This window comes from Butyrivibrio sp. FC2001, from assembly GCF_000424125.1.
Classification (GTDB): Bacteria; Bacillota; Clostridia; order Lachnospirales; family Lachnospiraceae; genus Butyrivibrio.
In genome coordinates, this window is sequence record NZ_AUJH01000011.1 from 1 (window position 1) to 115,343 (window position 115,343).

88 protein-coding genes and 3 tRNA genes (1 of these 91 running past the window's edge) are annotated in these 115,343 nt (G+C 42.1%); 83 read left to right on the forward strand and 8 right to left on the reverse strand.

The genetic code is table 11. The annotated features are described in order from the left end of the window. The first annotated feature begins 21 nt into the window (after positions 1-21). From G601_RS0105015 to G601_RS0105050, 8 genes are all read left to right on the forward strand, one after another. Positions 22-93: transfer RNA gene (locus tag G601_RS0105015), tRNA-Glu, on the forward strand. Positions 94-100: 7 nt separating this feature from the next. Next, a tRNA-Ile gene (locus G601_RS0105020) sits at positions 101-174 on the forward strand. 40 nt (positions 175-214) lie between these two features. Then, a tRNA-Leu gene (locus tag G601_RS0105025) sits at positions 215-300 on the forward strand. Between the two features lie 126 nt (positions 301-426). After that, positions 427-657: a hypothetical protein gene (locus G601_RS0105030; RefSeq protein ID WP_026493089.1), complete on the forward strand. Its 231-nt coding sequence runs from the start codon at positions 427-429 to the stop codon at positions 655-657. Between the two features lie 8 nt (positions 658-665). Beyond that, positions 666-1,031 carry a fluoride efflux transporter CrcB gene (crcB, locus tag G601_RS0105035; protein ID WP_026493090.1) on the forward strand — a complete coding sequence of 122 codons (366 nt, stop codon included), beginning with the start codon at positions 666-668 and terminating at the stop codon, positions 1,029-1,031. Positions 1,032-1,112: 81 nt separating this feature from the next. Continuing rightward, a complete protein-coding gene (locus G601_RS0105040) occupies positions 1,113-1,841 on the forward strand; it encodes a NifB/NifX family molybdenum-iron cluster-binding protein (protein WP_026493091.1) in 729 nt (242 codons plus the stop codon). After that, positions 1,842-2,318, forward strand: coding sequence for a DNA-deoxyinosine glycosylase (locus tag G601_RS0105045; RefSeq protein ID WP_026493092.1), 477 nt, complete (start codon positions 1,842-1,844; stop codon positions 2,316-2,318). A gap of 92 nt (positions 2,319-2,410) precedes the next feature. Beyond that, complete coding sequence (locus tag G601_RS0105050) at positions 2,411-2,914, forward strand: phosphoglycerate mutase family protein (RefSeq protein ID WP_207638023.1); 504 nt, start codon at positions 2,411-2,413, stop codon at positions 2,912-2,914. 208 nt (positions 2,915-3,122) lie between these two features. Here the strand turns inward: G601_RS0105050 and G601_RS26610 are convergent, their stop codons facing one another. Continuing rightward, positions 3,123-3,473, reverse strand: a complete 351-nt coding sequence (locus G601_RS26610; RefSeq protein ID WP_026664687.1) for a hypothetical protein — start codon at positions 3,471-3,473, stop codon at positions 3,123-3,125. 224 nt (positions 3,474-3,697) lie between these two features. Between G601_RS26610 and G601_RS0105060 the strand changes: the two genes are divergently transcribed. From G601_RS0105060 to G601_RS0105115, 12 genes are all read left to right on the forward strand, one after another. Further along, positions 3,698-4,537, forward strand: coding sequence for an LD-carboxypeptidase (locus G601_RS0105060; RefSeq protein WP_026664688.1), 840 nt, complete (start codon positions 3,698-3,700; stop codon positions 4,535-4,537). 63 nt (positions 4,538-4,600) lie between these two features. Next, entirely contained in the window at positions 4,601-5,530 is a 930-nt protein-coding gene (locus G601_RS0105065; protein WP_026664689.1) for a DUF1848 domain-containing protein, read from the forward strand. Between the two features lie 18 nt (positions 5,531-5,548). Then, the gene (gene rsmH / locus G601_RS0105070) at positions 5,549-6,592 is read left to right on the forward strand and encodes a 16S rRNA (cytosine(1402)-N(4))-methyltransferase RsmH (protein WP_026491681.1); all 1,044 of its coding nucleotides are present in this window, start codon (positions 5,549-5,551) and stop codon (positions 6,590-6,592) included. A gap of 127 nt (positions 6,593-6,719) precedes the next feature. Beyond that, on the forward strand, positions 6,720-8,126 hold the full coding sequence (locus G601_RS0105075; protein WP_026664690.1) for a PTS transporter subunit EIIC: 1,407 nt from the start codon (positions 6,720-6,722) through the stop codon (positions 8,124-8,126). Positions 8,127-8,163: 37 nt separating this feature from the next. Next, positions 8,164-8,646 carry a PTS sugar transporter subunit IIA gene (locus tag G601_RS0105080; RefSeq protein WP_026664691.1) on the forward strand — a complete coding sequence of 161 codons (483 nt, stop codon included), beginning with the start codon at positions 8,164-8,166 and terminating at the stop codon, positions 8,644-8,646. Positions 8,647-8,687: 41 nt separating this feature from the next. Continuing rightward, complete coding sequence (nagE, locus tag G601_RS0105085) at positions 8,688-10,130, forward strand: N-acetylglucosamine-specific PTS transporter subunit IIBC (RefSeq protein WP_026491684.1); 1,443 nt, start codon at positions 8,688-8,690, stop codon at positions 10,128-10,130. Between the two features lie 223 nt (positions 10,131-10,353). After that, complete coding sequence (locus G601_RS0105090) at positions 10,354-11,076, forward strand: hypothetical protein (RefSeq protein ID WP_026664692.1); 723 nt, start codon at positions 10,354-10,356, stop codon at positions 11,074-11,076. Positions 11,077-11,100: 24 nt separating this feature from the next. Further along, positions 11,101-11,574, forward strand: a complete 474-nt coding sequence (gene ybaK, locus G601_RS0105095; protein WP_026491686.1) for a Cys-tRNA(Pro) deacylase — start codon at positions 11,101-11,103, stop codon at positions 11,572-11,574. 124 nt (positions 11,575-11,698) lie between these two features. After that, the gene (locus G601_RS0105100; RefSeq protein ID WP_026664693.1) at positions 11,699-13,468 is read left to right on the forward strand and encodes a glycoside hydrolase family 13 protein; all 1,770 of its coding nucleotides are present in this window, start codon (positions 11,699-11,701) and stop codon (positions 13,466-13,468) included. A 104-nt stretch (positions 13,469-13,572) separates the two neighbouring features. Continuing rightward, positions 13,573-14,520, forward strand: a complete 948-nt coding sequence (locus G601_RS0105105) for an AAA family ATPase (RefSeq protein ID WP_026664694.1) — start codon at positions 13,573-13,575, stop codon at positions 14,518-14,520. An 89-nt stretch (positions 14,521-14,609) separates the two neighbouring features. Then, positions 14,610-15,611 (forward strand): DUF58 domain-containing protein, encoded by a 1,002-nt coding sequence (locus G601_RS0105110; protein WP_196808815.1) that lies wholly within the window; start codon positions 14,610-14,612, stop codon positions 15,609-15,611. Further along, entirely contained in the window at positions 15,529-17,937 is a 2,409-nt protein-coding gene (locus G601_RS0105115; protein WP_081673390.1) for a transglutaminase-like domain-containing protein, read from the forward strand. Before G601_RS0105110 ends, G601_RS0105115 begins: the two co-directional genes overlap by 83 nt. Before the next feature lie 3 nt (positions 17,938-17,940). Here G601_RS0105115 and G601_RS0105120 read toward each other — a convergent pair whose 3' ends face one another. Beyond that, positions 17,941-18,792, reverse strand: coding sequence for a YitT family protein (locus tag G601_RS0105120; protein ID WP_035786055.1), 852 nt, complete (start codon positions 18,790-18,792; stop codon positions 17,941-17,943). A 316-nt stretch (positions 18,793-19,108) separates the two neighbouring features. On the opposite strand from G601_RS0105120, the gene G601_RS0105125 reads away from it, so the two are divergent. The 4 genes from G601_RS0105125 (at position 19,109) to pap (ending at position 27,583) form a co-directional block, all read left to right on the forward strand. After that, on the forward strand, positions 19,109-23,020 hold the full coding sequence (locus G601_RS0105125) for an endo-1,4-beta-xylanase (protein ID WP_026664697.1): 3,912 nt from the start codon (positions 19,109-19,111) through the stop codon (positions 23,018-23,020). A gap of 120 nt (positions 23,021-23,140) precedes the next feature. Then, the gene (locus G601_RS0105130) at positions 23,141-24,511 is read left to right on the forward strand and encodes a sodium-dependent transporter (RefSeq protein WP_026664698.1); all 1,371 of its coding nucleotides are present in this window, start codon (positions 23,141-23,143) and stop codon (positions 24,509-24,511) included. Positions 24,512-24,625: 114 nt separating this feature from the next. Then, positions 24,626-26,008 carry a uracil-xanthine permease family protein gene (locus G601_RS0105135; RefSeq protein ID WP_026491694.1) on the forward strand — a complete coding sequence of 461 codons (1,383 nt, stop codon included), beginning with the start codon at positions 24,626-24,628 and terminating at the stop codon, positions 26,006-26,008. 99 nt (positions 26,009-26,107) lie between these two features. Beyond that, the gene (gene pap, locus G601_RS0105140; protein WP_026664699.1) at positions 26,108-27,583 is read left to right on the forward strand and encodes a polyphosphate:AMP phosphotransferase; all 1,476 of its coding nucleotides are present in this window, start codon (positions 26,108-26,110) and stop codon (positions 27,581-27,583) included. A 54-nt stretch (positions 27,584-27,637) separates the two neighbouring features. On the opposite strand, the gene G601_RS24695 is transcribed toward pap, so the two are convergent. After that, positions 27,638-28,888, reverse strand: coding sequence for an AraC family transcriptional regulator (locus G601_RS24695; RefSeq protein ID WP_026664700.1), 1,251 nt, complete (start codon positions 28,886-28,888; stop codon positions 27,638-27,640). A gap of 325 nt (positions 28,889-29,213) precedes the next feature. Between G601_RS24695 and G601_RS0105150 the strand changes: the two genes are divergently transcribed. The 22 genes from G601_RS0105150 (at position 29,214) to G601_RS0105255 (ending at position 53,896) form a co-directional block, all read left to right on the forward strand. Beyond that, positions 29,214-31,181 (forward strand): ABC transporter substrate-binding protein, encoded by a 1,968-nt coding sequence (locus tag G601_RS0105150; RefSeq protein ID WP_026664701.1) that lies wholly within the window; start codon positions 29,214-29,216, stop codon positions 31,179-31,181. A 141-nt stretch (positions 31,182-31,322) separates the two neighbouring features. Then, positions 31,323-32,327, forward strand: coding sequence for an ABC transporter permease (locus tag G601_RS0105155; RefSeq protein ID WP_026491698.1), 1,005 nt, complete (start codon positions 31,323-31,325; stop codon positions 32,325-32,327). A gap of 16 nt (positions 32,328-32,343) precedes the next feature. Continuing rightward, positions 32,344-33,588 carry an ABC transporter permease gene (locus G601_RS0105160; RefSeq protein WP_026491699.1) on the forward strand — a complete coding sequence of 415 codons (1,245 nt, stop codon included), beginning with the start codon at positions 32,344-32,346 and terminating at the stop codon, positions 33,586-33,588. A 19-nt stretch (positions 33,589-33,607) separates the two neighbouring features. Further along, the gene (locus G601_RS0105165) at positions 33,608-34,651 is read left to right on the forward strand and encodes an ABC transporter ATP-binding protein (RefSeq protein WP_026491700.1); all 1,044 of its coding nucleotides are present in this window, start codon (positions 33,608-33,610) and stop codon (positions 34,649-34,651) included. Continuing rightward, complete coding sequence (locus tag G601_RS0105170; protein ID WP_081673392.1) at positions 34,608-35,474, forward strand: ABC transporter ATP-binding protein; 867 nt, start codon at positions 34,608-34,610, stop codon at positions 35,472-35,474. Before G601_RS0105165 ends, G601_RS0105170 begins: the two co-directional genes overlap by 44 nt. Before the next feature lie 224 nt (positions 35,475-35,698). Then, positions 35,699-36,685, forward strand: coding sequence for a diaminopimelate dehydrogenase (locus G601_RS0105175; protein ID WP_026664703.1), 987 nt, complete (start codon positions 35,699-35,701; stop codon positions 36,683-36,685). Positions 36,686-36,820: 135 nt separating this feature from the next. Then, positions 36,821-37,810: a helix-turn-helix transcriptional regulator gene (locus tag G601_RS0105180; RefSeq protein WP_026664704.1), complete on the forward strand. Its 990-nt coding sequence runs from the start codon at positions 36,821-36,823 to the stop codon at positions 37,808-37,810. An 82-nt stretch (positions 37,811-37,892) separates the two neighbouring features. Then, a complete protein-coding gene (locus tag G601_RS0105185) occupies positions 37,893-39,557 on the forward strand; it encodes a SulP family inorganic anion transporter (RefSeq protein WP_026664705.1) in 1,665 nt (554 codons plus the stop codon). A 96-nt stretch (positions 39,558-39,653) separates the two neighbouring features. After that, positions 39,654-41,300, forward strand: a complete 1,647-nt coding sequence (locus G601_RS0105190) for an ABC transporter substrate-binding protein (RefSeq protein WP_026664706.1) — start codon at positions 39,654-39,656, stop codon at positions 41,298-41,300. Continuing rightward, positions 41,297-42,220 carry an ABC transporter permease gene (locus tag G601_RS0105195; RefSeq protein WP_026664707.1) on the forward strand — a complete coding sequence of 308 codons (924 nt, stop codon included), beginning with the start codon at positions 41,297-41,299 and terminating at the stop codon, positions 42,218-42,220. The genes G601_RS0105190 and G601_RS0105195 overlap by 4 nt, the downstream gene beginning before the upstream one ends. Next, positions 42,217-43,038: an ABC transporter permease gene (locus G601_RS0105200; RefSeq protein ID WP_026664708.1), complete on the forward strand. Its 822-nt coding sequence runs from the start codon at positions 42,217-42,219 to the stop codon at positions 43,036-43,038. Before G601_RS0105195 ends, G601_RS0105200 begins: the two co-directional genes overlap by 4 nt. Positions 43,039-43,041: 3 nt before the next feature. Beyond that, on the forward strand, positions 43,042-43,791 hold the full coding sequence (locus G601_RS0105205) for an ATP-binding cassette domain-containing protein (RefSeq protein WP_026664709.1): 750 nt from the start codon (positions 43,042-43,044) through the stop codon (positions 43,789-43,791). Between the two features lie 14 nt (positions 43,792-43,805). Beyond that, complete coding sequence (locus G601_RS0105210; RefSeq protein ID WP_026664710.1) at positions 43,806-44,546, forward strand: ABC transporter ATP-binding protein; 741 nt, start codon at positions 43,806-43,808, stop codon at positions 44,544-44,546. Positions 44,547-44,555: 9 nt separating this feature from the next. Next, positions 44,556-45,344 carry a class I SAM-dependent methyltransferase gene (locus tag G601_RS26750; protein ID WP_051200866.1) on the forward strand — a complete coding sequence of 263 codons (789 nt, stop codon included), beginning with the start codon at positions 44,556-44,558 and terminating at the stop codon, positions 45,342-45,344. After that, the gene (locus G601_RS26755) at positions 45,345-46,115 is read left to right on the forward strand and encodes a class I SAM-dependent methyltransferase (protein ID WP_026491711.1); all 771 of its coding nucleotides are present in this window, start codon (positions 45,345-45,347) and stop codon (positions 46,113-46,115) included. It begins immediately after the preceding gene. A 428-nt stretch (positions 46,116-46,543) separates the two neighbouring features. Then, the gene (locus G601_RS0105225; protein WP_026664711.1) at positions 46,544-47,773 is read left to right on the forward strand and encodes a DUF2130 domain-containing protein; all 1,230 of its coding nucleotides are present in this window, start codon (positions 46,544-46,546) and stop codon (positions 47,771-47,773) included. A 341-nt stretch (positions 47,774-48,114) separates the two neighbouring features. Then, entirely contained in the window at positions 48,115-48,741 is a 627-nt protein-coding gene (locus G601_RS26405; protein ID WP_255346161.1) for an ABC transporter permease subunit, read from the forward strand. Next, entirely contained in the window at positions 48,738-49,622 is an 885-nt protein-coding gene (locus G601_RS0105235) for a carbohydrate ABC transporter permease (protein ID WP_035790367.1), read from the forward strand. Before G601_RS26405 ends, G601_RS0105235 begins: the two co-directional genes overlap by 4 nt. Positions 49,623-49,678: 56 nt before the next feature. Continuing rightward, positions 49,679-51,226 carry an ABC transporter substrate-binding protein gene (locus G601_RS0105240; RefSeq protein WP_026664714.1) on the forward strand — a complete coding sequence of 516 codons (1,548 nt, stop codon included), beginning with the start codon at positions 49,679-49,681 and terminating at the stop codon, positions 51,224-51,226. An 11-nt stretch (positions 51,227-51,237) separates the two neighbouring features. Further along, the gene (locus G601_RS0105245) at positions 51,238-52,161 is read left to right on the forward strand and encodes a hypothetical protein (RefSeq protein WP_026664715.1); all 924 of its coding nucleotides are present in this window, start codon (positions 51,238-51,240) and stop codon (positions 52,159-52,161) included. Continuing rightward, entirely contained in the window at positions 52,158-53,378 is a 1,221-nt protein-coding gene (locus G601_RS0105250) for a hypothetical protein (protein WP_026664716.1), read from the forward strand. Before G601_RS0105245 ends, G601_RS0105250 begins: the two co-directional genes overlap by 4 nt. 20 nt (positions 53,379-53,398) lie before the next feature. Then, complete coding sequence (locus tag G601_RS0105255) at positions 53,399-53,896, forward strand: hypothetical protein (protein ID WP_026664717.1); 498 nt, start codon at positions 53,399-53,401, stop codon at positions 53,894-53,896. A gap of 12 nt (positions 53,897-53,908) precedes the next feature. On the opposite strand, the gene G601_RS24705 is transcribed toward G601_RS0105255, so the two are convergent. Further along, a complete protein-coding gene (locus G601_RS24705) occupies positions 53,909-56,017 on the reverse strand; it encodes an ABC transporter ATP-binding protein (RefSeq protein WP_051205609.1) in 2,109 nt (702 codons plus the stop codon). Positions 56,018-56,289: 272 nt separating this feature from the next. Here G601_RS24705 and G601_RS0105265 point away from each other — a divergent pair, with 272 nt between their 5' ends. The 10 genes from G601_RS0105265 (at position 56,290) to G601_RS24715 (ending at position 73,185) form a co-directional block, all read left to right on the forward strand. Further along, positions 56,290-58,854, forward strand: a complete 2,565-nt coding sequence (locus G601_RS0105265) for a glycoside hydrolase family 2 TIM barrel-domain containing protein (RefSeq protein ID WP_026664718.1) — start codon at positions 56,290-56,292, stop codon at positions 58,852-58,854. 9 nt (positions 58,855-58,863) lie between these two features. Further along, positions 58,864-61,224 carry a glycoside hydrolase family 95 protein gene (locus tag G601_RS22010; RefSeq protein WP_207638024.1) on the forward strand — a complete coding sequence of 787 codons (2,361 nt, stop codon included), beginning with the start codon at positions 58,864-58,866 and terminating at the stop codon, positions 61,222-61,224. Continuing rightward, positions 61,221-63,569 carry a glycoside hydrolase family 31 protein gene (locus G601_RS0105275; protein WP_026664719.1) on the forward strand — a complete coding sequence of 783 codons (2,349 nt, stop codon included), beginning with the start codon at positions 61,221-61,223 and terminating at the stop codon, positions 63,567-63,569. The genes G601_RS22010 and G601_RS0105275 overlap by 4 nt, the downstream gene beginning before the upstream one ends. Before the next feature lie 7 nt (positions 63,570-63,576). Next, the gene (locus G601_RS0105280) at positions 63,577-64,674 is read left to right on the forward strand and encodes a glycosyltransferase family 4 protein (RefSeq protein ID WP_026664720.1); all 1,098 of its coding nucleotides are present in this window, start codon (positions 63,577-63,579) and stop codon (positions 64,672-64,674) included. A 202-nt stretch (positions 64,675-64,876) separates the two neighbouring features. Then, on the forward strand, positions 64,877-65,245 hold the full coding sequence (locus G601_RS0105285; RefSeq protein WP_026491717.1) for an ACT domain-containing protein: 369 nt from the start codon (positions 64,877-64,879) through the stop codon (positions 65,243-65,245). 68 nt (positions 65,246-65,313) lie between these two features. Further along, complete coding sequence (locus G601_RS0105290; RefSeq protein WP_026664721.1) at positions 65,314-66,876, forward strand: carboxypeptidase M32; 1,563 nt, start codon at positions 65,314-65,316, stop codon at positions 66,874-66,876. Between the two features lie 33 nt (positions 66,877-66,909). Continuing rightward, on the forward strand, positions 66,910-68,430 hold the full coding sequence (locus G601_RS22015) for an ATP-binding protein (protein WP_051200870.1): 1,521 nt from the start codon (positions 66,910-66,912) through the stop codon (positions 68,428-68,430). 27 nt (positions 68,431-68,457) lie between these two features. Next, complete coding sequence (locus tag G601_RS0105300) at positions 68,458-70,272, forward strand: ATP-binding response regulator (RefSeq protein ID WP_026664722.1); 1,815 nt, start codon at positions 68,458-68,460, stop codon at positions 70,270-70,272. A gap of 10 nt (positions 70,273-70,282) precedes the next feature. After that, a complete protein-coding gene (locus tag G601_RS24710; protein ID WP_051205613.1) occupies positions 70,283-70,651 on the forward strand; it encodes a response regulator in 369 nt (122 codons plus the stop codon). A gap of 47 nt (positions 70,652-70,698) precedes the next feature. Further along, positions 70,699-73,185 (forward strand): HD domain-containing phosphohydrolase, encoded by a 2,487-nt coding sequence (locus G601_RS24715; protein WP_051205615.1) that lies wholly within the window; start codon positions 70,699-70,701, stop codon positions 73,183-73,185. Here the strand turns inward: G601_RS24715 and G601_RS0105315 are convergent. Next, complete coding sequence (locus G601_RS0105315) at positions 73,182-73,901, reverse strand: LytR/AlgR family response regulator transcription factor (protein ID WP_026491720.1); 720 nt, start codon at positions 73,899-73,901, stop codon at positions 73,182-73,184. The two genes, G601_RS24715 and G601_RS0105315, sit on opposite strands and share 4 nt — an antisense overlap. A gap of 328 nt (positions 73,902-74,229) precedes the next feature. Here G601_RS0105315 and G601_RS0105320 point away from each other — a divergent pair, with 328 nt between their 5' ends. From G601_RS0105320 to G601_RS0105340, 5 genes are all read left to right on the forward strand, one after another. Continuing rightward, positions 74,230-74,775 (forward strand): hypothetical protein, encoded by a 546-nt coding sequence (locus G601_RS0105320; protein WP_155834470.1) that lies wholly within the window; start codon positions 74,230-74,232, stop codon positions 74,773-74,775. After that, positions 74,772-76,412, forward strand: a complete 1,641-nt coding sequence (locus G601_RS0105325; protein WP_026664724.1) for a diguanylate cyclase — start codon at positions 74,772-74,774, stop codon at positions 76,410-76,412. The genes G601_RS0105320 and G601_RS0105325 overlap by 4 nt, the downstream gene beginning before the upstream one ends. A gap of 250 nt (positions 76,413-76,662) precedes the next feature. Next, the gene (locus tag G601_RS0105330) at positions 76,663-83,967 is read left to right on the forward strand and encodes an InlB B-repeat-containing protein (RefSeq protein WP_026664725.1); all 7,305 of its coding nucleotides are present in this window, start codon (positions 76,663-76,665) and stop codon (positions 83,965-83,967) included. Between the two features lie 417 nt (positions 83,968-84,384). After that, on the forward strand, positions 84,385-85,359 hold the full coding sequence (locus tag G601_RS0105335; RefSeq protein WP_026491725.1) for a nucleoside hydrolase: 975 nt from the start codon (positions 84,385-84,387) through the stop codon (positions 85,357-85,359). Between the two features lie 23 nt (positions 85,360-85,382). Continuing rightward, positions 85,383-85,946 carry an ECF transporter S component gene (locus G601_RS0105340; protein WP_026491726.1) on the forward strand — a complete coding sequence of 188 codons (564 nt, stop codon included), beginning with the start codon at positions 85,383-85,385 and terminating at the stop codon, positions 85,944-85,946. A 6-nt stretch (positions 85,947-85,952) separates the two neighbouring features. Here G601_RS0105340 and G601_RS0105345 read toward each other — a convergent pair whose 3' ends face one another. The 3 genes from G601_RS0105345 to G601_RS0105355 form a co-directional block, all read right to left on the reverse strand. Beyond that, positions 85,953-86,597, reverse strand: coding sequence for an SDR family NAD(P)-dependent oxidoreductase (locus tag G601_RS0105345; protein WP_026491727.1), 645 nt, complete (start codon positions 86,595-86,597; stop codon positions 85,953-85,955). A gap of 130 nt (positions 86,598-86,727) precedes the next feature. Further along, positions 86,728-87,828, reverse strand: a complete 1,101-nt coding sequence (locus tag G601_RS24720; RefSeq protein WP_051205617.1) for a hypothetical protein — start codon at positions 87,826-87,828, stop codon at positions 86,728-86,730. A 269-nt stretch (positions 87,829-88,097) separates the two neighbouring features. Next, the gene (locus tag G601_RS0105355; protein ID WP_026664726.1) at positions 88,098-88,958 is read right to left on the reverse strand and encodes a YitT family protein; all 861 of its coding nucleotides are present in this window, start codon (positions 88,956-88,958) and stop codon (positions 88,098-88,100) included. Between the two features lie 83 nt (positions 88,959-89,041). Between G601_RS0105355 and G601_RS0105360 the strand changes: the two genes are divergently transcribed. From G601_RS0105360 to G601_RS0105465, 22 genes are all read left to right on the forward strand, one after another. Further along, the gene (locus G601_RS0105360; RefSeq protein WP_196808817.1) at positions 89,042-89,698 is read left to right on the forward strand and encodes a sugar transferase; all 657 of its coding nucleotides are present in this window, start codon (positions 89,042-89,044) and stop codon (positions 89,696-89,698) included. An 8-nt stretch (positions 89,699-89,706) separates the two neighbouring features. After that, positions 89,707-90,702 (forward strand): ATP-grasp domain-containing protein, encoded by a 996-nt coding sequence (locus tag G601_RS0105365; RefSeq protein ID WP_196808819.1) that lies wholly within the window; start codon positions 89,707-89,709, stop codon positions 90,700-90,702. 3 nt (positions 90,703-90,705) lie between these two features. Then, positions 90,706-91,812 (forward strand): glycosyltransferase family 4 protein, encoded by a 1,107-nt coding sequence (locus G601_RS0105370; RefSeq protein WP_026664729.1) that lies wholly within the window; start codon positions 90,706-90,708, stop codon positions 91,810-91,812. Between the two features lie 89 nt (positions 91,813-91,901). Further along, positions 91,902-93,218, forward strand: a complete 1,317-nt coding sequence (locus tag G601_RS0105375; protein ID WP_026664730.1) for a nucleotide sugar dehydrogenase — start codon at positions 91,902-91,904, stop codon at positions 93,216-93,218. Positions 93,219-93,295: 77 nt separating this feature from the next. Then, on the forward strand, positions 93,296-94,099 hold the full coding sequence (locus G601_RS0105380) for a DUF2334 domain-containing protein (RefSeq protein ID WP_026664731.1): 804 nt from the start codon (positions 93,296-93,298) through the stop codon (positions 94,097-94,099). 2 nt (positions 94,100-94,101) lie between these two features. After that, positions 94,102-95,379, forward strand: a complete 1,278-nt coding sequence (locus G601_RS0105385) for a glycosyltransferase (RefSeq protein WP_026664732.1) — start codon at positions 94,102-94,104, stop codon at positions 95,377-95,379. Positions 95,380-95,410: 31 nt separating this feature from the next. Continuing rightward, positions 95,411-96,646: a glycosyltransferase gene (locus tag G601_RS0105390; protein WP_035790369.1), complete on the forward strand. Its 1,236-nt coding sequence runs from the start codon at positions 95,411-95,413 to the stop codon at positions 96,644-96,646. A 25-nt stretch (positions 96,647-96,671) separates the two neighbouring features. Then, positions 96,672-97,766, forward strand: a complete 1,095-nt coding sequence (locus G601_RS0105395) for a glycosyltransferase family 4 protein (RefSeq protein WP_026664734.1) — start codon at positions 96,672-96,674, stop codon at positions 97,764-97,766. 11 nt (positions 97,767-97,777) lie between these two features. Next, a complete protein-coding gene (gene asnB / locus G601_RS0105400; protein ID WP_026664735.1) occupies positions 97,778-99,727 on the forward strand; it encodes an asparagine synthase (glutamine-hydrolyzing) in 1,950 nt (649 codons plus the stop codon). Further along, the gene (locus G601_RS0105405; RefSeq protein ID WP_035790370.1) at positions 99,712-100,965 is read left to right on the forward strand and encodes a glycosyltransferase; all 1,254 of its coding nucleotides are present in this window, start codon (positions 99,712-99,714) and stop codon (positions 100,963-100,965) included. The genes asnB and G601_RS0105405 overlap by 16 nt, the downstream gene beginning before the upstream one ends. Positions 100,966-101,050: 85 nt before the next feature. After that, the gene (locus tag G601_RS0105410) at positions 101,051-102,505 is read left to right on the forward strand and encodes an MBOAT family O-acyltransferase (RefSeq protein WP_242834385.1); all 1,455 of its coding nucleotides are present in this window, start codon (positions 101,051-101,053) and stop codon (positions 102,503-102,505) included. Between the two features lie 15 nt (positions 102,506-102,520). After that, positions 102,521-103,630, forward strand: coding sequence for a hypothetical protein (locus G601_RS22035; protein ID WP_051205618.1), 1,110 nt, complete (start codon positions 102,521-102,523; stop codon positions 103,628-103,630). Between the two features lie 15 nt (positions 103,631-103,645). Then, entirely contained in the window at positions 103,646-104,689 is a 1,044-nt protein-coding gene (locus tag G601_RS24725) for a glycosyltransferase family 2 protein (RefSeq protein WP_051205619.1), read from the forward strand. A gap of 48 nt (positions 104,690-104,737) precedes the next feature. Then, entirely contained in the window at positions 104,738-105,607 is an 870-nt protein-coding gene (locus G601_RS0105425; protein ID WP_051200875.1) for an alpha-1,2-fucosyltransferase, read from the forward strand. Positions 105,608-105,620: 13 nt separating this feature from the next. Continuing rightward, positions 105,621-107,444, forward strand: coding sequence for an ABC transporter ATP-binding protein (locus G601_RS0105430; RefSeq protein WP_026491742.1), 1,824 nt, complete (start codon positions 105,621-105,623; stop codon positions 107,442-107,444). Beyond that, the gene (locus G601_RS0105435) at positions 107,413-108,579 is read left to right on the forward strand and encodes a hypothetical protein (protein ID WP_026664738.1); all 1,167 of its coding nucleotides are present in this window, start codon (positions 107,413-107,415) and stop codon (positions 108,577-108,579) included. The genes G601_RS0105430 and G601_RS0105435 overlap by 32 nt, the downstream gene beginning before the upstream one ends. A 27-nt stretch (positions 108,580-108,606) precedes the next feature. Then, positions 108,607-110,016, forward strand: coding sequence for a sugar transferase (locus tag G601_RS0105440; RefSeq protein WP_026664739.1), 1,410 nt, complete (start codon positions 108,607-108,609; stop codon positions 110,014-110,016). Positions 110,017-110,030: 14 nt separating this feature from the next. Beyond that, complete coding sequence (locus G601_RS24730) at positions 110,031-111,065, forward strand: glycosyltransferase family 2 protein (RefSeq protein ID WP_026664740.1); 1,035 nt, start codon at positions 110,031-110,033, stop codon at positions 111,063-111,065. Continuing rightward, on the forward strand, positions 111,065-112,108 hold the full coding sequence (locus G601_RS0105450) for a glycosyltransferase family 2 protein (RefSeq protein WP_026664741.1): 1,044 nt from the start codon (positions 111,065-111,067) through the stop codon (positions 112,106-112,108). Before G601_RS24730 ends, G601_RS0105450 begins: the two co-directional genes overlap by 1 nt. Further along, on the forward strand, positions 112,105-113,514 hold the full coding sequence (locus tag G601_RS0105455; RefSeq protein WP_026664742.1) for a DUF3329 domain-containing protein: 1,410 nt from the start codon (positions 112,105-112,107) through the stop codon (positions 113,512-113,514). Before G601_RS0105450 ends, G601_RS0105455 begins: the two co-directional genes overlap by 4 nt. Positions 113,515-113,529: 15 nt before the next feature. After that, the gene (locus tag G601_RS0105460) at positions 113,530-114,741 is read left to right on the forward strand and encodes a polysaccharide pyruvyl transferase family protein (RefSeq protein WP_026491748.1); all 1,212 of its coding nucleotides are present in this window, start codon (positions 113,530-113,532) and stop codon (positions 114,739-114,741) included. After that, positions 114,741-115,343: the 5' portion of an alpha-1,2-fucosyltransferase gene (locus G601_RS0105465; RefSeq protein ID WP_026664743.1), read on the forward strand. It continues 312 nt past the right edge of the window; the window shows 603 of its 915 coding nt (coding positions 1-603); its start codon is at positions 114,741-114,743; its stop codon lies off the right edge, out of view. The genes G601_RS0105460 and G601_RS0105465 overlap by 1 nt, the downstream gene beginning before the upstream one ends.

A 115,343-nucleotide genomic window follows, 5' to 3' on the forward strand; every position in this document is an offset into this window, starting at 1 on the left:
CCTGCGAGGCAGGAAAAACACGGCTCCGTGGTCAAGTGGTTAAGACATCGCCCTTTCACGGCGGTAACACGAGTTCGAGCCTCGTCGGAGTCATTCATTAGGAGCTTTAGCTCAGTTGGTTAGAGCAACCGGCTCATAACCGGTCGGTCCTGGGTTCGAGTCCCCGAAGCTCCACTTAAGAAGTCGCTATAGTAGCGACTTTTTGTTAATAAACGCCGGCGTGGCGGAACTGGCAGACGCCCGGGACTTAAAATCCCGTGGGTAGCGATACCCGTACCGGTTCGATCCCGGTCGCCGGCATGAAGAGAGAAGTGTAAGTAGATTGCGCTTCTCTTTTTTGTTATATTGAATTATATACATGTGAATCCAGATTTGTCTTTAGAGGAAGCGATAGACGATTTTGTCGAAAGAATGGAGAACAAGTAAATGAATCAGTTATTTGAACTTGGTAACCAATATGCAGCAAAGAGTGATTGGAGAGATTTTGCACTGACAAAAATATGCCTGTTTTCTTTAGGCGTCATAGCCGGCACCTGTATTGATCCTCAGAAAAAGAAATGTGCCCGGATAATGGCTGCTGGAGCTTTTGGGGCAACCTATATTATTCTGATGAAAAAAGTATACGAAATAGTAAAAGGGATGATGGAAAAGAGGTAGATTGAATGTTGAGTTTTGTCTTTGTGGCGCTTGGCGGTGCATTGGGAGCTGTAGCACGATATGCGATAAGTCTTATACCTGTGAAAACACAGTTTCCGATACTGACATTGGTAACAAACATTCTTGGTGCAATTCTTATAGGTTTTATCGTAGGAATAACAGATGAAAAGGGAGATGTAACGCCTAATACAGTTCTGTTCTGGAAGACCGGTGTATGTGGCGGATTTACAACATTTTCTACGTTTTCACTTGAGGCATTTAATCTGTTTGAGAAGAAAGCATACGCACTTGGAGGAGTGTATGTGGGACTAAGTGCTTGCTGTTGCATTTTTGGTATTTTCATGGGGAAAAAACTCTCAATGATAATAGAATAACATGACATTATATTGACATATGTCAGAATGGGTGTAATATTTTATCTGACATATGTCAATTTTGATTAATGGAGGATAGCTATGTCAAGAACACCAAAGTGCAGGAGAATATGTCGTTTTCCGGATTATTACAGCTTTATTCCTGAAGATGCGGAAAATGATATCTTTGAAACAATAGAGATGTTCCTGGATGAATTTGAGACTATAAGGCTTTTGGATTATGAAGGGTTAAACCAGGAAGAATGCGCTTTACGAATGGGTGTTGCAAGGACAACAGTGACGGCCATGTATGAGAATGCAAGGAAGAAACTTGTCAGCGCTGTTGTAGAGGGCAAGAGACTTTCCATTGCCGGTGGCAATATCGAAATTGACACAGAAAGAAACAGCTTACAGATAAGCATGAATGAAAAAGGAGATAAGACAATGAGAGTAGCAGTAACATATGATAATGGCAATGTTTTCGGACATTTTGGAAGAACAGAGCAGTTCAAGGTTTACGACATCGAAGATAACAAAGTAGTTGATTCCAGGATCCTTGGCACAAACGATGAGGGATGTGGTGCACTTGCTGGCATTCTTAATATCGCAAAAGTTGATGCACTTATCTGCGGTGGAATTGGTGGTGGAGCACAGAGAGCGCTTCAGGAAGCCGGCATCAAACTTTATGCGGGAGCAAGTGGAAGCACAGATGCAGCTGTCGAGGCTCTGATTGCTGGAACTCTTGATGCAAGCGGTGAGGCTAACTGCGATCATCATGACCATGAGCATGGTGAGGGCCATTCCTGCGGACATGGAGGCTGCCATCACTAAATGATAATACATCCGATACCACCTGTTTATGATGAAAATTCAAAGGTTTTGATTTTGGGAAGCTTTCCTTCTGTTAAGTCTCGGGAAGCTTGTTTTTTCTATGGACATCCACAGAATCGGTTCTGGAAGCTGCTTGCTTCAATCTTTGAGGATGATATGCCGGAATCAATTGAGGAGAAAAGGGCGTTTTTACTTCGCCATAATATTGCAGTGTGGGATGTTATCAAGTCCTGCGATATAGTGGGATCATCAGATGCCAGCATAAAAAACGTAGTTCCAAATGATCTTAGTATTATCCTTGATGCTGCCAATATCAGAAACATTTATGTTAATGGCAAGACGGCATATAAGTACTATGAAAAATATACTAAGAAGCTCATACAAAGAGAGGCTATATGCCTGCCTTCAACCAGTCCTGCCAATGCTGCATGGAATATGGAACGATTAAAAAGTGAATGGATGCAAATTCGAAACTAGAGCATTGTGTTTAGATATAGACATGAGTCATTTATGAAAAGTAAGAATTAGGGGAATCAGATTTGAAAGTAACTATAATACGCCATGGAAAAGTGAAACATATTTGGAAAAAGAGCTGCTCCTCAGATGAATTTGATGAAGAATGCAGGCTTTATGACACCGCGCCTATTGAAGAAATGACAAGAGTAGCTACTAATGAGGTTCCTACCATATATGTAAGTACTTTGGATAGGAGTACTCAGACTGCTAAGATGCTATATGGTGAGAGGGATTTTTGCAAATCCGAGCTTATCCATGAAGTTCCAATGAAAGCTGCCTTTGATACAAAATTAAAGCTTCCGATATGGGTTTGGTACTTTTTAGGACGTATTCAATGGATGACTGACAATAAAAGGCAGCCTGAGACTAGGAAGCAGACAGTAGAAAGGGCGGAACGTTTTACAAAGGATATCATCGAAAAAAATGAGGATTGCGTGTTGATATCACACGGGTTTTTCATGCATACGCTGATATCAGTAATGAAAATCAATGGCTTTAACAGCGATAGGACCAGTGCTTTTTATAAAAACGGCGAAGCTATTGTAATGATATTGTGAGAGTTTATGAATGCTATTTTCATGGTGGTTTAATGAAGTAGATTTATTAATGGATCAGGGTATGTCTTTGATGATGCAATTCTTACCATGATTTTTGCCATAGTACAGCATTTGGTCTGCAGTATTTATCACCTGTTCATATTTCATAAGGTCATTACCGCTTGCAAGGCCAAAGGTGGCTGTGAAGTTTATTGAATTATCTCCAAGCTTAACCTGGTGCTCTCGTATAGTATTTGTAAAAGATAACGAAAGTGGTCAGGATACCTATTAACTGGAGTAAAGCTTTTTTAAATCTGGTGGTGGATACAAGATGAAATATTACAGCTACCATGCCCAATGAGAAATAGATGAAACCACAGCTGCCAATGGTGAGAAGCTCGCAGACAATTGAGAACATCAGGATTTCAATAAAAGCAATCATGATGTTTCTGTCATTTCCACGCTTTGCAGTAACAAGTAAAATGATATAGATAATTGAACTGATGATATTGGTTAGTACAAGATAAGTTGCGCCACAGTACAGGTAGTAAAAAATGAAGTTACGTGAACATATAGGCATGTGGATAAAAATAAAGAGTTTTTATAATTGGCCAAAAGAGCAAGGAATTTTTTCATTGGAATTCTCCAGGCAAAAATAACTTTAAAAGAGTTACTTGTAAATATTTTAATTTTAGGCAATCTATAGTTCAATAGTTGTAAATATTAAAAGATTGTAATGTTGGCGAATAATATGTAAATTATAAAAATGCCTGTAAGAGGGAGTTTTAATTGTTGGAGGAAAAAATGAAAGTAGGATTATCAGCCTGTTCAAGTGGGCATTTAGCTGAGTGGGAAGGACAGATCACAGAGCTTGTAGATGCTTTTAGGGATATGGAAATAGAAGCTGTTCCGGCATCGCATATTATAAGAACTGTGGACGAATTTAGTGGTACTGATATGGAAAGAGCTGCTGATCTCATGAGCTTTTATAAAGATGATGAGATAGAAGCTATCTATGATATTTCAGGTGGTGACCTGGCAAATGGAGTTCTTAAGTATCTGGATTTTGAGACAATTTCCAAAACAAAGAAAATATTTTGGGGATATAGTGATCTGACAACCGTGATAAATGCCATATATACGATGACTGGAAAGCAATCGGTACTTTATCAGGTGAAAAATATTATATGGGAATATGCAACGATACAGAGGCAGCGTTTTTCAGATTATCTTTCAGGAGAAAACAGAGACCTTTTTGATATCGACTACAGTTTTTGGCAGGGAAAATCGATGAGAGGCGTTGTGGTAGGAGGAAATATACGATGCTTTACCAAGCTCGCCGGGACAAAGTATTTCCCTGATATGAATGGTAAGATATTATTTCTTGAATCCCTTGGAGGAGAGTCGGGGCAGATAGCAACGCTTTTTGCGCAGCTTGAAGATATGGGAGTTTTTGATAAGGTGGCTGGAGTTATACTTGGTACGTTTACAAATTATGAAAAAGCTGGTCTATCTTTATCGGTTTATGATTTGCTTAAAATGCATATTTCAAAGGAGCTTCCTGTTGCATGTACCAGGGAGATTGGGCATGGACATGATTCGAAGGCGATTGTAATAGGAAAGGAATACTCCCTTTCTTGTTAAAGAGATGTACTAAGCATTCATATAAAAGATGATATATTAAAGAGCTCGAAACGAGGATAAATAATGATAATTCAGTCCGGATCTCGGACGGACATACCTGCATTTTATTCTGAATGGTTTGCCAACAGATTAAAGGGAGGCTATGTCTACGTCAGAAATCCATTTAATATGACCTATATAACTAAATATGATCTGAATCCTTCCGTAGTGGATCTTATATGCTTTTGCTCTAAGAATCCAAAGCCCATGCTGGAGCATTTGGAGCTTCTTAAGCCCTATGGGATGTACTGGTATGTGACGATTACAGGATTCGGAAAGGATATAGAACCCAGGGTTCCGGATTCCATGGAGGTTGTGGAGACCTTCAAAAGGCTGTCGGAATTTGCGGGCGTAGACTCCATGGGATGGAGATATGATCCCATTTTTATTGATGAAAAGTACACCGCAGATTATCACATCGAGCAATTTGAAAAGATAGCCAAGGCACTGGATGGATATACAGAGACTGCGGTTATAAGCTTTATCGATCTGTATCAGAAGGTAAAAAAGAACTTCCCGGAAGCTAAGGCGGTTGAAAGGAAGGACAGGCTCTATCTTGGAGAACACATGGCAAAGATAGCCAAGGAGCACGGAATGGTCCTCAGACCCTGCAGTGAAGGAACAGAGCTTCAAAGATTCGGGGCTGATTGCAGCGGCTGCATGACTCAGCCAATTTACGAAAAGGCCATTCACAACACCATGGAGTTCCCGAAGGTGAAGGGTGCCAGATCCTCCTGCGCCTGCTACCTCGGCGGGGATATCGGAATGTACAACACCTGTCTTCATATGTGCAGATACTGCTACGCAAATTATGATGAAAAAACCGTAATGGACAATTATGCAAAGCATGATCCGGATTCGCCGCTTCTTATCGGCAATGTGAGACCTGAGGATGAGATTCACAAGGCAGAGCAAAAGAGCTGGATCGATGGGCAATTGAAATTCGTATGGTAAATGGAGAAGGATAGATAAATGGAAGAAAAAGAACATAAGAGAAGGGTTCATTACTCAGGTAAATACCCAAAGAAATTTGAAGAAAAATATAAAGAGCATAACCCTGAAAAGTATGCCGATACTGTGGCTCATGTTATAGCAAAGGGCTCCACTCCTGCAGGAATGCATATCTCAATTATGGTTAAGGAGATTCTGGATTTCCTTGATATTAAGCCGGGGCAGAAGGGACTCGACTGCACCCTGGGATATGGCGGACATACCTCCAAAATGCTGGAGAAGCTTCAGGGGAGCGGATGTATCTACGGTCTTGATGTTGATCCTATTGAATCCAAAAAGACAGTTGAGAGGCTTAGGGCAGCAGGCTTTGGTGAGGATGTTTTCCAGTTCAGACTGATCAACTTTGCCAATATAGATGAGGTTTCAAAAGAGGTGGGCAAGTTTGATTTTGTTCTCGCTGATCTTGGAGTATCCTCCATGCAGATAGATGACCCGAAGAGAGGCTTTTCATATAAGATAGACGGACCGCTGGATCTGCGTCTCGACCCCGACCATGGAGAGTCGGCAGCAGAGAGACTTCACAATATCACCAAAGAGGAGTTTATTGGAATGATGGTAGAAAATTCCGATGAGCCCTATGCCAAGGAGATAGCGGATAAGGTATTCTCACTTATGAGTAAAGGAAAGCCCATGGACACCACTAAAGAGCTCAGGGAAGCAATAGAGTCTGCGCTGTGGAAGGTTCCGAAGGAAGAGAAGGATCAGGCTATAAAGAAATCCTGCGCAAGAGTTTTTCAGGCGCTGCGCATAGATGTAAACAGTGAGTTTGAGGTTCTCTATTCTTTCCTTGAAAAGCTTCCGACTATTCTTAATCCCGGTGGACGTGTGGCGATTCTGACCTTCCATTCGGGAGAGGACAGACTGGTGAAAAAGTCCTTTAAGGAATTAAAGAAAAATGGCGTATACAGCGATGTTTCAAGTGATGTGATACGTCCATCCCAGGAGGAGTGCAGGCTGAATCCAAGAAGTAAATCTACAAAAATGAGATGGGCAATAAAGATATAAAAAATGACGTTATATGGTATAATGTAAATATATTTAAGCGATGATTTTGCATGATGTTTTACTGGATAAATAGCAAGGCTTATTGAAGCATAAGACGTGGTACGTATAGCACAGCGGAGACATAGAGATGAACTGTGATGCGATATGTAAACAACTGCTGAAATTCCTTGGGGGTAAAGAGAATGTCATAAACAGTGAAGCCTGTATGACAAGGCTCAGGGTTGATGTTCATGATCTTTCCAGGGTGGACATAGATGCAATAAAAAAAGTTGAAGGCGTGCTTGGAGTTATTGAGGGCGACACTCTGCAGATAGTGTTTGGCCCCGGTAAGGTTAATGAAGTTCATGAGGCATTCTCTCAGCTTCTGGGTGGCACAGATCCTTCTGTTTATGATGTTGCCAAGGAGAACAAGACAGCTCAGAAGGCTAAGCACGACAAACCTGTGCAACGCTTTTTAAAACGAATCGGTGACATTTTTGTTCCGCTCCTACCGGGAATCGTGGCGTGCGGACTTATCAATGGTATAACCAATGTCATAAAGGTTGCTTCCGGAGGAGCATTTAGCGGTTTGTGGTGGTATGAGAGTATTCGTACTATGGGATGGGCCGTTTTTACTTACCTTCCGATATTTGTTGGCTATACCGCGGCGAAGGAGTTTGGCGGATCTCCTGTGCTCGGAGGTATTGCGGGAGCGATATGTATATCCAATCCATCGATGCCGCTTCTTGCAACCTATGGCGACAGTCAGATAATACTTCCAATGACAGGGCAGCCGTACAACCCCGCTCATGGTGGTCTTATCGCAGCATTTATCGCCGGTGCAGCATTTGCATTTCTTGAGAAGAAGATTCGAAAGATAATGCCCAAAATGATTGATACCTTTATCAGTCCGTTGCTTGTTCTGATAATAGGTGTCGTAGCAATCGTGGCAATTATCCAGCCGCTTAGCGCTGTTCTGACAAAGGGAATTTATAATGTCATAGAATTTGTCTATGGCAAAACGGGATTTATCGGTGGCTATATTCTTTCAGCAGGATTCCTTCCGCTGGTGGCGACCGGACTTCACCAGGCACTTATACCTATTCATGCCATGCTAAATGACCCGTCAGGACCGACAGGTGGAATCAACTATCTGTTACCCATCCTTATGATGGCAGGAGGCGGGCAGGTAGGAAGTGGTTTTGCACTTTATTTTAAGACGAAAAATAAGAAGCTGAAGGGCTTCATACGTGATTCCATACCGGTTGGAATTCTGGGGGTTGGGGAACCCCTGATGTATGCGGTTACTCTTCCGCTGGGTAAATCTTTTATAACAGCTTGTCTTGGCTCCGGCTTTGGGGGTGTTGCTGCATCTCTTTTCCATATCGGAGCAGTAGCGCAGGGAGCTTCAGGACTGTTCGGACTACTTATTGTTGAGCCTGGAAAACAGGTACAATACGTGATAGCAATGCTCATTTCATATACTGCAGGATTTATTCTCACCTGGTTCTTCGGGGTGGATGAAAAGAGAATAAATGAAGTGTATGGGGAGTAAATACATAAACGTTTTTCTTATACAAGGGGGCTTCTGAATGAGTTTATTCAACAAAATTTTCCAGGGCAATAAAATTGAAATTGCTTCTCCTGTAAACGGAGAAATTGTACCTATATCACAGGTCAGTGATCCTACCTTTTCCGAGGAGATGGTGGGTAAAGGTGTTGCAATCATACCTTCTGATGGCAAATTCTACGCGCCCGCTGATGGAGCACTGATATCACTGTTCCCGACAGGTCATGCTTTTTGCATAAATACTGTTGATGGAGCAGAGCTTTTGGTGCACATAGGGCTTGATACCGTTAACCTGAAGGGTGAATTTTTCACGACACATGCGACACAGGGAACAGATGTTAAAAAGGGAGATCTTATAGTTGAGGTGGACCTTGATGGCGTTAAAAATGCAGGATACGAGGTCATTACACCGGTTGTTATTTCAAACCACAGCAAATTCTCAAAGTTTGAGAAGAAGTCCGGAGCCGTTGCTGCCGGAGATACAGCTATTCTTTTAAGTAAATGATATTGTAGTGACAATTTCATAAATAAAGGAGGAAAAGTGGTATGATGAAGTATTTGCAAAAGATCGGTAAATCTCTAATGCTTCCTGTTGCAGTTCTTCCTGCGGCAGGTATTCTCTATGGTATTGGTTATTGGATCGATCCGACGGGATGGGGTGCTAATAACATTTTAGCGGCGTTTTTCATTAAGGCCGCATCTGCTATTATCGACCAGATTCCTATTTTGTTCGCTATCGGTGTATCTGTGGGAATGGCACAGGATCATGATGGAACCAGCGCTCTGGCAGGTCTTGTTTCATTTCTTATGATCACAACACTCCTTAGCACCGGTGCTGTAGCTATGTATAAGCACGTTGACCCCTCTGAGGTTAATGCAGCCTTTGGTAAGATCAGTAACGCGTTTATTGGTATCCTTTCCGGTGTAATCGGTTCCTCGTGCTACAACAGATTCAAGGATACGAAGCTTCCGGACTGGCTGGCATTCTTTAGTGGAAAGAGATGCGTAGCAATTGTTACCGCTGGTGCTTCAGTAATTGCATCTGTAATTCTGTACTTTGTATGGCCTGTTATCTATGGCGCACTTGTTCTGTTCGGAACTACTATTTTAGGTCTTGGCCCCATCGGCGCAGGTATCTATGTAATGCTTAACAGAGCACTTATTCCTTTAGGACTCCACCATGCTCTTAATGCAGTATTCTGGTTCGATACAGCAGGAATCAATGACCTTGGTCTTTTCTGGTCAGGTGCTGAAGGCGCGGTAAAGGGCGTTACAGGTCAGTATATGACTGGATTCTTCCCTGTTATGATGTTTGGTCTTCCTGCAGGTGCTCTTGCAATGTATCACACAGCCAAGGATTCCAAGAAAAAGACAGCAGCGTCCCTTCTTATGGCAGGCGCTCTTGCATCATTTTTCACAGGTATCACAGAGCCCCTTGAGTTCGCATTTATGTTTATTGCTCCGGGACTTTATCTTGTACATGCTGTTTTGGCAGGTATTTCCGCTATCATCTGTGCAATATTGCCCTTCAGACTTGGATTTAACTTCTCAGCAGGTCTTGTAGACTGGGTACTTAGCTTCAAGGCACCGATGGCTGTTAATCCTCTGTTACTTATTCCGATAGGCCTTGTATTTGCTGTAGTTTACTACGTTGTATTCCGCTTCGTAATCGTGAAGTTCGATCTTAAGACACCCGGACGTTTCGAGGACGAGGATGAGGATGAAAACAATATCCAGCTCGCAAACGATGATTTCACAGCAATCGCACAGCTTGTTCTTGAAGGCCTTGGAGGAAAAGAGAACATTAAGGAGCTTGATTACTGTGCAACCAGAATCCGTACAGAGATAGTTGACTATACAAAGGTTGATGAGAAGACTATAAAGAAGGCAGGAATCGCAGGCGTTATAAGACCTTCCAAGACAACGGTTCAGGTTATCGTAGGACCTAAGGTTCAGTTTGTACATGATGAGATGAAGAAGATGCTGTAACAGGCAGATATAGAACTGATTTTAGTGTAAGACTGACAGTTTAAAAACTAAATAATTGATAATGAAAAGGGCATTTGAGATAAATCTTGAATGCCCTTTTTATGTCCTGGTTTGAAAAAGTTTACAGAAAAATCCGGGATGCTATTAAGTTATTTTGCATATTATCCGAAATATGGGATGAAAGCTGTAACTATGCCCTTTTATGAACACAAGGAGGTGTTTCATGAAGATACAGCAGAACATGGATGTGCAGAATTTCTTTATACGAAGTCAGTTTGGCGCTGATTCTGCGCTCAAATCCAAAAAGAATGATAAAAAGAATAAATCGAATCCACTGTCCCAGTTTGTAGATAAGGCATCTGATGAAACAAAGGGTGTTTCTGTGCAGATGAGGCATATGATAAGGAGCCTTAAGGAGGAGCAGACTGAGAAGACTTTGAATAATGCTTCCTCCAAGGATAAGCTGAATGGTTTTTTGCAGCAATCAGGTTCACCTGAAGCTGCTAAGGAAGAAGAGGTTTCTACGCCTCCAAAGTATAACTACAAGACAGTTGCAACCAAGATACAACAGGCGATGGTTTTTGCAAAAGAAGAAGAGGTGTCTGAAAAAGAGGATGAGATATTCGATGCCAGAATAGAAATGCTCGATGAAGTACTTGAAAATATGAAAGAAAGTGGAGTAGCATTATCTGATGATAAGCTTACTGAATTAAATGAGATGATTTCTGAATTCGGTGAGGAGGAGCTTGAGGAACTTGAGGAATCCATGGAGATGTTTGAGAATATGGAAATCGTGGATCCCCATATGAGTAAAGAGGACTTAGAAGACCTAAAGAGAAAGCACAGGGCATCGGAAGATAAAGCCATTATGAAAGCCAACATGGATTATCTTAAGGACATGATAAAGTATGTGTCGACCATGCCATCCATAGATATTCAGGTATAAAGGGTCCGGAGGAGTGAAAATATTATGGCAAAAGAAGAAAAAACAAACGTAATGAGAGTTCTTGATGGCAAGAAAATCGCCTATGAGAGCCATGCATATAAGCCGGATGCAACCATGAGCGGCGAGGAGATAGCCGGTATTCTTGGGGAGAACCCGGATAAGGTTTTCAAGACTCTCGTGACCCAGGGGAAAAGCGGGCAGTACTATGTTTTTGTCGTTCCTGTTAAGGAGGAGCTGAATTTAAAGAAGGCAGCATCAGCAGCTTCAGAAAAATCTGTTAGCATGATAAAGCAGAAGGAGCTGCTTCCACTCACGGGATATGTTCATGGCGGATGCTCTCCTATAGGAATGAAAAAGCAGTTTAAGACCTTCATTCACGAAACTGCAAAAAACTATGACAAGGTCTTTGTCAGCGCAGGGAAGGTCGGCTATCAGATAGAGCTTTCTCCTGAGGATCTTATTGCAGTCGTAGGTGCAAACCCGTCTGATATAGTCTGATTTTTCAAGAAAAAATTTAATTAGGATGGTCTATTTTTAATTGTAAAAAATAGGTATTGATTTCTGATTTACTATGGGGTATAGTTTTTATTGCAACGGAAAACGTTTTCCGAAAGGAGTGACTATGAATTTAAGTGCTATTTACCATAGAATGTCAGAGCAGTACTGCTATTCCATCGATCAGGACCAGCTCGTTATAAATATAAAGACCGGCTATGATGTGGACAGAATATATATCATTTACGGTGATCCCTATGACGCGGGAATAATGGGTGGATGCGAGCGCTGGAGTGGACAGAGAGAAGAGATATATTACAAAAAGAGACTCAAGGATCACATCTGGTGGACCACCACTTTAAGGCCTGAATTCAAGAGATGCAAGTATTACTTTGAAATTCATTCAAAGGATGAATGTATCAACTACTTTGAGGATGGCTTTTACACAGAGGAAGAGATGATGATGGATGGCAAGACTCTGTCCTATTTCATCATGCCCTGGATGAATCCTGCTGATGTTTGCAGGACTCCTGCGTGGGTTAACGATACTGTGTGGTATCAGATTTTTCCTGAGAGATTCTGTAATGGAGACAAGAGCATTGACCCAGAAAATGTACTTCCCTGGCAGTCAGGTAAGGTAGAGCTTCATGACTACTACGGAGGAGATATAAAGGGTATCAGGGATAAGATCCCATATCTTAAGGAGCTTGGTATTACGGGAATATATTTAAATCCTATATTCGAGGCCCACAGTAACCACAAATATAACACCAGGGATTACAAGAAGGTTGATCCGCATTTTGGAACAAATGAAGACCTTAAGCTCCTTGTGAAGGAAGCGCACGAAGCAGGAATCCGTATTATGCTTGATGCGGTTTTCAATCATACAGGAGCAGACCATCCCATGTGGGAGGACATTCTTGAAAAGGGTGAGGCCTCTGAGTATGCGGACTGGTACATGATAAACAAGTGGCCAATTGAGCAGGGAAGAGATACCAGAGATGGAAGATATTATTCCTTTGCCTTTGCAGAATATATGCCTAAGCTCAATACCAGTAACCCTGCGGTTCAGGATTATCTTCTTGATATTATCAGATTTTGGATAGAGGAATTTGATATAGACGGACTCAGGTTCGATGTAGGTAATGAGATATCCCATTCATTCCTGAAGGCAGTCCGATATATGACAAAGAGAATGAAGGACGACTTTTATCTGTTGGGAGAAATATGGCATGATTCCATATCCTGGCTTCAGGGAGATGAATATGACTCAGTAATGAACTATCCGTTATCCACAGCCATTGCAGATTTCTGGGTTTATAAAAACAGAGGCAGGGAGACCTTTGAATATGATATAAACAGATGCTTTACAATGTACTATTCACAGGTAAACGATGTTCTCTTTAATCTGCTGGACTCCCATGATACAAACAGGCTTTTTGAAAAGTGCGGAAGGAATGTTGACATATTCTATCAGCAGCTTGCGGTACTTTTTACTATGCCGGGAAGTCCCTGCATATATTACGGAACTGAGGTCATAATGGACGGCTCCTACGACCCCGATTGCAGAAGATGCATGCCGTGGGATGAGATAGATGCGGGTAAGTTTGATGCTGAAATCTCTGATATGAAGAAGCTTGTTAGCATGAGAAAGAGCATGGAGTCCTGCAAGAGCAGGAATTTCCATTTCCCCAATGATGTTAAGGAGGACAGAGTTATCTCTTACATCAAGCATGGTGAAAATGAAAGCCTGCAGGTTTATCTAAACTGCGAAGAAGCTGATGTTCAGATAGATATAAGTAAATTTAACGGAGTCGTTTATTCCCGCAAGTGGAATCAGACAGAGTCCGGAATAGGCACTTTGGAAAAGAACGGAATACTGATTCTTAAGGCATAAGAAAATGCAGCTGATTTTTTACGAAAACTACGAAACTTTCTGCACAAATCTGTTTTTGTGGTAAAATGATTTTTAATACTATATCGTAAAGTTTTGGGGGAAATATGGAAAAAATCAGTGTTGGGGCAAGGGATAAAATTGAACTTTTAACAAATAATATGAAGAACCGCCTGATCGGGAAGGATGATGTTATAAGGAAGGTTATAACAGTGCTTCTCTCGGGCGGTCATGTTCTTTTAGAGGATGTTCCGGGAGTTGGTAAGACCTCCCTGGCGAGGGCGCTTTCGGATTCTCTGTCATGCAGCTTTTCCAGAATTCAGTGTACACCAGATACAATGCCATCCGATATAACAGGACTGTCCATTTATCATATGGAAAAGGGAGAGTTTGAGGTTCTTCCGGGGCCTATTGTGAATCAGATAGTGCTGGCAGATGAGATAAACAGAACCTCTCCGAAGACTCAGGCATCACTTCTTGAAGCCATGGAGGAGAGACAGGTCACAATCGATGGCAATACAATTCCGATTCCGGAGCCGTTTATGGTTATAGGAACCCAGAACCCAATGGAGATGGCGGGAACCTATCCGCTTCCTGAGGCGCAGCTTGACAGATTCATGATGAAGCTCTCAGTCGGTTATCCTGCAGAGGAGAGTTCTGTACAGATAGCATCGGAATTTTTAAATGGATCTCTACATGCAAAGACTGAGCAGGTTCTTGACGCGGAGGATATCATTTCCATGAAGACGGAAGTGAACGGAGTTGAGATTCATAAGGATCTTGTGGATTATGCCGTGAAGGTTATCGAGGAGACGAGAAAGCATCACAGCATAAAGTGCGGTGCCAGCACAAGAGCGCTTTTGGACCTCCTCAGGGCGTCTCAGGCAAGGGCGTATATCGAGGGCAGGGATTACTGCATTCCGCTTGATATTATGGAGACAGCAAAGGATGTTCTTCCCCACAGAATGATTCTGTCAGCGGAAGCCAAGATGAATAAAATGACCCAAGAGACAGTTATTTTGCAGATTCTGAACAATCATCCGGTGCCGCAATGAAAGTAAATTATAAAAGACTTTTTGTTTTCTTAATTATCCTGATAGCAGCTGTAATTTGGGCATCATATATGGGAGGTGCTCTCCCGTACATGTGTCTTTTCAGCGTGCTTTTCTATTTACCGATTTCCGCTGTTTATATTTTGATAAGTAATCATTTTTTTCAGGTGTTTCAGGAGCTTCCTTCCAGAAGAGTTATGAAAAACGAGGAGCAGCCATATAAGCTTACTATAGAAAACGCCGGTCCCTTCAGAATAAATGATGTGCAGCTTCAGACTGAGGAGGAGCTTACGACAACGAGCTTCAAATCCGAGGATGAGAGCTCATCAGGTAATGAAAAAAAGCCGGTGATAAACTTAACTCCAGGGGAGAGAGTTCTTATAGAGGGGCTTATTAACTGTAAGTATGCAGGAAATTATGATGTGGGACTTTTAAGGGCGATGTTTTTTGATCCCTTTGAAATATATGGAGCATCCTTTTCTATTCCGGAGCCCTATCGGGTGACCGTAATGCCTATGATAACGGATATTGCAAACAGCGCTCTGGATTTTGAGAATCTGAAAAATTCAAGCAGGATTAAGAGCATTATCTTAAGGGAGCCTACCCCCGGAAATGACATGAGACCCTACAGACCGGGGGATCCGATAAAACAGATTCACTGGAAGGCTACAGCCTCAGCGGGTGAGCTTATAACAAGGACGCCGGAGGTTCTTGACCTTAAGAGGATAGCACTGGTACTTATTGCAGAAAATGGTATATCCCAGAAGAATGAGCCGCAGTTCATAAAACGGAGAGATTATTTTCTGGAGTTTGCGGTGTCAGCCGTGTACTACCATGCGCAGAAGGGTGAGAGCATACATGTGGTATATCCAAGGGGAGAAATAAAGAATATTCAGGTGGCATCCTTGGAGAGCTTTTCCGGGTTCTATGAGGATATATCTAAAGGACCTTTTTATAACAGAGAAAGTGACATAGAGAAGCTGGAAAAACAAAGCGAGAGTATGGCGGAAAATGAGCAGGACGGCATTATCATCACAGTCAGAGAAAGTGAATACGGCACAGAACATTTTCTGGAAATCAGAAACGGCAATTGAGCGTATCCTTCTGGTATTATCAGGAGTTTTACTGTGGAAACCGGGATTTTGGCTTATCCTGCTTGTTTGCTATGGGCTTTTTGAGGGGGTTCTTTTACTTGGAAGATATGCTCAGAAAAAGGGGATTCTTATCGGAGCTCAGGTGGTTGTGACAGGGGCTTTGCTTCTGCTGTTCCATGAGATTCCTGTGATATATCAGGCGGAGGATGCAGAAGAGGAGGGTTCCTATTTGTCTTCAATAGGTATCATAGCGTCGCTGGCACTGGCTGCTTACGTGATCCTTGTACTACTATCAAAGATTCCTGTGGCAATGGGGGTGCTCATAGTGGCAGTGGATGTCTATATCGTGATAAAAAGCATTTATGGATATCCCCTTGAAAGGGCAGCAGTTGCAGCAGCAATAACACTTACGATTTTGGAGCTGTGGAGAGCTACTGCATTTTTGTCGGATAAGATAAATAAAAAAGATCGGGAAGTCAGTTATATGGGCGGAAGGCGGGAGAGTCTTGGCTATCGCTGGCTTGTCCTCTTTGTACTTTTAGAGGTACTGGTTTTTTCAGTTCCTGTTAATGAGAAGCCGATTGACTGGAGCTTCGTGTACAGGATAGGATATCGGGTGCGGGATGGCATAGAGACTCTTGCTGAAAATACAGGCTATTACCTCTCCGGAATAGGAGAAGGATCCCAGTATCAGAGTGGATATAGCGGCTTTTCGCTGGTGCCGGGAGAGATAAGCGGAAGCACCCGTGAGGAGCTCTATATCACAACGGAGGGGACAAAGAACAGCCTCTATCTTGCAGGTTATATAGATGGAGATCAGGCAGGAATTTCCGAGGAGATGAAGGGCGAGAGACTCCTTGATTTCCTGTATGCGCTGTATTCTCATGATGTCACCAGGGAAGAGGCAAGGTGCTTTGGACGGGTGATGAAGCTTACGATTGAATTTGGATACCTCAGGACCAGGGATATCATCAGACCCGCAAATACGCTGATCATCGATTATCTGAAGAAGGATGAGATTGCGGAGGATGGGCTTCAGTTTAAGAAGACACACAAAAAGGGCTGCAGGTATGATGTGTCGTATCTGAATGTGGATTACGGCAGCAGGTATCTTGAAAAAATCATGAGAACGGCAGCTAAGTCTGAGATGCCTTCCTATAGTGAGATGGAGGATTATTGCGGAAAGCTGTATGACTTTCAGCTTAGCAGATGTGTCACTGAGGCAGAATATAAGAAGTGGACCGAAAGGAAGGAGGATTTTACAGAGTATCTTGATCCGGGAGAGCTGGCAACCTCAAGAATGAAGGAGCTTGCAGATGATATCACCAGGGATGCGGAAAATGAGTATGACGCCTGCAGACGAATAGAGAAATACTTAAGGCAATACAAGTATTCAACAAATCCCGGAAAAGGACAAAGTGCATCAGAAAATAAGCAGGCTTCCGGCGAGGATAATTTTATAGAGAGATTTCTCTTTGAGACCGGGGAGGGGTATTGCGTTCACTATGCTTCTTCCATGGTGGAGCTTTTGAGGCTTAGCGGGATTCCTGCCCGTTATGTGGAAGGCTATTGCTACACTTTTCCTGAGGTAAGGCATGATATCTTCACTGTGACAGGAGACAGAGCCCATGCATGGGTTGAAGCCTATGTTGATGGTGTGGGCTGGGTTCCCTTTGAACCTACCACGGCAAGGAGAACTTCAATTGATTCTTCCTGGAACTATACATTTACTGAGGAAGAGCAGGCAGATGAAGCGGATGTAACTGCAGAATATGAAGCAGAACAGTTTGTACCTGATATTCCTGATAATACGGCAGCTAATCTGACTGGAGATGAATCCGGGGATGAAGAAGAGCCCAAAAGACATGTAATAGATGTAACGGTCATGGCAAAGACAATCGGGATAATACTGGCAGGACTTGTTATCTATGCGCTACTTATGTGGGCAGCGATTGTTATAATCAGGGCTTTGAGATATAGAAATTCGCCCCTTGCTGGTAAGCTAGAGAAAAATATAAAGGATATTCTCTGGTTTATGGACAGAGAGTTCATAGGTAAGGGAGAGCAGGCAAGGGTTCTGGAGGATTATGTTCTTGCGCTTCCTTCAGGAGAAACAGTAAGAGGAGACCGCCTTGAGATCACCGATCTTAAAGAGCTGTCAGGGCATATTTTTTCCGTTTATTACAGGCAGAGGTTTGCCGGAAGATCTGCAACAGGAGCTGAAGTCAGAGATTCCGAGTATTTAAAGAAGCATCTTATGAAGAGATATATACAGAAAAAAATACCCGGTAATAAGCTTAGAATGAGAATGAAGGCTGAGAGATGAGGACTATAGCAGCGTCATCTTCACATTTTTTCCAATGATCTCATCAATTCCGCTAATTGTGGCAAAGCAGTTAAAATCAGAGAGAATCTCGCGGACCTGTTTTAATTCATATTGAGAAACGACAAGATAGAGAGCTTTGTTGTCACCTCCGATGTAACCTTCAGTGTTCCATTCGGTACAGGTGCGGCCAAGCTCTTTATATATGCGATCTTTTATTGAGTCAACATCATCGTGGGTGAAGATGAAGCAGGCTCTCTGTGCATCGAAGCCCTCTTCAACTCTGGTCATTACAACGGATACAAGGACATAAGTGAGGATAGAGTACAGACCCTTGTTCCATCCATATAAAAATCCAATGATCATGTACAAAACAATATTAAAATACAGAACCTGACGACCGATGGGAATGTGGATTTTGGGACTGAGAATGGAAGCGATTATTTCCGTGCCGTCAAGGCAGCCGCCGTATCTTAACACGATTCCGACACCGACACCAAGGATCAGTCCGCCGAAGGAGACGGCAAGAAGATGTTCGTTGGTTACGTTCGGAGTAGTTTCGAAAAATGCCACAGCTATGGCAAATATTGTCATGGCATAGATTGATCGCAGGACAAAATGAGGTCCCTTTTTCTTCCAACCAAAAAGGAGGAAGGGGACATTTAAAATCCAGGTCAGGATACTCAGTTTGAGACCAGTGAAATTAGAAATGATCATGGAGACACCGACTATGCCTCCGTCAAAGATTTTGTTCGGAGCCAGGAAGTCTTCAATTGCGAAAGCTGCTATGGTTGCGCCTATACCAACCATTATGTAGCTAAAGATATCTGTTTTTAAGTTGTTATTATTTTTCAGCATACTCAATACCAGTTCCTCCCCCGATTGAGGCATCAATAGTAACGGCAAAAAATAATCAAATATCGATATCAATTCAATTATAAAACGTGATTAAGGGGTATAAAAGCAAATAAGTATAAAGAAAAAATAAACATATCTTCGGCAGGAATTTAATTATTCAATATCGTTAAATAATTATTGGCAAAAAGTGATAATAAGACCGCATTTTTTGGTAGGCGTACCGTCATAATTTACAGAATAATATGAATTACGACATTGTGCACTTTGGGGGGATTGCACAAAAGCACACATTTTTATAAGGAGGTTTAAGAAAGGTATGCACAAAAAGATGTTGGGGTTGTCTTCATTGCTCATGGCAGGAATGCTGACAGTTTCATCTGTAGGAACGGGGGCGTTACATGTTTATGCCGCAGAAGAGCCGGCAGTAACAGATTCTGCAGATGAAGAGCAAAAGGACGAGGTGCAGGATGACGCAAAGGACGGGGATGTTGCTAAGGATCCTGAGGAAGTTCAGTCTGACGAGGAGGTAAAGCCGGAGGAGACTAAAGCTGAGGAAGAGGAAAAACCTGCTGCTGAAGAAGCAGAGGAGAAAGCTCCTGAGGCGGTGGATAACAAGGAAGAGGTGACACCTACAGAGGATAAGGCAGATGAAGATAAGGATGAAGCTGCCAAGGAGAAGACTGAAGGTGAAGATGCTCCTGAGGCCGGCGATGAGGTTGAGCCCAAGAAGGAGTATGACGTAAGTGAGAATGCTCCTACACTTTATCACAGATGGAAGAAGAATGAGGTAAAGGGTAGGATAGAGTTTTCCGGTCAGTATGATGAATACATCTACGATTTGGGCGAAGATATATCTGCTGAACAGTTAAAGAAGATAACAATCAAGATTAAGGATCAGGAAGGTAAAATAGCCGTTAAATTACATAATGCTGCTACCATCAACGATGGAAAATCTCAGGTTAAGGTAGACTATTTTAATGATCCGCAGGACGAAATTGTTTTTACAAATGATTTTGATGGTTCTGTAAGATATATTGGCATAATGTCGTTGGAGGATAAAGAGTATGGAGTTACTGTTGATGATATAAAGGTTGAAAAGGATGATAAATCTGACGAGCCCGGTGAGTATGAGAAATTCCTTACCTTCGAGGGCGAAGACCTCAAGTTCATCGAACAGTGGGATGGAGAGGAAGTAGAAGGCTCCGAGCTTGTATTTGATCAGGAATGGCGTGAATACAGACTTGACCTTGGCGAGACAATTCCTGGAGAAGATGTTAAGTCTGTGACATTTACATTCGCTGAGCCTACAAAGAATCTTGCAATAAAGACCTATGGAGGCTTAACAGACGAAGGTAAGCACAAGGAGCTTAAGGCTGATTACGGTAAGAGCGGAAAGACAAGCTATACTTCATATCCCGGAGTAACAGGTGACGTTGATGCTGTTGCAGTTATGGCTATGAGTGAACAGGAATTTCCGTTTACCTGCAAAGTTGAGAAGGTTCAGGTTGTTGTTGATGTAACACCTGAGGAACTCAGACCCAAGAGCGGCGTTGAGTATGATATCGTTGATCTTCGTGATCCGGTGACAGCACTTCTTGGTGATGACTTCATTATCGGTACTGCAGCAAGTTATGATGAATTTGCAGATGATATGGAGATGGAGCTTGCTTATAAGCACTTTAATGGCGTTACACTTGGTAATGAGCTTAAGCCTGATTCAATGCTTAAAAAGAATGCCAAGATCATAACAGTAGAGATCGGTGGTGAGGAAATACAGGTTCCTGAGCTTGACTTCACAACACCTGAGGATCGTCTCGACAGATTCGTTAAGTGGAATGAAGAGCATCCTGACAAGCAGATCAAGATCAGAGGTCATGTACTTGTATGGCATTCACAGACACCGGAGTTCTTCTTCCATGAAGACTACGATACAAGTAAACCTTATGTAACTCCTGATGTTATGAATAAGCGTCTTGAGTACTACATCAAGAGCGTAGCTGAGCATTTTACTGCTGAAGGAAGCAAGTATGCAGGAATGTTCTACGGATGGGATGTTGTTAACGAAGCTGTAAGTGACAGCAGAGGGACCTACAGAAATGGTGATGAGAACTCATCATGGTGGAGAGTATATAACTCACCAGAATTTATCCAGAATGCATTCGTATATGCAAATAAATATATGGATCCGAGCATTGCTCTTTTCTACAATGATTACAATGAGACAGTTTCAAGTAAGGTAGACGGTATCTGCGAGCTTCTTAGAACAGTTAAGGCAACACCCGGTGCAAGAATCGATGGTATGGGTATGCAGGCTCATTATCAGATCGATGCAGGTCAGCCTTCAATTGCACAGATCAAGGATGCAGCAAAGAGATATGCTAAGATTGTTGATCAGATTCAGATTACAGAGCTTGACTTCAAGGGTGCATCAAGTGCTAAGGATGCAAGACTTGCACAGAGATACAAGGATGTATATGACACAATCAGAAGACTTAGAAATGAAGGCGTAAACTTCACAGGTATGACAATCTGGGGAATCACAGATAAGCATTCATGGCTCCAGACTGCAAACAACAACGGTGGTGGTTCAAACGGAAACTCCAAGCAGTATCCTCTTCTCTTTGATGACTACTACAAGGCAAAGGAATGCTTCTATGCGATAGCAGAGGCAGGAGAGCTTGAGCCTGAAGTAAAGAATATTACACTTGTTCAGAAGCTTAGCGATGATTTCACAGCAGGAGAGTCCTACGAGTTCGGTGAGGGTGAGACTAAGGCTACATTCGTTCCCATGTGGAAGGATGGAGAGTTAGATGTAAAGGTAACCGTCACAGATGCTACAGATGATGCAAATGACAGCTTTACTGTTTTCACAGATGACGGAGCAGGCATCAAGTCTACAACAGTTAAGAGATCAGAAGCAGCAGCTACTGAGACAGGTTATGAGAAGGTACTGGTTATTGATGTAGATGCAGACGCTCTTATGGCTAACGCAGTTAAGATGGATGTTACAGTTACAGACGGTAACAAGACATTTGCATTTGGAGATACAACACTTAAGCAGGCAGAGTCAAGCAAGTACTTTGCAACAACAGTTATTAAGCCTCTTCTTCCTGTAGGAAAGGGAACAGTAGAGATAGATGGTGATGCTTCTGATGATGCATGGAAGGATGCTACAAAGGTTCAGCTTTCAATCAACACAGGTTCTCCTTCAGCAGCAAGTGCCAAGATCCTTTGGGATGAGGAAAATCTGTATGTTCTTGCAGAGGTTAAGGACGCTGACCTCAACAAGGATAACTCCAATGCATGGGAGCAGGATTCAGTTGAGTTCTTCATCGATGAGAACAATGCTAAGACAAACTCCTATGAGGCAGATGACAAGCAGTACAGAGTAAACTTTGAAAATGTACAGAGCTTCAATGGTACAAAGTGTAAAGAAGAGAATATCAAGTCAGCAGCTACAGTAACTGAGGATGGATATTTCATCGAAGCAGCATTTAAGTGGACAGACATTACAGCTGTGACAGGAACAAAGGTTGGATTTGATGCTCAGCTCAACGACGCTGATAAGAGCGGAAAGAGAGTAGGAACAATCAACTGGGCTGACAATTCAGGTCAGGGATATGCATCAACAGCAGGTCTTGGAACACTTCTCCTTACAGATGATACTGCTAATGTTGAGCCCGCTAATGATGAGCCCGCTCCTGCAGTTGAGGCAAAGGTTGAGGTTGAGGCTCCTGAAGGAAAGGTTCTTACATACAATGGTAAGGAACAGGTTGGTGTTGTTGATGGCGAAGGCTTCACACTTACAGGCAATAAGGCTGTTAACGCAGGCACATACAAGGCAACCGCAACTCTTAAGGATGGCTTTACATGGAAGGGTGGAAGCACAGATAAGAAGACTATCACATGGACAATAAAGAAGGCTGAAAACACAGCTTCTGTAACAGGAAATACTGTTAAGATCAAGAAGTCCAAGGTTAGCAGGAAGTCCGTTAAGTATGCATTATCCAAGTTCGTAAAGGTTGATAAGGCCGAGGGTGATGTTACTTATGAGAAGGTTAGCGGCAACAAGAAGATTAAGATAAACAACAAGACCGGAAAGGTAACCATAAAGAAGGGAATCAAGAAGGGAACCTACAAGGTAAAGGTAAAGGTTACAGTAGCAGGAAATGACAACTTCGAAGCTACAGAAGAAACAGTAACATTTAAGGTTAAGATTAAAAAGTAATAAGTAATTATGTAATCGCCTGACCGGCCAAGGCTGGTCAGGTGTTTTTCTATGATTGTTTTTTAACAAAGTTTGTAAATTTCTGATATAATAAACTGAATTTATACAGGGAGGTTTCTTATTTTGGAACAAGATAATCGTAGCTCATTTTCAGGGAAGATTGGTTATGTGCTTGCGGCAGCAGGTGCATCTGTAGGACTTGGTAATATATGGAGATTTCCATATCTCTGTGCCAGGTATGGAGGAGGAATATTCCTTCTGGTCTATATTATTCTCGCACTGACCTTTGGATACACAATGATAATTGCCGAGACAGCTATCGGACGTACTACCAAGAAGAGCCCGGTGGGCGCCTTCAGGGAGCTTGGCAAAAATGAACAGATGCAGATTGGCGGATGGATAAATGCCATCATACCTATGCTGATCGTGCCTTACTACTCTGTTATAGGTGGCTGGGTATGCAAATATCTGTATGAGTACATCACGGCAGATGCTGCAACAATAGCGACAGATGATTTTTTTGTAAACTTTATTACTGACGGTTCTAAGGCAGAGCTTTGGTTTATAATCTTTATGCTTCTGGTGGTTCTGGTAATTATCATGGGCGTGGAGAACGGCATTGAAAAGGTGTCAAAATTCATTATGCCCATTCTGCTGATATTGGCTGTGGCTATTTCAGTCTATTCTGTATCAAGACCCGGAGCTCTTGCAGGTGTTAAATATATGCTTTTACCGGATATGAAGCATTTTTCATGGATGACAGTGGTTTCAGCCATGGGACAGATGTTCTATTCACTGTCCATAGCCATGGGTATTCTTATTACTTTTGGCTCCTATGTGAAGGATGATGTAAGTATTGAGGAATCAACAAAACAGGTTGAGATTTTTGATACAGGAATCGCTGTACTTGCCAGTCTTATGATCATACCTGCAGTATTTTCATTTTCAGGCGGAGATCCGGACAGCCTTAACGCAGGTCCTTCACTTATGTTCATTACAATGCCCAAGATTTTTGCAAGCATGGGCTTTGGTAAGGTGATCGGAATTCTTTTCTTTGCACTGGTTCTTTTTGCAGCAGTGACAAGTGCTATCGCTCTTACAGAGAGTGCTGTTTCTACATTCACTGATGAGTTTAAGTGCAGCAGAGGAAAAGCTACAGGAATAATGGTTCTTATAATGGTAGGCTTGGGAAGTCTTTCCTCACTGGGAAATGGTCCGCTTTCAAACATCACCATTTTTAAGATGCAGTTCCTTGATTTCTTTGACTTCCTTACAAACTCAGTTATGATGCCTATAGCTGCATTCGCTATCTGCATGCTGGTTGTTAATCATATGGGAGTTGAGAAGGTTGAAGAAGAGGTTACTCTGAACGGACATCCTTTCAGAAGACGCGCGGTATTCAGGTTTATGATCAGATTTTTATGCCCACTCTTTGTAATCATCATTTTGTTCAGCTCAGTGGCTCAGGTTCTTGGTCTTATAAGATTTTAATTTTTTTACTTTAACTGTAAGTTTGTGCGTGATATAATCATAAGGGCTTTCGGGTAACCCCGAAGGCTCTTTTTTTGTAATTTTTTATATGGTCTCATAACGGAGGAGATGAATATGGGAGAAAAAGGTAGAGCTATTTATGATGCGTCCACATTGGGGAAGAAACGGATGATGATTCTGGGACTTCAGCATATGTTTGCAATGTTTGGCGCGACGATTCTGGTACCGATACTGGTCAATGGTTATTTTCATGGCGAGGGACTTTCGGTACAGGTAACACTGTTTTTTGCAGGTGTTGGAACTCTTCTGTTCCATATATTTGCTAAATTCAAGGTTCCTGCATTTTTGGGTTCTTCATTTGCTTTCCTTGGAGGCTTCGCTACTGTAGCTGAGCTGAACACAGGTAAATTTGCAAATATGACATACGGTGAGAAGCTTCCGTATGCTTGCGGCGGTATTGTTGTAGCAGGATTTCTTTATCTTGTTCTTTCATTATTTATTAAGCTGGTGGGAGTTAAGAATGTTATGCATTTCCTTCCTCCTGTAGTTACAGGTCCCATCATCATTTGTATAGGACTTTCTCTTGCACCCTCTGCAGTTAGTAATGCAGCAGTTAATCCTTTCCTTGCAGTAATTGCACTGGCTATCGTAATTGCCTTCAATATCTGGGGAAAGGGTATGTGGAAGATCATTCCTATCCTTATGGGGGTTGTTATTTCTTATCTTATTGCACTTGCAATGCACCTGCTTGGAATGACAAATGTCGACGGCAGCGCAATTTTGGATTTTGCTCCTATCGCTTCTGCAAGCTGGGTTGGACTTCCTCCCTTCATCATTGCCAAGTTTGACATCTCTGCAATCCTCGTAATGGCACCTATCGCTCTGGCTACAATGATGGAGCACGTTGGAGATATCTCTGCTATATCAGCTACAACAGGTAATAACTTCCTTGAGGAGCCCGGACTTCACAGAACTCTCTGGGGTGACGGCCTTGCAACTGCTCTTGCAGGATGCTTCGGAGGCCCTGCAAATACTACTTACGGTGAGAACACCGGAGTACTTGAGCTCTCAAAGGTTTATGATCCCAAGGTAGTAAGACTTGCAGCTTTCTATGCTATTATAATCAGCTTCATTCCTAAGATCACAGACGTTATAGGAACAATGCCCACAGCCATCATCGGTGGAATAAGCTTCGTTCTCTACGGAATGATCTCAGCTATCGGTATCAGAAATGTAGTAGAGAACAAGGTTGACTTCACAAAGTCAAGAAACCTTATTGTGGCTGCTGTTATTCTCGTAACAGGACTTGGCTTCACTGAAGGATTTACCTTTACAATTGGCAATACTTCCGTTACTCTTACTTCACTTGCTCTTGCAGCTATTTTCGGAATTGCACTTAATGCAGTTCTTCCCGGAAATGATTACAGCTTTGGTGAGAATTATCAGGGCGATATCAACAGAGGTGTAAGCTTTAACAATATTCCTAAGGAAGACTAAAACGGAATATTAAACTTTTCTAAACAAGATATAGTAAGCACCATATGTGGTATGATTACCATATATGGTGCTTATTTTCTTATATTAAGGGGGTTACGTATGCTGAAGGATTTCGTAGCAACTGATATTCCGGAAGAGGAAGAACTGAAAGCTAAGCTGAAGGAAGAGCGTTCAAAATTATCCGCTTTTCAGATGAAGATAAAAGAGGCAGGACTTCCTGTAATGGTACTGTTTGAGGGCTGGAATGCCGCAGGAAAAGGGGCTGTTATAGGTAAGGTAATACGAAACATCGATCCCAGATTTTTCAAGGTGGCAACGTTAGACAGAGAGCCCAGCCATGAGGAAAAGAGATATCCCTTCTTATATAGATATATGAAGGAGATTCCTGAGGCGGGAAAGTTTCAGTTTTTTGATACCTGCTGGATGGAGGAAATAGTTGACGGAGTTCTCCAGGGCAGTATGGATGAAGAGACCTATGCCACAAGAATACATTCTATAAATGTAATTGAGAGGCAGCTCTGTGACAATGGATATCTTGTTGTGAAGTTCTTCATGAATATATCCAAGAAGGAACAGAAAAAGCGCATGGATCACCTTCTGGACAACAAGAATACCAGCTGGCGTGTGACGGATGCGGATATCAAGCAGAATAAGCAATATGATGATATTCAGGAGGTCTATGACAGATACCTGTCTGATACAAACCAGTCAAGAACTCCCTGGTATATCATAGATGCAACGGATAGAAAGTTTGCAGAGCTCCAGGTTTTGCAGTTCCTTAATCAGGGAATAGACATAGCTCTTAAGAATCACGCACTCAATGTGCCGATTTTACAGAATACCTTTCCTATGGAGAAGGTTCAGAAGCTGTCTGATATTCCGCTTAATGATAAGTTCCTTACAGATGAGGAGTACAAGCTTGAATTAAAGAAGCTTCAGAAGGAGCTAAAGAGCCTTGGTCCCAAGATATACAGAAAGAAAGTGCCTGTAATCATCGCTTATGAGGGCTGGGATGCAGCAGGTAAGGGCGGAAATATCAAGAGGATAACGGCTGCGCTTGATCCCAGAGATTATGTGGTTGAGCCCATTGCAAGTCCGGAGCCTCATGAAAAGGCAAGGCACTATCTCTGGAGATTCTGGACAAGGCTGCCAAAGACAGGGCATATCACCATATTTGACAGAACCTGGTACGGCAGGGTAATGGTTGAGAGGCTTGAGGGCTTCTGTTCGGAAAATGACTGGCAGAGAGCCTACAATGAGATAAATGAGTTTGAGAAGGAGCTTCATGACTGGGGCGCAGTTATCATCAAATTCTGGGTTCAGATTGATAAGGATACTCAGCTTGCCCGCTTCACAGACAGGCAGAACACGGCTGAGAAGCAGTGGAAGATAACGGATGAGGACTGGAGAAACCGTGAAAAATGGGATCTCTATGAAGGGGCAATTGATGAGATGATAGCAAAGACCAGTACGAGCTTTGCTCCATGGCATATCTTAGAATCAGTTGATAAGAAATATGCAAGAATAAAGGCGCTCAGGATTGTGATAGATGAAATAAAAAAGGCGCTGAAATAATAAGAAATAAAATAACCCGTCAGGTGGAAAGATTACCTCCTGACGGGATTTGTTTTAATTGGACATGGCATTTTTCTGAAGTGCCCGCTCTCTATACTCCTTGGGAGTAAGATCTGTTTTCTTTTTAAATATACAGTTGAAATAACTCTGTGAGCTGAAATTCAGGAGCGTACTGATCTCCAGATAGGACAGCTCTGTATTTGTCAGCAGGTGCTTGGCTTCGTTCACCCTGAGATCCTGCATGAAATCTGTGATGGAAGAGCCGGTCTCCTTATTAAACAGTGCGGACAGATATTTGGCTGAGATGTGAAGCTCCTTGGCAAGCTCATCCAGACTTATCTTGTCAGGAAGACGCTCTATGATGCGCTGTATGCACTTGTTTGTCATAGGTGAGTAGGAATCGTTTGTATATTTACCCATGTCATGTGAATTGCGGGCAAACTCGATTGCACATTTCTCCACAATGCGGGAAATCATTTCGTAGCTCTTGGCTTCTACCAGCTTCCTGGAATATTTCAAATATCTGTTATAGCAGGAAACGCTGTCGTTTCCGCTGTCATGTGAAGCAACTCTTGCCAGAGTAAGAAGCTCGGAAGCTATTACCTTGCAGCTCTGAACAGATGCTTTATTAGGGAAGAGAATACTTGTGGTATGCTCGTCCTTAAACATTGAATAAAGCTGATAGGTGTTGCCGTTGGTGATATAAATCTGGAAAAGATCTTCAAGTCTGCAGATCTCTGAAACCTCTGTGGATTCTAATGCTTCATATTCTGAAGCGGATTCAAATTCACTATTTTCATCAGAGGAATACTTCTCTATTACAGTAGATAAATTACCGGTTTCAAAGGTGGGCGGTGCCACATCAATAACCTGCTTAAGGAAATTGGTGATCTCAAGCTTGAAATCCTCGGTTCCCATTACGGGAAGAGCTCGGGAGAGAACACGCTTTTGTTCTGCGAACAGATTACCTGAAAAGCCCAGCTCCGGCCAGATGTTTTCTGTGGGATTAACTGTAAGTACGGGACCAACAACCATTGTATAGGTGCTATGCTTTCCTATAGAATAGGAAAATTCAAAATACATTACATAGGGATTATCCAGATTGAGATGATAACCTTCTATTGAATGTGCGACCATGAAGTTTCTGGCAAGAGGGCGCACGCACTCAAAAAGGTTGAGGATAGCAGCGGTTGAAAAGTTGGTATACGCCACATCCAGATTCTGATCAAAGAACCATATCGGGACTTTTTTCTCTTGGTAATAACTCTCCAGTCTCCATTTAACCAAAGAAGTATTTGTCTGCATAAAGTATTTTCCCTGACCCCTCAAAACAACTCTTACGCTCCCAAAAACATACTAATATGGTAATAAAAATACCAAGGTAAATTTTACATTAAAATGTGCGAAAAAACAAATTAATTGAGCAATATTTGTTATAACCGCAAGTATTGATTGTGAAAAGTGATATATAAAAGGTAGTTAAATTTGGATTAAATGTTAAAAATGAACAAAAGCGGAAATTTTTTTATAGATGTGGAATTTTTGATATAAAGACTTATGAACAAAATATTAAAATTCTATTATCAAAATATGAGCATGAGCTCACGATTAAACGAAAGGGAGGTAAGTTATGAAAAAGAACTTACAAAAGGTCATGTCACTTTTGTGTGTATCCGCTATTTCACTTTCAATGATCGCTGGATGTGGCGGCGGAAACAACGGTGGCACAACAACTGAGACTCCGGCAGCAACAACTGAGGAAGCTTCAACAGAAACATCTACTGAAGCTGCTGATGCTACAGCTGAGGAGAGCACAGAAGCAACAGAAGAGACAACAGAAGAGACAACAGAAGAGACCACCGAGGAAACTACAGAAGAAACAACAGAAGCTTCTGCAGACGGTGAGTCAACACCCAGAAATGAGACTCTTTACGAGGCCGGTCAGCAGTGGGGAACAATCAACGACTGGAACCCGATGTCAGCTAACTCAAACAACGGACTTGCTCTTTCAGCTAACGAGTCAGCTCGTGAACTTGTTTATGAGACACTTTTCATGTTCAATTCACTTGATGGCAAGCTCTATCCTCTTCTTGGATCAGAGTACAGCTGGAACGATGATCAGACAGAGCTTACTGTAAAGCTCAATCCCGATGCTAAATGGAGCGATGGCTCAGCTTTCACAGCTGAAGACGTAGCTTATACTTACGACACACATGTGAAGTATCAGTCTTCACAGGGTGCTGATTTCTCAACTTATGTTGATTCTGTAGAAGCTGTTGATGATTCAACAGTTCTCATCAAGGCTAAGGTTGAAAACGGCGTTGCTGTTAACCCTCTTAAGGTTACTTCAATCCTCAATACAATGTACATGATGCAGAAGGCTTATCTGCAGACTGTAGAGGAGAGAAACGGTGAGGATGCTGATAAGGTTAAACAGGATACTATGGAAGATCTTGTTCACACAGGCCCTTATGCTCCTTACATTTCTAACGACCAGAAGGCAGTTCTTCAGAGAGATGACAACTATTGGGGACAGGCAGACTCCATGTGGGGTAAGCTTCCCGTTCCGAAGTACATCGCTCACACAATCTATAAGGACAATGCAGCAGGTCAGGTTGCGCTTTCTCAGGGCGAAGTTGATGTCTGCCAGCAGTTCATCACAGATGTACAGAACCTGTGGCTCGAAGATAATCTTCCGATTTCCACATGGCTCGATGATGCACCTTACGGCGCATGCGAAGTAATGCCTTCAATGTTCTTCAACACAGAGAGAGAAGGACTTGATCAGAAGGAAGTTCGTCGTGCAATCGCTATGGCAGTTGATTATGAGCAGATCATTGCATCCGCTATGTCAGGCCAGTCACCTACATTTGCTGAGTATCCGAGATCAGTTGTTGGACCTACAGACGGCGAGAGAAAGTATGTAGATTTCGATGCTATCGCAGATCTTCAGTGGGATAACGCAGACGTTGACGGCGCTAACAAGCTCCTTGACGATGCAGGAATCGTTGATAGTGACGGCGATGGAATCCGTGAGTACAACGGCAAGAACCTTTCCTTCAAGGCTGAGTGCCCTACAGGATGGTCAGACTGGAACGCTTCTATGGAAATCGTAGCAGCAGCCGGCGAGAAGATTGGTATTGATATCCAGACATACTTCCCTGAGGCTTCTTCCTTCTACGATGACATGACAACATGTAACTTCGATATCTGCATGTGGTCAACACCCGGCGCAGGCGTTATGAACCCTTACTCAAAGGGAATGTTCTACTTCTCAGAAGAGTATGCAAAGCTTGCATCTAACTGGAGTGGTAACTTCGGTCACTACATGAACGATGATGCTGAGAAGATCCTTGAGGCTCTTCCTGCAGAGACAGACGAAGCTAAGCTTAAAGAGTACTATACAGAACTTTCAAGAATCCTTCTTGATGAGTGCCCTGCAGTTGCTCTTATGTATCGTCCTACATTGTTCTATGCTGTAAACGAGTCTGTATGGACAAACTATCCTGCAGCTGATGATGGAAGAAATATTCCTCCGACAGACTGCACAGACGGTTATGGTATTGCAGCACTTTACGAGCTTGAGCTTGTTGAGTAATACATAAACTAAATACTAGATTTAGGTAAACTGGGGCTGCCGTTAGTGGCAAAAAACGCTTGCGGCAGCCTTTTTATACGAAAAAATAAGCAAAAAATGGTAATGTAACCGGCGTATGATTGCAGAAGGGAGGTTTTTCAATTGAAAGGGTATAAAAAATACTATGGTCAGAAATTGTTCTGGTATTTTCTGACACTCATTTTCGCCGTAATCCTCAATTTCATTCTGCCGCGCCTGATGCCCGGAAATCCTGTTTCCGCTATAGCATCAAAGGCAGTAAGCGGTATGACAGATTCAACGGCTATTCAGAAGGTTTTAAATGATTATGCAGCAAAGTTCGGTATCAACGAACCTATGTACAAACAGTTCTTTATGTGGCTTGGAAATGCATTAAAGGGTGATTTTGGTGTTTCCTTCAGCCAATATCCCAGACCTGTATCCGACATTATTGCCAAGGCTGTTTGGTGGACAGTAGCTCTGCAGCTTCCTGCAATTATTGTTGGTTGGATACTTGGTAATCTCCTCGGAGCGATTGCTGCTTATATCAAAGGTGCTTTTGATAAGGTAATCCTTCCTGTTTTCCTTTTCATCGGAAATATACCGGCATTCGGAATGGCAACAGTTCTTCTTTATCTTTTTGCTATCAGACTTAAGATCGCACCTTCATCAGGTGGTTACGGATATGATCTTATTCCGAATATGAGCTGGACATTTATTAAATCGATTATCGCGCACTACCAGCTTCCTTTCTGGTCAATCGTTCTTATAACAATCGGCGGACAGGCAATCGGTATGCGTTCAATGTCAATATATGAGTTAAATGCAGACTATGTAAAATACTCAAGATTCCTTGGTATCAAGGACAGAAAGATCGTAGGTTATGTGTTCAGAAACGCTATGCTTCCTCAGATCACAGGACTTGCTCTTTCACTTGGAACAATGATGGGTGGTGCTCTCGTTGCAGAGATGATCTTCTCCTATCCCGGACTTGGAATGACACTTCTTACAGCTGTAAACGGTCAGGATTATCCGCTGCTTTCAGCATGTACACTTATTATTACTATCATGGTTCTTATAGCTAACCTTGCGGTTGAACTCCTCTATGGTGTTATCGATCCTCGAGTTAAGGCTAACCAGTTAGATTAAGAAAGGGGAATGAAAGATGAAAAATACAATTAAACAGATTTTCCATTCCGGTAAATTCCTCTTTGGTTTTGTAATTTTTATGTTCATACTGCTTACGGTTATCATCTATCCTATTTTTGTAACAGCTGATCCGCTGCAGATGATAGGACAGGGTAACTTCTTTAAACCGGGTACTTATGTATCTGTTGAGGAATCAACACTGGAAAAGTCATATACATTACAGATTCCCAAGCAGTTTTCAAAGCTTGAGATGGTACTTGATATTGATACAAGAGCAAATATTCAGGACTTCCTTATTAAGCAGGCAGGCGTTGCTGAAGCAGATATCGACGTAACTAATGCTGAGGAGCTTGTAGCATTATGGAAAGCTAATTATGATCCCAATACAAAGTATAAGGGACTTACAACAGCTAAGAGAAAGGCTCTTAAGAGACTTGATAACCAGATTACAGCAGCTATGAAAGAATCCGGAGTTATCATTGCAGAGAAAAATGAAGAGGGTGAGCTTAAACAGAGTAAGGTCATCAAGGATACAGATTATGTAAACATTAGCGATGTTACAACAAAGACCTTCCTTCTTGGAACTGATAACTTTGGTCGTGACGTTTTGACAGAGCTTGTTGCAGCAGCAAAGTCTTCATTAAAGATTGGTCTTCTTGCAGGACTTATCGCTACAGCAATTGGTCTTCTCCTTGGACTTCTTGCAGGATACGTTGGCGGACTTGTTGATAACATCATCATTTTCATCACAAACCTGTTTACTGTTATTCCTTCTTTCGTAATCCTTATCCTCATTTCTTACTCAGTAGGAGATAAGGCAAGAGGTATTGCAATGGTTGGTATTATCATCGGTATTACATCCTGGCCCTGGACAACACGTTCAGTTCGTTCACAGGTAATATCACTTAGAAACCGCGATCACGTTAACTTATCAAAACTGTCCGGACACAGCATGTTCAGGATCATCTTCACAGATATCCTTCCTTACATCGCTTCCTACGTTGTAATGGCTATGATCCTTCAGATCTCATCAGGAATCCTTGCTGAGGCACAGCTTTCCATGATCGGTCTTGGACCTGCTACAACAAAGACAGCAACTCTGGGACTTATGATGCAGTGGGCTATGCAGTATTCAGCACATCTGAATGGTTCATGGTGGGCATACTTCCCGGTAGTAATTCTGATAGCGCTGATTTCATTCTCCTTAAACCTTATGAACACAGGAATGGATCAAGTATTCAACCCGCAGCTTCGTGATTGATGGAAAGGAAAGGTTAAGTATGGGAAAAGTAATGCTTGAGGTTAAAGACCTCAAAACAAAATATGTAACCAGATTCCATGAGGATGTGTATGCGGTTGATGGTGTTTCCCTTAAGGTAGAAGAAGGAAAATCACTTGGTATTGCCGGAGAGTCCGGATGTGGTAAATCAACACTTGCACTTTCACTTATGGGTTACTATTTCGCCCCACTTCATTATATAAGTGGAGATATCATAGTAGACGGTCAGACAATTTCAAATATGAAGCCCGACGATGTACGTCGTAAGATACTTGGTAACGAGATCGCATACATCCCTCAGGCAGCTATGAATGCTCTGAACCCTACACAGAAGATTATTCGTTTCGTTGAGGATGTTATTCATGCTCACGGAATCAAGATGACAAAAAAAGAGATTTACGATATGGCAAGAGAGCGTTTTGCTGAGCTTGGTCTTCCGGAGGATGTACTTGAAAAGCATGCAGTTGAGCTCTCAGGTGGTATGAAACAGCGTACCGTTATTGCAATATCAACAATTCTTTCACCTAAGGTACTTATTGCCGACGAGCCTTCATCAGCTCTTGACGTTACATCTCAGAAGATGGTTATCAGAATGATGAGACAGCTTATGGAAAAGGGCTACATCAAGTCCATGATCTTCATCACACATGAGCTTCCCCTTCTGTACAATGTAACAGATGATATCGCAGTAATGTATGCTGGACAGTTCGTAGAACTTGGAACAGCCAAGGAGATGGTATTCGATCCGGTTCACCCTTATGCTAAGGGACTTATGGGATCCATCATCGTTCCTGAGGAAGGAATGAAAGCGCATGAGCTTACAGCTCTTCGCGGAACACCTCCGAACCTCAAGAACCCTCCGAAGGGATGCAGATTTGCTCCCAGATGTCCATATGCAGTACCTACATGTACAGCTATGGCACCGGATGAAAAAGAATTTGAGAATGGCAGATGTTATCGCTGCCTGATGTCAGTAAGAAAACTTAGGGAGGTATATGCTAATGGCAACGAATCAAAACCAGAGCCCGAAACAGAATTTGACTGATGCTAATAAGCCGGCACCGAAGCCTTGCCTCTCAGGAAGAGGATTAACAAAGGTATTTGGCCTTGGTAAAACTCAGAAAGTAGCAGTAGATCATGTTGATTTTGACTTCAATGAAGGCGAGATCGTTTCTATAGTAGGTGAGTCAGGAAGTGGAAAGACAACTCTTTCAAAGATGCTTCTTGGACTTTTGAGCACAACTGAAGGAACAATTGAATATCAGGGAAAGCCCCGTGATATAAGCACAAATGCTAAGAAGAAAGAGTATTGGAAAAACATCCAGCCCATCTTCCAGGATCCGTTTTCATCCTACAATATCTTCTATAAGATTGATGCGGTTCTTGATGACTGCTTAAACATGAGAGGCTTCAAGAATCTTCCTGAAGAGCAGAAGATACAGATGAAGACAGAGGCCTGTAGCTTCGTTAACCTTAAGTATGCAGAGCTTACAAACAAGTATCCCTTCGAGCTTTCAGGTGGACAGATGCAGAGACTTATGATCGCAAGAATCTTCCTTCTTAAGCCGAAGATCCTTATGGCCGATGAGCCTACATCCATGATCGATGCCTGCTCAAGAGCAACAATCCTTGATATGCTCTTAAAGCTTCGTGATGAGATTAACATGACTATCATCTTCATCACACACGATATCGGACTTGCTTATTACATTTCCGATAAGGTATATATCATGGAGCATGGTAAATTCGTAGAGTCAGGCTCTGCTGAGGACGTTATCATTAATCCTCAGGCTGAATATACAAAGAGACTTATCAGCGACGTTCCGAAGATCTACGAGAAGTGGGATCTTGATACGGTAGTCAGCTGATAAAAACCGACAAACTTAAGCTTTTGACCTACCTTATAATGATTAGTGTATGCTTCAGGTACCCCGCTGTTATGGCGGGGTATTTGAGTTTAGGCGAAAGGTGATCTGATTTTGATTTATCACGTTAAAAGACTAAAATTTTGTGTAGATTTTTTTATATTAAATGGCGTATAATGCGGTTTATGGAGTTTCGTTGTGAGCATAGGCTCACGGAAGGAGGATAAATGAGCACTAGAATCGGTATTATCGGATATGGAAATCTTGGAAAGGGAGTGGAACTCGCTGTAAAGGAAGCAAAGGACATGGAGCTTGTTGCTGTATTTACAAGAAGAGATCCCGCATCTTTAACAATAAAAACTCAGGGCATCCCTGTTGTTTCTGTAAGCGAAGTTGAGAACTGGAAGGATAAGATTGACGTAATGATCCTTTGCGGCGGAAGCGCTACAGATCTTCCTGTTCAGACACCTGAGTATGCAAAGCTTTTCAATGTTGTAGACAGCTTTGATACACACGCAAGAATTCCCGAGCATTTTGCAAACGTTGACGCAGCTGCTAAGGAAGCAGGCAAGGTTGCTGTTATCTCATGCGGATGGGATCCCGGAATGTTCTCCCTTGCAAGAGTTTACTCAAATGCAATCCTCCCTGACGGAAATGATTACACATTCTGGGGCAAGGGTGTATCACAGGGTCATTCTGATGCCATCAGAAGAATCGAAGGTGTCAAGAATGCAAAGCAGTACACAATCCCTGTTGAGAACGCACTTGAAGCAGTAAGAAGCGGAAAGAACCCTGAGCTTACAACAAGAGACAAGCACACCAGAGAGTGCTTCGTTGTCCTTGAGGACGGCGCTGATGCAGCTAAGGTAGAGAAGGAAATCAAGGAGATGCCCAACTACTTTGCTGATTACGACACAACAGTTCATTTCATCAGCGAGGAAGAGCTTCTTAAGAACCACAGCGGAATGGCTCATGGCGGTTTCGTATTCAGAACAGGTAAGACAGGCGCTGACAAGGAACATAATCATGTAATTGAGTACAGCTTAAAACTTGATTCTAATCCGGAATTTACAACAAGCGTACTTGTTGCAGTAGCAAGAGCAGCAGCTCGTATGAACAAGGAAGGCCAGACAGGCTGCAAGACAATACTTGATATTCCTCCGGCATACCTTTCAGATAAGAGCGGAGAAGAACTTAGAGCACATCTTTTATAATTTTATGATACCTAAAAGGAAGGCTTTATGTCTTCCTTTTTTGATTGCAATAAAACACACAAAAGTTTACTATATAAAGAGAACTATCTTTTCAGTATTTTACGTGACAAATGATGATTTTTTAGGAGATGAATTATGCCAAAGGGAACAAATCAGAAGCTTAAACTTTATTATCTGTCAAAAATACTTATGGAAGAGACTGATGATGAGCATGGACTTACCATGCCGGACCTTCTTAGCGAGCTGGAAGCCTATGGTGTATCAGCAGACAGAAAGAGTATTTATACGGATATAGAGGCTCTTAATGACATAGGTCTTGATATTGTCGGTGAAAAGAGTGGCAAGTACTATGTTTACCACATAGGAAGCAGAAAATTTGAGCTTGCTGAGCTAAAGCTCCTTATTGATGCTGTTCAGTCCTTCAAGTTCATTACTGAAAAGAAGTCAAATACGCTTATTAAGAAGCTGACTACCTTTGCAAGCATGTATGAGGCTTCGCAGCTTGAGCGTCAGCTTGCCGTTCAGGGCAGAGTAAAGACCATGAACGAGAGTATCTACTACACAGTTGATGATATTCATGCTGCAATTCTGAATAACAAAAAGATCAGCTTCAGGTATATGACCTGGGATACGAATAAGAAACTTGTTCCCAGAAAGGATAAGACATATGTAATAAGTCCCTGGAGACTTACCTGGAATGATGAGAATTATTACCTTATAGCCTTTGATTCCGAGTCAGGTATTATCAAGCATTACCGCGTGGATAAGATGGACAGGCTTGAGATCCTTGATGAGAAGCGCGAAGGAAAAGAACATTTTAAAGCCTTTGATCTTGCTGCATATACAAACAGAGCCTTCGGAATGTTTGGTGGCGATGGGACAATGGTTACCCTGTCTATTAAGGATGAGATGATAGGCATTCTGATTGACAGGTTCGGAAAAGATATATCTGTTAAGCCGTCTAAGAAAAAGGGATGGACAGATGTCAGAGTTGAAGTGGCTGTGAGCGATCAGTTTTTCGGATGGATATTTGGACTTGGTACCAACGTAAAAATCACGGCGCCTGCTTCTGTAGTAAAAGCGTACAAGGAAGAGATAGATAATCTCATAGAATTCTACAAATAAAATAATGCTCCCATTTATGAAACTGTGCTATAATTTGTCTGCATTTTTGCTAATGTTTCATTAAATGGGAGATTTTTTAATTATGAAAAAGGACAAAATCAAGCCGATGCTGTTTTCCGTGATGAAAAAGTACACGGCGAAACAGTTTACTACTGATGTTATTTCCGGAATAATTGTTGCGATCATTGCGCTTCCGCTGTCAATAGCCCTTGCGCTTGCATCAGGCGTTGGACCGGAGGAAGGCCTCTATACTGCAATCGTTGCAGGCTTTATTATCTCATTCCTTGGAGGAAGCCGTGTTCAGATCGCAGGTCCTACAGCAGCATTTGCAACGATCGTTGCGGGCATAGTTGCCACAAACGGAATGGAAGGTCTTATGATGGCCACCATCATAGCCGGTATTCTACTTATTCTTATGGGACTTTTGAGACTTGGAACTCTCATCAAATTTATCCCCTACACAATCACAACAGGATTTACCGCAGGTATCGCGGTTACTATTCTTATTGGACAGATCAAGGATTTTCTCGGACTTACATATCCCAAGGGAACAGTTACTATCGAAACAACTGAAAAGCTTGAAGCTATTGTGAAGAACATAGCGACTATCAACTATCAGGCCCTGATAGTAGGTGTGGTTTGTCTTGCAGTTCTGGTTATCTGGCCCAAGTTCTTTGAGAAGATTCCGGCTTCACTTATAGCTGTTATCGTGGGAATCCTTATGGTAAAAGTACTTGGAATGAAGGTTAATACCATAGGTGACCTTTATACAATAAACGGTGGACTTCCTAAGTTCCATGCTCCTGTATTCAGCTGGCAGCTTATAAGAGCCTCATTTTCAAACGGTTTTACAATTGCTATCCTCGCAGCTATCGAGTCACTTCTTTCAGCTGTAGTTGCAGATGGCATGATAGGCTCACACCACAGATCAAATATGGAGCTTATCGCTCAGGGTTGCGGTAATATCGGTTCAGTTCTGTTTGGAGGTATTCCTGCAACAGGTGCTATTGCAAGAACGGCAGCCAATATTAAAAACGGTGGTAGAACACCTATAGCAGGTATTGTCCATTCAATAGTTCTCTGCCTTGTGCTTGTAGTACTTATGCCTTATGCAGCACTGATCCCCATGCCTACCATTGCGGCAATTCTTTTCCAGGTTGCTTACAATATGTGTCAGTGGAGACCTTTCACACATCTTTGTAAGACAGCTCCTAAGAGTGACATTATCGTGCTTGTATCTACTTTTGTTCTTACAGTAGTATTTGACCTTGTTGTGGCTATTGAAGTTGGTATGGTTCTTGCTTGCCTTCTTTTTATGAAGAGAATGAGCGAAGAGACTTCAGTTCGCGGATGGACTTATGTGGATCCTGATGATGCAGACCTTGAGAAGCAGGATCCTGACAGCATTGACCTTAAGGTAATACCTAAGCATGTTCGTGTGTATGAGATTAACGGCCCTATGTTCTTTGGTGATGCTGATGCTCTTGCCAATATCACCACCAAGGAATTTACCAAGTGCCTTGTTATCAGAATGAGGAGTGTTCCTGCACTTGATGCTACAGCTATGAGATCACTTGAGATGCTCTATGATGACTGCAAGAGTAAGGGTGTACGCCTTATCTTTTCACATGTTAACGAGCAGCCCATGAGAACTATGGAGAAGGACGGCTTTGTTGAAAAGGTAGGAAGAGAGAACTTCGCTGCACATATTGATGAAGCCCTTGAAAAGGCAGCTGAAACAAAATAAATGAAAAGATATAACCCCCCAGGGGGCTTATAATATATTCTTTGTTGTACTAAACTTCTATTCGTGACTAATGATCATGAATAGGAGTTTTTTATTATGAAGAAAAAAGTTTTATCTATTTTACTTACCGCAGCTATAGCGCTTAGTGCAGTAGGCTGTGGAGGCACAGGTAATACAAATACCGAAAGCTCAAATGAAAGTGCTGAGAGCACAGAGACTACCGGAGATCAGTCAGATGCTGAGACAGGTAGCGAGGGAGCAGATCATGCTGAGGCAGATAGTCAGGATGCAGCAACTGAGGAATCAGCAGCATCCGATGGAACAAAGATCCTTAAAACTGCAGCATCATTTGCATATCCCAGCCTTGATGTGCACAAGGAATACTATGGCTGGTATACATCAATCTATGGTGTTTCCGAGGCGCTTTTCAAAATGAATGAAAATATGGAAGCAGCACCATGCCTTGCTAAGGATGCTACAGTTGACGGTAGTGTCTGGACAATCACATTAAATGATGGCGTTGCATTTTCTAACGGAACACCCCTTACAGCTGAGATGGTAGTTAAGAATCTTCAGAGAGTAGCAGAGGTGAATGAGCGCTTTGCTTATCTTGCAGATTTCGAGATGTCAGCAGTTGATGACAAGACCATCACAATTGATACAAAGGAAGTTTATCCCACACTTCGTAACGAGCTTGCCAGCCCTGAGCTTGGAATGGTGGATCTTGATGCTACAACAGATTTTGATAACGATCCCATTTGTACAGGTCCTTTTGTAATTTCAAGCTTCCAGCCTGAGGGTGACGTAGAAGTTGCAAAGAATGAGAATTACTGGGGCGGAGATGTAAAGCTTGACGGCGCTGTATTCTACTACATGCAGGAGGATGATCCGAAGCTTCTTGCAATGCAGAGCGGTGAGATCGATTGCTACAACAGCGTATCTTCAGCAGCACTTGCCGTATACGAGCAGGAGCCTGAAAATTACAACGTGGTATCTATTCCCGGTGCAAGACTTCAGTTCTACATCCTTAATGAGAATACTCTCGATGATGCTGTAAGGCAGGCGATTAACCTCACTGTAGATAAGGATAAGATTGCTGAGTACTTATCAGGAACAGTTTCACCTGCAGTAGGACCTTTCAGCACAAGCGCTGAGTATGGTAAGGTTACGGTACCTGCTGTGGACACAGATAAGGCTAAGGAGGTTCTTGAGGCGGATGGTTACACACTTGGAAGTGATGGCATCTATGAAAAAGATGGCCAGAAGCTTTCCATCAATATTAAGTACTATGCAGCAAGATCTCTTGATACACTTGCGCTTCTGATTCAGGAGCAGCTCAAGGCAGTTGGAATTGACTCAGTGCTTGGAGTGGAGGAAGATCCCGATTCAACATACATTGCAAACAGCGACTTTGATCTTGCGCTATATTGCATGATCGCAGATAAGTCAGGTGATCCGCTTTATTTCATCGAATCAACTCTTAAGGACGGTTCATATTATGACTGCGGCGGATTTGATGATGCTCATTGCGAGGAGCTTATAGATCAGCTGAAATTTGAGACGGATACCACAAAGAGAGCAGAGCTTGCAAATGAGATTGTTCAGATAGCAATCGATGATAACGCCTTCGGATATGTTGGACTTTTCAATAACACAACAGTTCTTCGTCCCGGTGTTACAGGCTTTGCTGAGAATATTCCGTTTGATTTCTACGGAATAGATGCGGAGACAGATATTAAATGATAAAAAAGGCGATTGTAAAAATTGTCAGTTTGATTTCCATATTGATAGTTTTGAGCTTCTTTGTATTTGCACTTCTATATCTGGCACCCGGTGATCCCGCAGAGAAGAGACTTACCTCTCAGGGAGTTGCGGTAACAAAGGAAGTGCTTGACGCAGAACGTGAAAGACTCGGTCTTTTAAAGCCATTCCTCGTTAGATACGGGGAGTGGCTTGTCCGCGTTATCAGAGGAGATTTCGGAGTGTCCTTTAAGGACGATATGCCTGTAGCACCAAAGCTTTATGCAGGACTTAAAAACACGACTATTCTCGCTATGACAAGTCTGCTCCTTTCTCTTGCAATATCATTTTGGTTATCAATTCTTTCAGCAATCCGAAAGAATGGTATTGCGGACAATATCATAAGGCTCTTTTCCTTTATTGGTAATTCGCTGCCAAACTTCCTCATATCCGTTTTGCTCATGTATTTTTTGTGTATAAAAATCAAGCTTTTTCCGGTAATTGCAAAGGGAAATGTTCAGGGGCTCTTCATGCCTGTAATGTCACTTTCAATTCCCATGACCTGCAGGTTTATCAGGCAGATGCGCACGGAATTTCTGACACAGATGAAAGAGGATTATGTTGTCGGAATGTGGGGCCGGGGTGTAAAGGGAAGATACATAGTGATTAATATTTTGAGAAATTCCATCGGACATATTTTCACTATAATAGCGTTGCAGATCGGAACGCTTATGGGAGGAAGTGTTGTAATTGAGACTATTTTCAGGTGGCCAGGCATAGGTAAGCTTGTTATGGATTCAATTACGGCGAGAGATTACCCTGTAATAATGGGCTTTGTAATAATAATGGGAACAATATATGTGGTGATAAATCAGCTATCAGATATACTTAGTCACTGCATGGATCCAAGGACTAATTTATGAAACATGGAACGCGTAGAGAGAAAAGGCTTAGAAACAGAATAATTGCCACGGCTGTGCTTGCACTTTTGATAATTCTTGCGACTACATTTGCTGGGATTCTGGCTCCAAATGATCCTTATGCCACAAGCGCATCCTCTATAAGAATGGCACCGGGGGCACAGTATCCCTTTGGAACGGATAACCTTGGGAGATGCGTTTTTTCAAGAGTTTTGTATGGCGGAAGAACTACGATTGCTGCTACCTTTCTGCTGGTATTCATCTCGTTTTTGATAGGAACCGTGATAGGAATGTTGTGCGGATACTATGGTGGAATTCTTGATACAGTGCTTATGAGACTTGCGGACATTATGCTAGCCTTTCCTCAGATGGTGGTTGCAATTGCAGTAGCGGGAATATTAAATGCCGGAATGACAGGAGCCATGGTGGCCCTTGGAATTACTATGTGGGTCAGCTTTGCGAGACTCGCGAGGAGCCATACCTTTTCAATAAAAAATGAGGCTTACATTCAGGCTGCCTTTTTCGCGGGAAAGAGTGATTTTTATATAATCATGGTTCATATATTTCCCAATCTTCTGGCGCCTGTTCTGACAAATGCACTGACTCAGATAGGAACGACCATGATAGGTTTATCGGGCCTGTCGTTTTTGGGGCTTGGTGTTGTACCGCCAAAGGCTGAATGGGGCTCCATGATAAGTGAAGGAAGGGCGTATATTCAGATAGCGCCATGGGCAGTGCTTTTCCCGGCATTTGCGACGATTATCACAATTATTATCTTCAATTATCTTGGGGATGCTGTGATGGATTACATGGAGGTGTGACAAATGGCAGAGAGTTTACTTCAGATCAGGAATCTGTCCGCCTCCTATGATGAAAGCTTTGTGCTGAAGGGGATTGACTTAACCGTGTATAAAGGCGAGATACTCTGTATCGTCGGCGAGAGCGGATCCGGAAAGTCTACACTGATAAAGGCAATATGCAGTGACAAGAGCGTCAGGGTGACGGAGGGGGACATTTTATTCAGAGAGAAAAGATGTGGTCATGAACTTCTTGGCAGCAGCATAGGACTTGTTCAACAAAATCCTGAGGGAGCATTTAATCCGCTAAGGGCCTTTGATGTCCAGTTTAAGGAATCCTTGAAGAGTCACAAACGTGAACTCGATAAGAAAAAGCTTTCCGGGATTTTTACAACCCTTGGACTTAAGGATGCTGAAAAGCTGCTGAAGATGAGACCCTTTGAAATGAGTGGAGGCATGAATCAGAGAATGGCCATAGCAGCGTCTCTTATACTAGAGCCAGAGCTCCTTTTGTGTGACGAGATAACCAGTGCTCTGGATGTGTCAACCGCTATTGCTGCTGTGGATGAGCTATTAAGGCTTCGCAGTGAGCTTGGGGTTACCATCGTTTTTGTAACTCACAACCTTGGAATAGCAGCCAATATTGCGGATAGAGTGGCTATTATGTACCAGGGGAAAATTGTTGAGATTGGAGATGCCGGTGATGTCCTTAGGAATCCGAAGCATGATTATACAAAGGGACTTTTAAGGGATGTTCCGAAGCTAAAACTAAGTTAAAGGCGATGTAAGATATGGTTTTACTTGAGGGTAAAAATCTTAATAAATGTTTCAATGATAAGCAGGGGTACACCAATGCCCTGAAGGATGTGAGCTTTTCGTTAAACAAGGGCGAAGTCCTTGGCGTAGTCGGCGAGAGCGGCTCGGGAAAGAGTACTCTTTTGAGGGTGGTTTCGGGAATGATTCCGCCAACAGGAGGATCCCTCCTTTATAAGGGTGAAGAATATACAGGGAAAAAGCCCAGGAAGACAGGCGAGTTCCTTCAGGTGATCTTCCAGAATGCAAAGAGCTCCTTTGACCCGAGAATGACTATGGAAAAAGCCATTTTGGAAAATGGAAGAGGAAAAAAGGACAGGGCTGAGATCTTAGAGCTTCTTAAGCTGGTTGGCCTCGAGGAGAGACAGCTTTCAAAAAGGGCAGGGGAGCTTTCCGGCGGTCAGTGCCAGAGAATGTCAATTGCAAGAGCTTTTTATTCGGAAGCTGAAATACTTCTCTGTGATGAAATAACCAGTGCGCTTGATGTATCTACCCAGGCGAGGGTAGTTGAGCTATTACAGAAATTAAAAAGTGATGGGAAGTTGTCAGCGATTTTCATATCCCACGACATTGCACTTGTCAGCATGATCTGTGACAAAATCATGGTGATGAAGGATGGAAGCTGTGTTGAACAGGGAACAGCTGCTGAGGTTATTGGCAGCCCTAAGGATGAGTATACAAAGCTACTGATTGACAGTGCCATAAGACAGAGTGTATAAAGGAAAAATATGTTTAGTAATAAGAATTCTATAAGTATAAAAAATCACGAATATTGGATTGATAGAGCCAGTGGGTACTCTGAGGTCAACAGGGAAGAGCTTGATGGCGACCAGAGGAAAAGGTGGTCTAAGCTGCTTGATGAAGAAATAATGGAGCATTTTGGTATTTCTCCGGATGATAGAAGAAATATCAGAATTCTTGATATTGGTGCAGGCCCCGGTTTTATTTCTATAATTCTCGCAGAGCTGGGATACAGCGTGACTGCGGCAGATTTTGCCAGGACCATGCTTAAGGAAGCAAAGAAGAATGCGGGAGAGCTTGCAGATAGAATTGAATTCAGGACAGAGAATGCCATGGAACTGGGATTTGCTGATGACAGCTTTGATGTGGTCTTTTCAAGGAATCTCACATGGAATCTTCCGGATCCTCAAAAGGCCTATGGTGAATGGATGAGAGTTCTTAAAAACGGAGGTATGATGCTTGTTTTTGATGCCAACTGGTATGCTTATCTTCGCGATGAAGATAAGAAGGCGCAGTATGAGCAGGATAGAGTCAATGTGAAGGAAAAGGGCTTTGGAGATTATAATATAGGTGACAATTTTGATGTCATGGAGCATATAGCTGAGAAGCTTCCGCTTACCGGGATAGACAGACCTGCCTGGGATGTGGACTATTTTCGTAAAAACAGGGTGAAATCCGTAACAAGTATAGAAGACATAGGTTCAAGGGTTTACACGGAAAAAGAGCTGGTAAACTATGCATCGACTCCTATGTTTATGGTAAAGGTTGTTTTATAAATGAGTGAATTAAAGTACATTCCCTTTGAGGAAGAGTCAGAGGGTATTAAGGATAGAGTAACGAACTATTGGACAGAGAGAGCTGAGAGCTTTTTCGAACAGAGACAGCATGAGCTTAACAGTTCAAAGGCAGGAAAGTGGCTGTTTGAAATAAAGAAAAAGATGGGAGAGGCTTTCGGAGACAGAACTCTTAAGATTCTTGATGTTGGCTGCGGCGCCGGATATTTTCCTGTGCTTCTTGGAAAAGAAGGACAGGAAGTAACGGGGATAGACCTTACGCAGAAGATGATAGATGAGGCAAGGGAGCTTATCAGGCTTAACGGACCATATGAGAAATCGGTTGAGGTCAAAGTGATGGATGCGGAGGAGCTTTCCTTCGAGGATGAGACCTTCGACATGGTAATCACAAGGAATCTTACCTGGACACTGCCCCATCCTGTGGAGGCGTATAAGGAATGGCTTAGGGTACTGAAAAAAGGAGGGCTTCTTCTTAATTTCGACGCTGAATACGCCAAGGGTGCGCATAACCTTAAGACATTAGAGAATCTGGCTCACAGAAATATAAGCGATAAGCTTAAGGACGAATGCCATGAGATATATCATATGCTTACAATAAGCGCTTTAGACAGACCTGAGTGGGACAGGGAGATCCTGGAGAGACTGGGATACTGTAATATCCAGTGTGATACAGGATTTGCGGATAGAATTTTCTCTGAGAAGGATGAATTCTATATTCCGGATAGGATGTTTATGATAAGTGCAAGGAAATAGAGCCTGAGTCTGCCGTGCTTGGCAATAAGGCAGGGACTTCACCAGGTGTAGGCGATTGTGTTTGGAAATAATGGAACATATTAAGTGATTTGGTACCCTTTTATACTGATATTTAAACCTTTTTTGAGACTGATTGGAAATATTAGAGCTTTTTTGTTGATTTGGTATCCGTGCTTTGTAAAAATATGGGTACCAAATTACAAGAAAGCTTGTAATATTTCCTTTTTTCTTCAAAATACCTTTTAAAGAAGCTATAAATGGATACTAAAGTCGCGAAAAGAGGTACATATTTCCTTCTATTGAAACACAGTGAATATTATCCTTTTTTATGTTCTGATCTAACGTGATAAGCTATACTATATCTAAGGAAATAATGGTGGTTTGAGATATAATTAAGAAGAAATATTGGATTTTTCGGGAGGATAGAAATGGCAGAACTAAAGTGTCCGCATTGCGGACAGGTATTTTCTGTGGATGATACAGAGCTAAGCTCGATTGTGAGCCAGATAAGGGATGAGGAGTTTAACAAGGATGTTGAGAAGCGAATAAATGAACTTCAGCAGCATCTTGGGGAAAAGCACAAGCTGGAGCTGGATGCAGTTAACTCTGATCTGAAGCTTAAGATGCAAGCGGAATTTGAGAAGCAGCTACAGCAGCTTCGTTCAGAGCATGAAAAGGAACTCAGTAAACTTAGGGAGGAGGTTTCCAAGGCTGAGCTGGAAAAGCAGAAGCTTACGGGACAGATTGAGAGAGCTGAAGATAAGCAGAAGGTAGCAGTTCTTGAGGCTGTAAAAGAAGTTGAGGATGAAAAGCGTGACCTTGAGAGAAATCTTCAGGCAGAAAAAGAGAAGTCTCAGATTCTTCTCGCCCAGAAGGATGAGCAGATAGAATTCTATAAGGATTTAAAGACAAAGATGTCCACTAAGATGGTTGGTGAAACCTTGGAGCAGCACTGTGAGATACAGTTTAATCAGCTTAGGGCAACCGCTTTTAATAATGCATATTTTGAGAAGGACAATGATGCCAGATCCGGAAGTAAGGGTGATTATATTTACCGCGAGAACGACGAATTCGGTAATGAAATCATATCTATCATGTTTGAGATGAAAAACGAGATGGATACTACTTCCACAAAGCATAAGAATGAGGACTTCTTCAAGGAACTTGATAAGGACAGAAGGGAGAAAAACTGCGAATATGCCGTTCTGGTATCTCTTCTTGAGTCTGACAGTGAACTCTACAATGCAGGAATAGTGGATGTTTCCTACAAATATGACAAGATGTATGTTGTAAGACCCCAGTGTTTTATCCCGATGATCACACTGCTCAGGAATGCTGCAATGAATGCACTCATGTACAAGCAGGAGCTTGCAGAGATCAGGAACCAGGATATTGATATTTCCAATTTCGAGGACAGTCTTTTAAAGTTCAAGGATGACTTTGGAAGAAATTATGAGCTTGCTCATTCTCACTTTGATAAGGCTATAGATGAAATTGATAAGACTATACAACACCTTGAAAAGGTTAAGAAAGAACTTCAGGGTTCAGATAATCAGCTTAGGATTGCCAACAATAAGGTGGATGAGGTAAGTGTTAAGAGATTAACCAGGGGGAATCCAACAATGCAGGCAAAGTTCGAAGGACTTCAAAAAAAGTAAGTATAAAAAATTAGAGGGGGAGTGCTTTGGATAAAAGAAAACGGTTACAGAGGAAGGGCAGAAATCTTGGGGTTATTCTGCTGTCTTTACCCACACTGATTTGGTATGTAATATTCTGTTATTTGCCTATGTTCGGAATCGTAATTGCTTTTAAGCGATATAAACCGATTCCGGGCAAAGGGTTTATTTATTCGCTCTTTCAGAGAAGTCCCTGGGTGGGATTAGATAATTTCAAATATTTGTTTTTAAATCCGCAAATGCTTTTGACGGTACGTAATACGCTTGCGTATAATCTGATTTTTCTTGTCATTGACACTATATTGCCTGTAGCGCTGGCTATAATGCTGTCATATTTATATTCCCAAAGGCTTTTAATGGCAGTTCAGACTGCAGCTATGCTTCCACACTTCCTTTCCTGGGTAGTGGTAAGCTATTTTCTCTATGCTTTCCTTTCAACAGACAGAGGATTTTTCAATAATTTCCTGATAAATATGGGAAACAATCCGGTCAGATGGTATCAGAATCCGGATGTATGGCCTGCGATCCTTATAATTACACATACCTGGAAGGCTTATGGATATGCGCTTGTGATGTATATGGCATATATCACAGCTATTGACCAGGAGCTATACGATAGTGCCATTGTTGATGGGGCAGACGTATTTCAGATGATAAATCATATAACACTTCCTATGTTAAGGCCAATAATACTGATTCTTCTTATTTTGAATCTGGGTAATATCCTTAACACTGATTTTGGGTTATTTTTTCAGGCTACAAAAAATTCAGGTTCTATTTTGTCATCCACACAGACTATTGACGTATATACCTATAAGGCCTTGATGGAAAATGCGAACTATGGATATAGTGCTGCAGCCAGCCTGCTCCAAAATACAGTAGGATGTTTCCTGCTGATCATTGCTAATTATGTTGCAAAGAAAATCAGTCCGGAAGAAGGAATATTATGAAAATAATACGACCGCGAAACAATGTGATCATCAGCCTTCTGGCAATAATAATAGCTATTGTAACCATATTACCGATTGTTTTCGTATTCATCATTTCTTTTTCATCTGAGCAATCTATTGTAAAAAGGGGATATAGCTTTATTCCGGAGGAGCTCTCGCTTGAAGCATATACATATCTGATGGCAAGTATAGATGTTATAGGAAGAGCGTTTCTGCTTAGTCTTTTCATAATGGTCGTGGGAACTGCATTATCCCTCTGGCTTATAAGTACTATGGCATTTGCAATAAGCCGAAGTGAATGCAGACTGCAAAAGCTTTATATGTTGTTAATTATAATTCCTATGTTTTTCAGTGGCGGCCTGGTGGCTTCGTATGTTGTAAATACACAGTTTTTGAGTATGAAAAATACAGTGCTTGCACTTATACTTCCCGGAGCATGTTCGAGCTGGTACATTCTGGTAATGAAAACGTACTTTAAACATCAGATACCTGAGGAACTACTGGACGCAGCACGTACTGACGGTGCGACAACCCTCAGTCTTTTTTTACAGATAGTATTACCGCTGTCAAAGCCCATTCTGGTGACAGTAGGTATATTTGAGGCATTTGCGTATTGGAACAGCTGGTATTATGCGATGCTGTATATAAGTCAGAGCCACAGTGAGTTATATCCGCTGCAATACGTTCTTTATTCCATACAAAAGAATATTGAATTTGTTTCACTTAATGACAGGATATCAGGCGCCGTAGTCAGACAGCTCCCTACTGAATCCTTTCGTATGGCGGTAGTTGTGGTAATAACGATTCCTATATTGATCGCTTATCCGCTTCTGAATAAATATCTTGAAAAGGGGATAATGGCAGGCGGTTTAAAGGGGTAACTTTTCATAAACTAAACATATTTTTGCATGACGCTAATGAACAGGAGGACTTTAAAATGAAAAAAAGACTGGCACTAATTCTTGCAGGAGCTTTCATTGTACTTGCTGCATGTGGAAAAACGGAGCAGAGTACTACAACACAAGCTGACAAGGCACCGGAGCAGGATGCGAAAACAGAAGAGACAATAGAGCAGGCGGCTGAGGAAAATCCGGCAGAGGACTTGGGGGAACCCATTCATCTTGTGTGGTGGGTTTATGATGAAGGCGTCCCGAAAGATCTTGATAAGGTACTTCAGAAAGCCAATGAGATCAGTGCTGAAAAGATAGGTGTGACTGTTGAGATGCAATTTAAAAATGAAGAGCAGTTTCCGCTTGATATGACAGCCGGTGAGTACTATGACATGACCTTTGCCTGTGACTGGTGCAATGATTTTGATGATAATGCAAGGCTTGGTTATTTCTATGACATTACGGATATGGTTCAGGAGACTGCCCCGGAGCTTTATAAGGCAGTTGATCCATGGTGGGAAATAGGAACGCTTAACGACAGAATTTATGGAGTTCCCATGCTTAAGGATCTGGGGGCAGAGGTCTTTTTCAGACTTAACAGCGATTATTATGAGGGTGAAAAGGGAATGACTATTCCTGAAGATATGACCTTCGAGGATCTGGAACCTCTTCTTGAAATGTGGAAAAAGGATAATCCTGATGGATACCCACTTTATATGGGAAGACACGGACTTAGTGGTATGGATAGTGAGCATGAGACAATTGTCTCATCCTATCTTGTAATTCCTTACAGTAAGGCCGGTACTCCTGAAGGCACCAGGATAATCCCTATCTGGGAGGACGAGGACTATATGAACATGCTAAGATGCCTTCACAGATGGTATGAAAAGGGATATATAAATCCTGATGCTGCCACTACAACCGAGTTTCCTTACTCGATCTTAGCTCCGGTCAGAACAGGAACCGCCTGGACCGGATACATGGGATGGTCGGATCCTGAAGCAGTAGGTTTTAATGTAAAGCTCTCACGTTTTATCGGACCAAACATATCACGTGCAACTGAGCAGGGGGCGCTGTTTGCTATAAATGCTGCTGCTCCGGAAGAAAATGTAAAAGCATGTCTGAGATATATGGAGCTCCTATACACAGATGTTACGTTTAGAGATATTTTGGCGTACGGAATAGAAGGAGAACATTTCAATTACTATGAAGGAACTGTAATCAGGACAAGCGAAGGATCTGAAGGGTATTTAATGGATAATTTTGTCACAGGTCCATCAATAAGTGCTTCTGTGGTTTCAGCAAGCAAGGAGTTAATGGCAGATCCTGATCAGTGGACTAAGGTCTATGAAGGCTATAAAAACGCTAAGCAAAGTGATACCAGAGGATTTAGTTTTAATGCCGAAAACACTGAAGCAGAGATAGCTGCGATGGATGCTCTTTGGAATAGCTGTTACTATGATCTTGTAACAGGAACGATTGATCCTGACGCTAAGATGGAAGAACTAAAGGGGCTTATGGAGGATGCAGGGCTATTGACTGTACAGGATGAAGCGCAAAAGCAGCTGGATGAATATCTTAAGAGCATGGAGTGATTTTGTCTGATATGAAAAACAAGGATTACGCCTATAGAGAGTTTTTTTCTAATTATGATTACTACTGGCTTAAATATACGATGGAAAGAGGCGCATCGGAGAGGGTATCTTCTCTTCTTGTGGGTCATTCTCTGCCAAGGTTTGCAATAAATGACAGGGATATTGACGGACTTATCAATCTGTCATTTTTGTCACAGGATTATTACTACTCAGGAAAAATTATAGAGCGTGCGTTGGATGTTATCCCCTCACTAAAGACAGTGATTTTGGGAACAAGTTATGTTTCACCCTTTATAGACTTATCCAGGATGAAGAATAGAGATGAGCTTTCGCGAATTGTGAAGGTATATGACAGGTATTTTCATGATCATCATAATGCTGACATGGTCTCATGTGAGGATATTCGTAAAAAGCTCCTGGATAATAATGTTCACGCTTTTGATGAGGAGTTTGAAAAGGAAGAGTTCTTTAAAATGTATGATGAGAGAAAGGATGACTATTTTTGCAGGGAGCGTGACAGGCAGAGCCTTTCGGATGTTGTATGGGGGGAGCTTTCTGAGGAGAAGCGGCTTGAAGAGACAAAAATAAGAGCAGATTTCCATAACAGGCTTTGGGAGCATAGGAACACCTATGACGAAAATACTAAGATACTGCGAAATATAGCGAACCTGTGCCATGATAAAGGAGTGCATTTTTTTATGATGGTTTTTCCGCTAAACAAGGACTACAGGGAGCTTATTAATCCGGAATACAGAGTCCATTATCAAAGACAGATTGATGGCATACCGGTGGAATATCGTCCGAAATGTTTTGATTTTTCTGATATATCTCAGATAGATTCTGTAACGGATTTTGTGGATGCGGATCATTTAAATGATATAGGTGCAGCAAAAATGACTGCGATTTTTTTGAATACGTTGGAGAATGCTAAATGATAGGAATATGGTTTAATCATGAGGACTATCGCCTGCGATCGCGGAAGCATACTGATTTTAGCGTGTTGAAGATGGCCGGAATAACAGATGCATATATACTCATCAAGGGTATGGAGGATGACATAAGAATTACTGAGGACTTATTTTTGCAGACGCAGTTTCTTTTCGATGAAATGAAGGTGCTTGGTATAAGAACTCATGGTAATTTTATGTGCAGCCATGACAAGTACTATTGCAGAAAATACCCGGATAGAGCGGATACTACCTTGCCTGGTGACAAAAGTAAATACAGGATATCACATGTTGATCCCTATTATCTTGAGTATCTTGAAAACGCGATTTTTACTGCAAACGATATATTTGACATGGATGGAATCCAGCTAGATTTCCTGCGGTATGGAATTGTTGCAAATGGATGGAGCAAATTAGAGGAACAGATTTATGAAGAACACGGATTAAATGTTCAGACATTTAAACGGGAGCTCCTTGAACATTATGATTCTAATAAGGCAGGATATAATCTGTTACCGATAGTGTCACGCTATTATCAAAATGACGAGCAGCTTATATCCTTTGTAAATGGAAGGAGAAGCGTAATAAAAGGTTTTGTGAGATCCTTGTCTGAAGCTATAAGAGAGAGACTTCCTGAAAAGGAGCTCTCGATAGCAATGATGCCAGAGGGGTTACTCCCGGATCAAAAGGGATTTGCACTTTTTCATTATGGGCAGGATTACAACGACTTTGCACCCTTTGCAGATCGCCTCTTTCCAATGGCTTATGCCGGTGCCTATGGGGAAAAATCTGATTGGGTTGGTAGCGTTGCAAAAGGCGCTTCACTATGTTTAAAAGGTGCAGTCATGGGGCTTGAATGTACTGAACCTCGCACTGCTATGGATATACAGGGCGACCTGAATGAGGTAATAAAATATAAAAATGATGGATTTTGCCTATTCAGATATGGAAGGATGATCTTTGCCCTGGAAGAAGATAATGACACACTTCTTTTCAATACTTATCCCGGAACTGTTAAGAGTTTGCTTCTTGTAAAATCAGATGAGCAGGAGGAAAAGAACTTCGAAATTGAAGAGGGAAGCTGGCTACGAATAAATGGCCATTTTGATATTATCAGAGCCTTTGGTTCTTTCAGAACGGACAGCCAGTCTGTCTATGAAGGAGAGCTCTGTGTGGTAAAAGAGCCGGCAAAATATAATAAATAAGTAGGGGAGAAGAGTTTGAAATGAAGGTTTGGATCAATGCCGACGGAGGCAGTGACAAATTAAAACTGAGCTTGGCTAAAGCTCTTGAGGAAAAAGGAATTTCTGTTTTTGTAGGGAAAACAGACGTCAGTGCACATTATGCCGATTATTTTAATGTGACCTCTGATTATAAATATTATATAAACATATACAATGGCTTTTGCGCTGGAACCATAAGAGAGGCCTACAGCAGGGAAATACAGGATATGCTTAAGGAAAAGGGTGTCACCCTGATGGTTGTATTTGATACTGAACTGTGGCTGGAAGGGATGAGGCCGTATAGATTCGGTGACTTTAGTGGTTATCATGCAAAGAGAGCATGGGATGATAATTTCAGCGAAAAAGAACCTGATATCGAGGATGTCAGGACTTTTTTGATGGATAATAATGCTATATACTGTGCAGGGCCTGATGCGCAGACTATCATGGAGCAGTTTGAAGCAGGTGGATACTTTGAGTGGGAAAAGCAGCATAAATGAATCGGGGCTTAGTTATACAACAGTAGCTTCTGCCTGGTATAATTTTCTGTAGGATTCGCATTTCTCAAGGAGCTGAGAATGAGTGCCCTGATCGAGGATTTTACCATCTTCAACAAAGAATATTATGTCAGAATTAATGACAGTGGATAATCTGTGTGCAATCATGATGATGGTGCGATTGCTACTGAAATTATTTATTGCCTTCTGGATTTTTAACTGAGTTTCGTTATCCAAAGCAGAGGTCGCTTCGTCGAGCAGAATAATTCCAAAATCTTTCAGAAGGCATCGCGCTATTGCCAGGCGCTGCTTTTGACCGCCTGATAAGTTTACACCACCTTCACCGATAATTGAATCATACTTAAGTGGCATAGCCTCAATATCATCAGCTATGCACGCCATTTGGCATACTCTGCGCATTTCTTCCTCGGACATATCAGGTTTTACGAGTGATAAATTATCCCGGATAGATAAGTGGAATAGATACGGATTTTGGCTGACAACGGTAATGTTTCCGCGGAGTGATTCTTTATCAAGGGTTGTGATATCTTCTCCGTCCAGGTAAATTGTACCGGATTTAACTACATTAAGCTTTGTTATAAGCCTGAAAATTGTGCTTTTTCCACAGCCACTTTTTCCTACAAAGGCAGCAGTACTGCCCGCAGGAATGACAAAGTTCATATCTTTCAGTATTTGCCTTGGCTTTAGCCTGGGATCAAAAGAATCATAATGGAAGTTTACATGATCAAAACGGATTTCTCCTTTTACATCATGCAGTTTCTGGTCTCCGAATTCTTCCTTGGGAAATTCAGGACTATAAATTAGTGCACATATTCTATCAGCTGAAAGTTCGAAGCCTTTTTTGAATTCTAAAAACTCTCCAAGAAGAAGCGCTGCACTGCCGTTAAGCTCAGTGTAGAAATTGAATAGTATAACAGCAGTTGCAGGTGCCATGTCATATTTCAAAATGCACGTGGCAACTATACAGATAAACGCAAGGATAGCGATATCTCCAAAGCCCCATCTGGCAAACTTAAAGCGCCAGCTGGTTTGCATCATATTTATGTGGCGCTGGTTGGCAAATCTTATTTGCTTTGATATTTCATTATGAAAAGATTGTTCGCTGTTTAGAGTTTTTATATCGGTAGAACCATTGACCATTTCGGAAATCATACCGGAAACACGTTCATTAGCTTGCCTGAAGGTATTATCATCGGTATACATTCTTTTGGTTCGTTTAAGTTCAATGATGGTTTTGGTGGTGATCATTGTAAAAACATATACGAAAATAGGAGGACTTATAATCAAAAAAGCAATAAGTATGCCTATGTAGTGGAACATCTGAGAAATCTCATCTGCCATTACATTAAAGCTGGTGGCCAGATTGGTGGTATCTGTAGTAAGACGCTGTATGAAAAGGCCTCCGCCCCTGTGTTCTATGCAGGAAGTTTTGATTCGCATGGCGCTATCTACAAGGTCTACCTCGATATCGGATAGTATCCCATTATAAACCCGGTTATAGTATATGTAACAAAAATATATACTGATATCTGCAATAACGCTCACAGCAAAAAGCATTAGTGCAGTGAGGATTATCTGATCAAGAATCTTGTCTGTGTATGAAACAATTACCTTTGCACTTGCCATTGGTAAGGCAATATTCATTAATACATTGATTAACTGTGCACTGACTGCGATGATAAAGTGCTTTTTATGACGTTTAACATATTTCCACGCAAACTTCAGGTTTTTAATGGAAGTAGTGTGAATTGGAATCGTAAAAGAAATCTGATTGCGGTTTTGCTCGTATTGCCACGTAAAATTATTATTGTCCTTTTTGAAAAGACCAAGAATCTCGGTAAAAGGATTTTTTTCAGTTGTAGGATCCAGTGAGGTTCCGTCTATTGTTATCGTGTAGCAGAGTTTCTCAGGGTTTTTGCACATGCGAAAAACAAACTTTGAGTCTTCATCAAAAGAATCCTGATATATAAGGAGCACTTCTTCTGTCATCAGGCGCACTTTAAGACAATCAGTTTGAGCTGCTCCCCATTTCTTAGCAAAATCTTCAGCGTAGGAAACGGCTTTTTCTATGTCTGTCCTTGTCAATTTACCATGCACTTTCATGACACTACCTCAAAGAATGACCATTAAAACATTTGTTGAGTATATTCTAAAATATGATAGAAAATTCACTATAAAAAAATGATTATTTTTTCATAAATTAACTTGTAAAAGCTGTGAAAATCCGCGCTTAAACAATGCCCACCCGGGCATTGTTTATTTGAGCAAGAAATGAATATAAGAAGTAAAGAATTGAATATATATTTGTGCGTAGATTTATAAATAATTAAAGTTAGAAACAATATAGCATTATTCGAAATTGGGAGATTTGGTGTATGAAAAATATATGCATTGATGAAAATTGGATATTTAGAAGAGGTTTTGTAGATTCTCTTGGAGCACTTAAAGAGGATCCCGGGACATTGGTTAATCTTCCACATGATGGAATGATTGGAACGGATGTATCACCTGATGCGCCTGCAAAATCTGACAGCGGGTATTTCGTTGGAGGCCTTACAAACTATACCAAATATATAATGATTCCAAAGGAATGGGAAAATGAGTGCGTGGGGCTAAAATTCGACGGGGCAATGATGAATGTCACTTTCGATGTAAACGGCTGTAAGGTGGGAAGCCAGCACTACGGATATGCACCTTTTTATGTAGACCTTACGGATTATGTAACCTTTGGAGAGGAAAATCGCGTAACGATTAACTGTAATACCAGTATGCATGTAAATTCCCGTTGGTACACAGGCTCCGGACTTTATCGGGGCGTAGAGCTATGTCATGGTCCGAGAGTACACATAGTTAATGACGGAGTATTTGTTTATACAAAGGAAGTAGCAGAGGGCTATGCTTTTGCAGAGGCTGAGGTTACTGTGAAAAATGAGACACTTCAAAACAGACTGGTTGAAGTAGAGATAACTGTGTCCAGAGAAGTTTCAAGTAAAAAGACAGACGAAGCTTCAAAGGGAAAATGCATAACATCTGAAATTATAGATGAAGAGGCGGCAGAAGTTGTTAGCAGAGCAAAGCGTGTAATTCAAATCAATTCCGGAAAATCAGAGACGGCAAAAATAACATTGAATATTAAAAATCCTGCGTTATGGGATGCTGAAAATCCAAACCTATATAAGGTAAAGGCTCAGGTTAAAAGCCTGGGAGTATACCGCACGCACTTCATTCCTGAAAAAACAGATGATATTGATGAGGCAGAAACACTTTTTGGAATAAGAACGATAACAACTGATTCTGTAAGGGGGCTTAGAATCAATGGGCAAACAGTTAAGTTAAAGGGCGGATGTCTTCACCACGACAACGGTCTTCTTGGCAGTGTTTCCTTATATGAAACCGAAGCACGAAAAATAAAGAAGCTAAAGGAAGTGGGCTTTAACGCAATCAGAACTGCTCATAATCCGCCGTCCGCAGCGCTCATAGAGGCCTGCGACAGGCTTGGGATGTACGTCTTCGACGAAGCCTTTGATGCCTGGGGTATGGCAAAGCGCGGTGGTGACTACAGCCAGTTCTTTGAAAATGACTGGAAGAAGGATTTAACTGCCTTTGTAAAAAGGGATAGAAACCATCCTTCTGTTATTTTATGGTCAACGGGTAATGAGATTCCTGAGCGAGGAGGAATTGATAACGGGTATACCCTTGCTACAGAACTTGCAAATACAATAAGAAGTCTTGATGGTACAAGACCTGTAAGTAATGGAATCTGTTCTCTTTGGAGCGGTCTTGATGATGAGCTTATGAAAAATCAGAGCCAGAAGCAGAATTCATCAGAAGGTCTTATTGATACAAGCTGGGAGACAATAACTGAACCCTTTACTAACGGACTTGATGTAGTGGGCTATAACTACATGGAAGAATTATATGAACGCGACCATGAGATGTTCCCAGAGAGAGTAATCTTAGGATCTGAGAACTTTCCAAAGGAAATTGGTTTCAGGTGGCCGCTTGTGGAAAAGCTACCATATGTTATTGGTGAGTTCACCTGGACTGCCTGGGATTATATTGGAGAAGCAGGAATAGGTAAGGCTGATTATATTGATGAGAATGATCCGAGAATAAAAACAGGTGGTTGGTATCTCATGCCTCCTACGGCTTCTCCCTATCCATGGAGACTTGCCAATGATGCGGACTTCGATATCACCGGACATATGCTTCCGCAGGGGGCCTACAGGAGCATTGTGTGGGGGAGTGATAAAATACACCTGTTTTCAATGCATCCGGATACCTTTGGAAAAATTGAGATGATGACAATGTGGGGATTTACGGCAGTTACAGAAAGCTGGAATTATAAAGGGCACGAGGGTAAGCCCATAAGGCTTGTAGTATTCTCAAATGCCGATGAAGTGGAAGTTTTTGTTAACGGTGAATCTATTGGAAGAAAGCCTGTCAGCACTAAGCGACCCATGCCAAACTCCGCATATTTCGATACAGTTTATGCTTCCGGAAAGGTGGAGGCAATAAGCTATGTTGACGGAAAGGAAGTAAGCAGAGATATTCTGCGAACAACAGGAACTCCTGCAAAAGTACGCCTCATACCGGAAAAGAAGCAGATGAAGGCTAACGGACACGATGTGGCCTATGTGGGAATTGAAATTGTTGATAGTGAAGGAAATGTAATTCCTGATGCGGAAATAACACTAAAGGCTGAAGTGAAGCTTGATTCAACTGATGGGCAGGGAAAAGATGCATCAGGGTGCGCATGCCTTGCAGGTTTTGGCTCAGGAAATCCCATAACGGAGGATAACTACACCGATGGCGAGACAGTAACCTTCCGCGGCAGGGCAACAGCTATCCTTAGAGCCGGCTACGAGCAGGGAAAGGCTCAGCTTAAAATCTTTGCAGAGGGATTAGAGGCAGTTCAAGAGGATTTTGATTTGGTATGAAAAATGGGTATGAGGAAAGTTAATATGGAGAAAAACTTAAGTTTATGGTATGAGCAGCCGGCCTCTAAATGGGAGGAGGCGCTTCCTGTGGGAAACGGAAGGCTCGGAGCCATGGTGATGGGCGGCGTTTCAAGGGAAGTAATTTATTTAAATGAAGATAGTATCTGGAGCGGAAAACCAACGGACAGAATAAATAAGGATGCCAGAAATTATCTTGATGAAATACGAAAGCTTATCAGACAGGGAAGAATACCTGAGGCGGAAAAGCTTTCTCTGATGGCTCTTTCGGGGACGCCCAATTCTGAGAGGTCCTACGAGACAGCGGGGGAGTTTATTCTCGAATTTGATGGAGTTACAGATTATAAAAATTACAAAAGAGAACTGAATCTTGAAACGGGCTGCGCCTTAGTTTCATATGAGGCAGACGGAATAAAATATACCAGGGAGTTTATTGCTTCCTTTCCTGATCAGATTATGGCTTATCACCTTAAGGCAGAAGTGGGAAAGCTGAACTTTACGGCCAGACTGGACAGATGTCACAACAGGCTGGATGAAGTGTGGGCAGAGACTGATGAAATCGGTTTTAGGGTGGAGTCAGGAACCGGAATCCCTTTTGCTGTAAGAGTAAAGGCAAGGGTGACGGATGGAGAAGTGTTCACTATCGGGGAGCACCTTGTGGTAAAAGATGCCTCGGAGGTACTTCTTCTGATAGATATCCGGACGGAGTTTTATTGTGGCGATTACGATTATACATGCGGAAATGCCAGGGCTTATTTGAAAAATGACTCGTTAAATTCTGAAGATAAGGCGGGTTCAGTAATCAATAATGTTGACTATGCTGCAAAGAAGAGCTGGAGCGACATATTTGCAGATCATGTGAGTGAATTCAGGCGAGGATTTGGTACTCTATCGCTAAGGCTTGGTGATGATATTGTGGATAGGCAGTGTTTGCCTACCGACAAGCGACTTCAGGCTTTAAAAAACGGGGAAAAGGACCCGGATCTTTTTGCACTTTATTTCCAATACGGAAGATATCTTCTTTTTTCATCGAGTCGTGGAAAGTGTCTTCCCGCAAACCTGCAGGGAATATGGAATAACAGTATGACTCCGCCCTGGGACAGCAAATTTACAATAAACATAAATGCGGAGATGAATTACTGGATTGCGGAGAGCGGGAATCTCTCTGAATGCCATATGCCCTTTTTCTATTTTTTGAAAAGAGTATGCGATAATGGCAAAAAGACTGCCAAAGAAATGTATGGCTGCAGAGGTTCTGTGGCTCATCATAACTCCGATATTTACGCGGATACTGCACCGCAGGACCACTACATTCCTGCAACCTTCTGGGTCATGGGTGAAGCATGGATGGCGACACACATATGGGAGCACTATCTCTATACCGGGGATAGGGACTTTTTGAGGAATTATTTTGAAATCATGTCCGAATGTGTGGATTTCTTTGAGGATTTCCTGATAGAAAATGAGCTGGGTGAGCTTGTTACATCACCCTCTGTCTCTCCTGAAAATGTTTATATCATGGAGGATGGAACAAGGGGATGCCTTTGCGAAGGCGCAACCATGGACATAGAGATTCTTATGGAGCTTCTGAATGGCTACATAGATGCGTGCGAAGTTCTTGGAGTGAATGATAAGGCAGTAGGAAAAGTTCGGAAAATCCTTGAGAGACTTCCTGAAATTAAAATCGGTAAATACGGGCAGATTCAGGAGTGGCTGGAGGATTACGACGAGCTTGAACCGGGACACAGGCATATTTCCCATCTTTATGGAGTGTATCCAGGAAGCTCAATAAGCTATGAAAAAACGCCTGAACTTATGGATGCAGCTAGAGTGACTTTGGAGAGAAGACTTGCAAACGGGGGAGGTCACACTGGCTGGTCGAGGGCGTGGATTATCGGACTCTGGGCACATTTCCTTGAAGGCGAAAAGGTATACGAAAATCTTGAAGCCCTGCTTTGCCAGGGAACCTTTGACAATCTGATGGATAATCATCCATACGGAGCTGGGGCAGTTTTTCAGATTGACGGCAATCTTGGGGCTTCAGCAGCTATCCTTGAGATGCTGGTGCAATGCAGAGACGGTTATGTAAAGCTTCTTCCGGCACTTCCCAAAGAGTTTTCGGAGGGAAGCATCAGTGGAGTGTGCCTTCGAGGCGGATTTGAGCTTTCTATGGAGTGGAAGGATATGAAGGTGACAAACTGGGAGATAACACGCAGAAAATCAGGAAATGATCATATGACTAATGATGCAGGATCAAAGGATGAAAGGTTTTCAAATACAAGTAATGCCGGTAAAGGTCTGACAGAATTAACGCTTCTGGTTAATGGGGAAGAGCAGGTGCTTAAATTATGATGGATGTAATTCCTGCAAAGGACAGAAGTATTTCAAAGGTATATGAGAAAAATGGGGCTGTTTTCATGGAGTCGGAAACAGGGACTCTCCGGGTGATTCCGCAGAAGGGCGGAATAGTGAGGGTGTCATTTTCCTGTGACGGAGAGTTTTGTGAAAAGCAGGGAGAGGATTTTAAAGATTACTCGGGAAGTATTGAGTATACGCTGGTAGAAGATACAGGAAGCTATGCTAAGAGTAGCGAGTGCCCCAGAATAAAAACTTCTGAGGGAGAAGTGCGCATAGACAAGGCTACAGGAACCGTAGCTTTTTATAATGCATCAGGTGAGCTCCTCTTGTCTGAAAGAGGTAAGAATCCGAGAGAGCTTGAAGAAATCACACTTTACAGAATAGTAAATGCAGATAATGCACAGATTGAGGAAATCGTAACCGCAGACGGAGTAAAGAAAAAGGTTAAGGCCGCTGACCGCGAGGAATATGGCACAGCGTATAAGACCAGAACCTTTTTTGAATTCGATGATGAGGAAGTTCTGACGGGCTTTGGTCAGGGTGAATATGGTGAGTGGAACTTAAGAAACAGTACCTACTACGTCCATCAGGGGAACAGGAAAATTGCCATGCCCATGATGGTTTCAAGTAAAAACTATGGACTGCTGTTTAGTACAGAGTCGCTTATCATGTTTTCTGAAAATGCTGGGAAGGCCTTTGTCCAGACTGAGGCAGATTTCTATCTCGATTATTATTTCCTTTTCGGCAAGGATCTTTTTGATGTTGTGAAAAACTACAGGAGACTGACAGGGAAGGCTTCAATGCTTCCTTTGTGGGCTTATGGCTATATCCAGTCCAAGGAGCGTTACAAAAGTCAGGCTGAGATTTTGGAGACTGCTGATGAATTTCGAAAAAGAAATATCGGTGTGGATTGTCTTGTTCTGGACTGGATGAGCTGGGAGGATGGAAAATGGGGACAGAAGAGCTTTGATGCCAAGAGATTCCCTGATCCAAAGGCGATGATAAAAGAGCTTCATGAAAAAGGGATTCACTTCATGCTGTCTATCTGGCCGAACATGAGTGAGGGTACAGAAAATAACAGAGAGTTTAAGGAGAGAGGCCTCCTTCTTCCGGGAATGAGTATATATAACGCCTTTTCACAGGAGGCAAGAGATTTATACTGGTCACAGGTTGAAAGAGCACTCTATTCCGAAGGCGTTGATTCCTGGTGGTGCGATTCAAGTGAGCCAATAACTCCGGAGTGGGAACACAGCATTGAACCCGCAGATAGTGATAAATACTTTGAATTCAAGGAAAATGCTGCAAACATAATGCCCCTTGAAAAGGCTAATGCTTTCAGTAAATATCATGCCCGGACAATATGGGACGGGCAGAGAAAATGTACGAATGCTAAGCGCGTTGTGAATCTTACAAGAAGCGGCTGGGCAGGAAGCCAGAAATACGGAACCGTTCTATGGTCCGGGGATATTTCTGCAAGCTGGGATACTCTGGCTGAGCAGGTAAGGGCAGGGCTTCAAGTGGCTGCAAGCGGTGTGCCTTATTGGACACTTGATATTGGTGCATTTTTCGTAAAAAACGGTGTTCAGTGGTACTGGGATGGTGATTATCCTAACGGAATAGATAATGAATATAAAAAGCTGTATGTAAGATGGTTTGAGTATGCAGCATTTCTGCCGGTTTTCAGAGCACATGGGACTGATGTGGAAAGAGAACCCTGGGCATTTGGAGACAGTGGAGATGAGTATTATGAAGCCATCTGCAATACAATAAGAACCAGATACAGACTCATTCCGTATATATATTCAATTGCGGCAGCAGCGCATTTCGAGGATAAGCCGATCATGCGACCACTTATGTTTGATTTTCATGAGGATAAAAAGGCGATATCCATTTCGGATCAGTTCATGTTGGGAGATTGTCTTATGGTATGTCCGCTGGTTAGTGACTGCGATGAGCGGAGAGTTTATCTGCCGGAGGGCTGCGGCTGGTATGATTTTTACACAAATCAGTATTATAAAGGTGGACAGGAAATAGTATATGAATGTAAACTTGACAGGATACCGGTCTTTGTGATGGAAGGCTCGCTCATTCCTGTAAAAGAGCCACTTGAATGTACAGACTTTATGAAAAATAAGGACATAGAGGTTTTGGTTTATCCTGGAAGAGATGCTATATTTAAACTGTATGAGGATGCAGGTGACGGATATGGCTACGAGCAGGGAGAGTACTGCGTGATAACCCTTGTATGGGAAGACTTTGAGAAGAAGTTTTCTTATTCATCTGAGGGTGATAAGAGCTTTAAACCCGAGATAAAATATACTGTTATAGATGAGGAATGATTCGTTAATGAGTGCACAAACCACTTCAAAGAAAAAACTTAAAGTATGTATGATAGTGCAGGATCCTAACGTTAAAGGGGGGATTGCTGCTGTCACCGGTGGCTACTACAATAGCCGCCTGGAGAAGGATTTTGATATTACATATGTTGAGTCATATTGCGACGGTGGAAAGCTGACTAAGCTGTTTAAAGCACTTAAGGCATATCGTGAATTTCGTCATGTACTTAGGGCAAACAGGCCCGATTTAGTGCATGTGCATTCATCCTTTGGACCCAGTTTTTTCAGAAAATATCCCATAATTCAGATGGCATATAATGCCGGAATACCGATTGTAAACCACATACACGGTTCTGCACTTGATGAGCTCTACACCAATGCCCCTGATTGGAAAAAGCGCATGGTCGAAAAGAGCTATGGAGAGTGTTCAAAGCTGATTGTGCTATCCGAGGAGTGGAAAAAGAAGATATCAGCAATTGTACCTGCTGAAAAGATAGAAGTCGTTCCTAATTACAGCGTGATCGTTCCGGAGATGATCTCTGAAAAATCCTTGGAAGAACGTTTTGCAAAAAAACAGATTCTGTATCTGGGACGTTTCGATGAATTGAAGGGTGTCGTTGATATTCCTGTGATTGCGGATATAGTAAAGAGAAAATTTCCTGAGGTAAAATTTGTTCTTGGCGGCACCGGTGAGACAGGCCCCACGGAAAATGAGATAAAAAGGCTGCATCTTGAGGATACAGTTCTTATGCCGGGATGGATTCGAGGTGATGAGAAGCTGAAGCTTTTAAAGGAAAGCTCGATATTCCTTCTTCCATCCCACATGGAAGCAATGCCTATGTCAATTCTTGAAGCAATGGGCTATGCGCTTCCTATTGTGTCGTGCGAGGTGGGAGGAATTCCTCAGGTTGTGTCAAAGGATGTGAACGGGAGACTCTATCGCCCTCAGGATGTCGATGGAATGGCTGACGGAATTATTTCGTATTTTTCAGACAAGGCATCCTGGGAAGAGGCCAGCAGGCAAAGCCTAAGGCTTGCAGATGAAGGCTATAGTTTTGAGACACATCTTAATAAGCTGGAAGAGATATACCATTCGGTATGCTTGTAATCAATATGGATTTAGAGCTGATATAAAACAGGTCTGTTGCAAAGATTATTTTCTTGTGTGACAGGCTTGTTTTTAATTTCATAGCTTCCGTTGAAAATCCCCCGTCACACAGATTTTTACACATAAATTGTGGTAAAATAATAACAAATATGCGACAAAGCATTTATCTTAATTCATACATGTTCTAAAAAGGAGAATTCACATGGAACTTAAGAAAATAAATAAGGATTTCACTGTATGTAAGGTTAAAAATCTTGATCATGTAGATATGAGTAAAGAATTTATTTTTGTAAGTAAGACGGATGAGGAAATATCCCTTGTCTGTGAGACTGTGGATGTTCCTTCAAATACCACGGATAGAAGTGATGGATTTAAAGCCTTTAGGATTGAGGGTAAGCTTGATTTTTCACTTATTGGAATTCTTTCCAAGATATCAACAGCGCTGGCTAAGAACAATATTGGAATTTTTGCGATATCTACCTATAACACTGACTATATCCTTGTGAAAAATGAGGACTTCGAGAAGGCAGAGGCTGTTCTTGATGAGAAGGGCTACAGGATCACGGAATAAGTGGTAAAGGAGAACTACTAACGGTAAGACCAAATAAAAAATATAAACACAGAAGGGAACTATTGATCATGAACTCAGAAACAAAAAAGAACTTAGACTTCGTACAGGCGGTGCTTAAGGAGGCAGAGATGTATGCTCATGCAAGCCGTCTTTTGACATATGACCAGGAGACAATCTGCCCTGAAAAAGGAATGGAGGAGCAGGGAGAGATCACAGCATTTTTGCAGAATCAGGTATTCAAGCTCCAGAAGCAGCCAAAATTTGAAGAAGCAATGTTCTACCTCTACGAGCACAGAGATGAGCTTGAGGAGTTTGACAGAGTGTGTGCAGAGCAGCTCTACAGGGATTATGCAAAGACCAGGAACATTACCACAGAGAAGCAGCTTGAGTTTTCAAGGATAATGAACAAGGCATTTGTAGACTGGTCAGCAGCAAGAAAAGCTTCAGATTTTTCAATGTTTGCAGATTCTCTTAAAAAGGTAAGAGACGCAAACATCGAGATGATAAAGCTTCGTGACCCCAAGGATATGGAAGATCTAAACGGAAAGAAGAATGCACCTAGTCTTGATCCGGATAACAAATATTATGTGATGGGACAGCTCATAGGTGACTACGAGCGGGGAATCACCATAGAAGAGCTGGACGAGTGCTTTGAGCACTGCAAGGAGAGACTTGTTCCGCTTCTTAAAAAGATCATGAGTAGCAAGAAGAAAATCCGCACAGATTTCATGCACAAAGAGGTTACCGAAGAGCAGCAGAGAAGGATGACGGATTATCTTATCAGTGTGATCGGCTACGACCTTACAAGAGGTGCATATTCCACATCTGAGCATCCCTTCACAGACTGGATGGGTAAGAATGATATCCGTATAACAACTCATTATTATCCGACAGACTTTGCAGCCAGCATGTACTCTATCATTCATGAGGGCGGACACGCTTTATTTGAGATGCTTCAGCCTGAGGAGAATTATGACCACTTCATAGAGGGTGGCAAAACTCTTGGCATGCATGAGTCAGTTTCAAGAATGTATGAGAACAGACTTGGAAGATCAAAGAGCTTTATCAAGCTGATCTATCCCAAGACCTGTGAGATATTCCCCGAGGCAATGGAGGGAGTATCAGAGGAGGAATTCTACGAGGCAATAAACGTAGTTGAGCCTTCACTTATAAGAACGGAGTCAGATGAATTTACATACACCTTCCACATCATAATCAGATATGAGATTGAGAAGGAGATAATAAGCGGAGACATCGATATCGCGGATATCCCGCGCAGATGGAGAGAGAAATATGAGGAATATCTCGGAGTATCTCCCAAGACAGACAGAGAGGGCGTGCTCCAGGATGTTCACTGGGCATCAGGCTTTGGATACTTCCCTACATACTCAATGGGAAATATGTACAATGCCATGTACTATAACCGCATGAAAAATGAGATCGATATCGACAAGGCAGTTGAAAGCGGAGACTTTGCTACCATCAACAACTGGATGAAGGAAAACGTATTTAAGAAGGCAGACAGACTTTCACCTGCAGAGTGGATAAAGGATATCACAGGAAGAGACTTCACAGCGGATGACTTCCTTGACTATCTTGAGGAGAAGTACTCAGGACTATATGAACTTTAATAGATAACAGATAGGGATAAGGCTTTAACTTTTATGAAGATTATTGCACATCGTGTAAAGTTCATACTGTACCTTATATTCATGCTCGTAAGTCTCTTTCTGGGAGGTGTGGCAATAGCCTACAGATGGGAGATTTTGTGGGTTTTATTCTTTACGCTTCTTTTTGCGCTTTTCCTGGTGCTTGCAGGCTATGTGTATATGTCCAGTCAGAGGGACAGTGCCTACGAGGTTCTCAGAAAGCAGAAGGAAAATGATGAAGAGGACGCCAGAAGAAGAATGGCATATTTTGCAAATATGTCTCATGAGATAAGGACACCCATTAACGCCATCCTTGGATACGACGAGCTTATTCTCAGGGAGTACAATGACCCTGCCCTCAGACAGTATGCCTACAATATCAGATCTGCAGGTAATACGCTGCTTTCTCTGATAAATGATTCGCTGGATTACTCAAGAATCGAAGCCGGTAAGATGGAACTTTTCCCGACAGAGTATGACCTTGGTGTGGTGGTAGAGGATATGATGAGCCTCATCCGCCCCAGGGCGCTGGCGAAGGGGCTTGACCTTAAGGGATATGTGAATGAAAACATCCCCCGCAGGCTTTATGGTGATGCGGACAGATTGAAGCAGTGTATTGCGAATATACTCACAAATGCTGTGAAGTATACAGAGGACGGAGAGATAGATTTCTCAGTTGATTATGAAAGTATTCAGCCCAAGGAGGGAGCTGATGAGCAGGAGATACTTCTTAAGGTTGCTGTCAGAGATACAGGTATCGGTATTAAAAAAGAGGATCTTCAGAGACTTTACAGACCCTTTGAGAGAATTGAGGAAGAGAAGATAAAGTCCATTGAAGGAAGCGGACTTGGAATATCGATCGTAAGGCAGATTTTATCCCTTATGGGGTCGGAGCTTAAGGTTGAAAGTATCTACGGAGAGGGAAGTAATTTCCATTTTGCAATTAAGCAAAAGGTGGTGGGCTATGAACCCATCGGAGATTTTGAGCGGAGCTATGCCAGAAGTGTAATGGATAAGTCACACTTCAAGATTGGCTTTACAGCTACAGATGCAAGGGTTCTTATAGTTGATGATGCAGAGCTTAACCTTGCAGTTATGGAAGGCCTTCTTAATGGAACGGGAATTCAGGTTGATTCCGCTCTTTCCGCACAGACAGGTCTTGAGTGTGCAAAAGCAAATAAGTATGACATGATTTTTATAGACCTTATGATGCCAGGAATGAATGGTCAGCAGATGACCTCCCTTCTTCGCAGCACTAAGGGAATAAATAAGGAAACACCTTGTGTTGCACTGACAGCCGGTGCCCGCCAGGAGGTTAGAAGCGAATATAAAAAGCAGGGATTTACAGATTATCTGTTAAAACCGATTGTATTTAAGGAACTGGAATCTATCCTTATCAGGTATATTCCTGATGAGAAGATAAAAAGAAAAAAGAGCAGTATAAACAGTAAAAATAAGGCAGCAATCCCTGTTCTTGCAACTGATGAGAAGCTTCAGGAAGCATATAAGATTCTGGCGCAGAGGGAGCCTAAATAATCTGTTGATTATAGAGGTAAGAGAAAATTGATTCTTAAATTCAACATTTTTCTGGAACTGGCGGTGATACCGCTGGACTTCATATTGTGTGTGTTCTTCCTTATGCGCTATAAGGATGACACCAGAGTAAACAGGGAGTTCAAGCTCCTTTCTTTGCTTGTGCTTTTTGGAACAGTTCTTGATGTGGTAAACGCGGTATCTATCAGCCTTGGAAGTGCGGTTCCGCTGATTCCGAGATATGCCCTGAATACGCTTAATTATGTGTCCGCTACCCTTGGTGCTTATCAGTTTGTGCGCTATGTTATTTCCTACGTCGGAGAGCAGTATAGCAGGACAACGGGAGCGTTTATCAACAGGGTTCTTCTGGGAATATATTTCCTTATCATTTTACAAAATATCTTTTTCGGAACTGTCTTTTCATATCTTCCTGAGGGAAATCTTGTGATAGGACCCTTGTACATGCTGGTTGTCTATGCCTATCCACTGTACTACATCATGTGCGGCGGAGTTTTTATCCTAAGTCACAGCGAAAGCTATGCCAGAAAAATGAAATATGCCCTGGCTGCAACATTTGCTTTCGTGGTACTTCTCTATGGCGTTCAGATGTTTTTCTATCAGAATCTTCTTGTAACATTCTTTGTGGCATCACTTGCGTTGCTTGTTATGTTCCTTACACTGGAAACACCGGACTATGCTAAGCTCCGAAGGACCTTGGAGGAGCTGTCTGTGTCCAAAAGAGAGCTTGAGGCATCAAGTATAAGGGCGACAGAGGCAAGCCATGCTAAGTCAAGATTTCTTGCGCAGATGTCCAATGATATCAGAACTCCTGTAAATGCCATAATGGGTTATTCCAATCTGATTCTGGCAGATACAGAGGAGGAGGCTACGAAGGAATATACAAGGCGTGTGAAAATTTCCGCAAAGCGCCTTCTGACTTTCTTTGAGAACGTTCTTAATTATATTTCAGAGGAGACTGATGAAAACGGTCCAAGACGCCTGCCTTCTATGGCGGAGCTTATTGAGCGAATCGATGAAAATGAATTCATTGATGGTGACGCTACATCTAACAGGACAGAAATCAGCGGTGCTTCAGAGATGAGGATTCTTGTGGTGGATGATACTGCCATGAATCTGGATATTATGGTGAGAATGCTGACACCTATGGGATTTACCGTCGATACAGCAGCAAACGGGCAGCAGGCGGTCATCCAGGTCAGAAAGTTCAGATATGACCTCATTTTCATGGATCATCTGATGCCTGTCATGGACGGCGTGGAAGCGCTTAAGCACTTAAGGGAAGAGCATCTTTGTGATAATACTCCTGTAATTATGCTGACTGCCAACGCTATTGCCGGGCAGGATGAGGAGTATTTAAGCAAGGGCTTTGCAGCGTATCTTGCAAAGCCATTTACAGAGGATATGGTGCTGGATATCCTGAAGCAGTTTTTATCAGGAAAAGGCGAGATACTAAGTGGAGAGATGGACCTTTCAGTATGGGAGAATTTTCAGGAGAAGCTGCCCATGGTCAGAGTCGCAAAGCCAAGAGAATACTTGCTGCATGATATAAAGCTTTATAAAAAGCTCCTGGAAGTTTATTCGAAGGAGGATAAGAGTTCGGAGCTTTCAGCTGCCATAAGACAGGGGAACTATGATGAGAGTCTTGCCCTGATAAGATCCGAGCATGATAAGGCACAGCTCATTGGAGCAGAGAATCTTGTGAAAATGACTGAGAAGCTTGAAGCACTTTGCAGGAAAAAGGAGTTTGAGCTTCTCCGCGAGAGAATAGGAGCTTTTGTATCAGAGAGAAACGAGCTGGCCAGTGCCGTAAGTGAGAGACTGTAGGTGAATCGAATTGAGTAAACAGATATTAGTTATTGATGATTCCGAAACTGAGAGACTATTTATCTCAGAGCTTGCAAGGAAAATAGAGGATGTAAGCTGCGATGTCGCGGCGAATTTTTCAGAGGCTAAGGACAGGCTTTCAGAGAAAAGCTATGACCTTGTCCTTGTTGATGCATATATGCCTGAAGGAACGGGAGATAGTCTGTGGAACGAAATCCTGGAGCGGAATCCGGATGAAGATACCAAGCCTCACGCTGTAATTATGGGGCGAGAATCAGACTTTGAGGATGGATATCTTCTGAAAAACGGATTTGCCAATTTTATTGAAAAGCCTGTCGGGTTCAATATGCTAAAGGCTGCTATTTCATTGTATGCATAGCAGCATCTTGCCAGACAGGATGGTAGCGAAACACGAGGGGGAAAAGAATGTTTCTTCATAATCTTTCATTCGGTTTGTCTGCGGTTTTGTATGACTTACTGATATGTATGTTTCTTACAATAACATATACAGATTCTTCCCAGACCACGAAGGCCTTTAGAAAATTTGCCTATTGTCTTATGGCTGCCACGGCTATAGATACGATGACTGCAGCTGCAGAGATGTATTCAACAATGGTTCCTGTTGCGGGACATTACGTTATGCATTCAGTGAATATCCTGTCCGCAACAGTAGCTGCTAATTCCTACGCTGAGTATATCGTAGCATGCGCAAAGGTTGATATAAAGGATACACTTTTGTACAAGATCAATCTGGCTGTCATTATTATCCAGTGTTTTATGATGGTGCAGAATGCTTATACTGGAAATGTTTTTGTCTGCATGGAGGATGGAACCTATGTTACAGGCATGATGTTCCTTGCGTGCTCGCTTCTTCTTCCCTGCTATTATATTCTTCTGGCTACCGGCTTTGTGGTGGTAAACAGGAAGAACTATACACTGCTGCAGCTATTTAGCATTGCTGTGGCGACTATCATGGTAATAGCTATCTACATGCTTCAGATGCTGTGGCTTAAGAATGTTGTACTTATATTCTTTGCTGCATCTGTAGCACTTCTTATTTTGTTATTCACACTGGAGACTCCAGATTATCACAGACTTGAGAAGACGATCGGTAAGCTTGAGATTGCGGAGAAAAAGGCCTACGAAGCAAGAAAAAAGGCAGAGAAGGCAAACGAAGCAAAAAGTGAATTTCTGTCTCAGATGTCCCATGAGATAAGAACTCCCATCAATTCGATTTTGGGATTTGATAACCTTATTCTGGAAAACACAAAGGAAGCCAGAGTAGCTGAGTATGCTTCGAAGATAAAAGGAGCAGGAGAAACTCTGCTGGCATTTTTCAATAATCTTCTCAATCTTATTGCGCAGAATCCGGGAGAGGATGTGGATGTCAGTCAGATGTTTGACTATTCCGCACTTCTTAATACGGATATCGATGAAACCATCGTTCCGATAATGCCTAAGGCGCAGGTACTTGTGGTGGATGATAATTCAATGAATGTGGATCTTCTTCTGAAGATTCTGAATAAAACAGAGGCCCAGATCGATACGGCCGTGGATGGACAGAAGGCTCTGATGAAGCTTAGGAAAAAGACCTACGACCTTGTGGTTATGGATCACATGATGCCCATAATGGACGGCGTTGAGACTCTTAGCATCATGCGCGTTGAGCGTCTTAGTAAGGATGCTCCTGTTATCATGCTCACGGCAGGTGGACTTAGAGGAGATGAAGAGAGATTTAAGGAGCTCGGTTTTGATGCATATCTGACAAAGCCTGTAGTTGCAGATAAGCTGTACAGTCTTCTTATTGATCTGATGCCCTCTAATCTTATAGAGCAGAGAGCTTCTCTGGAACATCTTTTTTACATGGAAAAGAGCAGGAACGCAGAGGAAGAAAAAGAAGCTTCTGCGTATAATATACCGGTCAGCGTGGAGTCTGCAAATGTGAATATAGCAGATATTTTTCCGGAGCTTAATGTGGAAAATGGTATGGGCTTCTGTATGGGAGATGAAGAGTTTTACATCTCTCAGATTGAGATGTTTGCAGAGAGCGGAAAAGGCGCTGAACTTACGAAATTTCTGGCTAATGAGGATTTTGATGCATATCTTATTTCTGTTCATTCTTTGAAGAGCACAGCTAAGACGATAGGCGCGGATAAGCTTTCAGAGGAAGCGCTTCTTCTTGAGAATGCCATAAAGGAAGGTAAGCTTGAGGTAGTAAGGGAGGGACATCCTGCCCTCAACGAGCATTTTAATAAGCTAAGCGAAGAACTTCTGAAGGGAGTAAAAAGATATAGTGATGGCGGAGCTGCTCAGGACGGCGCATCGCATGAATATCAGGGAGAGCTGGCTGCAGCAGGGCTTTCTGCACAGATTCTCCTTGCGCTTGCCAATATTGTTGATTCCAGGGATGTAAATAACCCCGGAAGATCCATGCGAGTAGCCAGATATTCTTCTGAGATAGCAAGAAGACTTGGGAAAAGTGAAAATGAGCAGCAAAGCATTTATTATATGGGACTTGTACATGATATAGGTAAGCTTGTTATTCCTGAGAAAATTCTTAGAAAGCCTGACAGCCTAACAGATGACGAGGCTGAGATTGTAAGGCAGCATCCCATAATCGGTTATGAGATTCTGAGAAACATATCCGAGATGCCAGGGCTTGCTACCGGTGCCAGATGGCACCATGAGCGCTATGACGGAACAGGATATCCTGACGGACTTGCTGGGGAAGAAATTCCGATTGAGGCCAGGATCATAGGTATTGCGGACGCTTATGATGCCATGACTTCTGAGAGACCTTATGCGTCTGTTATGCCACCCTTGAGCATAAAACAAGAGCTGGAGAAAAACCGCTCAAAGCAGTTCGACCCGGCTCTTGTAGATATTCTTATTGCAATGATTGACGAAGCTTAAAAATCCTTCATGGCGTATTCGGCAAGCATTCTGTTTGCTTCTCTGACGCTCTCTCTTCTGATGTGGACAGTATCACCGTCCTTCATCTGGAAGATCTGAAGATCCTTGTCCATGCATTTTACATGGGCCAGATTTACCAGATAACTCTGGTGGCATCTCATAAAAGAGTCATCAGGGGTCTGGGCTTCGATGTCATCCAGTTTTCCTGTTAGCTGAAGTGTGGCTCCGTTAGCCATGTGAATATACAAAGTGTGAGCACTCTGCTCGACATAGCATATCTTTTCATAAGAAAAGGTCATGTCCTTGCCGCCTATTCTGACGGAAACTCCACCCTGTGCGCCCTTCATCTGAGCTGCGAGCTGTAAGACTTCGCCTACTTCAACTGGATCAAAGGGCTTCATCAGATATCGGATAACTCTGTTTTTGTACCCCTCCATGGCGTGATCCTGACTGGAGGTCGCAAAAACAATAGGAACAGATGCGTCGATGCTTCGTATCTTGGAGGTCGCATCTATACCGCCCATACCGGGCATGAGAATATCCATAAATATGAGATCATAGATACCGGGGCGGAAAGAACTAAGGAATTCCTCGCCGGATGAAAAAAGATTGATTTCTGTTCCGGGACGACTCTTGTCAATGATAAACTGAAGCTGACGTCTTTGAGTCATCTCGTCGTCACATATAGCGACTTTAATTGTGTCTGAACTAGCCATTGCTTCACCCCTCACGAAAAACAAAGCTTCATTTAATTAAGTTAAATATATAATATCATAAAAATATAGAATTTTGATAGTTTTTAACATAAATATTACGTTTGTCAAGTACGAAATATGAATAAAATAGTTCAAAATCCGTAAACATTCTAAAGGTTCGAGCCGATATAATATATATGTAACTTTATGTTCGGAAGTCCGTAAATTATTATTTTTGGACGGAAGGTGATGGGGAGATATGAAACTATACAGTTTGGGCTACAGAGTAATCACATGCCTGTGCACTTTTTTTGCCATGCTTGTGATTGTTCTGTCCCCTTGCTGCGGTATGAAAACAGAGGCACAATTGACATACCGCAACAGGGTGATTTTTACAGCGCCGAGTGCTGAGAAGATATTTGATGGCACTCCGCTAACTGAACAGATCGATGTGACAGCACAGGGATTGCCAGAGGGCTTTACCTATAAAGCTGTTGCGGAAGGAAGCGTGACTTATCCGGAGGATAATTCCGAGAATAATAATATTGTGACTGACTATGCCATTTTTGATCCCAGTGGATTAAACGTGACAGAGAAGTTTGTTAATGTTGAGCTCAGACCGGGCACACTTAAAATTAGTGAGAAGGAAGAGGTTTTGGGCGCTAAGCGAGGTAAAGACGGCAAAGAGATAGTCGAACAAGTAGTCATCGAAGAAAAAGATGAATCCAATGTTGGAAAAACAGTACAAATTGATGATGAAAAAACGGCAAAATCTGATAAAATAAAAAAGAATGATACTTCAGTAGAACTTATCCTTTACAGTGTTTTAGTATTAATTATGCTTGCTGTTTTTGTTATATTCATGATGGATAGCAACAAAATGAGGGAAAAATGAAATCTATTCAGGAAAAAATAACCTTGCTAACGACAATAGCCATTCTCATTGTTGCTGGTATTGTTGGAGGGACATCAATATTCACGCTTAGTCAGGCGGGCGATTTTTATTCTGCACAGATACTTAATCTAACCTGCCAGACAGAAGCTAATGCGATTGACAGAAGCCTTCTTGATACGGAGGAGGCTGTTAATATTCTTGCTGACTATGCAGTCGAGCGTCTTTTTTCTGTGGAAAAGCTTGCAAATGATGATGCTTACAGAGATAGCTACACAGTGCAGCTTACCAATCTTTTTGCAAATATAGCAGAGAATGTTCCGGGAACAGTTTCATATTATGTTCGTTATAATCCGGAGATAATGCCGGGAGACAGTGGCCTTTTCTATAGAAGAGATGACCTTGAAGCTGACTTTTATTATGAACAGCCGGCAGACATCAGTGCCTATGAGTCTGATGATATGGAGCATGTGGGCTGGTGGTATGTGCCTGTTCATAATGGAGAGCCGACCTGGATGGATCCTTATTACAATGCGCTTGTAGATAAGAAACTTATATCCTACATTGTTCCTTTATATGAAAATGGTGTGCTTTTTGGTATCGCAGGAATGGATATAGACTTTCGCGATATGGAGAACCGCGTGGAAGCAATAAAATGCTATGATACCGGATACGCCTGCCTTGCTAACGAAGAGGGTGCTGTATTTTATAATCCGAATTTTGATGCCGGAGTTACCATGGATGAGATGGATATGACCGGTATTTTATCATTCGAGAGTGAAAGTAATGGTGTAGAGCCTTTGTCCTATACTCTCAGCGGACTTCATAAGATGCTGGCCTACAAAACCTTGTCTAATGACATGAGACTTCTTATAACAGCACCGACAAGTGAGATTATGTACATGAGTAACAGGCTCATGAAAAGAATCATAGTTTCAACTATTATAGTACTTCTTATGTTCTTCTTCCTTACTATATTAGTAAGTCGAAGAATTACTGATCCGCTAAAGAGACTTGCTCATGTAGCAAGAGAGATCAATGACGGTAAGTTGGAAGTCACTTTCCCTAAGGAAACCAAGGATGAGGTCGGAGATCTGACCCATGCCATGGAGAAGATGGTACATCATCTCAAACATCACATAGATGATCTGAATTCACTCGCATATCATGATTCTCTCACGGGAGTGAAGAATAAGACGGCTTATGATGATGCTGCGTCAAAGCTTGATATGCAGGAAGGCGAGAAGGAATACGGCATAGTAGTATTCGATGCCAACAATCTTAAAAAGATCAATGATACATATGGACATGAGCGCGGCAATATATATCTTCAAAATGCATGCCGCCTCACCTGTAGAATATTTAAGGGGAGTCCGGTATTCAGAATCGGTGGAGATGAATTTGTAGTAATCCTTCAGGGTGATGACTACGACAATTGTTATAAGCTTCTAAGAGATTTCGATGTTGAAGCTGAACGGCATAATCTCGAAACAGAGAATGAGTGGGAAAAGATAAACATCGCAAAGGGAATGGTGAAGTACGATCCCGAAACTGATTCGAATGTTGAGTCTGTTTTCAAACGGGCAGATGCAAGAATGTATGTTGCCAAGCAGAAAATGAAGCTGGCCGAGATGGGATGATAACATATTGGAAAAGCTTTTGAAGATACTGAGGACTGTGGAGAAATCCATGGTCCTTTTTATATGTAATAAATGTTTGATCGGCCATCAGACAATCACATATAAAAAGCATAAAACAAAAAGTTTGTCAAGTACGAAATATGAAGGGATTTGTTCAAATTCCGTAGATTAACACAATGTCTTCTTTTGTATAATGTAAGGTATAAACTTGTAGTTACTATTTATATTTCATGAAGGGGGAAAATCATATATGCGCAAGAACATCGCAAGAAAACTTGCTATGCTTCTGGCACTTGTGGTACTTGTAACGACCTGTGGGTCAGATTACAACAGTATCTCAGTTCGTGCTACCTCAGAAGAAGCAATCACCGATTCAGAGAAGCAAGTTAATTCCACAGAAGATAATGATTATAGCTCACTCTTCACCGAGGACATTGGTGATGAGCAGCCTGCAGAGACAGAAGATGTTTCTGAGGAACCGGCTGTAGAAGAAACTGCGCCGGAAGAATATGTTGAACCAGAAGCTCCTGCAGAGGAGCCTCAGGAAGTGGTTCAGGAGGAGACTACAGAGGAAACTCCTGCAGAAGAAGCAGCTCCCGCTGAAGAAAATGCAGATGCTCCCGCTGAGGAAGCAGCTCCTGCAGATGAAGCTCCTGCAGATGAAGCTCCTGCAGATGAAGCTCCGGCACAGGAGACTCCCGAAGAAGTTCCTGCAGAGACACCTGCAGAAACAGTTGAAACTCCTGCAGAGGTTAGAAACGTAACTGTTACTTATACAGCTACTAAGGGCGGTAAGGTTTCAAGAGATTCTGAAACCATTGATCTCAACGTTGAAGGTGCAGCATTTGAGGGTGCTACAGCTACAGCAAGAAGCGATAAGTATGAGTTCGTAAACTGGACAGATGCTGAAGGAAACGAAGTATCATCTGAGGCTACTTTCGTTCCTGCAAATATCGAAGCAGATGCAACATTCACAGCTAACTTTAAAGCTGCTGAGAATATTGCTGATGATATGCCTGCGCTTTCAGTAACTGATGTACACGCAGGTGGTTTGATCGTGTCTATAAGTGCTGAAGAGGGTGTATTCCCTAAGGATACAGAAGTATCCATTACAGGCATTTCAGATGATCAGGCTATCGCTACTGCACAGGGCAAGCTGGGCGAAGATGTAAAGGCAGCTAAGGGTGTTGATATTACCTTTAATTATGAAGGTAAGGAAATTCAGCCTGCTGATGACAGATATGTTCATGTAAGTCTTGTACTTGATGAAGCTATCGATGCGGAGGACGTTAAAGTACTTCATGATCATGAAGGCGAAGTAGACACAATTGATGCTACTTTAAAAGAAAATGCAGATGGTGATGTAGAGAGCGCAGAGTTTAATTCTAATGAATTCTCTATTTATATTGTTGCGGGTACAGATAAAGAGAAACGTCTCCGTGTTCAGTTCTATAACGGCACAAATAAGATAGCAGAAATGCTGGTTAAGCAGACAGACACTGAGAATGATAACACTTACAAGACGGTTCTGTATGATCCCGGTATAGGAACAATTAACGATGATGTAACCTTTAGAGGATGGACACTTGATAAGGAATATAAGAGCGATTCAGTTTCATACTCTATTGACGAAGTAAGAGAGTATGTTAAGGGAATACTTCCACCTGCTAAGGATGCAGATGAAGCGGATGCAGAACCTGTTACTTTCTATGCAATGTTCTTAAAACAGTACAGGGTGAACTATGTTGATACTCATGGAGTATCTCTTGGTGAGCATTTTGTTAATATAACAGAAAATGCTACAGGAGCTGACCTTGAACAGGAATATACTGTTAATATGGGCTACACTCCTGAAGATAACCATCATGATTTTCAGGGATGGTTTGTCATTGCTGGCCAGGACAACATTGTTACCATGAATGGTGCACCTTACGTTTATGATAAGGATACTGCCCTTGCTAATGAAACTGAACTGGTTATAAAAGGTGATGTAACCTTCTCCGTAAATGCCAGAGCCGGTAACTGGCTTGTTTTTGAGCAGAACGGAAAAGGTGCTACGTATGTTGCACCTCAGTTTATCTATGAATATGATGCTGATGAATCAAAAACACTAACAAAGGATCCTGAAAGTGACCTTGGCATCGTAATGCAGAGAAAGGGCTACACTTTTAAGGGATGGTTTGAGGCTGAGCGAATAGAAGAATACGAGTCAGATGGACAGACTCTGGAGAGGGTAATCCTGAAAGATACTAAATTTGAATTTGGACATACTCTGACTGATAACGTAACAGTTTATGCTAAATGGGAAGCTGATGCTACTGCTCCTTATACTATTATGGTATATAAAGAGGATAATGGCAAAAAGGAATTCGTAACATCATTTGTTGGAACAGGTGAGGTTGGAAAGTCCATAAAGGATACTGCTATAACAGAAGAATCACTTAATGATCTGAGACTTGCAAAATTAGGAACAGATATCGATATAGCAGCTGGTAAGACAAGAACAATCGGTAGTAAACAGCATGTAGTAAATGGTGAAGTATCAGATGCGTTTACCGGATTTACCTATGTTGAATCAAAAACCGAGGACGGAGAAATTACTGCTGAGGGTGATGGTGTTGCAAAAATAGTTTTTGTACCCATGCATTATAACTTCAGATTGTATGTATCCAAACAAGTTGGTGATGTATTAAAAGGTTCCAAAACCGGTCTGAAAATAGATGGAGATGATGATTTCCGTGGTGACTGGGCACAAAAGCTTAATAAACAGACTACGATTGATGGAGCAGAGCCTGCTCAGGATGGTGATTATTATTACTTTACGATAAGTGCTGATTATGGTCATCCTATTTCATGGCCTACATATGCAAGTATTTCAAGTAGCCCTGGTTTCGTTAGCTGGATACTTATGAGATATGCCAAGGCTTATACCGGTAAGGACAAAGGTCAGAATACAATTAAGGGCGATATCGGAATAATGGATGAGCAGATCCTCGGAGATTTGTCCCATGCAGATGGTAACTATGCTACCGCAAGATATCAGGATAACGTTTATAACTGGAAGTACCATATTTTTAAGCAGGATTCCATAACCGGTCTGTATGAAGAAGATGTGGATGCTCTGGTAATATCAAAATCAGCGCAGAATGGTAAAGATTCTCAGCACAACCCGCCTGTTGAAGGATATGTGCTTGACCATGAGGAGTTTTTAGGTTCTACACAGGTAGAGGAAGATGGCAAAACTGTTGTATATTATGAGATAAATTACTACTACAACCCTTTGGAATACACGATCAGCTTCATGGATGGTAACTATGTAAATAGTGATAATGTTAGCGTACAGAACAGAAGCGGTCATCCTTTAAAAACTGTTGAGAAAGTAAAATATAAATCTCAATTGAAGGATTATTATTATGAGCCTACACTTCCTGATGGACAGGAGGGATATTTATTTGAAGGCTGGTATTCTGATGAGGGATGTACTCATCCTTATGATTTTAACGCTGAAACCTCAATAATGCCTATGGGTGGAGTTACAGTATATGCAAAATGGAGAAGGATTGAATATCGTGTATTCCTTCATCCTAATGCAGGAACTGCGGCTGACTCACCGGATTTATCCTGGGGTAGTGATAATCAGGCAATGTGTTTCAAGGTAGCTTATGGTGAAAAGATAAGTGCTCCTACAGGAACAGGCAGACCTGGATTCGAATTTGTTGGATGGTTTAGAGATCCTGGCTGCACACAGCCATTTAATGCTTCAGCCTATGCACTCCATGACTCCAATACAGTAGAATATGATAAAACAGAATTCACCGATGAAATGGATAAGTGGGGCAACGGTGCTACTTTTAACAAGGATGCTCAGGAAAACCGTTGGTGGGTTACCAGAAAGCTTGATATTTACGCAAAGTGGAGACATGTTGTAGACGGTGCTCCTGGAATCAATGTAGTATACAGCTCAATTGATCCTGACATCGATGGAAAAGGTCATTCCGGTGGCGAAAGCATTACTCCTCCGGTTGATAGTAAATTATATGTAGATGCTGCTGATGCATATGCTATGCCTGCATCCAAGGCTCCTGAGGGATATGAGTTTGGATATTGGGTAATGCAGAAGTGGAATGATACAAAAAAGGAATATGAGGATGTTACGGTAGATGGAAAAATTACGCCCATCAATCCGGGTACTACATATCAGATTCTTGTAACTAATGCCAGAAAGGAGGAGGATGGCGTAGAAGAGGTTCCTGATGGAAATGGAGGAACTACAACCAAACAGAAATATAAATATACCATTCAGCTTCGTGCAGAGTATGTAAAACCCGATGAAGCAACACCTACATACATTCCCTGGTATGAGAATGATGGAACTGAGGCATTCCAGGTAGATGTAGTTGAAGATGGCAAGAACAAGCTTGGCATAAATGAGGCAGTTAATATTCAGCCAAGACCCCAAAATGCAGTTGGTAAGGATGATTATGACTTCCTTGGATGGGCTAAAGTAAAGATGGGTGAAAGCGAAGCAGAGGCAAAAGCTTTCATGGAAGGAAGCGCAAACTGGACACAGAATCTTACAGCTGCTGATTTCCTATATTACAATGAGGCTGATAACAAGTTCTATGCTGATGCCGGATTTTCAAGCGAAGCAAAACTGGTTGCAGCTGACGAAGCTATGCCTTATCAGGCACTGTTTGCTGTTTGGAAGAAGAAGACTACACAGTATATTATCAACTACTACAAGGATAAGGTTACAAGTGATAACCTGGTAGGTACCAGTGATCCGGTTACAAATATCGAAGTTGGTACAGAAATCACCCTGACAGATAAGGATGTCTTAAATAAATTTAAGACAGATGAAGCACTTGGTGAAAGTGCAACTTACTTCGAGGATGGTGTTCAGCAGGAACCTGTGCCTTATATCCTTAAAGTAGAAAAAGATGATTACAAGAATATTATCGATGTTCTCTATGTTCGTAAGAGTACATCCTACACAATTGAGTATTACAAGGGTAAGGAGCTTAGCACTGCGACACATATTGGAGATGAAGAAAGTAGTGGTAATGCCGGTACTACTATTGAAGAGAGCGACATTGATCTGGATGCCAAGAAACCTATAAACGGTTACAAGTCAGGTGAATGGAAAGAACCTACAATTGATGGAGCCAATAAACTTGTCTTAGATGTTGACACAAGTAAAAATGTCATAAAGGTTCTGTACACACCTATTCATGTAAAGGTATCAATTTTAGGTAAGCAGGCAATAACCCAGTATAATGGTTTGGAGCAGTCTACTGACAACATAGAGGTAGATGGTTTCACAAAGGGATACAAGGTTGTATCCATTGAAGCTGAAACGGGTTATACGCACAGTATTACTGAAGACCAGATTGCTCTTGCAGAAGGTGCTAAAGCTGAGGCTCATGGAACAGAGGTTAATGATAGTAATAACACGGAATATCCTAAGCATTATCCGATGGGACTTCATGGAACACCTGGTGAGAGTGATACATTCACATGTAGCTTTGTATGTAACAATGCGGATTATGAGGATGTAGAGTTCGTGCTGGTTGAAGACGGCTATCTTAAGATCACACCTGTTGAAGATGAAATAATTGTTACAATTCAGGGTAAACAGGTTGAGACCATGTATAACGGTGAAGAACAGAATACAAACATGTTCCCGAAGGATGGCTTCGATGAAGGTAAGGGATACAGAGTTGTTTCTATTAAGTATGCAGATGGTAGTAATGTAGTAGGAGCTTCTGCAGATGATGTAGCTCTTGTAACTGATGGAACAGACGTAGCAAAAGGTACAGAAGCAAATACACCGGATAATACAGAATATCCTGAGCACTATCCGATGGGACTTCATGGAACACCTGCTGAGACAGATACCTTTGATTGTAGCTTCACCTGGACAAATTACAGATTTACAAATGTAAGCTATGTTGTTGAAGATGGTTGGCTTAAGATTAATCCTTCTGACGAGCTGATTGTTGTAACTATTACAGGTAATAATGACAGCGTTTATTACAATGGTAAAGATCAGTCAGTAAAGGGCTATACAGTAGATTCCATTACAAAGGATGGCGAAGCATTCACTAAGATAACTGCTGACGACATTGCTCTTGTTACAGAAGATACTGATGTGGCTACAGGAAAAGATGTTAAACGTAATGCTACAACTAAGGCTATCGAGAGTTACATGATGAACCTTCATGGAACCCCTGGTGAGGCAGATACCTTTGAATGTAGCTTCAAGTGCACAAACTCTGGTTATAAAAATGTTACTTTTGTTGTCCATGATGGATATATCACTATCAATCCTCTTGAGTTAAAGGTTGAGGTTATTGGTAACAGAGGTGAAGAATTCTATGATGGAAGTGAAAAGCAGGTAACAGGTTATACGCTTAATGTTTTATCCGGAGCTAGTAACGAGGGTGCAGTGAGCGATGGTTCTGCAATGCCTGATGCAAAGGACTTCTTTGATGAGAAGAAAGTTGTATTTACAGGTGAAGATGTGGCAAAGGGAATATATCCTGATACATATCCTATGAACCTTGCGGTAGATCAGTTCAGCTACGACGATCCTAACATCGATGTGACCTTTGAGGTTATTGATGGACAGCTTGTGATCAAGGATTTGCCAGAAGGCAATAAGCTTCATGTCATCGCTCGTACTCCTGATAAGATAGAGATGTACAGTGGTAAGACATGGGTAGGATCAGACTTTGATTACTCAGTTGAAGGAAAAGCTGCTACGACTAATCCTTTAGCTAGGGCACTTAAGTTATTGGGAAGCTTTATTGGAATCGATGCTCATGCGGCAGATGGTGGCAAGAAAATTACAATTAACAATCTGAACTACTATGTATCCGGACTTAGAGTTGAAGTAAAGGCAAGATCTGTTGGTAAATATGTTCTTGATATTGTCAATGAAAACTTTAAGGTAGTTGATGAAAGCGGTAAAGATGTAACTAATCAGTTTGACGATCCTGAAATTATTGTTGGAACGCTTACTATTACACCTAAGCCAATTGAAATTACATCAGCATCAGCAGAGAAGAAATATGACGGAAAGCCGCTTACAAAGCATTCTGCAAAAGAAAATACTGAATGGGGAATCGGTGATGAAGTTAAATATAAATTCACCGGAAGCCAGACTGAAGTAGGAAAGAGCAAGAATAAGTTTAAGGCAAAGCCTGCAAATGACCTGACAGATTTTAACAATTATATAATTACATATAATTATGGAACTCTTAAGGTTACAAATAATACAAACTCAAATAACAATAATGATAACAACCAGGATAATGGTGGAACACCTTCAAATGATGGTGGTAATGTACTTGGCGCAAAACGACCTGCTGATGGCCCTGCAGTTCTTGGAGCAAAGAGAGGCACCGGTGATGGACCTGCAGTCCTTGGCGCTAGACGCGGAGGAACAGATGACAGCACTGATACATCAAGAGTAATCGTTCTTCTTATCGCAGCCGGAGCAGTTGCAACACTACTTGCAACAGGCAAAAAGCGCAGAAGTCACGAAGAATAAAAGAACTTCATAAGCTCTAAAACTTTTAGGAGCCCTGTCGGAAACGGCAGGGCTTCTTAATACTAATTTACATATATACAAATACTGATATAGAAATAATTCAGGCAAGTACATTGCCTGCCAATAAGGGCTCTGCACATGTTGTAGAAAAGCTTGGCTTTTCACTGGTAGTAAGGAATTCTGATGAAGATTGGGGGTATGGCTCACCTACTCCAACAGATAAATGGATAATATAAATTGAGATATTAGTCTTGCATGTTTTGCGATATGGTTGTATAATTCTTATTCGCAATAACCGACAGTTCATTTGTACCTTCCTGTCGTTAAACAAAACCAGGACTACATGGAATAATTATGTCTATTTATGTGGCTCTGCGTTTGCAGGGCCTTTTATTTTGCGTTTTTTATGGAGAAAAAATGAAGAAAATAATTATAGACTGTGATCCGGGAATAGATGATTCCCTGGCAATAATGCTTGCTCTGAACAGTCCTGAAGTTGAGGTTGTGGGAATTACAATAGTTGCGGGTAATTCACCGGTGGAAATGGGCTTTGAAAATGCGAAGAAAGTGCTTAGTTTCCTTGGAAGACTTGATGTTCCTGTTTATGCAGGGGCTTCTAAGCCAAGAGTTAGGGAGTATGTAAATGCGCTGGATACTCACGGTGAGGATGGCCTTGGAGAGAGCTTTTTACCGGATGTGGAAGGACAGGATATTCCTGAAAAATCAGCTGTTCAATTCATGAGAGAAGTCCTTATGGAAGGTGATGTATCGGTAGTAGCATTAGGGCCGTTAACTAATCTTGCCAAGCTTATCGATGAATGCCCGGATGCTTTCCTTAGTATAGAGAGGCTAGTTTCCATGGGAGGGAATTTTAGAAGTCATGGAAACTGTTCTCCGGTGGCAGAATACAATTACTGGGAAGATCCTGACAGTGCTAAGCATGTTTTTGACTTTCTCTATAAGAACAATAGAGAGATAGAGATGGTAGGTCTTGATGTGACAAGAAAAATCGTCCTTACACCTGAAATATTGGAAGACATGAAAAACGCTAATGAGGTGGTAGGAGATTTTGTAGAGAAGATCACAGATTTCTATTTTAAGTTCCATTGGGAATGGGAGCACATTCGTGGCTGCGTAATAAATGATCCGCTGGCTGTTGCACAATTTATAAATCCGGAGATTCTAAAGGGGATACAGGCGTTTACTGAGGTTGAAACAGGCGGAATCAGTATGGGACAGACTGTTGTTGATTCCATGGGATTTTACAAAAAAAGCAGTAATGCGAAGATTTTTACTGAAGTTAATGTAGAAGCTTTTTGGGAACTGTTTTTAACAAGAATTCTTAATGTTTCCTCAGAGGAATATGGGAAATTGTTTTCAAAATATTTTTAATTCATGAAGGAGTATATGAAAAAATGAATACAAATGTAAAGAAACTTACAATGATTGCTGTTGCGGTGGCTATTAACATAGTGGGCAGTAAGATTTCACTGCTGTTTAGCCTTCCGATTTTTCTTGATAGTATAGGAACTATGCTTGCAGCGATAGTTTTAGGTCCCGTTGCAGGAGGAGCTGCAGCATTGGTTGGCGGACTGATAAATGGTGTGCTTGGTGATGTTTATGCTATATACTTTTCATTCAGTGGCGTTGTTATGGGTGTGATTGCAGGATGGTTATTCCATAACAAGAAGAGCACAGTTGTATCAACTCTTTGGAAAACATTTGTTGTAGTACTTCCGGCATCTGCACTGTCTGCATGCATTGAGACCTTCCTGTTTGGTGGAATTACTTCTGCAGCATTTACAACCTTCATAGTTCAGGCTTTGGCTCAGACAGCACTTAAATTATTTGGAGGAGCCTTTGTTACACAGCTTGTTACTGACTATATCGATAAACTGATCGCGATTGTACTGGTTATTGTATGTTCAAAGAGACTTCCTTATGAGATGACGCATTTTGAAACTCAGAATTGTGACTAATGATAGTTACCAAATAAAGTTTGATTTTAGCTGCTCACCATTATCAATTAAAAGATCCTGACCAGTCATGCTTTGATTTACATTGGTTAGGAAATATGAGAAATCCGCAATTTCTTCGGCTGATGCCCAGCGATGGAGAAGGGTTTCGTCAAGGCATTGCTCCATGAGGTTTGGATCATCGATAATATGAGCATTAAGAGGTGTGTATACGCCTCCCGCAGAGATGCTGTTACAGGTAGCGCCGTATTTCGCAAGTCGAAGTGCGGCGTTTTTCATATATGTAACAACTCCACCCTTGCTGGCTGCATATTCCGGGAATTCAGCTCCATTGGATGCGCTGGAGGATGCCATAAAAAGTACAGAGTGAATGCTGTTCTGAAAAGCATATTTTTCAGTGACTGCTATTGTGGCTTTCAAATTAGTGTCTATAACAAGAGGGCCGTCCTGGATTCCTGCATTATTAACCAAAACTTCAATATCGTTCATTTCAGGAAGTTCACCTGTTATGTCAACGAGCATGTGTGTATAGGAAGGCGCAGAATAATCGGTGCCCATAATATCAAAACCTATGACCTCATGACCCATATCAACATATTTTTTTGCAAGTGCAAGACCTATTCCACGGCTTGTTCCGGTGATAAGAATTTTCATAAATTTATACAATTCCTTTCAATTATTATAGACGCTGTTAGTATAGCATTTTTGAGGCTTTATTGTATATGACGATCAGGACGCCCGGTTTATGGACGTCCTGATTATTTGAGGAAACTTATTAAAAATATCAAGCCATTTTTGCAAGGTCAATCTGATGAACAGATCCTGCTTCTCCGGTGGACTCACGGAGGAATATACCGCTGGATTTAAATTGGGCATTGACCATAAAATCAGAGCCCTGCGAGGTAAACCTGGTGTCAGCATGACCAAGGTAAATAGCACCTACATCGGCTTCCTTTAATGTCATCAGAGTATCCTTTCCATCCTCGCCTCGGCACCATACCCTGAGCTTTTCATAGATATCATCATTTTCATCAATCCAGTCGTTGTTATCACTGTTTAGCTCAGCAAGGTCGGCAAAGCCGTTGCCGCTTCTTGTGCCAAAGAGCTCAGACCCGTCATTTATTATTCCGTCTCCGTTCCTGTCATAGGCTAGAAAACCGCTTCCGGGGGCAATATTCTTGACCTCTTCCTCAGTACCATCTGCATCCAGGTCGAAGGAGAAGGTCTGATCGGATATCTCGGTTACTCCTGAGCCTACGTTTATAACGAGGGGATCAATAAGCTGAACGGGACTGATGTTCATAACGCCGATAGCTTCAGTGAACTGCCTTGTCATGTTTATGTTTACTCCGAAGTTAATCTCTCTGCCATCATCGGTTTTGGCAATTCCCTGAGCCTGAAAAGCTGTTTGCTCGACCTCTGTGTGAATATATGTCGTTGTTGAAACCGACATCCACTGATAGGAGCCCTGATTCATCTGCGTGCTCAGGCTGCGCATATATTCCTGCATTCGCATCTTGCCGGCCCCTCTGGTATTTCCGTATAGAATCTGCATGATATTTAGGATTCTTTCCATTATCTGCATACGAATGTTTTCGATTTCGGATACTTTGTTCAGGAGGGGCATATTTTCCTGAACAGCGAATTCTCCATCGGCATTGTAGTTGGTAAATAATGTCTTTTCCTTTTTGTTATCAATATCCTGCACATCCTGATTTTTCTTATCTTCATCATCTTTGCTCTTTTTAAGACCCAGTGCCTTCTTAAAATTGGGAGCTTCCGTTCCCATAATTGAAGCAAATACACTCTTTTCGTGAGAGATGCTGAAGGTTTCCTGATACCTCCTTTCTGAAACAAGGTTAACTGTGCTGTCCGCAATTCTCATAAGCAAACCCTCCAAGCTGTGACTTGCGGCTTCCGTGCCTGATGAAAAAATGTAGCATAGGACTTCGGCTTCGAAGTCCCCGCGCGCCAGCTACGTCTTTAAAACGAAAAAACCAGGCCTAACCCTGTTCTGGGTCTGCCCGGTCAAAATTGAGACTAAAATGGCTCCGCCATATCAGCTCACCATATATTTCGGTCTTTATTCCATATTCTTTAGTGTGAATTAAAAATGTATGATGCATCATGAAAAACAGCAAATAAAAAAGCCCATTAATCTCTGGGCTTTAAGTAGAAGTTTCCCTGAACTCTGTCAGTACGGATTGAATTTATAAATGCATGTTCGTCTAATTCCTTAATGGCAGGTATGAGCTTTCTTGTGTCAGAGGCACTTACCACGGAGTAAACGACCATTTTGTTGTTGTGTTCAAAGGAGCCCTCGCCGTGCATCAGAGTAGCACCATGGTTACTTACTCTATAGATGACTTCGCAGACCTCAGCAGGCTTGTCGGTGATGATGAAAAGCGTTTGCTGCTGATAAGTCCTGTACATAATGTGAAGAACCTGCGTTGATACATACTGGAAAATGATGGAGTACAGAGCCTTGTCCCAACCGAATAAAAGACCTGCAACCGTAAGGATTACACAGTTTACTGCCAGTATAATGGGGAAAGCATCAATTCCTTTTCTTTGTGACAAGAAAATTGATATAAAGTCGGTTCCTCCACTGGTGGCATCGACCATAAGGCATATAGATAAGGATACACCTGCAAAGATTCCGCCGAAAATTGCGATAAGAAGCGGATCATCGGTTATGGAAAGGTCGGGTAAAAGGTCGATAAAGAAACCGTTACAAAGAACCATAATCATTGAATATATAGTGAATTTTTTACCTACATAACGAAAACCGATATAGATGGGTATTATGTTCAGAATAACATTTATGGGCGTGTATGGGATTTTTAATGAAAAGAATTTCAGGGCGATACGCTGAATGATAATAGTAAGACCCTGAGCTCCGCCGGGGTAAAGGCCGCCTGCATTGACAAATATCTGGATATTTAAGGCCATCAAAAAAGCAGCTAAAAGAACTACTAAAAGCCTGATGCTGCCACGTTTGAAATCTAACTTCATTAGTTAAAAGCTCCCTGCAAAACTAAAATTTTGAAATAACATTTCTATAGGTTATAATACAATATTGGAATGGAGATTGAAACATGGAAAACAATAATTATGTAAGAAAAAAGCGAGGAATATATGAGTTTTTTTTCAAGAGACTTATAGATATAGTTCTTTCTTTGACAGTGCTTATCTGTCTTAGCTGGTTATATCTTATACTTGCGGTTCTGGTGAGGGTTAAGCTTGGAAGCCCTGTGATATTCAGACAGCCCAGACCCGGTAAGGATGAAAAGGTCTTTAACCTTTATAAATTCAGGACCATGACGGATAAAAGGGATGCAGAGGGGAATCTTCTTCCCGACGAGGACAGACTTCCTGCCTTTGGTAAAAAGCTCCGTGCCACAAGCCTTGATGAGCTTCCGGAATTTATCAACATTTTAAAGGGAGACATGAGCTTTGTAGGACCAAGACCTCTTTTGGTAAAATATCTTCCTTTATATAATACGGAGCAGAAGAGAAGACACGAGGTAAGGCCGGGACTTACCGGATGGGCGCAGGTCAACGGAAGAAACCTTCTTAGCTGGGAGGACCGCTTTGAAAAGGACGTTTACTACGTTGATCATCTTTCCTTTTTAATGGATTTAAAGATAGTTTTCATGACGGTTGCAGTTGTGCTCAGGCACAATGATGTAAACAGCGCAACGGATGCCACTATGGAGGCATTTACAGGCACACCGGAGAAACGAGAGGAGTAATACATATAATGAACATTTTGTTTACTAGCGTTGGAAGACGCTGCGAGCTTTTAAAGGATTTCAGGCAGACACTGGGCGATGATATTAAGATTGTTGTTACCGACAACAGCCCTTATGCGCCGGCACCTGCTTTTGCGGACGTTGTTTACGGAGTTCCACTTATAAATGACATCACATATATCCCTACAATTCTTGAGATCTGTAAGGCAGAGAAAATCGATGCGATCACAACACTTATCGATCCTGAGATTTCAATTCTTGCAGACCACAGAGCTGAGTTTGATGCCCTTGGGGTAGAGGTTCTTGCTCCTTATAAGGAGACAGCAGATCTTTGCTTTGATAAGTATGAGATGTTCAAATATCTTAAGGAAAAGGGTGTGCCCACAGTTCTGACCTATGGAACCTTTGCTGATTTCAAGGAGAGCTATGATAGAAACGAGATCAAGTTCCCTGTTTTCGTAAAGCCAAGAACAGGAAGCGGCAGCGTTGGAGCAAGGAAGGTTGAGAGCCTTGAGCTTCTTGAGGAGCTTACAGCAAGAGATCCTTCACTTATCATTCAGGAATTCATGGATGGTAAGGACATGGACGCAGATGTGTATGTTGATACCTTTACACATGAGCCTGTAGCCATTTTCTCCAAGAAGAAGATATCAACCACGATCGGAGGCGCTAACAAGACAATATCCTTCAAGGATGAGGCACTTTTCGATTTCGTGAAAAATGCAATGAAGCACTTCAAATTCAACGGACCTCTTGATATGGACCTTTTCTTCAAGGATGGTCAGTACTACTTATCAGAGATCAATCCCAGATTCGGTGGTGCATATCTTCATGCGTATGGCGCAGGAGTTGATTTCCCTAAGCTTATCTATACAAACGTTGTGGAGAAAAAGGCAAATACTCCCATTATCGGAGAGTACGAAGAGGATGTCTGCATGCTTATGTACGACAGTGTCGTAATTGAGAAGCTTGCAGATCTTGAAGGACGTATGAAGAAGGTATAACTAATGCGAATTTTGATAATGGCCAATTATGCAAACGGCCTGTTTCTTTTCAGGAAGGAGCTGCTTAAATCCTTTCTGGATGCGGGGCATGAGGTTCTGATATCCGTTCCGCCAGATGAAAACTGCGTAAAACTTAAGGATTACTGTACAAAGCTGATAGAGACTCCCCTGGAGAGACATGGAAGTAACCCTGTTAAGGATTACGGACTTTTTAAAAAGTATAAGAAGATGCTTAAGGATGAAAAGCCCGATGTAGCTCTGTGCTACACCATAAAGCCCAATATCTACGGAGCTCTGGCCTGCAGACTTTCTAAGGTTCCGTATATCTGCAACATTACGGGACTTGGTATGGCTATTGAAAACGGCGGCCTTATGAGTAAGGTTCTTCTAAAGCTCTACAGAGTATCAACAGGTAAGGCCAACAGAGTATTCTTCCAGAATGAGAGAAACCGGAAGTTCATGCAGGATAGAGGTATCGCAGTAAAAAACAGCGGCCTTCTTCCCGGCTCCGGAGTAAACCTTGAGGAGCATCCTTTTCATGAGTATCCGTCTGAGGCAGAGGGAATACATTTTCTTGCAGTGATAAGGATGATGCGTGATAAGGGAATAGAGGAATATCTGGAGACTGTAAAGGCGATAACTTCTGAATATAATAACGTATATTTTGATCTTGTGGGCGAGTACGAAGAGGATGAGAGAGCAAAATATGAGCCCATGATCATGGAGCTTGAAAAAGCAGGTAAACTCAAATATTATGGACACCTTGACAGTGTTGATCCAGTATTTGCAAAATGTCATGTAGTAGTTCATCCTTCATACCATGAAGGCATGTCAAATGTCCTCCTTGAGGCAGCAGCTTGCGGCAGACCAATTCTTTGCTCGAATATACATGGATGCATAGAAGCGATAGAACCGGATGTGACAGGATATACATTTGAGCCAAAGAGTACCAGTTCTCTTGTTGATTCCATAAAAAAGATGCTAGTCTTGGCTGAAGAGAAACGTTCTAAAATGGGACGTAAGGGACGTGAGTATATGGAAAAACACTTCGACAGACAACTCGTAATCAATGCATATAAAGAAGAACTTGAGAAAATTCGCTTAAAGTAAGATAATAGTAGTGTTCGGGGCAGCTGTCTTGAGCTTATCTTACACCAATGTGGTGGATGAACTAATAATAAAAAAGAGGTTTATAAAAAATGAGTTTATATGAGAAGCTCCTTTCAGGAGAAGAAAAGCTTTCATTAGTTGGACTTGGTTATGTAGGTATGCCAATTGCGGTAGCCTTTGCCAAGAAGATTAAGGTTGTCGGCTACGATTTTAATGCTGAAAAGGTAGAGCTTTATAAGAATGGAATCGACCCCACAAGAGAGGTTGGAGATGCAGCCATTAAGGAGACTGCGGTTGAGTTTACTGCTGATCCCGAGAAGCTTAAGGAGTGCAGATTTCACATCGTTGCGGTTCCTACACCTGTAAATGACGATCATACACCTGATCTTACACCTGTAGAGAGTGCCAGCAGAACTCTTGGAAAATACCTTACAAAGGGTTCAATAGTTGTTTATGAGTCAACTGTTTATCCCGGAGTAACTGAGGATATATGTGTTCCGATCCTTGAGAAGGAATCAGGACTTAAGTGCGGAGTTGATTTCAAGGTTGGTTATTCACCCGAGCGTATCAACCCCGGTGACAAGGTACACAGACTTGAGACTATCGTGAAAATCGTATCCGGTATGGATAAGGAGACCCTGGAAGAGGTTGCAAACGTATATAAGCTTGTAGCCCTGGCAGGTGTTCACGAGGCAGACAGCATCAAGGTTGCAGAGGCTGCTAAGGTTATCGAGAACAGCCAGAGAGATATCAACATCGCTTTCATGAATGAGCTTTCAATGATCTTCCACAAGATGGGAATTGATACAAAGAGCGTACTTGAGGCAGCAGGAACAAAGTGGAACTTCCTCAACTTCAGACCCGGCCTTGTTGGTGGTCACTGTATCGGTGTTGATCCTTATTACCTTACTTATAAGGCTGAGGAGCTTGGCTATCACAGCCAGATCATTCTCTCAGGACGTCGTATCAACGATGATATGGGTAAGTACATCGCAGAGAGCTGCGTAAAGAACCTTATTGCTCAGGATCTTAACGTTAAAAATGCGAGAGTAGCAATCCTTGGCTTTACCTTCAAGGAGAACTGCCCTGATACACGTAACACCAAGGTAATCGATATCTACAACGAGCTTAAGGAGTACGGTATCGATCCCGTTGTGGTTGATCCCGAGGCAGACAGCGCAGAAGCTAAGAGACTCTATGGCATTACCTTTGATAACATGGATGCAGTTAAGGATATGGATGCAGTTATCATGGCAGTTGCACATGAGGAGTTCCTTGACATCACAACAGAGGATATCAAGAAGTGGTACAACCCTGCACACAAGAGAAGAGTCTTCCTTGATGTTAAGGGAATCTATGACAAGAACAGTTTTGATGCTTCAGAGTTCAGCTACTGGAGACTCTGATTAAAAAGCGAATAATATAATTACAAAGAAAACACTAGGGGGATATGCCGCCACCGACAAAGTGGCGGCGTTGTTGTATGAAGATTGTAATTAGACTTGATGACATTTCTCCGGGAATGGACATGGGTAAATTCAGAAGGTTTAAGAGGCTTTTAGATGAAAATCATATAAGGCCTCTTATTGGCGTTGTTCCGGAAAATATGGATCCCAAGCTTGAAAAGCGTGAGACCGATGAGGAAGAGGATGCGCCTGTCAGCAGAAACAGATCTACTGACCCTGATGACAAGATAAAGGAAAAGGACTATCCCTTCTGGCATCTTGTAAGGAACCTTCAGAGTGAGGGCTGGATAATCGCCATGCATGGCTTACATCATGTCTATACGACCAACAAGGGAGGTATGCTTCCGCTCAACAAGCAGTCTGAGTTTGCAGGGATTGATCTTGAGAAGCAGATAGCAATGATTGCTGAGGGTAAGAAGATTCTGGGAACCCATGGAATTGCCACGGACTTTTTCATGGCTCCAAGTCACAGCTATGATAGAAACACCATGACGGCTTTGGCAGAGAATGGATTCAGGCGTATTACAGATGGATTTGGTAAAAGGGCCTATCGCAGATTTGATATGACCTTCTATCCGATTTCCTTTAAAAAGGATGCAGTCCTCAAGGATGAAAGTGAGGGCTACACTACTTTTGTTGTTCATACTAACACATTAAATGGGGATGATTTTGCGTTCTATGAGAAGGTATTCGATTCCGGAAAGGTTGTGAGCTGGGATGAATGGCTCTCCCAGGATCCGGTGGAGGCTTCTGAATTACAGGGTATAAAGGAATATCTCATGGCACGCTTTAAATATATCGCCGTGCATAAAAGGTGGTAACAATGGCAGAACCTATTAGAATATTGCATGTATTTGGAACACTTGGCCTTGGAGGCGCTGAGAGCCGCATCATGGACCTGTACAGACATATCGACAGGGAACGTGTGCAGTTCGATTTTTTGGTGCATGCAGATGCAGAGCCCACAGGTAAAAAATGTCCGACCTCTGATGAACTTATGCAGGTAAGAGAGCCGGATTATTTTGATGCGACTGTGAAAAAGCTTGGTGGCAATATCTACGCACTTCCGAGGTTCCATGGAACAAATGCAAGAGATTATAAAAATGCTGTAAGAATGTTTTTCATGCAGCACAGGGGAGAATGGAAAATGGTGCAGGGGCATATGACCAGCACAGCAGCCATTTATCTTCCGATTGCAAAGAGCTGTGGTATCGGCACCACAATAGCCCATGCAAGAAGCGCAGGAGTTGATCCGGGTATAAAGGGCGTGGTGACAAGAATAATCAGAGCTCCTCTGGCTAAGACAGATACCTGCGATCTCAGATTCGCATGTACCGAGAATGCTGCAAGATCAGTATTTGGAGACACACTTACGGATGAGGGACTGGTAAGGATCATACCCAATGCCATCGACCTCAGAAGATTCGTATACAATCAGGAAATAAGAGATAAGGTAAGAAGAGAGCTGGGCTTATCAAATGCCATCATAATCGGTCATGTTGGAAGATTCCACTATGCCAAGAACCACGAGTATCTCCTTAAGACCTTTGCAGAGTTCTTAAGGATATTAAGCCATGATGATGCCAATTCCTTCAGCATGCTTCACGGAATGAGGATAAGGCTTCTGATGCTTGGCGAGGGACCTCTTATGGATACCATGAAGCAGCTCGCAGCTGACCTTCATATTGAAAAGCATGTGGTGTTCTGTGGAAATAAGAGTAATGCCAACGAGTATTATCAGGCCATGGATTACTTTCTTTTCCCTTCGAGATACGAGGGACTTCCGGGAACAGTTGTGGAGGCTCAGGCAGCAGGTCTGCAGTGCCTTGTTTCCGATTCCATAACACCTGAAGTGGATATCACACCTCTTGTAAGCAGAATGAGTATTGAAGAGCCGCCGGCTGTGTGGGCAAGAAAAATACTTAATGATCTCATGCTAAGGGATTATGAGGAGGCTGCAGAAGGAGAAGAGGTGACTCTTCCTATCGGTGACAGAGAGGCATCTTCAGAGCCGGTAATAGAAATGATCAGGAAAGCCGGTTTTGATGTCAGAACTCAGGCTCAGAGGCTGCAAAGCTTTTATCTTACAGGGAAGTTCTAAATGACTTCTATATAGAAACAGGAAAATTTTAATGAAACATCTTTTACTTATCGTGCCGATGCTGCACCAGGGCGGATTCGAGAGAGTCTGCGTGGCAACAGCAAGGCTGATGGAAAAATATTATAAAGTGACTATACTCATCTTTTCCGATAAGGACATAAACTATGATATATCGGGACTTGATGTGGTGAACATTGATGTGCCTGCCACAAGGAAATTCGGTAAGCTTGGCAAGGTAGTCAATGTTTTTCGAAGAGTCAGCAAGGTCAGAAAGTATAAAAAGACCCACAATGTGGATATAGCCTATAGCTTTGGCTCAAGTGCCAACTATGTAAATGTACTTTCAAAGGCCGGAACAAAGACCAGGGTTCTGACAGGACTTCGCTGTTCAACCGACATGGAGAATACAAGGGAAGTCAGTCTCTTTTGTAACAAGGCAGATCAGGTACTGTCCTGCTCCAAGGAGATCATGAGAGAGCTTCTTAGAGAGTATGATTATGAAAAGAGCAGCTATATCTATAATCCCCTTGATACAGAGATGATTAGGGAGAAGGCGAAGGAAGAGGAAGCTCTTCTTAACGCAAGCGATATGTTCGGAAACGGAAAGCTGTCTGATGATAACGAGGGAGGCTTCGTTACACTGATATCTGTCGGAAGACAGGATTACATCAAAGGCTTCTGGCATCTGATAAAGGCCTTTTCAATGGTACTTGGAAAATATCCAAATACCAGACTCTGGATAGTGGGAACAGGGGATTTTGGTGGCCCAAGGAAGCTGGCTGAGGATCTTGGAGTTGCTGAGAAGGTGTTCTTCCCGGGGCTTCAGAAGAATCCGTTCCCTTTCGTGAATGCTGCTGATATGTATGTGCTCAGTTCAAACCATGAGGGATTCCCCAATGCGATACTTGAAGCAATGGCACTTGGTAAGCCCTGCGTTGCAGCGGACTGTAAAACAGGTCCCAGAGAGATTCTTCTTAATGAGAAGGAATATGGGGAGCTTATCGCTGCAAAGCCGGATGGAGCTTCTACAGACAGGATAATAGAGGGAGAATTTGGTATAATCGTTCCCGACATGAATCAGAACACGGATTTTGACGCCTCCAACATTACTGAGGATGATAAGATGCTGGCGGAGGGTATCCTTAAGATGCTCTCTGATGAGGAAAAGATGAAGCATTATGGTGAGAAGGCCTATGAGAGGGCTCTTACCTACAACCCCGGTAAGTATGCCGAGGACCTTTTCGATATATTGGAAAAGGTTCAGTGAAATATATGTTAGAATTTAGGTAATTATGAAGAAAATCGCTTTTCATTTAAACAGCCTGGGACAGGGCGGCGCAGAGAGAGTAGTAAGCAATCTGGCCAATCAGTTCGCCAAGGCAGGTTATGAAGTATATATTGCAACAGAGTGGTTTGATGACAACGAGTTCACGCTGGATTCGCGCATCAAAAGGGTTCATGTGGGACTTCGTGATGAGGACGACAGAAAGGGAAGAGTAACAAAGTTCCTTCTAAGAGTTAAATACCTAAGAGAGTTTCTCGAGGAAAACCGCCCTGACGTTCTTGTGGCCTTTGCCCACAGGGCAAATTACAGAGCACTTATGGCTCAGAAGAGCACAAACACTCCAACTGTGATATCAGTCAGAATAAACCCTGTTGGTAATTATGATGCATTTTCAGATAAGATACAGATAAAGTGGTTGTTCCCCAGAGCTGCCGGCTGTGTTTTCCAGACAGAGGAGCAGAAGGCGTTCTTTAAGCCCTATCTGCAGGACAACTCAAGGATAATACTGAATCCCATAAATGCGAAATATCACAGAGCTGTTCATCCCGAGATCAAGGAAAAATCTGTGGTTCACCATGCAAGACTTGTAGATTTCAAGAACCAGCTTATGCTTTGCGACGCCTTTTTGAAGGTTCATGAGAAGCACCCGGATTATGTCCTTAGGATATATGGTGGAGGCTCAGAGGATGGAACCAAGGAAAAGCTGGAAAAGAAGATAGCTGATAACCATGCAGAGGATTTCATGTTTTTAATGGGACCCTGCAACCATATAGATGCGGAGATTCCCAAGGGCGAGGTATATGCCTACAGCTCTGATTATGAGGGATTTCCCAATTCGCTGCTGGAAGCCATGGCTATGGGAATGCCGGTGGTTTCTACAGATTGTCCTCCCGGAGGACCGAGAACTGTCATCAGAGATGGCGAGAACGGATTCCTGGTACCTGTTGGGGATGCGGATGCGCTTGCTGACAGGATTTGCCGCCTGATCGAGGATAAGGACATGGCAAAGCGCTTTGGACAGGAAGCTGCCAAAGTTTATGACATCGCTAACGCCGAAGCTGTCTATGAACAGTGGAGGGAATACTTGGAAGAAATTGTGTAAAGGAGCAGCCCATGTGCGGAATCTGCGGATATATATCAAGAAACAGAATAACTGAAGATGAACTGCGAGCAATGAATGACACCATGATCCACAGAGGACCTGATGACAATGGTGTGGAGCTGTATCCCGGGAAAAACGGTTACACCATAGGATTTGCACAGAGACGACTTTCAATCCTGGATCTTTCGCCCCTTGGGCACCAGCCCATGTCTACGGAGGATGGCAGGATTTCTGTCGTTTTTAATGGGGAGATTTATAACTTCCTTGAACTGAAGGAAGAGCTTAAGGGATATCCCTTTAAATCGACCTGTGATACAGAGGTTATCCTGGCAGGATACTTAAAGTGGGGAGCTGATTTTGCAGACCACATTCATGGAATGTTTGCTATAGCTCTCTATGACAGAGAGACAGAGGATATCTATCTTGTAAGGGACAGAATAGGTAAAAAGCCGCTTTATTACTGGCTTGAAGATGAAAATATAGTTTTCGGATCAGAGCTTAAGCCCATTATGAAGTGCCCCGGCTTTAATGCTGATATCAGGAAATCCATTATTCCCAGATATCTGTATCAGCAGTACATTAACGCTCCTGAAAGCATTTTTGAGAATGTCTGGCAGGTGGAGCCCGGTCAGATGATCGTTTTTAATAATGGTAAGCTCACTAAGAAAAAATACTGGGATGTTAAAAAGGCCTATAAGGAAAGATCAGCCTCCCAGATAAGCTCCTACGAGGAAGCAAAGGAGGGGCTTAAGAGTCGCCTCAAGAAGTCTGTTGCAGACAGAATGATAGCTGATGTGCCTCTTGGAGCATTTTTATCAGGTGGTTATGATTCATCACTTATAACTGCTTTTGCCCAGGAAAACAGTGATTCTCCGGTCAAGACCTTCAGCATTGGCTTCAATGTGCCTGAGTATAACGAGGCTGAGTTTGCTAAGAGAGTGGCCAAGCACCTTGGCACAGATCACACGGAGCTCTATATCGATGAGTCGGAGATGCTGGATCTGGTAGAGAGTATTCCGGATTATTACGATGAGCCCTTTGCGGATGAGTCGGAAATACCCACAATGCTTGTGTGCAAGCTTGCGAGGGAGAAGGTGACTGTTGCGCTCTCTGGTGATGGCGGAGATGAGTTTTTCTGCGGATATAATATATATGAAAATGTTGCGCAGGCTCAAAAACTCGATATGGCAGGCGGAATCGTAAACGGAATTGGTCAGATCCCTATGGGAGACAGTAAGCTCCTTAATAAGCTTCCCTTCAGGGTTCAGGTAGTTGCAGGTAACAGAGATCCGGAGACCAAGACTCAGTTTTCATCACCCAGCTATATACTCTCTGCACATGCATTTATCACAGGAAAAGAGGCTATGGATGAGCGGCTTACCTATGAGCAGTACATGAGCGGAGCCTTTGGACCGACAGGACTTTTTCCGTGCAAGTATCCTATCGAGTCATCCTACGAGGTGGCAGACTGGCAGATAAGGCGTATGCTTCTTGATATGGATACCTATCTTCCGGGAGATATTCTTGTGAAAATGGACAGAGCATCAATGAAGTACTCTCTTGAGTGCAGATGTCCTATAATGGATACAGAGGTTATGGAGTACAGCTTCTCCATTCCTCATAATTTCAAGTTTGCAGATGGTGATAAAAAGCATATCCTGAAGGATATTGCTTATGATTATATTCCGAGGGACCTTCTGGACAGACCTAAGAAGGGCTTTGGATGTCCTACCGATACATGGCTTAGAGGACCCCTTCGCGACAAGCTTATAGATTACAGTGATGTGAACTTCCTTAAAAATCAGGGCATTTTTGATGCGGATTATACATCACGATTTATCAGAAATTATCTGGAAAAAGGTGACGGTGGTCCTGCTACCGGAGCTAATTATTCCAAGCTGTCCTGGAGCTTTTTCAACTTCCAGCAGTGGTATGAAAGGTATAGATGGCAGAAAAGGTAACTATAAAGAAAAAGCATATAGTTATGTATATAGGCTCACTCAACAAGGGCGGGGCTGAGCGTGTCATGTGCAATCTGGCTGAGTATTTCTACGGTATAGGCTACAAAGTGACGCTTGCTACAACCTATTTGTCCGACGATGAGTATGAGCTTCCTCATGCTGCCTGGAAGGTTCTTAAGAGCGAGGACGATGAGAACGCAGTTAAGGTGCTTAACCCCGATGAAGAGCTAAGATATGTGGATTTACAGGGCGGTGAGCCCATGGGAATAGGCAGAATTTTCACGGCGCTTATGCCCTATGAGAAGGGAAACCGTGCGCAGAACTTCCATAGAAGGATTGAAAAGCTTACAAATGCCTGGGAGAGATTAAAACCTGATATTATTCTGTCTTTTCTTGGAAAAAATAATGTTATGGCACTGCAGTCGGCGTTATCGCTGGATATTCCTGTGGTTGTGTCAGTAAGGGCAACTCCATCTGAGGAGTACGCTACCCTGGGATTAAAGGCAGCCGTGAAGGTGCTGTTTCCCGCTGCGGCCGGTGTTGTGGTACAGACAACCGGTGCCATGGACTTTTTCGGACCTCTTATCAGAAATAAGTGCAGGGTTCTTCCAAATGCTATAAATGAAGAGTTTATGGCTCATAATGTGGTGCCTTTTGAGGATAGGAAAAAGGTTATCGTATCGGTTGGAAGGCTTGATGATAATAAAAATCAGAAGGTCATAATAAATGCCTTTTCATATTTTGTGAAAAAACATGCTGATTACAGGCTTATGATTTATGGCGACGGTCCTACCAGAGACCTGTTAGAGAGGCTCTGCGGCAAGCTCGAGATACTTGATGAAACAGGTAAGGGAGCAGACGGCAAGGTTACGTTTATGGGAAGTGTCGACAGAATTGCTGACAGAATATGCGAGTCTGAGATTTTCGTCCTTACTTCCAAGACGGAGGGTATGCCCAACGCTCTTATAGAGGCTATGTCACTTGGACTTTGCTGCATATCGACAGATTGTCCCTGTGGTGGTCCTGCAGACCTTATTAAGAACGGTAGAAACGGAATCCTTATTCCGATGGATTCTGATGTGAAGATGGCGACTAACATTTTTCATGCTCTGGAAAGACTGGCGGATGATCCTGCAATAGCAAGGAAGATGGGCGGTGCAGCCCTCAGCGTCAGGGAGGAGTATAACCCGGACAGCGTAAATGCAAAGTGGAAAGAATATTTCGAGGAACTTATGTAGGAGATAGCGGATGCAATTTAACTCATACATTTTTATATTGTGCTTTTTGCCGCTATCGCTGATATTTTACTTCGGCTTCCACAAAATGGGGCATAAGAAGCTCTCTTTAACATCACTTCTTGCCATGTCCCTTTGGTTTTACGGGTATTTTAATTCCTATTATCTGCTGATAATATGCAGCTCTATAGCGGTTAATTTTATAGTGTCAAAGGCTATGCAGCGCTTTGATAAGGGTGAAGCTGCAAAGAGAAAGCCATATCTGATACTGGGAATTCTGTTTAATGTAGGTCTCATATTCTATTTTAAGTATTACGACTTTTTCATAGAGAATATAAACGCAGTATTCAGAACGGATTTTAATTTAAGACACATAGTACTTCCGCTGGGAATAAGCTTTTTCACCTTCCAGCAGATATCCTTTATTGTTGATGCATACAGAGGGGAGACGGGAGATTATTCCTTTCTCGAGTATGCGCTTTTCGTGTCTTATTTCCCTCAGCTTGTAGCAGGTCCCATAGTTCTTCACTCTGAGCTTATTCCTCAGTTTAGGGATAAGAAAAAGCACAGCGTGAATTTTGACAATCTGTGCCGCGGAATTATGATGTTCACCCGCGGTCTTGCAAAGAAGATGCTGATAGCTGATATGTTCGGAAAAGCTGTGGATTACGGCTTTTCACAGGCAGCGCTTGTTCCAGTGGGAGAGGGTGCCCTTACTATTTCTGAGATAGTTATAGTGATGCTATCCTATACCTTCCAGATTTATTTTGACTTTAGCGGCTACAGCGATATGGCTACAGGACTTGGTGCCATGTTTAACTTTGATATTCCCATGAACTTCAATTCGCCCTATAAGGCCATATCCGTAGCGGAGTTCTGGAAGCGCTGGCACATGACCTTGACCAGATTCCTGACTACGTATATCTATATTCCTCTTGGCGGGAACAGAAAGGGAAAGCTCAGGACTTATATAAACACCTTTATTGTATTTCTGGTAAGCGGAATATGGCATGGTGCCAACTGGACCTTTATTTTGTGGGGAATGCTCCACGGGGCTGGACAGTGCATAAACAAGCTGACACACGGTTTATATGTAAAGCTCTGTGACAGTGTAAAAAAAGCTCCTATGGGCGTCTTTTTTGGCGGAATTATAAAGGTATGTAGCTGGATAGTTACATTCGTTTTCATAAATGTAGCGTGGCTTCTTTTCAGGGCAGACAGCGTAGCACAGTGGCTTCAGATTTTAAAGCGTCTCTTCGTTCTTAATCTGGATGTGAGATCTGAGATTGTGGAGGGCTTCAGGATTCCGAGATTCAGGTACGTGCTTCAGCTGCTTCACATGCCGAGTGCTGATATAAATGTGCTTATGACAGGCTGCATTCTCTCTATGGTGGCAGCTCTGATAGTTTGTCTTTGCTGCAAGAATAATTACGAGAGAAAATACAGGACCAGTGCTGCTTCGCTTGTATTTACGTGGGTGTTACTTGTGACCTGTATTGTGTCCATGAGCTCGATTTCGACATTTTTATACTTTAATTTTTAAAAAGGCTGAGGATTAATGACTTCAAAAAAATGGTTCTACAGTATTTTAATACTGGTTATAGCTACATTGGCTCTGGCAGCAGGGCTGGTGTTTTTTGTGGACCCATTTTTTCACTACAGAGCACCTAATCCGAAGCTTTTTTATAAGCTATATGACCAGAGATCCCAGAACGACGGAATTACAAGGAATTTCGACTATGATGCTATAATAACCGGGACCTCCATGGCGGAGAACTTCAAGGCTAGCCAGTTTGAGGGAGGACTAGGATTTAGAACTATAAAGGTTCCATACTCAGGGGCTACCTATAAGGAAATAAACGATAATCTCATAGCAGCCTATAACAGTGGTCATAACCCCAAATATGTGCTAAGACCCCTTGATTATTCACTTTTGATGAGGGATAAGGATGAGCTTAGGGATGACATGGGAGATTATCCTTACTGGCTTACAAATGATGATCCATTTGATGACGTGAAGTACTTACTCAATAAGGATGTTATTTTAAGGTATGCGATTCCTGCTTTGACCTCATATTTTCAGAGAAAGAACCCGGGATATACAAGCTTTGATGAGTACAGCTATACCGATGGGGATAATAAATACGGCAAGGAATACGTTCTCTACGGCAAAAAGGAATTTGTGGATCCCGACAGCTTTGAATTATGGATACTGTCAGATGAAGAGAAGAAAATGCTTGAGGGAAACATCGAGCAGAATGTGGTATCTCTTGCAAGAAAGCACCCGGAGACAACATTTTTGTATTTCTTCCCGCCCTATTCGATGGTATATTGGGGAGCCCTCTATGAGGAAGGGCAGCTAGATAAAATACTTGCTTGCAAGCAGGCTGCGATAGAACAGATGCTGGAATGTGATAATATACACATATACAGCTTTACCACTCATACTGAGATAACCGCCGATCTTTCAAGATACAGGGATCAGGCTCATTATGATTATAAGGTAAATGAATTTATAATAGATACTATAGTCAAGTATGAAAATGGCTATGAAAATACTGATATGTTTGAGCTATCAGACAGAATTACCAGAGAAAATGCCGATGGCTATTTTATAGAAGAAAGCTATTTACTTAATAACTTTGATTACAATAGCCTTATAGATTAAGAAAGAGAAGAACCTATGCGAGATATTTCTCATTTTTATTTTAAGGGAATACCTGTTTCAGAGCAGCCGCTGATCACAGTTGCGATCACCTGCTACAATGTAGAGAAGTACATGTCCAGATGTATTGAATCTGTTATGGCGCAGACCTATGCCAATCTGGATATTCTGATAATAGATGATGGCTCCCGCGACAGGACAGGGACTATCTGCGATTACTATATGACCCAGGATACAAGAATCCGTGTTGTTCACCAGAGTAATCAGGGTCCCGGAACCGCCAGGAACTACGCCATGGAAGAAGCTATGGGCGAGTACCTTGCTTTCCTTGATGGGGATGACTACGTAGAGAATTATATCTATGAATATATGATGAGTGCGATTCTGGAATCAGGCGCAAAGCTAGCTATCTGCAATTATTTTGAGAATGCAGAGGATATGCCTGTAGATATTCATCCTCTAAATGAAAATATGCGTGCGAATTCTATAAGGATGGTAGACTCCAAAGAGCTTATCACTGCCTGTGTTGAGGAATCAGAAGACCTTAAGGTGAAGAGTATGGTATGGAACAAGCTCTATCACAAGAGTCTTCTTGAGGGCAAGAGCTTTCCTAATATACTCTTCTATGAGGACAGGCGTTTTACATTAGAAATACTGCATGATGCAGGAGAGGCCGTGTTCGTTGACACACCGCTTTATCATTATATAATAGACAGAAAGGACAGCATCGGCACACAGGAGGGATTTTACTGCATCTTTTCAGAGTGGATACCTGCCTGCAACTCGGTTAAGGCGTTCCTTAGGCAGATAGGAATGGAGGATCTGGCTGATACTCAGGATTACCTGATGTACACAAGGCTCCTTGATTTTTATGCGGAGGCCAAGCTGGATAAGACCGGGGATAAGAGCAAATATCTTGAGGACATCACGGCTTATATAGAGAAATGCCGCGACAGCGTTGACAGGATATATGGCAGCAGGATTGCTGATCCTAAGGAGAAAAAGCGGATGCAGAAGTTTTTGGACCACCGCTGGATGTATGATCATTTTCATCTCAAATAAGAGATGTTCTAAAATTAGAAGATAAGCAGTATCACTACAGGGGGATGTATGATAATAATTAGAATGATGGGCGGACTTGGAAACCAGATGTTCCAGTATGCCCTGTATCTTCAGCTCAAGGCATTGGGGAAGGAAGTTAAGATCGATGATGTTTACGGATTTCGCGACGATGAGCAGAGAGATCCGGTGCTTGAAGATATGTTCGGAATCACCTACGACAAGGCTACAGATGCCGAGGTTGTGGACATAACAGATTCCTATCTTGATCTTTTCAGCAGGATCAGAAGAAAGATTTTTGGAAGAAAATCCAAGGAATATGAGGAGCTTACAGGTATATTTGATCCCAAGGTCTTTGAGCTTGAGGAAGCTTATCTGAATGGCTTTTTCCAGAGCGATAAGTATTTTCCTGATAAAGAGGTAGTAGCTCAGCTTCGCAAGGAGTTTGCGTTTAAGCCCGAGGAGGTATTCACCTCCGCAGAGAGCTGGGATCTATACAGACATATCCGTGAGACAGAGTCCGTCAGTATCCATGTGAGAAGAGGCGACTATCTTCTTCCCGGAACAGTGGAGACCTTCGGAGGAATATGTGATACCGATTACTATAAGAGAGCTATTGATCTTATGGTAAAAGAGCATCCCGACGCTATTTTCTATGTGTTTACAAGCGATAAGGAATGGTGTGAGGAAAATGTATCCGGTAAGAAGTTCCGTATCGTTGATACAAAGGAAGAGAATGAGGATGCGGTTGATATGCTCCTTATGAGCCTTTGTAAGCATCATATTCTGGCTAACTCAAGCTACAGCTGGTGGAGTGCCTGGATGAATGATTCTCCGGAAAAGACAGTTATAGTACCGAAGAAGTGGCTTAACAACAAGCCCATGGATGATATATATACTGCGCGTATGACGCGTATTTGATAAAGGAAGTTTTATGAGTTTAAGTAATCCGAAGGAGAATAAGGCCGAGAGTCTTAATCTCCTTTCCAAGATAAATTATATTTTTGATAAAAAGCAGAAAAGGATGCTTGTGATCCTGGGAATCATGATCGTCATCGGCGGTCTGTTTGAGACACTGGGAGTAGGAATGCTGGCTCCGGTTGTGGGAGTTATTACTGATCCTGATGCAGTTCGCGGTAAGATAGAAAAGCTCCCTGTTATAAATGGGCTTCCGAAGGCTATGGGCCTTGATACAAATGCCAAGCTGATCTGTGCGATTCTGGCTACGCTTATTATCATTTATGTGGTGAAAAACATATACCTTCTAATTTTGGTATATGTGCAGAACAGTTTTATATCCAAAACCCGTAATGATATGATTTCCCGCGTGATGAGGGAGTTTTTGAACAGACCCTACGAGGATTATCTCGGGGCAGATATTCCTACGGTATTTAGAATAACTGATGGCGATATACCGAAAACATTTTCACTTATGCTGGCTCTTTTGAATCTTTGTACAGAGCTTGTGGTTTCAACGTTTTTGGGAATTTATCTCGTTTATACCAACTGGAAGATGGCGCTTTTGATGATCGTTGTTCTTGGTGGTATGACGGTACTTATCACCAAGGTTCTTAAGCCTGTAATGAATGATATAGGAAAAAAGAACCAGAGCATCGCATCAAGGATTGCCAAGTGGAGAATCCAGGCTATTTACGGACTTAAGGAAGTTAAGGTCCTTAATCGTGAGGACTTTTTCATAAGAAATTACTATGAATCCGGTAAGATTGGAGCAGATACTGATATCAGATATACTGTCCTTAATAATTCACCAAGATCCCTTATTGAGACAGTTTTCATGGCTGCTGTTTTCGGATTTATAATTGTGTACGTATCAAGAGGCGGAGATACGAAGCTTCTTGTTGAGCATCTGGCAGCGTTTGCTGTGGCTGCAATAAGGCTTATACCCAGTGCAAACCGTATAAATAACTATATTACAGAGATTGCATACGAAGAGCCTGCACTTAATTTTGTATATAACAATCTCTCAGAGTCCATGAAGTCAGATAAAAAGATGGCTGCAGAGAGAAGTGCTATCGCAGGTCCTGCGCTTCAGCTTAATGACAAGATTGAGCTTAAGGGAATAACCTTCGCATATCCCGATGCTGATAAGAATATTTTTACCGGCGCAGATATGACGGTTCCCAAGGGTAAATCTGTGGGAATCATGGGATCCTCAGGAGCAGGTAAGTCCACTATAGTTGATATACTTCTTGGACTTCTTCACACGAAGAGTGGTGAGATACTCTGTGATGGACAGAATATTTTCAGCAATTACGAGTCATGGCTTGCTCAGATAGGATACATTCCCCAGAGCATATACCTGATAGATGAGTCCATTCGTGACAACATCGCATTTGGAATAGATGCTGATGAGATTGATGAGGCCAGAATCTGGCAGGTGTGTGAGGAAGCACAGCTTGCAGATTTCATTAAGAGCCTTCCCGAGGGACTTGATACTAAGATTGGTGACCGCGGAGTGAGACTTTCCGGTGGTCAGAGACAGCGAATCGGAATCGCCAGAGCGCTTTATCATAATCCTGAGATTCTTGTATTTGATGAGGCTACAAGTGCTCTTGATAACGAGACTGAGGCAGCAGTTATGGAGGCTATCAACAGCTTCCATGGAAAGAAGACGATGATCATCATCGCTCATAGACTTAACACTATCGAAAAGTGCGACATGATCTATGAGGTTAGGGATGAGAAGATCGTGGAGACAACTCTTGATGGAAAGATCGTTTATCACAAAGCTACGTAATATAGCCTTATATGCAGCTCTTACGATTGAGCTCCTTTTGATGGTTTATGAGAGGAGTGTGCTTCCGTTATCAAGTCCGAAGCAGATATTCAGGATAAGCTTTGTGCTTTCGGTAATCGCGCTTTTACTTACAAAGTACTCATTTAAGCAGTGGATAGCCATAGTTATAGTCTGTGCTATCAGCGTGGTCAGCTATAAGATAACGGGAAATAATGATCTCCTCAGATTTTCGGTGTTTGTAATAGCCTGCAAGGATGTGGACTTAAAGGCTATGCTCAGATATATTTTTGTTATGACAACGGCAGGAGCCCTGCTTATTGTGGCCATGTCGGTTGCAGGCTTTGCCGGAGACATCAGGCTTATCGATGATTTTGGAAGAGAAGCCGGAAGCGAGGTAAGGTATACCTTTGGTTTTGGTCATCCCAATACTCTTATGAGTGTTGTTTTCTCAATTGAAGTACTGTTTGTTTATCTGATCCGCGATTATAAAAGAGCGGTGAGAAATGGTATAATGGTAGCCATGCTGGCACTTAATATGATCCTGTATTTCTTTACAGGCTCAAGAACCGGTGTGGCACTTACTGTGTTTACGATTGTACTTGCTTTTGCAGTTTATGAGATTAAGTTTTTACAGGAATCTGTTTTTTTGTACGGATTCGGCGTGGCTGTGATAGGTGCCTGCGTTGCTTTTTCGGTGTGGGCAGCCAAGATAAGCAAGTATGCAAGAAAAAAGAAATATCCTTTTTATTATAAACTGGATAAGATACTTACCGGACGAATTCAGTCGCTGTATTATGATACAAAGCCCCATAAGGGATCGCTTAAAACCTGGAGTCTCTTTGGAGATGAGTTTAGCGGTAATTCCTTTTTTGACATGGGATGGGTAAGACTGTTTTACTGGTATGGGATAATACCGGCTATACTTATTTTGCTGGTTATTGTCTACTTTATTTATCGTTTGTACCGCAAGAGAGATTATGCCACTATGATAATGGTGATCTCTATTAGTGTATTTACTCTGGTAGAAGCAAGCTTTGTTTCTTCATTTATTGGAAGAAATTATCTGCTTCCAATAGCCGGAGTTTATCTGTTTTCAGAGTCCTTATACGAAAGGAACCTGGCAGATAAAAGCTAGCGGTCATAGAGGAGGAAGGAAAAAGTAGTGCAGGGAAAGACAAAATATCTGGTTAACTATGTGGTTTGGGCAGTTGATATTCTGGCAATAGTGATATCATTTGTTCTCGCTACCTATATTAGATTCTGGAATTTCAGAGACATGCAGGATAAGACCATGCATTTCATTATATGCATTCTTATGGCGCTTATCTGCACGGTCTATACATTCGCAATTGACGCCAACAGAGGCTTCTTAAAGAGAACTGTCTGGAAGGAAGGGACTGCTGTCGTAAAGTTTGAGGTTGTCCTTATTCTTGGAACTATTGCCATTGCGTATGTTCTTAAGCTTGCTGAGCAGTTTTCACGTCTGGTAATGCTCTATTTTATTATCTTTGATGTGATTCTGATGCTTGTATTTCATCAGCTTGTTAAGCTCGTCCTTAAAAAGTATTGGGAGAGCGGAGATACTGCTATCAAGCTTCTTGTTGTTTCCGAAAAAGAAATAATGATGCCTACCATAAGACATCTCCAGCACAGACTTGAAATCAACTACTCCATCGAGGGAGCGGTATGTCTTGATGAGGATATGACAGGCGAGGAAATAAGAGGTGTCAAAATAATCGCTAACAGGGATAACCTGATAGATACAGTTACTTCTTACCCAGTGGATGAGATCTTTATTTACACACCCAATATCAGTCAGAATTCACTTAATGAGACGATTGCAGCCTTTGGTGACATGGGTGTTACGGTTCACTACTGCGTAGAGCTGCCCAATATTGCAGGAAGTACTTCAGTTGGCAACCTTGCTACCTATTCAGTTATCTCATATATTCACGGAACAGAGAGATACAGAGCGCTTATACTTAAGAGATTTATGGATATTATCGGAGGCTTTGTGGGACTTGTGATTACCGCAATTTTCACACCCTTCGTTGCACTGGCAATCAAGCTTGATTCTCCCGGACCCGTGTTCTTCTCACAGGTTCGTATCGGAAGAAACGGAAGACGTTTCAAGATATATAAGTTTAGAAGTATGAGAACCGATGCTGAGAAGGTAAAGCAGGAGCTTGCTGATCAGAATGAGATGAACGGTCTCATGTTTAAGATGAAGGATGACCCCAGAATTACCAAGGTTGGCGCCTTCATCAGAAAGACAAGTATTGATGAGCTTCCGCAGTTCCTCAACATTTTTAAGGGCGATATGAGCCTTGTTGGAACAAGACCACCCACCGAGGATGAGTTTGAGAAGTACAATCAGTATTACCGCAGAAGAATCAGCATGACTCCCGGACTTACAGGAATGTGGCAGATCAGCGGAAGAAGTGATATAGAAGATTTCGACGATGTAGTTAAGCTTGATCTTCAGTATATAGATAACTGGTCCTTGTGGCTGGACATCAAGATTCTTGTTAAAACTGTAGGTGTTGTGTTATTTGGAAGAGGCGCACGCTAAGAAGGAGCTCTTATATGCCAGAAAAAATAGTCAGCGTTATCATAACTGTATATAATATCAAGCAGTATTTTGATGATTGTATGAGAAGCGTGCTTGGACAAACCTATAAAGATATAGAGATAATCCTTGTGGATGACGGAGCAACTGATGGCAGTGGTGAGCTCTGCGATGAGTACGCAAAGAAGGATTCACGAATCAGGGTAATTCATAAGGAGAACGGCGGTCTTATGTCTGCGTGGAGTGCAGGGGTAAAGGCAGCAGAGGGCAGATATGCCCTTTTTATCGATGGCGATGACTGGGTAGATACGGAAATGGTAGAGGAGCTTTTAAAGTACGCATCACCTGACCCTGATATAAAGGAAATCGTCAGCAGCAATTATATTATTGAGAAGAAGAACGAAAAGAGAAAGGTCTCTCACGGAGCAGCGCCCGGAGTCTATGAAAAGGAAAAGCTTTCTGAGCTTAGAACGAGACTCCTTGGCGAAGAGACAAGACCTGTGATAATGTCCAGATGTATGAAGTTGATAACACGTCAGCTTATATTAGATAACATGCATTATCTTGATTACAGCATCAGGATGGCAGAGGATGTAAATATTATTCTTCCGTGTCTTCTTGATGTAGAGAGACTGACAATACTTGAAGATGGATTCTTTTATCACTACAGAACCATTGGAGAGTCCATGGCCCACGGCTATGATAAGCGTCTTTTGGATAACATAAAGCTTGATTATCATACTTTTCTGGGCATTATGAAGGATAAGGGAGTATCCAATGCCCAGGAGCAGATGGACAAGGAATATGTGAGACTCCTTTTTCTGGTAATGAAGAACGGACTTCGTGCTGATGATCCTGGAGCAACTGCACATATTAAAGACGTTTTTAAATCAGATGAGATTGCAGAAGTAATAAGAAAAACACCTGTAACTGTTTCAGAGAAATCCAATCGATTGGTATATTATGGAATGAAACATCCGATTATACCTGTTATTATTGCGATCAGATTTATTATAAAGATGTATGACAAAGTTACGGCGGGGGCAAACTGATGGATAAGGCCATGACAAGACCTATGGTCAGCATTATCATACCGGCTTATCAGGCACAGGACTCGATAGAAGACTGTGTGAATTCAGTATGCTCACAGGTGATATCATATGAAATAAGTAATGCAGCTAAGGATTACAGCGGTATTATGGAGATCATCATTATAGATGACGGGTCTACCGATAAAACGGCATCTATCTGCGACAGACTTAGCGAAACCAGCGATATTGTTAAAGTGTTACATGTAAAAAATGGCGGTGTATCTAAAGCCAGGAATTTGGGATTGGAAATTTCGGGCGGAAGGTATATCGCTTTTGTTGACGCTGATGATCTTCTGGGAGATACATATTTATCAGACCTTCTGAAGAATGTGTTAAGGACAGATGCGGACCTTGTGATAATGGATGGAAAGATAGTAACAAATGATATTATTACCGGGCGCAGATACATAGAGGATGGTATTTTAAGTGAAGATACCCATGTGTGGGGAAAGCTGTTCAAGAGAGAGCTTATTTTTGAGGGTGGAAAGGTTGTGAGATTCCCTGAAAATATAACGATAGGCGAGGATATGCTGTTTCTCCTGGAGGTATTGAAGAAGATAGATGATAAAGCCTGCATAAGTCTTATAACAGGTGGCGGTTATAAGTATAACTTCAATGACAGCGGAGCTATGCTCAAGGCCTTCAAGCCCTCATATCTGGACCAGATAACCTGCTGGGAGATAGCTGATAAGGAGCTTTCAGAGCTTGAACCCGGGATTTCCGAAAATGCCAGCATAAAATTTGCAGCAATAAGGGTTATGGCTGCGCTTTTAGTGGTGTCAAAATTTGCTAAAACCCTTGATATGAGAGACAATAAAGGCATGACAGTTACTCTTGCGATGAAAGAGGAGGTCGTAGCAAGGGCTAAAGCTATGATAAATAAGGCAAGAGCAGTCAGGGGATGTTATGGCAGATTATCAACAGGCTATAAGATTAAGATAACATTATTCAGCGTAAGCCCTGATCTGTATATGAAACTGTATGGACAATGGAAGAAGATATGATTAGAGAAGAGAACACAAGAAAAAGACTGTTTATAATATCAGTTATAGTGTGCTTTGTGACAATTCTGATATACGAGATGCTGACACCGATGCTTATGGATGACATGAGTTATGGTAAACAGGTTCAGGAGGCAGGAAGCTTTTTGGGACTTTTTGCTCAGGAGCATCACCAGTACATGACCTGGACCGGGCGCTCTGTGGCTCATCTTATGCTTAGGATTTTTATGTATATAGACATGCATACGCTGGGCGGAAGAGTGTTCTTTAATATTGTGGCGGCAGCGGTGTTTACGGCGCTGACACTGCTCATATATCGTAATGCGAACAGTAACATCCGATATGATGTCGGTGCATATCTTTTGGGAGTTCTTCTTATATGGCTTTTTGCAGTATCCTTTGGTCAGACAATTTTATGGGAGACAGGAGCATGTAACTATCTGTTTACAACAACAATTGTTATGGCTATGGTGACTGTTTACAGAAATGTTTATGATAAGTGCCAGACAGAGGGTGGTGAGGATAAGTCGAAGAAAGCTCTCTCCTGCATTGGGATGTTTCTTCTTGGAGTAGTATCCGGATGGTGTAATGAGAATACCAGCGGTGGCCTGCTTCTTCTTATGATAATCATTGCAGTTTATTATAAAAAGCTGTATGCCTTCGCTGCATCAGCCATAGCTGGAACAATCGTGGGACTTGGATTTATGGTCCTCGCGCCCGGGAACAGTATCAGAAGCCAGTACATGGAGGAGGCACACACCGGACTTCTTGGTATGGCTGCAAGATTTCTTAAAATAACATTGGTTCTCAAAGAAGAGTTTATGGTTCTTCTTATAATAATTGCTGTTTTGTTTTTGCTTCTTAAGCTGCAGGGAAAAGAATTTAAGGATTTAAAGGCGATGATACTTTTTGTATTCATCTTTTTTGCTACATCCTACAGCCTTATCCTTACAGTGACACCTCAGGAGAGAGCGTTCTTTGGTGCAGGAATATTCCTTATAGTGGCTATAGTACAGGGATATTGCAGGATCAGTACCGGAGAGGCGGATAATACAGTAGCCGATGGTAATGCCGATAAATCAGAAAAAACTGTTTTGCTGCAGACTGTTAAATATGGTACAGTAGTCGCTATGGCAATTTACATGCTGTTTACCTATATTGAGAGCGGTGCCAATCTGGCAAGGATATATCGCGAGGAACAAAACCGCTACAGCTATCTTGAAGAGCAGGCAGCTGCAGGAGCAGAGGATGTTGAAATCCCCATGCTGAGTGATCAGTTTTATACGAAATATACATCTGCGTATACCTGCGATGTTTCAGATGACTGGACCAATTGGAACAATAAGATGATCGCAGAGTATTACGGATTTAAAACAGTTTTGGGAGTTGATCCTGATACTGAGGAGTAATAAGGAAAAAAGTTTATGGAAAGACAGTTATTATTCTATATGCACGCAGGCAGTGGCAATCACGGGTGCGAAGCAATAGCGGATGCTACTCTTGAAGCCCTTACGGAAGAGTGCAGGAATGAAAATTATATACCGCCTGTAATCATTACAAATAATAAAGAACAGGATATGAAGTATGGTCTTGGAGACAGAGTATCGAAGGGGCAATGCAGCATAATCGAAGAGAGACATATAGCTGAGGATCTGATACCTCATGTTATGTATTATGCCTATAGAAAGGTAACGGGTGATGCGGTATCCTTCTTGAGGTACCAGTTTAAGGATGTTCTGAAGAAGGCATCACAGTATAAGAATCCCATAGCTGTTTCCATAGGAGGAGATAACTATTGTTACCCAGAGATGGTTAATGATCTTAAGCTTGCTCACGAAGCTTTTCTTGAAAAGGGGATGTCATCCATCCTTATGGGATGCTCAGTGGAGCCGGATACGGTGAAGGATTTAAAGGATGACCTTTTGAAGTTTGATCTCATAACAGTAAGGGAATCTATTTCCTACAAGGGAATGATAGATGGAGGAATCCCGGAGGATAAGGTTAAGCTCTGTCCTGATCCGGCGTTTATGCTTCCTGTTAAGAAGGGAAGTCTCCCTGAAGGTTTTGTAAAAGGAAATACTATAGGACTAAATGTAAGTCCCATGGTTCAGGGAAAGGAAGCTTCTCCCGGAATCACCATGGAGAATTACAGGAATCTGATCAGACATATATTAAATGATATTGAGGGCTCAAAGGTTTTACTTGTGCCTCATGTGGTTTGGAAGAGTAATGACGACAGACAGCCGCTCACACAGCTTTATGAGGAGTTTAAGGATACCGGAAGGGTTATTCTTGCAGAGGATGCTTCCGCTGAGGAATTAAAGGGACTTATAAGTGAGTGCAGAATTTTTATAGGTGCAAGAACACATTCCACCATTGCGGCATATTCTACCTGCGTTCCGACACTTGTGCTTGGATATTCTGTAAAATCCAGGGGAATTGCAACTGATCTTTTTGGAACCGATGAAAACTATGTTGTGCCTGTTCAGAAGCTGACTTCTGATAAGGATCTTGTAGAGGCCTTTGATTTTATTCTTAAGAATGAGGACGGAATAAGAGAGAGACTTCAGGAGATAATGCCTGAATACAGTAAGCGTGCGGCAGATAATGCGCGTTATATAAAGGAGCTTGTTTAATGCTGATAATACAGATAGCCGGAGGCCTGGGAAACCAGATGCAGCAGTATGCCATGTACAGAAAGCTGCTGAAAGCCGGCGCAGATAAAGATATAAAGCTTGATACAAGCTGGTTTGATAAAAAAACTCAGGACGGTGTTCTTGCTAAGCGAGAGCTGGAGCTTTCATATTTTCAGAATCTCCCTCTTCCAGTGTGTACAGCCGAGGAGAGAGCGTATTTTCTTGACAGAAGCATAGCAAGAAAAGTTTTTGAGAAGGTTATGCCTGCCGCAAGCAAAAGGTTTACTGAGAGCTGCATGTATCATCCGGAGATTTTCAACATGCAGGATAAGTATATCGAAGGGTATTTTGCCTGCCAGAAATACTACGATGATATTATGGATGAGCTGAGAGATCTTTTCATATTTCCTACGCATCCTGATACGGATATAAACGTCAGGAATATGGATCTTATGAACGAGATGGAGCTTCGTCCAAGTGTCAGCGTTCATATAAGAAGAGGAGATTACCTCGATCCTGAGAATGCTGCGCTTTTTGGAAATATTGCAACTGATGAGTACTATGAAGGAGCCATGGACTACTTCAGAGCTTTGGATCCTGAT

Bases quoted from the DNA above. Each gene is read 5' to 3' on its own strand.
- G601_RS24720 (WP_051205617.1), bottom strand. From the start codon at position 87,828: ATGAGAATTGCGGACAGCACAGTTAACCTTGTTTCAGAAAGGAGGTAT.
- G601_RS0105340 (WP_026491726.1), top strand. From the start codon at position 85,383: ATGAATACAAATGTAAAGAAACTTACAATGATTGCTGTTGCGGTGGCT.
- G601_RS0105285 (WP_026491717.1), top strand. From the start codon at position 64,877: ATGGAACTTAAGAAAATAAATAAGGATTTCACTGTATGTAAGGTTAAA.
- G601_RS0105405 (WP_035790370.1), top strand. From the start codon at position 99,712: ATGGCAGAAAAGGTAACTATAAAGAAAAAGCATATAGTTATGTATATA.
- G601_RS0105255 (WP_026664717.1), top strand. From the start codon at position 53,399: ATGAAGGTTTGGATCAATGCCGACGGAGGCAGTGACAAATTAAAACTG.
- G601_RS0105110 (WP_196808815.1), top strand. From the start codon at position 14,610: ATGTGTCTTTTCAGCGTGCTTTTCTATTTACCGATTTCCGCTGTTTAT.
- G601_RS0105235 (WP_035790367.1), top strand. From the start codon at position 48,738: ATGAAAATAATACGACCGCGAAACAATGTGATCATCAGCCTTCTGGCA.
- G601_RS0105430 (WP_026491742.1), top strand. From the start codon at position 105,621: ATGAGTTTAAGTAATCCGAAGGAGAATAAGGCCGAGAGTCTTAATCTC.
- G601_RS26610 (WP_026664687.1), bottom strand. From the start codon at position 3,473: ATGCCTATATGTTCACGTAACTTCATTTTTTACTACCTGTACTGTGGC.
- G601_RS24730 (WP_026664740.1), top strand. From the start codon at position 110,031: ATGCCAGAAAAAATAGTCAGCGTTATCATAACTGTATATAATATCAAG.
- G601_RS0105375 (WP_026664730.1), top strand. From the start codon at position 91,902: ATGAGTTTATATGAGAAGCTCCTTTCAGGAGAAGAAAAGCTTTCATTA.
- G601_RS0105380 (WP_026664731.1), top strand. From the start codon at position 93,296: ATGAAGATTGTAATTAGACTTGATGACATTTCTCCGGGAATGGACATG.
- G601_RS0105460 (WP_026491748.1), top strand. From the start codon at position 113,530: ATGGAAAGACAGTTATTATTCTATATGCACGCAGGCAGTGGCAATCAC.
- G601_RS0105195 (WP_026664707.1), top strand. From the start codon at position 41,297: ATGATAAAAAAGGCGATTGTAAAAATTGTCAGTTTGATTTCCATATTG.
- G601_RS0105275 (WP_026664719.1), top strand. From the start codon at position 61,221: ATGATGGATGTAATTCCTGCAAAGGACAGAAGTATTTCAAAGGTATAT.
- G601_RS0105080 (WP_026664691.1), top strand. From the start codon at position 8,164: ATGAGTTTATTCAACAAAATTTTCCAGGGCAATAAAATTGAAATTGCT.
- G601_RS0105040 (WP_026493091.1), top strand. From the start codon at position 1,113: ATGTCAAGAACACCAAAGTGCAGGAGAATATGTCGTTTTCCGGATTAT.
- G601_RS26405 (WP_255346161.1), top strand. From the start codon at position 48,115: ATGCTGTCATATTTATATTCCCAAAGGCTTTTAATGGCAGTTCAGACT.
- G601_RS0105120 (WP_035786055.1), bottom strand. From the start codon at position 18,792: ATGCTGAAAAATAATAACAACTTAAAAACAGATATCTTTAGCTACATA.
- ybaK (WP_026491686.1), top strand. From the start codon at position 11,101: ATGGCAAAAGAAGAAAAAACAAACGTAATGAGAGTTCTTGATGGCAAG.
- G601_RS0105205 (WP_026664709.1), top strand. From the start codon at position 43,042: ATGGCAGAGAGTTTACTTCAGATCAGGAATCTGTCCGCCTCCTATGAT.
- G601_RS0105100 (WP_026664693.1), top strand. From the start codon at position 11,699: ATGAATTTAAGTGCTATTTACCATAGAATGTCAGAGCAGTACTGCTAT.
- G601_RS0105210 (WP_026664710.1), top strand. From the start codon at position 43,806: ATGGTTTTACTTGAGGGTAAAAATCTTAATAAATGTTTCAATGATAAG.
- G601_RS0105360 (WP_196808817.1), top strand. From the start codon at position 89,042: ATGGAAAACAATAATTATGTAAGAAAAAAGCGAGGAATATATGAGTTT.
- G601_RS0105200 (WP_026664708.1), top strand. From the start codon at position 42,217: ATGAAACATGGAACGCGTAGAGAGAAAAGGCTTAGAAACAGAATAATT.
- G601_RS24695 (WP_026664700.1), bottom strand. From the start codon at position 28,888: ATGCAGACAAATACTTCTTTGGTTAAATGGAGACTGGAGAGTTATTAC.
- G601_RS0105030 (WP_026493089.1), top strand. From the start codon at position 427: ATGAATCAGTTATTTGAACTTGGTAACCAATATGCAGCAAAGAGTGAT.
- G601_RS0105250 (WP_026664716.1), top strand. From the start codon at position 52,158: ATGATAGGAATATGGTTTAATCATGAGGACTATCGCCTGCGATCGCGG.
- G601_RS0105125 (WP_026664697.1), top strand. From the start codon at position 19,109: ATGCACAAAAAGATGTTGGGGTTGTCTTCATTGCTCATGGCAGGAATG.
- G601_RS0105105 (WP_026664694.1), top strand. From the start codon at position 13,573: ATGGAAAAAATCAGTGTTGGGGCAAGGGATAAAATTGAACTTTTAACA.
- G601_RS0105435 (WP_026664738.1), top strand. From the start codon at position 107,413: ATGGAAAGATCGTTTATCACAAAGCTACGTAATATAGCCTTATATGCA.
- G601_RS24725 (WP_051205619.1), top strand. From the start codon at position 103,646: ATGCGAGATATTTCTCATTTTTATTTTAAGGGAATACCTGTTTCAGAG.
- G601_RS22035 (WP_051205618.1), top strand. From the start codon at position 102,521: ATGACTTCAAAAAAATGGTTCTACAGTATTTTAATACTGGTTATAGCT.
- G601_RS0105115 (WP_081673390.1), top strand. From the start codon at position 15,529: ATGAGCAGGACGGCATTATCATCACAGTCAGAGAAAGTGAATACGGCA.
- G601_RS0105180 (WP_026664704.1), top strand. From the start codon at position 36,821: ATGCCAAAGGGAACAAATCAGAAGCTTAAACTTTATTATCTGTCAAAA.
- G601_RS0105450 (WP_026664741.1), top strand. From the start codon at position 111,065: ATGGATAAGGCCATGACAAGACCTATGGTCAGCATTATCATACCGGCT.
- nagE (WP_026491684.1), top strand. From the start codon at position 8,688: ATGATGAAGTATTTGCAAAAGATCGGTAAATCTCTAATGCTTCCTGTT.
- rsmH (WP_026491681.1), top strand. From the start codon at position 5,549: ATGGAAGAAAAAGAACATAAGAGAAGGGTTCATTACTCAGGTAAATAC.
- G601_RS0105315 (WP_026491720.1), bottom strand. From the start codon at position 73,901: ATGGCTAGTTCAGACACAATTAAAGTCGCTATATGTGACGACGAGATG.
- G601_RS0105325 (WP_026664724.1), top strand. From the start codon at position 74,772: ATGAAATCTATTCAGGAAAAAATAACCTTGCTAACGACAATAGCCATT.
- G601_RS0105060 (WP_026664688.1), top strand. From the start codon at position 3,698: ATGAAAGTAGGATTATCAGCCTGTTCAAGTGGGCATTTAGCTGAGTGG.
- G601_RS0105455 (WP_026664742.1), top strand. From the start codon at position 112,105: ATGATTAGAGAAGAGAACACAAGAAAAAGACTGTTTATAATATCAGTT.
- G601_RS0105265 (WP_026664718.1), top strand. From the start codon at position 56,290: ATGAAAAATATATGCATTGATGAAAATTGGATATTTAGAAGAGGTTTT.
- G601_RS0105425 (WP_051200875.1), top strand. From the start codon at position 104,738: ATGATAATAATTAGAATGATGGGCGGACTTGGAAACCAGATGTTCCAG.
- G601_RS0105240 (WP_026664714.1), top strand. From the start codon at position 49,679: ATGAAAAAAAGACTGGCACTAATTCTTGCAGGAGCTTTCATTGTACTT.
- G601_RS0105190 (WP_026664706.1), top strand. From the start codon at position 39,654: ATGAAGAAAAAAGTTTTATCTATTTTACTTACCGCAGCTATAGCGCTT.
- G601_RS24705 (WP_051205609.1), bottom strand. From the start codon at position 56,017: ATGAAAGTGCATGGTAAATTGACAAGGACAGACATAGAAAAAGCCGTT.
- G601_RS0105090 (WP_026664692.1), top strand. From the start codon at position 10,354: ATGAAGATACAGCAGAACATGGATGTGCAGAATTTCTTTATACGAAGT.
- G601_RS0105345 (WP_026491727.1), bottom strand. From the start codon at position 86,597: ATGAAAATTCTTATCACCGGAACAAGCCGTGGAATAGGTCTTGCACTT.
- G601_RS0105390 (WP_035790369.1), top strand. From the start codon at position 95,411: ATGAAACATCTTTTACTTATCGTGCCGATGCTGCACCAGGGCGGATTC.
- G601_RS0105330 (WP_026664725.1), top strand. From the start codon at position 76,663: ATGCGCAAGAACATCGCAAGAAAACTTGCTATGCTTCTGGCACTTGTG.
- G601_RS0105355 (WP_026664726.1), bottom strand. From the start codon at position 88,958: ATGAAGTTAGATTTCAAACGTGGCAGCATCAGGCTTTTAGTAGTTCTT.
- G601_RS0105225 (WP_026664711.1), top strand. From the start codon at position 46,544: ATGGCAGAACTAAAGTGTCCGCATTGCGGACAGGTATTTTCTGTGGAT.
- G601_RS26755 (WP_026491711.1), top strand. From the start codon at position 45,345: ATGAGTGAATTAAAGTACATTCCCTTTGAGGAAGAGTCAGAGGGTATT.
- pap (WP_026664699.1), top strand. From the start codon at position 26,108: ATGCTGAAGGATTTCGTAGCAACTGATATTCCGGAAGAGGAAGAACTG.
- G601_RS0105075 (WP_026664690.1), top strand. From the start codon at position 6,720: ATGAACTGTGATGCGATATGTAAACAACTGCTGAAATTCCTTGGGGGT.
- G601_RS0105320 (WP_155834470.1), top strand. From the start codon at position 74,230: ATGAAAACAGAGGCACAATTGACATACCGCAACAGGGTGATTTTTACA.
- G601_RS0105365 (WP_196808819.1), top strand. From the start codon at position 89,707: ATGAACATTTTGTTTACTAGCGTTGGAAGACGCTGCGAGCTTTTAAAG.
- G601_RS0105370 (WP_026664729.1), top strand. From the start codon at position 90,706: ATGCGAATTTTGATAATGGCCAATTATGCAAACGGCCTGTTTCTTTTC.
- G601_RS0105395 (WP_026664734.1), top strand. From the start codon at position 96,672: ATGAAGAAAATCGCTTTTCATTTAAACAGCCTGGGACAGGGCGGCGCA.
- G601_RS0105335 (WP_026491725.1), top strand. From the start codon at position 84,385: ATGAAGAAAATAATTATAGACTGTGATCCGGGAATAGATGATTCCCTG.
- G601_RS0105245 (WP_026664715.1), top strand. From the start codon at position 51,238: ATGAAAAACAAGGATTACGCCTATAGAGAGTTTTTTTCTAATTATGAT.
- G601_RS0105165 (WP_026491700.1), top strand. From the start codon at position 33,608: ATGGGAAAAGTAATGCTTGAGGTTAAAGACCTCAAAACAAAATATGTA.
- G601_RS0105160 (WP_026491699.1), top strand. From the start codon at position 32,344: ATGAAAAATACAATTAAACAGATTTTCCATTCCGGTAAATTCCTCTTT.
- G601_RS0105150 (WP_026664701.1), top strand. From the start codon at position 29,214: ATGAAAAAGAACTTACAAAAGGTCATGTCACTTTTGTGTGTATCCGCT.
- G601_RS0105175 (WP_026664703.1), top strand. From the start codon at position 35,699: ATGAGCACTAGAATCGGTATTATCGGATATGGAAATCTTGGAAAGGGA.
- G601_RS0105385 (WP_026664732.1), top strand. From the start codon at position 94,102: ATGGCAGAACCTATTAGAATATTGCATGTATTTGGAACACTTGGCCTT.
- G601_RS0105170 (WP_081673392.1), top strand. From the start codon at position 34,608: ATGGCAACGAATCAAAACCAGAGCCCGAAACAGAATTTGACTGATGCT.
- G601_RS0105185 (WP_026664705.1), top strand. From the start codon at position 37,893: ATGAAAAAGGACAAAATCAAGCCGATGCTGTTTTCCGTGATGAAAAAG.
- G601_RS0105410 (WP_242834385.1), top strand. From the start codon at position 101,051: ATGGGGCATAAGAAGCTCTCTTTAACATCACTTCTTGCCATGTCCCTT.
- G601_RS0105290 (WP_026664721.1), top strand. From the start codon at position 65,314: ATGAACTCAGAAACAAAAAAGAACTTAGACTTCGTACAGGCGGTGCTT.
- G601_RS22010 (WP_207638024.1), top strand. From the start codon at position 58,864: ATGAGGAAAGTTAATATGGAGAAAAACTTAAGTTTATGGTATGAGCAG.
- asnB (WP_026664735.1), top strand. From the start codon at position 97,778: ATGTGCGGAATCTGCGGATATATATCAAGAAACAGAATAACTGAAGAT.
- G601_RS0105065 (WP_026664689.1), top strand. From the start codon at position 4,601: ATGATAATTCAGTCCGGATCTCGGACGGACATACCTGCATTTTATTCT.
- G601_RS0105135 (WP_026491694.1), top strand. From the start codon at position 24,626: ATGGGAGAAAAAGGTAGAGCTATTTATGATGCGTCCACATTGGGGAAG.
- G601_RS0105045 (WP_026493092.1), top strand. From the start codon at position 1,842: ATGATAATACATCCGATACCACCTGTTTATGATGAAAATTCAAAGGTT.
- G601_RS26750 (WP_051200866.1), top strand. From the start codon at position 44,556: ATGTTTAGTAATAAGAATTCTATAAGTATAAAAAATCACGAATATTGG.
- G601_RS0105280 (WP_026664720.1), top strand. From the start codon at position 63,577: ATGAGTGCACAAACCACTTCAAAGAAAAAACTTAAAGTATGTATGATA.
- G601_RS24715 (WP_051205615.1), top strand. From the start codon at position 70,699: ATGTTTCTTCATAATCTTTCATTCGGTTTGTCTGCGGTTTTGTATGAC.
- G601_RS22015 (WP_051200870.1), top strand. From the start codon at position 66,910: ATGAAGATTATTGCACATCGTGTAAAGTTCATACTGTACCTTATATTC.